At 58.6% G+C, this 112,261-nt stretch carries 114 protein-coding genes (2 of these 114 cut by a window edge); 68 read left to right on the top strand and 46 right to left on the bottom strand.

Going from position 1 to position 112,261, the window contains the following annotated elements; translation table 11 throughout:
- The 5 genes from ACR0B8_RS15600 to ACR0B8_RS15580 form a co-directional block, all read left to right on the top strand.
- A protein-coding gene (locus ACR0B8_RS15600; RefSeq protein WP_226689898.1) for a hypothetical protein crosses the window boundary here: on the top strand, nt 1–145 show its 3' portion. It extends 677 nt beyond the left edge of the window; the window shows 145 of its 822 coding nt (coding positions 678–822); its start codon lies beyond the left edge, outside the window; it ends in the stop codon at nt 143–145.
- Nucleotides 146–587: 442 nt separating this feature from the next.
- Nucleotides 588–1,109 carry a hypothetical protein gene (locus ACR0B8_RS15595; RefSeq protein WP_217356129.1) on the top strand — a complete coding sequence of 174 codons (522 nt, stop codon included), beginning with the start codon at nt 588–590 and terminating at the stop codon, nt 1,107–1,109.
- A 113-nt stretch (nt 1,110–1,222) separates the two neighbouring features.
- A complete protein-coding gene (locus tag ACR0B8_RS15590) occupies nt 1,223–1,954 on the top strand; it encodes a metallophosphoesterase family protein (protein WP_170362936.1) in 732 nt (243 codons plus the stop codon).
- Between the two features lie 129 nt (nt 1,955–2,083).
- Nucleotides 2,084–3,532: a mannose-1-phosphate guanylyltransferase/mannose-6-phosphate isomerase gene (locus ACR0B8_RS15585; protein WP_170362938.1), complete on the top strand. Its 1,449-nt coding sequence runs from the start codon at nt 2,084–2,086 to the stop codon at nt 3,530–3,532.
- 181 nt (nt 3,533–3,713) lie between these two features.
- Nucleotides 3,714–3,983 carry a spike base protein, RCAP_Rcc01079 family gene (locus ACR0B8_RS15580; RefSeq protein WP_226689899.1) on the top strand — a complete coding sequence of 90 codons (270 nt, stop codon included), beginning with the start codon at nt 3,714–3,716 and terminating at the stop codon, nt 3,981–3,983.
- Nucleotides 3,984–4,068: 85 nt separating this feature from the next.
- Here ACR0B8_RS15580 and ACR0B8_RS15575 read toward each other — a convergent pair whose 3' ends face one another.
- The 4 genes from ACR0B8_RS15575 to ACR0B8_RS15560 form a co-directional block, all read right to left on the bottom strand.
- Nucleotides 4,069–5,235, bottom strand: a complete 1,167-nt coding sequence (locus ACR0B8_RS15575) for a nucleotide sugar dehydrogenase (protein WP_226689900.1) — start codon at nt 5,233–5,235, stop codon at nt 4,069–4,071.
- A 161-nt stretch (nt 5,236–5,396) separates the two neighbouring features.
- Nucleotides 5,397–6,812 (bottom strand): polysaccharide biosynthesis/export family protein, encoded by a 1,416-nt coding sequence (locus tag ACR0B8_RS15570; protein WP_226689901.1) that lies wholly within the window; start codon nt 6,810–6,812, stop codon nt 5,397–5,399.
- Nucleotides 6,802–7,446, bottom strand: coding sequence for a YjbF family lipoprotein (locus tag ACR0B8_RS15565; protein WP_226689902.1), 645 nt, complete (start codon nt 7,444–7,446; stop codon nt 6,802–6,804). The genes ACR0B8_RS15570 and ACR0B8_RS15565 overlap by 11 nt, the downstream gene beginning before the upstream one ends.
- On the bottom strand, nt 7,443–9,473 hold the full coding sequence (locus tag ACR0B8_RS15560) for a YjbH domain-containing protein (RefSeq protein WP_413247500.1): 2,031 nt from the start codon (nt 9,471–9,473) through the stop codon (nt 7,443–7,445). Before ACR0B8_RS15560 ends, ACR0B8_RS15565 begins: the two co-directional genes overlap by 4 nt.
- Between ACR0B8_RS15560 and ACR0B8_RS15555 the strand changes: the two genes are divergently transcribed.
- From ACR0B8_RS15555 to ACR0B8_RS15515, 9 genes are all read left to right on the top strand, one after another.
- A complete protein-coding gene (locus tag ACR0B8_RS15555) occupies nt 9,472–9,792 on the top strand; it encodes a hypothetical protein (protein ID WP_480668483.1) in 321 nt (106 codons plus the stop codon). The two genes, ACR0B8_RS15560 and ACR0B8_RS15555, sit on opposite strands and share 2 nt — an antisense overlap.
- 79 nt (nt 9,793–9,871) lie before the next feature.
- On the top strand, nt 9,872–10,147 hold the full coding sequence (locus ACR0B8_RS15550) for a hypothetical protein (RefSeq protein WP_170361835.1): 276 nt from the start codon (nt 9,872–9,874) through the stop codon (nt 10,145–10,147).
- 350 nt (nt 10,148–10,497) lie between these two features.
- On the top strand, nt 10,498–11,487 hold the full coding sequence (locus tag ACR0B8_RS15545) for a BMP family protein (RefSeq protein ID WP_480658855.1): 990 nt from the start codon (nt 10,498–10,500) through the stop codon (nt 11,485–11,487).
- Between the two features lie 39 nt (nt 11,488–11,526).
- Complete coding sequence (locus ACR0B8_RS15540) at nt 11,527–13,044, top strand: ABC transporter ATP-binding protein (protein WP_226689678.1); 1,518 nt, start codon at nt 11,527–11,529, stop codon at nt 13,042–13,044.
- Nucleotides 13,041–14,114, top strand: coding sequence for an ABC transporter permease (locus ACR0B8_RS15535; protein WP_226689679.1), 1,074 nt, complete (start codon nt 13,041–13,043; stop codon nt 14,112–14,114). Before ACR0B8_RS15540 ends, ACR0B8_RS15535 begins: the two co-directional genes overlap by 4 nt.
- Nucleotides 14,114–15,055 (top strand): ABC transporter permease, encoded by a 942-nt coding sequence (locus ACR0B8_RS15530; RefSeq protein ID WP_480658956.1) that lies wholly within the window; start codon nt 14,114–14,116, stop codon nt 15,053–15,055. Before ACR0B8_RS15535 ends, ACR0B8_RS15530 begins: the two co-directional genes overlap by 1 nt.
- Before the next feature lie 8 nt (nt 15,056–15,063).
- Complete coding sequence (locus ACR0B8_RS15525; protein ID WP_226689680.1) at nt 15,064–16,350, top strand: amidohydrolase family protein; 1,287 nt, start codon at nt 15,064–15,066, stop codon at nt 16,348–16,350.
- A 196-nt stretch (nt 16,351–16,546) separates the two neighbouring features.
- The gene (locus ACR0B8_RS15520; RefSeq protein ID WP_480658858.1) at nt 16,547–19,810 is read left to right on the top strand and encodes an adenylate/guanylate cyclase domain-containing protein; all 3,264 of its coding nucleotides are present in this window, start codon (nt 16,547–16,549) and stop codon (nt 19,808–19,810) included.
- Nucleotides 19,811–19,826: 16 nt separating this feature from the next.
- A complete protein-coding gene (locus ACR0B8_RS15515; protein ID WP_480649130.1) occupies nt 19,827–20,990 on the top strand; it encodes a hypothetical protein in 1,164 nt (387 codons plus the stop codon).
- Here ACR0B8_RS15515 and ACR0B8_RS15510 read toward each other — a convergent pair.
- Nucleotides 20,987–24,577 (bottom strand): flavoprotein, encoded by a 3,591-nt coding sequence (locus ACR0B8_RS15510; RefSeq protein WP_226689682.1) that lies wholly within the window; start codon nt 24,575–24,577, stop codon nt 20,987–20,989. The genes ACR0B8_RS15515 and ACR0B8_RS15510 overlap by 4 nt on opposite strands.
- 401 nt (nt 24,578–24,978) lie before the next feature.
- On the opposite strand from ACR0B8_RS15510, the gene ACR0B8_RS15505 reads away from it, so the two are divergent.
- A complete protein-coding gene (locus tag ACR0B8_RS15505; protein ID WP_170578468.1) occupies nt 24,979–26,085 on the top strand; it encodes a saccharopine dehydrogenase family protein in 1,107 nt (368 codons plus the stop codon).
- A gap of 3 nt (nt 26,086–26,088) precedes the next feature.
- Complete coding sequence (gene amaB / locus ACR0B8_RS15500; RefSeq protein WP_480658861.1) at nt 26,089–27,600, top strand: L-piperidine-6-carboxylate dehydrogenase; 1,512 nt, start codon at nt 26,089–26,091, stop codon at nt 27,598–27,600.
- A gap of 36 nt (nt 27,601–27,636) precedes the next feature.
- On the opposite strand, the gene ACR0B8_RS15495 is transcribed toward amaB, so the two are convergent.
- Nucleotides 27,637–29,214, bottom strand: a complete 1,578-nt coding sequence (locus ACR0B8_RS15495) for a DUF5928 domain-containing protein (protein ID WP_480658863.1) — start codon at nt 29,212–29,214, stop codon at nt 27,637–27,639.
- 140 nt (nt 29,215–29,354) lie between these two features.
- Here ACR0B8_RS15495 and ACR0B8_RS15490 point away from each other — a divergent pair, with 140 nt between their 5' ends.
- Nucleotides 29,355–30,173, top strand: a complete 819-nt coding sequence (locus ACR0B8_RS15490) for a sulfotransferase family protein (protein ID WP_170361846.1) — start codon at nt 29,355–29,357, stop codon at nt 30,171–30,173.
- A gap of 393 nt (nt 30,174–30,566) precedes the next feature.
- Here ACR0B8_RS15490 and ilvD read toward each other — a convergent pair whose 3' ends face one another.
- On the bottom strand, nt 30,567–32,399 hold the full coding sequence (gene ilvD / locus ACR0B8_RS15485) for a dihydroxy-acid dehydratase (protein ID WP_226689686.1): 1,833 nt from the start codon (nt 32,397–32,399) through the stop codon (nt 30,567–30,569).
- Nucleotides 32,400–32,505: 106 nt separating this feature from the next.
- Here ilvD and ACR0B8_RS15480 point away from each other — a divergent pair, with 106 nt between their 5' ends.
- The 4 genes from ACR0B8_RS15480 to ACR0B8_RS15465 all read left to right on the top strand — a co-directional run bounded on the left by ACR0B8_RS15480 (nt 32,506) and on the right by ACR0B8_RS15465 (nt 35,487).
- Nucleotides 32,506–33,069, top strand: a complete 564-nt coding sequence (locus ACR0B8_RS15480) for a helix-turn-helix domain-containing protein (RefSeq protein WP_226689757.1) — start codon at nt 32,506–32,508, stop codon at nt 33,067–33,069.
- Between the two features lie 29 nt (nt 33,070–33,098).
- Nucleotides 33,099–33,368, top strand: coding sequence for a CBU_0592 family membrane protein (locus ACR0B8_RS15475; protein ID WP_170351845.1), 270 nt, complete (start codon nt 33,099–33,101; stop codon nt 33,366–33,368).
- An 80-nt stretch (nt 33,369–33,448) separates the two neighbouring features.
- Nucleotides 33,449–34,303, top strand: a complete 855-nt coding sequence (sseA, locus tag ACR0B8_RS15470; RefSeq protein ID WP_226689687.1) for a 3-mercaptopyruvate sulfurtransferase — start codon at nt 33,449–33,451, stop codon at nt 34,301–34,303.
- Nucleotides 34,303–35,487 (top strand): amino acid aminotransferase, encoded by a 1,185-nt coding sequence (locus ACR0B8_RS15465; protein WP_226689688.1) that lies wholly within the window; start codon nt 34,303–34,305, stop codon nt 35,485–35,487. The genes sseA and ACR0B8_RS15465 overlap by 1 nt, the downstream gene beginning before the upstream one ends.
- 70 nt (nt 35,488–35,557) lie before the next feature.
- Here ACR0B8_RS15465 and ACR0B8_RS15460 read toward each other — a convergent pair whose 3' ends face one another.
- The gene (locus ACR0B8_RS15460) at nt 35,558–36,886 is read right to left on the bottom strand and encodes an ammonium transporter (protein WP_480658958.1); all 1,329 of its coding nucleotides are present in this window, start codon (nt 36,884–36,886) and stop codon (nt 35,558–35,560) included.
- Nucleotides 36,887–36,918: 32 nt separating this feature from the next.
- Entirely contained in the window at nt 36,919–37,257 is a 339-nt protein-coding gene (locus ACR0B8_RS15455; RefSeq protein ID WP_170351849.1) for a P-II family nitrogen regulator, read from the bottom strand.
- 250 nt (nt 37,258–37,507) lie between these two features.
- Between ACR0B8_RS15455 and ACR0B8_RS15450 the strand changes: the two genes are divergently transcribed.
- Nucleotides 37,508–39,691, top strand: coding sequence for a transglycosylase domain-containing protein (locus tag ACR0B8_RS15450; protein ID WP_170379345.1), 2,184 nt, complete (start codon nt 37,508–37,510; stop codon nt 39,689–39,691).
- A 62-nt stretch (nt 39,692–39,753) separates the two neighbouring features.
- On the opposite strand, the gene leuB is transcribed toward ACR0B8_RS15450, so the two are convergent.
- Nucleotides 39,754–40,857: a 3-isopropylmalate dehydrogenase gene (gene leuB, locus ACR0B8_RS15445; protein WP_170361851.1), complete on the bottom strand. Its 1,104-nt coding sequence runs from the start codon at nt 40,855–40,857 to the stop codon at nt 39,754–39,756.
- Nucleotides 40,858–40,948: 91 nt separating this feature from the next.
- Here leuB and ACR0B8_RS15440 point away from each other — a divergent pair, with 91 nt between their 5' ends.
- Complete coding sequence (locus tag ACR0B8_RS15440) at nt 40,949–41,476, top strand: redoxin domain-containing protein (RefSeq protein WP_170351852.1); 528 nt, start codon at nt 40,949–40,951, stop codon at nt 41,474–41,476.
- On the opposite strand, the gene ACR0B8_RS15435 is transcribed toward ACR0B8_RS15440, so the two are convergent.
- The 7 genes from ACR0B8_RS15435 to ACR0B8_RS15405 all read right to left on the bottom strand — a co-directional run bounded on the left by ACR0B8_RS15435 (nt 41,473) and on the right by ACR0B8_RS15405 (nt 47,421).
- Entirely contained in the window at nt 41,473–42,366 is an 894-nt protein-coding gene (locus ACR0B8_RS15435) for a LysR family transcriptional regulator (RefSeq protein WP_170361852.1), read from the bottom strand. The two genes, ACR0B8_RS15440 and ACR0B8_RS15435, sit on opposite strands and share 4 nt — an antisense overlap.
- A gap of 57 nt (nt 42,367–42,423) precedes the next feature.
- Nucleotides 42,424–43,467: an endonuclease/exonuclease/phosphatase family protein gene (locus tag ACR0B8_RS15430; protein ID WP_226689691.1), complete on the bottom strand. Its 1,044-nt coding sequence runs from the start codon at nt 43,465–43,467 to the stop codon at nt 42,424–42,426.
- Nucleotides 43,464–44,294: a hypothetical protein gene (locus tag ACR0B8_RS15425; protein WP_170361854.1), complete on the bottom strand. Its 831-nt coding sequence runs from the start codon at nt 44,292–44,294 to the stop codon at nt 43,464–43,466. The genes ACR0B8_RS15430 and ACR0B8_RS15425 overlap by 4 nt, the downstream gene beginning before the upstream one ends.
- 331 nt (nt 44,295–44,625) lie before the next feature.
- Nucleotides 44,626–45,231, bottom strand: a complete 606-nt coding sequence (gene leuD / locus ACR0B8_RS15420) for a 3-isopropylmalate dehydratase small subunit (protein ID WP_170351856.1) — start codon at nt 45,229–45,231, stop codon at nt 44,626–44,628.
- 42 nt (nt 45,232–45,273) lie between these two features.
- On the bottom strand, nt 45,274–45,828 hold the full coding sequence (locus ACR0B8_RS15415; RefSeq protein WP_170351857.1) for an HdeD family acid-resistance protein: 555 nt from the start codon (nt 45,826–45,828) through the stop codon (nt 45,274–45,276).
- A 37-nt stretch (nt 45,829–45,865) separates the two neighbouring features.
- Complete coding sequence (gene leuC / locus ACR0B8_RS15410; RefSeq protein ID WP_226689692.1) at nt 45,866–47,269, bottom strand: 3-isopropylmalate dehydratase large subunit; 1,404 nt, start codon at nt 47,267–47,269, stop codon at nt 45,866–45,868.
- 53 nt (nt 47,270–47,322) lie between these two features.
- Complete coding sequence (locus ACR0B8_RS15405) at nt 47,323–47,421, bottom strand: isopropylmalate isomerase (protein ID WP_170351859.1); 99 nt, start codon at nt 47,419–47,421, stop codon at nt 47,323–47,325.
- Nucleotides 47,422–47,511: 90 nt separating this feature from the next.
- On the opposite strand from ACR0B8_RS15405, the gene ACR0B8_RS15400 reads away from it, so the two are divergent.
- The 4 genes from ACR0B8_RS15400 to ACR0B8_RS15385 all read left to right on the top strand — a co-directional run bounded on the left by ACR0B8_RS15400 (nt 47,512) and on the right by ACR0B8_RS15385 (nt 50,387).
- Nucleotides 47,512–48,861, top strand: coding sequence for a mechanosensitive ion channel family protein (locus tag ACR0B8_RS15400; RefSeq protein WP_226689693.1), 1,350 nt, complete (start codon nt 47,512–47,514; stop codon nt 48,859–48,861).
- Between the two features lie 164 nt (nt 48,862–49,025).
- A complete protein-coding gene (gene rsfS, locus ACR0B8_RS15395; protein ID WP_058276550.1) occupies nt 49,026–49,385 on the top strand; it encodes a ribosome silencing factor in 360 nt (119 codons plus the stop codon).
- Between the two features lie 44 nt (nt 49,386–49,429).
- The gene (gene rlmH, locus ACR0B8_RS15390) at nt 49,430–49,900 is read left to right on the top strand and encodes a 23S rRNA (pseudouridine(1915)-N(3))-methyltransferase RlmH (protein WP_170578478.1); all 471 of its coding nucleotides are present in this window, start codon (nt 49,430–49,432) and stop codon (nt 49,898–49,900) included.
- Between the two features lies 1 nt (nt 49,901).
- Nucleotides 49,902–50,387, top strand: a complete 486-nt coding sequence (locus tag ACR0B8_RS15385; protein WP_170578480.1) for a flavodoxin family protein — start codon at nt 49,902–49,904, stop codon at nt 50,385–50,387.
- A gap of 3 nt (nt 50,388–50,390) precedes the next feature.
- Here the strand turns inward: ACR0B8_RS15385 and ACR0B8_RS15380 are convergent, their stop codons facing one another.
- Nucleotides 50,391–50,738, bottom strand: coding sequence for a hypothetical protein (locus ACR0B8_RS15380; RefSeq protein ID WP_170361858.1), 348 nt, complete (start codon nt 50,736–50,738; stop codon nt 50,391–50,393).
- A 35-nt stretch (nt 50,739–50,773) separates the two neighbouring features.
- Nucleotides 50,774–51,484, bottom strand: coding sequence for a DUF599 domain-containing protein (locus ACR0B8_RS15375; RefSeq protein WP_170361859.1), 711 nt, complete (start codon nt 51,482–51,484; stop codon nt 50,774–50,776).
- A gap of 82 nt (nt 51,485–51,566) precedes the next feature.
- Between ACR0B8_RS15375 and ACR0B8_RS15370 the strand changes: the two genes are divergently transcribed.
- From ACR0B8_RS15370 to ACR0B8_RS15345, 6 genes are all read left to right on the top strand, one after another.
- Nucleotides 51,567–53,015 carry an FAD-linked oxidase C-terminal domain-containing protein gene (locus ACR0B8_RS15370; RefSeq protein ID WP_480658869.1) on the top strand — a complete coding sequence of 483 codons (1,449 nt, stop codon included), beginning with the start codon at nt 51,567–51,569 and terminating at the stop codon, nt 53,013–53,015.
- A 25-nt stretch (nt 53,016–53,040) separates the two neighbouring features.
- Nucleotides 53,041–54,141: an FAD-binding protein gene (locus tag ACR0B8_RS15365; protein WP_480658871.1), complete on the top strand. Its 1,101-nt coding sequence runs from the start codon at nt 53,041–53,043 to the stop codon at nt 54,139–54,141.
- Between the two features lie 4 nt (nt 54,142–54,145).
- Nucleotides 54,146–55,462: a glycolate oxidase subunit GlcF gene (glcF, locus tag ACR0B8_RS15360; protein WP_226689696.1), complete on the top strand. Its 1,317-nt coding sequence runs from the start codon at nt 54,146–54,148 to the stop codon at nt 55,460–55,462.
- Nucleotides 55,463–55,580: 118 nt separating this feature from the next.
- Nucleotides 55,581–56,372 (top strand): trypsin-like serine peptidase, encoded by a 792-nt coding sequence (locus ACR0B8_RS15355; protein WP_226689697.1) that lies wholly within the window; start codon nt 55,581–55,583, stop codon nt 56,370–56,372.
- The gene (locus tag ACR0B8_RS15350; RefSeq protein WP_170361863.1) at nt 56,369–57,184 is read left to right on the top strand and encodes a trypsin-like serine peptidase; all 816 of its coding nucleotides are present in this window, start codon (nt 56,369–56,371) and stop codon (nt 57,182–57,184) included. Before ACR0B8_RS15355 ends, ACR0B8_RS15350 begins: the two co-directional genes overlap by 4 nt.
- 122 nt (nt 57,185–57,306) lie before the next feature.
- Complete coding sequence (locus ACR0B8_RS15345; RefSeq protein WP_170351869.1) at nt 57,307–57,774, top strand: Hsp20 family protein; 468 nt, start codon at nt 57,307–57,309, stop codon at nt 57,772–57,774.
- 220 nt (nt 57,775–57,994) lie between these two features.
- Here the strand turns inward: ACR0B8_RS15345 and ACR0B8_RS15340 are convergent, their stop codons facing one another.
- The gene (locus ACR0B8_RS15340) at nt 57,995–58,738 is read right to left on the bottom strand and encodes a hypothetical protein (RefSeq protein WP_170361864.1); all 744 of its coding nucleotides are present in this window, start codon (nt 58,736–58,738) and stop codon (nt 57,995–57,997) included.
- A 434-nt stretch (nt 58,739–59,172) separates the two neighbouring features.
- The gene (locus tag ACR0B8_RS15335; RefSeq protein WP_170361865.1) at nt 59,173–60,648 is read right to left on the bottom strand and encodes an NAD-dependent succinate-semialdehyde dehydrogenase; all 1,476 of its coding nucleotides are present in this window, start codon (nt 60,646–60,648) and stop codon (nt 59,173–59,175) included.
- 249 nt (nt 60,649–60,897) lie between these two features.
- Between ACR0B8_RS15335 and ACR0B8_RS15330 the strand changes: the two genes are divergently transcribed.
- From ACR0B8_RS15330 to ACR0B8_RS15300, 7 genes are all read left to right on the top strand, one after another.
- A complete protein-coding gene (locus tag ACR0B8_RS15330; RefSeq protein ID WP_170351872.1) occupies nt 60,898–61,977 on the top strand; it encodes a coiled-coil domain-containing protein in 1,080 nt (359 codons plus the stop codon).
- Between the two features lie 298 nt (nt 61,978–62,275).
- Nucleotides 62,276–63,394, top strand: coding sequence for a hypothetical protein (locus tag ACR0B8_RS15325; RefSeq protein ID WP_480658873.1), 1,119 nt, complete (start codon nt 62,276–62,278; stop codon nt 63,392–63,394).
- A 56-nt stretch (nt 63,395–63,450) separates the two neighbouring features.
- The gene (locus tag ACR0B8_RS15320) at nt 63,451–65,379 is read left to right on the top strand and encodes an AAA family ATPase (protein ID WP_226689700.1); all 1,929 of its coding nucleotides are present in this window, start codon (nt 63,451–63,453) and stop codon (nt 65,377–65,379) included.
- Between the two features lies 1 nt (nt 65,380).
- On the top strand, nt 65,381–65,836 hold the full coding sequence (locus ACR0B8_RS15315; protein ID WP_170361869.1) for a hypothetical protein: 456 nt from the start codon (nt 65,381–65,383) through the stop codon (nt 65,834–65,836).
- On the top strand, nt 65,833–67,170 hold the full coding sequence (locus ACR0B8_RS15310; protein WP_226689701.1) for a DUF6638 family protein: 1,338 nt from the start codon (nt 65,833–65,835) through the stop codon (nt 67,168–67,170). The genes ACR0B8_RS15315 and ACR0B8_RS15310 overlap by 4 nt, the downstream gene beginning before the upstream one ends.
- On the top strand, nt 67,171–67,437 hold the full coding sequence (locus ACR0B8_RS15305) for a hypothetical protein (protein ID WP_170361871.1): 267 nt from the start codon (nt 67,171–67,173) through the stop codon (nt 67,435–67,437).
- Between the two features lie 11 nt (nt 67,438–67,448).
- On the top strand, nt 67,449–68,096 hold the full coding sequence (locus ACR0B8_RS15300) for a DUF1523 family protein (RefSeq protein ID WP_170351877.1): 648 nt from the start codon (nt 67,449–67,451) through the stop codon (nt 68,094–68,096).
- Between the two features lie 41 nt (nt 68,097–68,137).
- On the opposite strand, the gene ACR0B8_RS15295 is transcribed toward ACR0B8_RS15300, so the two are convergent.
- From ACR0B8_RS15295 to ACR0B8_RS15270, 6 genes are all read right to left on the bottom strand, one after another.
- Nucleotides 68,138–69,232, bottom strand: a complete 1,095-nt coding sequence (locus ACR0B8_RS15295) for a flagellar basal body P-ring protein FlgI (protein ID WP_170361872.1) — start codon at nt 69,230–69,232, stop codon at nt 68,138–68,140.
- A complete protein-coding gene (locus tag ACR0B8_RS15290) occupies nt 69,229–70,239 on the bottom strand; it encodes a flagellin (protein ID WP_480658877.1) in 1,011 nt (336 codons plus the stop codon). Before ACR0B8_RS15290 ends, ACR0B8_RS15295 begins: the two co-directional genes overlap by 4 nt.
- Nucleotides 70,239–71,690, bottom strand: a complete 1,452-nt coding sequence (flgK, locus tag ACR0B8_RS15285; RefSeq protein ID WP_480658879.1) for a flagellar hook-associated protein FlgK — start codon at nt 71,688–71,690, stop codon at nt 70,239–70,241. The genes ACR0B8_RS15290 and flgK overlap by 1 nt, the downstream gene beginning before the upstream one ends.
- A 33-nt stretch (nt 71,691–71,723) precedes the next feature.
- The gene (locus tag ACR0B8_RS15280; protein ID WP_170351880.1) at nt 71,724–73,019 is read right to left on the bottom strand and encodes a flagellar hook protein FlgE; all 1,296 of its coding nucleotides are present in this window, start codon (nt 73,017–73,019) and stop codon (nt 71,724–71,726) included.
- 97 nt (nt 73,020–73,116) lie between these two features.
- On the bottom strand, nt 73,117–73,953 hold the full coding sequence (locus ACR0B8_RS15275) for a flagellar motor protein MotB (protein ID WP_170361875.1): 837 nt from the start codon (nt 73,951–73,953) through the stop codon (nt 73,117–73,119).
- Between the two features lie 86 nt (nt 73,954–74,039).
- A complete protein-coding gene (locus ACR0B8_RS15270; RefSeq protein ID WP_170361876.1) occupies nt 74,040–75,377 on the bottom strand; it encodes a FliI/YscN family ATPase in 1,338 nt (445 codons plus the stop codon).
- 87 nt (nt 75,378–75,464) lie between these two features.
- Here ACR0B8_RS15270 and ACR0B8_RS15265 point away from each other — a divergent pair, with 87 nt between their 5' ends.
- The 9 genes from ACR0B8_RS15265 to ACR0B8_RS15225 are packed head-to-tail and all read left to right on the top strand — an operon-like array spanning nt 75,465 to nt 80,022.
- Entirely contained in the window at nt 75,465–75,851 is a 387-nt protein-coding gene (locus ACR0B8_RS15265) for a FlgB family protein (RefSeq protein WP_170361991.1), read from the top strand.
- Between the two features lie 12 nt (nt 75,852–75,863).
- Nucleotides 75,864–76,250, top strand: coding sequence for a flagellar basal body rod protein FlgC (flgC, locus tag ACR0B8_RS15260; protein ID WP_170361877.1), 387 nt, complete (start codon nt 75,864–75,866; stop codon nt 76,248–76,250).
- Between the two features lie 11 nt (nt 76,251–76,261).
- On the top strand, nt 76,262–76,552 hold the full coding sequence (gene fliE / locus ACR0B8_RS15255) for a flagellar hook-basal body complex protein FliE (RefSeq protein ID WP_170361878.1): 291 nt from the start codon (nt 76,262–76,264) through the stop codon (nt 76,550–76,552).
- A gap of 4 nt (nt 76,553–76,556) precedes the next feature.
- Nucleotides 76,557–76,829 (top strand): flagellar biosynthetic protein FliQ, encoded by a 273-nt coding sequence (locus ACR0B8_RS15250; RefSeq protein WP_058282142.1) that lies wholly within the window; start codon nt 76,557–76,559, stop codon nt 76,827–76,829.
- Nucleotides 76,829–77,539 (top strand): flagellar hook-basal body complex protein, encoded by a 711-nt coding sequence (locus ACR0B8_RS15245; RefSeq protein ID WP_226689704.1) that lies wholly within the window; start codon nt 76,829–76,831, stop codon nt 77,537–77,539. Before ACR0B8_RS15250 ends, ACR0B8_RS15245 begins: the two co-directional genes overlap by 1 nt.
- A gap of 22 nt (nt 77,540–77,561) precedes the next feature.
- Nucleotides 77,562–78,347, top strand: coding sequence for a flagellar basal-body rod protein FlgG (gene flgG / locus ACR0B8_RS15240; protein ID WP_170379295.1), 786 nt, complete (start codon nt 77,562–77,564; stop codon nt 78,345–78,347).
- Nucleotides 78,347–78,763 carry a flagellar basal body P-ring formation chaperone FlgA gene (flgA, locus tag ACR0B8_RS15235; protein WP_170379293.1) on the top strand — a complete coding sequence of 139 codons (417 nt, stop codon included), beginning with the start codon at nt 78,347–78,349 and terminating at the stop codon, nt 78,761–78,763. The genes flgG and flgA overlap by 1 nt, the downstream gene beginning before the upstream one ends.
- Nucleotides 78,763–79,494 (top strand): flagellar basal body L-ring protein FlgH, encoded by a 732-nt coding sequence (flgH, locus tag ACR0B8_RS15230; protein WP_413247495.1) that lies wholly within the window; start codon nt 78,763–78,765, stop codon nt 79,492–79,494. Before flgA ends, flgH begins: the two co-directional genes overlap by 1 nt.
- A 12-nt stretch (nt 79,495–79,506) precedes the next feature.
- Nucleotides 79,507–80,022, top strand: coding sequence for a flagellar basal body-associated protein FliL (locus ACR0B8_RS15225; protein WP_170379289.1), 516 nt, complete (start codon nt 79,507–79,509; stop codon nt 80,020–80,022).
- Between the two features lie 22 nt (nt 80,023–80,044).
- Here ACR0B8_RS15225 and ACR0B8_RS15220 read toward each other — a convergent pair whose 3' ends face one another.
- The 7 genes from ACR0B8_RS15220 to ACR0B8_RS15190 all read right to left on the bottom strand — a co-directional run bounded on the left by ACR0B8_RS15220 (nt 80,045) and on the right by ACR0B8_RS15190 (nt 86,846).
- Complete coding sequence (locus tag ACR0B8_RS15220; protein WP_170361884.1) at nt 80,045–80,431, bottom strand: hypothetical protein; 387 nt, start codon at nt 80,429–80,431, stop codon at nt 80,045–80,047.
- Complete coding sequence (flhB, locus tag ACR0B8_RS15215) at nt 80,428–81,516, bottom strand: flagellar type III secretion system protein FlhB (RefSeq protein ID WP_170361885.1); 1,089 nt, start codon at nt 81,514–81,516, stop codon at nt 80,428–80,430. Before flhB ends, ACR0B8_RS15220 begins: the two co-directional genes overlap by 4 nt.
- Complete coding sequence (locus tag ACR0B8_RS15210; RefSeq protein ID WP_226689705.1) at nt 81,513–82,286, bottom strand: flagellar biosynthetic protein FliR; 774 nt, start codon at nt 82,284–82,286, stop codon at nt 81,513–81,515. Before ACR0B8_RS15210 ends, flhB begins: the two co-directional genes overlap by 4 nt.
- Nucleotides 82,283–84,370, bottom strand: a complete 2,088-nt coding sequence (gene flhA, locus ACR0B8_RS15205) for a flagellar biosynthesis protein FlhA (protein WP_170399474.1) — start codon at nt 84,368–84,370, stop codon at nt 82,283–82,285. Before flhA ends, ACR0B8_RS15210 begins: the two co-directional genes overlap by 4 nt.
- A gap of 9 nt (nt 84,371–84,379) precedes the next feature.
- Nucleotides 84,380–85,075 (bottom strand): lytic transglycosylase domain-containing protein, encoded by a 696-nt coding sequence (locus ACR0B8_RS15200; protein WP_480658885.1) that lies wholly within the window; start codon nt 85,073–85,075, stop codon nt 84,380–84,382.
- A gap of 73 nt (nt 85,076–85,148) precedes the next feature.
- Nucleotides 85,149–85,577 carry an Lrp/AsnC family transcriptional regulator gene (locus ACR0B8_RS15195; RefSeq protein ID WP_170379279.1) on the bottom strand — a complete coding sequence of 143 codons (429 nt, stop codon included), beginning with the start codon at nt 85,575–85,577 and terminating at the stop codon, nt 85,149–85,151.
- 36 nt (nt 85,578–85,613) lie between these two features.
- Nucleotides 85,614–86,846, bottom strand: coding sequence for an MFS transporter (locus tag ACR0B8_RS15190; protein WP_170361889.1), 1,233 nt, complete (start codon nt 86,844–86,846; stop codon nt 85,614–85,616).
- Between the two features lie 197 nt (nt 86,847–87,043).
- On the opposite strand from ACR0B8_RS15190, the gene ACR0B8_RS15185 reads away from it, so the two are divergent.
- The 7 genes from ACR0B8_RS15185 (at nt 87,044) to ACR0B8_RS15155 (ending at nt 91,826) form a co-directional block, all read left to right on the top strand.
- Nucleotides 87,044–87,658 (top strand): ribonuclease D, encoded by a 615-nt coding sequence (locus ACR0B8_RS15185; protein ID WP_170361890.1) that lies wholly within the window; start codon nt 87,044–87,046, stop codon nt 87,656–87,658.
- Complete coding sequence (locus ACR0B8_RS15180) at nt 87,655–88,617, top strand: KpsF/GutQ family sugar-phosphate isomerase (protein ID WP_170361891.1); 963 nt, start codon at nt 87,655–87,657, stop codon at nt 88,615–88,617. Before ACR0B8_RS15185 ends, ACR0B8_RS15180 begins: the two co-directional genes overlap by 4 nt.
- A 32-nt stretch (nt 88,618–88,649) precedes the next feature.
- A complete protein-coding gene (lptC, locus tag ACR0B8_RS15175) occupies nt 88,650–89,231 on the top strand; it encodes an LPS export ABC transporter periplasmic protein LptC (RefSeq protein ID WP_217356075.1) in 582 nt (193 codons plus the stop codon).
- 3 nt (nt 89,232–89,234) lie between these two features.
- On the top strand, nt 89,235–89,726 hold the full coding sequence (locus tag ACR0B8_RS15170) for an LptA/OstA family protein (protein ID WP_413247494.1): 492 nt from the start codon (nt 89,235–89,237) through the stop codon (nt 89,724–89,726).
- A complete protein-coding gene (gene lptB / locus ACR0B8_RS15165) occupies nt 89,726–90,484 on the top strand; it encodes an LPS export ABC transporter ATP-binding protein (protein ID WP_170351899.1) in 759 nt (252 codons plus the stop codon). The genes ACR0B8_RS15170 and lptB overlap by 1 nt, the downstream gene beginning before the upstream one ends.
- A 252-nt stretch (nt 90,485–90,736) precedes the next feature.
- Nucleotides 90,737–91,300, top strand: a complete 564-nt coding sequence (gene hpf, locus ACR0B8_RS15160) for a ribosome hibernation-promoting factor, HPF/YfiA family (protein WP_170351900.1) — start codon at nt 90,737–90,739, stop codon at nt 91,298–91,300.
- Between the two features lie 61 nt (nt 91,301–91,361).
- Complete coding sequence (locus ACR0B8_RS15155) at nt 91,362–91,826, top strand: PTS sugar transporter subunit IIA (protein WP_170351901.1); 465 nt, start codon at nt 91,362–91,364, stop codon at nt 91,824–91,826.
- Nucleotides 91,827–91,893: 67 nt separating this feature from the next.
- On the opposite strand, the gene dalA is transcribed toward ACR0B8_RS15155, so the two are convergent.
- Nucleotides 91,894–92,409 carry a divisome-associated lipoprotein DalA gene (dalA, locus tag ACR0B8_RS15150; RefSeq protein ID WP_170361893.1) on the bottom strand — a complete coding sequence of 172 codons (516 nt, stop codon included), beginning with the start codon at nt 92,407–92,409 and terminating at the stop codon, nt 91,894–91,896.
- A gap of 169 nt (nt 92,410–92,578) precedes the next feature.
- Between dalA and ACR0B8_RS15145 the strand changes: the two genes are divergently transcribed.
- Nucleotides 92,579–93,178 carry a L,D-transpeptidase gene (locus ACR0B8_RS15145; protein WP_170351903.1) on the top strand — a complete coding sequence of 200 codons (600 nt, stop codon included), beginning with the start codon at nt 92,579–92,581 and terminating at the stop codon, nt 93,176–93,178.
- Between the two features lie 139 nt (nt 93,179–93,317).
- The gene (locus ACR0B8_RS15140; RefSeq protein ID WP_010442520.1) at nt 93,318–93,500 is read left to right on the top strand and encodes a hypothetical protein; all 183 of its coding nucleotides are present in this window, start codon (nt 93,318–93,320) and stop codon (nt 93,498–93,500) included.
- A gap of 76 nt (nt 93,501–93,576) precedes the next feature.
- Here the strand turns inward: ACR0B8_RS15140 and hemH are convergent, their stop codons facing one another.
- Both hemH and ACR0B8_RS15130 read right to left on the bottom strand, forming a co-directional pair.
- A complete protein-coding gene (gene hemH, locus ACR0B8_RS15135) occupies nt 93,577–94,626 on the bottom strand; it encodes a ferrochelatase (protein ID WP_170552354.1) in 1,050 nt (349 codons plus the stop codon).
- A gap of 57 nt (nt 94,627–94,683) precedes the next feature.
- Nucleotides 94,684–95,514: a methyltransferase domain-containing protein gene (locus tag ACR0B8_RS15130; protein ID WP_226689706.1), complete on the bottom strand. Its 831-nt coding sequence runs from the start codon at nt 95,512–95,514 to the stop codon at nt 94,684–94,686.
- Here ACR0B8_RS15130 and ACR0B8_RS15125 point away from each other — a divergent pair.
- Genes ACR0B8_RS15125 through ACR0B8_RS15110 form a run of 4 tightly spaced genes read left to right on the top strand, consistent with a single transcriptional unit; the run spans nt 95,495 to nt 97,839 of the window.
- The gene (locus tag ACR0B8_RS15125) at nt 95,495–96,259 is read left to right on the top strand and encodes a ComF family protein (protein WP_226689707.1); all 765 of its coding nucleotides are present in this window, start codon (nt 95,495–95,497) and stop codon (nt 96,257–96,259) included. The genes ACR0B8_RS15130 and ACR0B8_RS15125 overlap by 20 nt on opposite strands.
- A gap of 37 nt (nt 96,260–96,296) precedes the next feature.
- Nucleotides 96,297–96,554: a glutaredoxin 3 gene (grxC, locus tag ACR0B8_RS15120; RefSeq protein ID WP_170351906.1), complete on the top strand. Its 258-nt coding sequence runs from the start codon at nt 96,297–96,299 to the stop codon at nt 96,552–96,554.
- Nucleotides 96,554–97,384, top strand: a complete 831-nt coding sequence (locus ACR0B8_RS15115) for a carbon-nitrogen hydrolase family protein (RefSeq protein WP_480658889.1) — start codon at nt 96,554–96,556, stop codon at nt 97,382–97,384. Before grxC ends, ACR0B8_RS15115 begins: the two co-directional genes overlap by 1 nt.
- A gap of 14 nt (nt 97,385–97,398) precedes the next feature.
- Nucleotides 97,399–97,839, top strand: coding sequence for a MarR family winged helix-turn-helix transcriptional regulator (locus tag ACR0B8_RS15110; RefSeq protein ID WP_170351908.1), 441 nt, complete (start codon nt 97,399–97,401; stop codon nt 97,837–97,839).
- Between the two features lies 1 nt (nt 97,840).
- Here the strand turns inward: ACR0B8_RS15110 and ACR0B8_RS15105 are convergent, their stop codons facing one another.
- Together ACR0B8_RS15105 and ubiG are read right to left on the bottom strand one after the other, a co-directional pair.
- Nucleotides 97,841–98,146 carry a YciI family protein gene (locus tag ACR0B8_RS15105; protein ID WP_170361897.1) on the bottom strand — a complete coding sequence of 102 codons (306 nt, stop codon included), beginning with the start codon at nt 98,144–98,146 and terminating at the stop codon, nt 97,841–97,843.
- 9 nt (nt 98,147–98,155) lie between these two features.
- Nucleotides 98,156–98,902 (bottom strand): bifunctional 2-polyprenyl-6-hydroxyphenol methylase/3-demethylubiquinol 3-O-methyltransferase UbiG, encoded by a 747-nt coding sequence (ubiG, locus tag ACR0B8_RS15100; protein ID WP_170361898.1) that lies wholly within the window; start codon nt 98,900–98,902, stop codon nt 98,156–98,158.
- 48 nt (nt 98,903–98,950) lie between these two features.
- Here ubiG and pip point away from each other — a divergent pair, with 48 nt between their 5' ends.
- From pip to infB, 6 genes are all read left to right on the top strand, one after another.
- The gene (gene pip / locus ACR0B8_RS15095; RefSeq protein WP_170361899.1) at nt 98,951–99,928 is read left to right on the top strand and encodes a prolyl aminopeptidase; all 978 of its coding nucleotides are present in this window, start codon (nt 98,951–98,953) and stop codon (nt 99,926–99,928) included.
- Nucleotides 99,925–100,746: an ABC transporter substrate-binding protein gene (locus tag ACR0B8_RS15090; protein WP_226689709.1), complete on the top strand. Its 822-nt coding sequence runs from the start codon at nt 99,925–99,927 to the stop codon at nt 100,744–100,746. The genes pip and ACR0B8_RS15090 overlap by 4 nt, the downstream gene beginning before the upstream one ends.
- Before the next feature lie 159 nt (nt 100,747–100,905).
- Nucleotides 100,906–101,496, top strand: a complete 591-nt coding sequence (gene rimP, locus ACR0B8_RS15085; RefSeq protein ID WP_170361901.1) for a ribosome maturation factor RimP — start codon at nt 100,906–100,908, stop codon at nt 101,494–101,496.
- Entirely contained in the window at nt 101,496–103,109 is a 1,614-nt protein-coding gene (gene nusA, locus ACR0B8_RS15080) for a transcription termination factor NusA (RefSeq protein ID WP_170351914.1), read from the top strand. The genes rimP and nusA overlap by 1 nt, the downstream gene beginning before the upstream one ends.
- 22 nt (nt 103,110–103,131) lie before the next feature.
- Entirely contained in the window at nt 103,132–103,755 is a 624-nt protein-coding gene (locus ACR0B8_RS15075) for an RNA-binding protein (RefSeq protein WP_170351915.1), read from the top strand.
- An 8-nt stretch (nt 103,756–103,763) separates the two neighbouring features.
- Nucleotides 103,764–106,238 carry a translation initiation factor IF-2 gene (gene infB, locus ACR0B8_RS15070; protein ID WP_170351916.1) on the top strand — a complete coding sequence of 825 codons (2,475 nt, stop codon included), beginning with the start codon at nt 103,764–103,766 and terminating at the stop codon, nt 106,236–106,238.
- Nucleotides 106,239–106,546: 308 nt separating this feature from the next.
- On the opposite strand, the gene ACR0B8_RS15065 is transcribed toward infB, so the two are convergent.
- The 7 genes from ACR0B8_RS15065 to ACR0B8_RS15035 all read right to left on the bottom strand — a co-directional run.
- Nucleotides 106,547–107,128, bottom strand: coding sequence for a GNAT family N-acetyltransferase (locus ACR0B8_RS15065; protein ID WP_170350199.1), 582 nt, complete (start codon nt 107,126–107,128; stop codon nt 106,547–106,549).
- 19 nt (nt 107,129–107,147) lie between these two features.
- On the bottom strand, nt 107,148–107,633 hold the full coding sequence (locus tag ACR0B8_RS15060; RefSeq protein ID WP_170361903.1) for a GNAT family N-acetyltransferase: 486 nt from the start codon (nt 107,631–107,633) through the stop codon (nt 107,148–107,150).
- Nucleotides 107,634–107,811: 178 nt separating this feature from the next.
- Complete coding sequence (locus ACR0B8_RS15055) at nt 107,812–108,639, bottom strand: alpha/beta hydrolase (protein WP_170361904.1); 828 nt, start codon at nt 108,637–108,639, stop codon at nt 107,812–107,814.
- A gap of 3 nt (nt 108,640–108,642) precedes the next feature.
- The gene (locus tag ACR0B8_RS15050; protein ID WP_170361905.1) at nt 108,643–109,524 is read right to left on the bottom strand and encodes a tryptophan 2,3-dioxygenase; all 882 of its coding nucleotides are present in this window, start codon (nt 109,522–109,524) and stop codon (nt 108,643–108,645) included.
- Nucleotides 109,525–109,587: 63 nt separating this feature from the next.
- Nucleotides 109,588–110,616, bottom strand: coding sequence for an L-threonine 3-dehydrogenase (tdh, locus tag ACR0B8_RS15045; RefSeq protein WP_170351947.1), 1,029 nt, complete (start codon nt 110,614–110,616; stop codon nt 109,588–109,590).
- A gap of 14 nt (nt 110,617–110,630) precedes the next feature.
- Nucleotides 110,631–111,815, bottom strand: coding sequence for a glycine C-acetyltransferase (locus tag ACR0B8_RS15040; RefSeq protein ID WP_170351920.1), 1,185 nt, complete (start codon nt 111,813–111,815; stop codon nt 110,631–110,633).
- Nucleotides 111,816–111,955: 140 nt separating this feature from the next.
- Nucleotides 111,956–112,261 carry the 3' end of a sulfotransferase family protein gene (locus ACR0B8_RS15035; protein WP_480658893.1) on the bottom strand. 327 nt of this gene lie beyond the right edge of the window, so 306 of the gene's 633 nt are visible here — the last part of the coding sequence; its start codon lies beyond the right edge, outside the window — the gene reads right to left on this strand; the stop codon is at nt 111,956–111,958.

Raw genomic sequence — 112,261 nt, 5'->3', positions numbered from 1 at the left:
ACGTTATTCCAAAAAGGAATATGAACAAAAGCTTTTTCAGGAAAGTCGGAAGTGGTGGAAGGTCGCCATTTGCTCACCTTGGCGGATTTCTTACTGGTGTGATCTTTGGCGTCTCCAGCGGCGTACCAAGCGCTGGTCGAATTAGAACTTGCCCGCATTATTCCAAAGCTGCTGAACAAACATGCGGGTGAAAAGCCCTGTTTGGCTTCAAGTCTCTGGTCACAAAAAAACATCCGCGCCCGCACGCTTGGTTGCGTCCAAAACTTGTGGGCAGTTTGGTAAAGGGTGTTTGATCTGATATACTGCGTTTTGTTTACAAGTGACTGAGAGTATTGATCTCTGTGCGCTTGTTCTATCGGGCAGACGCATCTGTCGCTGTATCGCCCGGCGACACCGAATCTAAGACCGTCCCATGACCCTAAGCGTCATTCTCGCAACGCTGCGTGCGTATTGGACATGGAAAGTTTACATAAAAAACCTATTAAAACATTGATTTAAGGCCAAGTTTCGCCACAGGCAGCGCACAGCTGAGGCATCGCGGTTCTCTAGCCCTGATCCAGATCATTACTGGAATCGGAGATAGAACCATGCCGAGTTTCCTCGACTGTTGTTTCAAAGCGTCAGCGCAAACAGGACAGCGCTCTGCTTGTAGCATTGTCCGGTTTTCTATCGTCTTGCTGAGTGTCGCGACATTGATACCGGTGACCCTTGCGCAAACACGCGCCCAGGCACAGCAGTTGCTGGTCGTGGGAAGCGATCGCGGCGGCTATCTGCATGACCGTTTGATCGAGTTGGAAAACCTCAAGCGCAACGGAGTTCTGGTCGAGATCAGGGGCCGTATCTGCTATTCGACATGCACGATGTTTCTGGGGTTGCCTGGAACTTGCATTGATCCCGATACCACCTTTGGGTTTCACGGTCCGTCCCAAAGCGGTCGTCGGCTTGCGCAAGAAGATTTCGACTATTTCAGTCAGATCATGGCTGCTTATTATCCGGAACCGTTGAAATCCTGGTTCATGACCAAAGCCCGGAACCGGATCAACGGGCTCTATAAGGTCAAAGGCCGCGAGATCATTCAAATGGGCGTGCCCGCCTGCCGAACCGCCTGAACCCGGTCTTGCCCGCAGTCAGGTCGCCGGGTATCACGTTTGGATCTAAGGCCGGTGCCGGATTTCCTGTATCGGCTCCTTTCACGGCTAACCGGGCAGGAGAAAAGTTCATCGTGCTGTCATCCCTTTTCGGACGATTCAGGCGGCGTGCCCCGTTTCTGCCACCAACCCCAGATACTCCAATATGCGTCATCGGTGACGTGCATGGCTGTGTCGTGCAGTTGGAAAAGCTACTGAACAAGGTGCCGCAGGACCATCGGATCATTCTGGTGGGCGATTATGTCGACCGCGGAGAATGCAGCGCCGAGGTCTTGCGCCTGATCAGTGCGCGCCCCGATATAACCTGCCTGAAAGGCAATCATGAAGAGATGATGCTGCGGTTCCTGAAAGACCCCTTGGAACAGGGTCCGCGGTGGCTGCGTTATGGCGGGTTGCAGACTTTGGCCTCATTCGATGTGCGCGGGGTCCGGGCTGAGATGACCGGTGATGAGCTGACAGAGTGCCGGGACAGGTTCCAAGAGGCGATGGGCGACACGTTGTATCAATGGGTGATCGGGCTGAAGACCTGGGAAATGTCGGGCAACGTCCTTGTGGTGCATGCCGGTGCTGACCCCAATGTTCCGCCCACCAACCAGTCGGAAAAGACCCTTATCTGGGGTCATCCGTCATTTCTAAAAACAATCAGGCGCGACGGTGTTTGGGTTGTACACGGGCATACGATTGTCGGTGAGGCTGGCGCGCAAAAGGGACGAATTTCCATTGATACCGGCGCTTTTGCAACTGGTGTGTTAAGTGCAGTTTGCCTGGATGGTGGGGAGCCCAGATTTTTGACGGCACAAGGCTGAAGACTGAGCCCGTACAAGCGCAAATCCGCGGTTGCACTTGCTTTTTCCTGTTGAAGCTGAGCAAAATCTTGTCACGCTAATTCACATCTAATAGGACCTGTTTAAATTAAATCAGGTTTCGAGCTTATCATGTTGATCACCCCTATTCTTCTTTGCGGCGGGTCCGGGACGCGTCTTTGGCCGTTGTCGCGGCAGAGTTACCCCAAACAATTTGTGCCGCTTGTTGGGGATGAGACACTTTTCCAGGCCTCAGCTCGGCGTTTGTCCGGCGCGGCGGCGGGGTTGGAATTCGCTGCTCCGGTGGTTCTGACCAATTCGGATTTCCGCTTCATCGTGGCCGAGCAATTGCAGGCCGTCGGCATTGATCCCGGTGCCATTTTGATTGAGCCCGAAGGGCGGAATACGGCCCCAGCGGTCCTCGCTGCCGCGCTGCGCGCCCATTCCGAGGATCCGGACGCGGTGCTGTTGGTTGCGCCGTCCGACCACGTAGTGCCTGATGTGGCGGCGTTCCAGAATGCGGTTGCCCGCGGGTTGGAGGCTGTCGAGCAAGGGCAACTGGTAACATTCGGGATCACCCCAACGCATCCGGAAACGGCTTATGGTTATCTCGAATTGGCGAGCGCATCGAACAGCGGCGGATCACCCGTTCCGCTGAAAAAGTTCGTGGAAAAACCAAATCTGGCTCGCGCAACTGAAATGCTCGAAGCGGGCAATTTCAAATGGAATGCCGGGATCTTTCTTTTCCGTGCATCGGATATGATTGCGGCCTTCCGGGCTCATGCGCCCGAACTGATATCGCCCGTCGAGGCAGCCGTCGATACGGCAACGCCGGATCTGGGCTTTCTGCGCCTGAACCCTGAACCCTGGGGCAAGGCCGAAGATATCTCAATCGATTACGCGGTGATGGAGAAGGCGACGAACCTGTCGGTTGTCCCGTTTGACGCGGCTTGGTCCGATCTGGGTGGCTGGGATGCAGTCTGGCGAGAAAGCGGGCCGGATTCTGACGGTGTGGTGACCAGCGGCGGAGCCACAGCCATTAATTGCCACAACGCGCTGTTGCGCTCGGACAGTGACCAGTTGGAGTTGGTGGGCATCGGGCTTGAAAACATCATCGCCGTGGCGATGAATGATGCGGTTCTGGTTGCGGATGCCTCGCGGGCGCAGGACGTTAAGAAAGCGGTGAGCGCGCTAAAGGAAAAAGGCGCTGCACAGGCTACAACCTTCCCTAAGGATCACCGCCCTTGGGGCTGGTTCGAAAGCCTTGTGGTTGGCGACCGGTTCCAGGTTAAGCGTATTCACGTCCACCCCGGCGCGTCGCTGAGCCTGCAAAGCCATGTCCACCGCTCGGAACACTGGATCGTTGTCGAAGGCACGGCCCTTGTGACGATCGACGACAAGGAACAGTTGGTGACCGAGAACCAATCGGTCTACATCCCGTTGGGGGCGGTGCATCGGATGCAGAACCCTGGCAAGGTGCCGATGGTTCTGATCGAAGTTCAAACCGGAACCTATCTCGGTGAGGATGATATCGTCCGGTACGAGGATGTTTATGCACGCGGTCAGGGCGCAAAGGGCTGACGTTCCAGCCCCATCTGACGCCACGCAGCCAGGTATGGCGCATTGATCAGGCCCCCGGACGGGGGCCTTTTTTATTGCCCGGAAAGCTTGGTGCAGCCGTTCCGTTCGGTGTGTTTTGGTTGTGTTAGTTGTGTTTTGTTTATGGTGTTTCTGATTGAGATGACTGAGTGAGGTTGGGCTGATGAGCATGAACCCTTTTATCAATCGCGTTTCCAGCCTTTCGGGGCCTGCGCGTGATGTTTTGCCTGTTGCGCCGTCGGATGTGGCGGATTTGTCGGATGTGGCGATTGGTCTTTATGTTGAGGCGGGGGGGGCCGTGGTGATGACCACGGTGCGAGGGGAGACACGCACCGTTCAGGTGACGGATTTTTCGATCCTGCCGGTGGGGGTTACGCGTGTGCATGCGACCGGCACGACGGCGTCGGGCATTCATGCGCTTGTGCTGACGTAAAAGTATCCGCCGTTCACGGCGCACAGCCCTGCCACCGGACTTCCGGCGGCGGGTTTTTTGTATTCTCAAAACCCCTCTGTCGGGATCAGTCCGCGCCAAACAGATCGCGTGTGAAGACCTTGTCGCTGACATCGCGGATCTCGTCCGAGATGCGGTTGGCGAGGATCAGGTCGGCCTGCTGCTTGAAGGCGTCAAGATCGCGGATCACCGGTGAGTGGAAGAAATGATCCTCGCTCAAAACCGGTTCATAGACGATGACCTGGATGCCCTTGGCCTTGATCCGCTTCATGATGCCCTGAACCGAGCTTTGGCGGAAATTGTCGCTGCCTTCTTTCATCACCAGCCGGTAGATGCCGACGGTTTTGGGCCCTTTCATCAGAATCTGATCGCTGAGGAAATCCTTGCGGGTGCGGTTGGCATCGACGATGGCGCGGATCAGGTTCTGCGGCACATGGTTGTAATTGGCCAACAGCTGTTTGGTATCTTTGGGCAGGCAATAGCCGCCATATCCGAACGAGGGGTTATTGTAATGCGCGCCGATGCGCGGGTCGAGGCTGACGCCTTCGATGATCTGGCGCGGGTCCATGCCGCCGGCCAGGGAATAGCTGTCGAGCTCGTTGAAAAAGGCCACGCGCATGGCAAGGTAGGTATTGGCGAACAGCTTGATCGCCTCGGCCTCGTCGGGGTCGGTGAACAACACCGGCGCATCTTTTGAGACTGCTCCTTCCAGCAGCAGCTCGGCAAAGGTCTTGGCCCGGTCCGAGCGTTCGCCGACGATGATCCGGCTGGGATGCAGGTTGTCGTGCAGCGCCTGCCCCTCGCGCAGAAACTCTGGCGAGAAGATCACATTGTCGGTGCCAAACCGCGCGCGGGCATCGGTGACAAAGCCCACGGGGATGGTGGATTTGATCACGATGACGGCATCGGGGTTCACTCTGGTGACCTGGTCGATCACCGTATCGACCGAGCTGGTGTCGAAATAGTTGCTGCGCGGATCATAATTGGTCGGGGTGGCCACAACGACAAAATCTGCCCCGCCAAACGCGGCTTCGGGATCGGTGGTGGCGGTCAGGTTCAGCGTTCGGTTGGTCAGGAAGTCGGTGATATCGGTATCCTGGATCGGGCTTTCGCGTTGGTTGAGCATGTCCACGCGCGCGGCGGACACATCCAGGGCAACAACGTCGTGGTTTTGCGCCAGCAGCACGGCGTTGGACAAGCCAACATAGCCAATCCCGGCAATCGCGATCTTCATATCTTGGTTCCTTGTGTACCCAGGGTCGGCACGCCCGGTGCGATCATAATCGTGTTTTTGGTGTGTGATAAGCTTTTGAAAGACGTGAAGGCAATGAACCGACCCGGGCGGCCAGCGCGCTTGTGCTGATTGGGCGCGATGGCGATGCCCGGGTGGGTGACTTAATTTACCGCGGCATTGATTGGCGTCGTGACAAGGGATGGGGTGATCTGGCTGATGGTGCGGCCCCATTTTGTGACAGGGTTTTCCGCGATGAAAATGATGTCGTTTGAGCGCAGCTGGAATTGCGCGGCCAGGGTCAGCTGTGCGGCGTTGCGGATATCAAGGTGCCAGGCGGTGACGGCGCCGAACTCGCGGGCGTCGGTTGCGGCGCGCAGCACATAAACCTCCGATGCGTCGCCGGTTTCCTTGGCGATGCCGCCGCCGGTGTCGAACAGCGCATCGGCCAGGGTGGCCGCGTGGTTGAACGGCAGGGCATAGCGGCCCTGGGTGCGGACCTCGCCGGACAGGTAGACGTAATCGCGATCAACCGCGTCCAGTTCGATGGACTGAACAAAGTTGTTTCGGCGCTCATCCAGATCGGCGCGGCGCAGATTGACGGCCACGTTCAGCTCTTGCAGGGCGGTCTGGCGGCCTTCCAGCACGGTCTCGCGCAGGGCGATCTGCTGGGCAAAGAAGCGCTCGGCCCGGTCCAGATCATAGTCGGTATCGACAAAGACCGAGTCATCAGCGATCAGCTTGAGGTTCTGCAAGGCGGTGCGCGCATACAGATCTTCCAGCGGGATCTGATACATCTGCCCGTCGCGGTAGATGCGCACCGAGGAATTGTCGATATCGCTGACCGAGACCGACCCGGCGGCCGACAGCGCCTCGCCCAGGGTCAGCTGGGTCAGGGTGATGGGCTGGATGCCGGGCTGGCCGACGGCGCCGCCGACCGAGACGCGGCGGGAATTGAACTCGGCAATTTCCAGGCTGAAGGTGGGGTCGATCTGGTTTTCCACCAGACGCTGGAACAGCAGCGCCTCGGCCTCGTCCACGGTCAGGCCAACCAGCCGCACGCGGCCGACATCGGGGATGTTGATCGAGCCGTCATCCTGCACGGTATAGCCGTTGCGGCTGTTCTGCGCGGCCAGCAGGCCCGACAGCTCTCCGGCGGTGCCTTGGGTGGATGGCGTGGACAGCACCAGCACGTCGCCGATGCCAATGGTGTAGGGGCCGGGGTTCACTTGCGGTGGCGGGTCCAGCTGCAGCCCGGCGCGTGATCCGTCCTGGGTCGAGGGCGCCTCGGGCAGGGGGCCGGTGCTGCGCAAGCTGGTGGAGGAGCCCGATCCGGCCGACAGACCAAACACCGAAGGCAGGGTTTTGGGCGCATAAGGCGAGCGGTTGGCCACCAGCACGGTCTCGGGCGTGACCGGCACGACACGGACCTTGCCGGCATCCGACACGCCTGCGGTCACCGAGGGGCTGCGGTAGATGGTTGAACATCCGGCGATCAGGCCGCTCAGGGCCAGCGCACTGAGAAGAAGGGGGAAATGGCGCACGCGCTGTCCTTTGCTGTTCAAAATCTCAACTCTCATCGGGCACCACCTTTATGACCATGTTGCCCAGGAAATCGCCGGTCCATTGCGAGGACTGGACGATGCGGCCGGTGCTGTCCTGCACCCAGTAAATGTTGCTGAAGGTCTCGGCCACCCCATAGCACTCCTCTTGCCGCTTTTGCGCGGCAACGGGCGTGCCCTGCAACACCACCGGGTCAGACCCCAACGGGGTGATCCGGCAGCGATAGGCGTGCAGCTCGATCTCGTCATTGCCGTTGAGAAAGCTGTGGAACCGCTCGGCCCGGCCCGAACCGCCGCTCAGGATCAGCGCCGCGCTCTGGCTGACATCCGATCCGGCCAGACCGCCGCCGAACCCCTTGGCCGAGGTCAGCAACCCCTGATCCAGCGTGATGGTGGCGCCATCCGCACTCAGCCAGGTCTGTACCCCGGCGCGCTCGGTCTCCAGCAGCATGACCCCGGCCAGATCGCGGGCGGGAAAGCCGACTTCAAGCCGCGGCGGGATCGGGCGGCGCGCGGCCAGCGCCTGCGCGCGCGGATGGAACCGGGGCGCATTGGGAAACAGCGCCCCCTTCAGCAGATCGACATCTTCCTGCGCGTCGCCGCAGGAGATCAGCATCAGGGCCAACAGGGCAGGGCGGCGCAGGGCTGTCATCGCCAGAACCTCCCCCAGCCGCGCGACAGGTCCTGCGCGCGGGCCTCGCGGGTGACGCCATAGAGCCGGTTGCGCACATGCAGTCGCGCGCCGCCATCGCGCAGAACGGGGCGGATGGTTTGGGCGATCTTGTTGCGCGACGGGCGCCCGGTCAGCCACGAGACCGGGATCTCCAGTCGGATGCCCTTGTCGAACGAGCCTTCGCCGAACTCTTCCGAGCTGACATTGGTCAGGGTAAAGAACGCTCCGACCTTGAAGCCGTTGTTAAACTCGCGATCCAGCGTGAAGGTGGCGCCATAATCGCCCGCCAGGTAACGCCCGACATCGACCTGCGCGTGATATTCGCCCGGCAGATCGTAATAGGCCGAGACATGCCCGGTGGCGACGGAATAATCCTGAAAGCCGAACAGCACGTCGAAATCGCGTTGCACCGCATAATTGGCCTCGGCCCCCAGCGCCAGGCGGCTGTTGGTGGGATACCACAGCAGTTCCGCCGACAGCCCGCCGAACATGGTCTCGAGATAGCCCAGCGTGGTGCGGGCATAAAGGTTCGTGCCCGGCCGCCACAGATACTCGCCGGTCATATGTTCGATCCGCAGGTTGGATTCGCGGGCATAGATCGCCCAGTCTGAGCGCACATGCGGTAGCGGCGAATCCGAGACCCGGGTGCTGTCATCCAGCGTGCTGAGGATCGGCAACCGCAGCCCGGTCGACAGGGTGAAGCCCGGCGAAAGCGTGTAATCCAGCCCCAGCGCGGCGCCCACCTCGTATCGCAGCGGGTCGTCGGGGTCGAAGAAGGAAAAGTTCAGATACGGCCCGAACCGATAAGAAAAATGCGGGTAAGCATCGCTGAGGATACCGCCCTGCACCAGCGGCAGCGTGTCCGACACCTCGGCCCGGGCAAAGCTGCGCCAGGCATTGTCGGGGTCGTGTTCCAGCTCATACAGGTCGTCGCGATTGACCCGCACCGCGCTCAGCGGCACGCCGTTCGACATCAGCGCGATGTCGAAATGCTCGGTCTGGGCGGGTTCTTCATTGGCCAGCACGCGGGCGGTGCGCCCCAACGCCTGGGCGGCCTGACCATAGGTGGTGTTCTCGACCCCGACCTGAACCGTATCGCCGGTCCCCGACAGATAGACCAGCCGCAGCCCTTCCTGTTCCAGCGCGGCCTGCATCCGGGACCGGATGTCGCCGGTCGCGCGGTCCGCTGTTGCGGCAGCGGTCTGCGATCTGGGCTGCAACGGCGGTGGCGCGGCACCTTGCCCGCCCGGCGCCACCGATTTGCGCGGGTCGATGAAATAGCTCAGCGTCAGCCCCAGCGTGGAGCCATAAAGAAAAGATGTGGTCAACTGCGTGCCATTGTCGAACCGGTACTGGACCCCGACATTGATCGGGGATCTGACCCGGAAACTGTCGTTGACCGCTTCCTGGCTGTACAGATCGGGGGAATACTCGGCCAGTAAGGTCAGCCGGTCATTATATTGCCAGCTGGCGCCCCCAAACAGCGCCGCATCGCCACGGAACCAGTTGCCGAATTCCAGCTCACCGCCCTGACCGTTCGAATTTGGCGGCGGCCGGGTGTCGAACCGGCTGCCAAACACACCCAGCGGGTTCGAAAACGCGCTCCGCTCTGCCATGCGGCCCCAGCCGATGCCACCGGTCAGCTTGAGCCGGTCCTGAAAGGTCTTGGTGGCCACAAAATACTCGGCGGCATAGACGCCGGTACCGCCAAAATCGCGCAGCCCCATCACGATGGCCGGGCTGTGCCGGCTTTCCTCGCGCAACCGGAAATGGATGTCAAAGCTGCGGTCATACCGGGTGGTGTCGGGCCCATCCAGCCTGTCGATCACCGCATAACGGAAGCTGCCATGCACCCAGGGCAGCATCTGGAACGTCATCGTCCCCCGCCCGCTATTGCGCAACCCCGCAGCGGTGAACACCAGCGCCCCGTCATCGAACATCTCGGCGGTCGGAATCTCAAGCAGGCCGGGTGTGCCATAGGTCGAAACAGACTGCGCCTGACCCATGCCCGCCGCACCCCCACATACCAACGCCAACAGGCTTCTCAACCTCAAAGACACCGCTCGAATCTTCACGTCAATCTATCGCTTTTTCGATCGGCGCCTCACTAACAACTTTCAATACAAACGTCCCGAAACAAACCGCCAAAAAAATATCCACAAAACACCATGTGGCAATTCTGCAATTGAAGAGTTAACGGCAGTGTGGCCGGGCCGGATAGCGTTGCAGGCCACCCTTGAATTTAAGGAAATGCGCCTAGGGGGTCTGCGGGCGCAAATCTGTGGCAAGCCTCTGAAAAAGCAAATTTTATCTGCACGTTTATAGAAATTTTTTCAGCAATGACATTCTCACCTCCGAACGGGTGTGATAGCGTCCGGCCAAGACTTGTTTTAGGAGATTCATGATGATCAGAGCGACCGTGTTGGTTCTGGCCCTTTCAACCGCAAGCGCCTTTGCGCAGGACGCGACCGACGGGACGACCCCGGAGCCTGTCGATCCTACTCGTGTAGCCCCATTGGACGATGCGGCGGCTGCAGCTGCGGCTGAAGGTGTGACTGGTTTTGTACCTCTTGTCGCGCCCGCACTTGGCGTGGCTGCGGCCGCAGTAGGTGTGGCTGCTTCGGGCGGCGGTGGCGGCGGGTCGTCAAACAGCACCACAAGCACAGTGGGCACCAACTGATCCGCTGTTCAAACAAACGAATAGTAGTGCGCCAATACGGCGCGCTGTCACCGGGAAAACCATTGCGGCAGTCTTTAGTTTTTAGATTGGTGTAATGTGTCGTGACACCGGAATTATCCTTTAGACACCTGCTTACAAACTTTTACGCCAGACACACGTAAAACGTGTGTCGTGCCGCTTTGCCCTATGGCGGCAAAACATGAGCTTTGGGCCTAAGCGCTTGACCATACCCCAACCTTAGAAACACGACCGAAACTGTCTGAGATACAGTCATGTTCCCATGGGACATGGATGAAAAAATTGACTGAACAGTAAAAAAATGCTGCCATCCTGCCAGACAGGAGAGTGTTATGACAAAAACAATATTTTCAAGAAGAGTACTGCTGGCCGCTGTGGCGGCTGCCTCAACCCTATTCTCCGCCGGTCTGGCGGCGGCGGAAACCGTCAAGGTCGCGGCGATTTATACCTTGCCGGTGGAACAGCAATGGATCAGCCGCATACACAAGGCCCTAAACACCGCAGCCGAGCGTGGTGACATCGAATACGTGTTCTCGGAAAATGTGGCGAACACAGATTATGAACGTGTGATGCGCGAATATGCCGAACAAGGCGCACAGCTGGTTGTGGGCGAGGTGTTTGGCCTGGAACGCGCCGCGCGCAAGGTGGCTAAGGACTATCCTGATACCGCCTTTTTGATGGGGTCTTCCTTTGGGCCGGTGGCGCCCAATTTCTCGGTTTTCGACAACTGGATTCACGAACCGTCTTACCTGACTGGCATGGTGGCAGGGGCTGCCACGGAATCGAACGTGATCGGCATGGTCGGCGGATATGCCATCCCCGAGGTGAACCGCCTGATGAACGCCTTCATGGATGGCGCGCGCGAAGTGAACCCGGATGTCACCTTCCTCGTGACCTTCATCGACAGCTGGTACGATCCGCCCAAGGCCAAGGAAAGCGCCATCGCGATGATGGATGCGGGGGCGGATATCATGTACGCGGAACGCTTTGGTGTCTCGGATGCGGCGGTTGAGCGTGGTGTAAAGGCCGTAGGCAACGTCATCGACACGTCGGGCGACTACCCCGGCACGATCATGGCCTCGGCCCTGTGGCATATGGAGCCGACCATCGACAAGGCCATCGCCAATGTGGCGGGTGGCTCGTTCGAGGCTGCGGATTACGGCCAGTACAGCTTTATGGGTTATGGCGGCGGGTCAATGGTTCTGGATGAAGAGCTAGTTCCGGCCGAGGTTCTTGAGGCGGTGAGTGCCCGTCAGGCCGAGATTCTGGACGGTCTGTTCCGGGTGAATGTCAACGATGACCGCCCGGTCTCGGATAACTGATACTGCTCGGGCCGGTTCAGCAACTGGCCCGTGTTTCCAATGACAGACTCCACGGTTCTGCAACTCAACGGGCTGAGCAAACGCTTTGGTCCCGTCGTCGCCAATGACGATGTCAGCCTGATCCTGAACAAGGGCGAGGTTCTGGCATTGCTGGGCGAGAACGGCGCGGGTAAGACCACGCTGATGAATATGTTATTCGGGCATTATTTGCCCGATTCAGGGTCTATCGACGTCGCTGACGAGGCGGGTGTTCTGCGGCCCTTGCCATTGGGTCACCCGCAGGTGGCGCTGGCCGCGGGCGTTGGCATGGTGCATCAGCACTTCACGCTGGCCGAGAATATCTCGGCCCTGGATAATATCACGTTGGGCTCGGAACCCCTGCTTGCACTAAGCCGCAATCGGCGGGAAGCCCGGGAAAAGATTCAGGCTATTATTGATCGAAGTGGCCTGACCGCGCCGCTGGATATGCCCGTGGGACGTCTGTCTGTGGGTGAACGGCAGCGGGTGGAAATCCTGAAAGCCCTGTATCGGCAGGCGCGAATTTTGGTACTGGACGAACCCACCGCCGTGCTGACCCCGCAAGAGGCCGACACACTGTTCGAAAACATCCGTATGATGACGGATGAGGGGCTGTCGGTCATTTTCATCAGCCACAAGCTGCGCGAGGTTCTGGCCTTTTCTGATCGGATCGCGGTGCTGCGCCACGGACGCAAAGTTGGTGAGATGGCTACATCCGAAGCGGATGAGAAATCTATCGCCCGAATGATGGTCGGGGCGGATACGCCGGAACTTGCCGGGGGCACCATGGCGCCGGGCGTTCCGGTACTCAGCCTGTCCGGCGTGTCAGTCGCTGGCCGGTCCAAGCGCGATACGCTCAGTTCTGTAGATCTAACTGTACATGCGCACGAAATCCTCGGGATCGCTGGGGTTTCGGGCAACGGACAAAGCGGCTTGGCCAATGTGATCTCGGGTCTCGTTCAGCCAGAACAGGGTCTAATAAAGGTAGATGGAGTTGAAATCGGCACGCTCAACCCCGCGGCGATGATACGTGCGGGCGTGGGGCGCATCCCCGAAGATCGCCACCACGAAGGCATCGTTGGTGCGATGAGCGTGGCTGAAAACATGGTGATCGAGCGATTGGATGACAGCGACGTGCAATCGCGCGGCCTGTTGCGACGTGAGGCGATCGAAGAGAACGCCGCGCGCCTTGCAAAGGCTTATGACGTGCGTGGGCCGGGTGTCGAAGCACCGGCGCGGTTGCTGTCGGGTGGCAATATACAAAAGCTTATTCTGGCGCGGATATTTGATCGGGCACCGCGTTTGATCCTGGCCAATCAACCGACGCGTGGTCTGGACATGGGGGCTGCTGCCGAGGTCGGACGCCGCCTGCTTGAGGCGCGCGCGCGCGGGGCCGGAGTGGTTCTGATCTCAGAAGATCTTGATGAAATTCTGGGTTTGGCCGACCGCATCGTGGTGATCCGCGATGGTGAATTGCACGAGGCCCCCGGCCGCGACCGCGAACAGATCGGGCTGATGATGGCAGGAGAACCGGCATGATCCGCATAGAACCGCGCCAGACTCAGTCGCGGGCCTTTACCCTGGGTGTTCCAATCCTGTCCGCCATAATTGCACTGGGGTTTGCCGCCATTCCATTGCTGGCCGCGGGGGCGAACCCTATTCTGGCGTATCAAGAGATGTTTCGCGGCGTATTTGGTTCTGTTTTCGCATTTTCCGAGGTGCTGACGCGCGCCACGCCACTGATCTTTACCGGTCTGGCCGCCGCTTTGGCGTTCCGCGCCAAGCTGTGGAATATCGGGGCCGAAGGGCAGCTGTATCTGGGTGCGATGGCGGCTGTGGCGGTTGGGTCGGGGGTGCTGGATGTCCATGGTATCTTGTTATTACCGCTGATCGTCGTGCTGGGTGCTGCAGCGGGTGCGGCAGGGATGATTGCCCCGACCTATCTGAAAATCCGTTTTGGCGCGGATGAGGTGGTGACTACGTTGCTGTTGAATTTCATCATTCTGATCTTTGTGCAGATGATGCTGGAAGGGGCCCTACAGGACCCAATGAGCCTGGGATGGCCCCAATCTGCCCCTATCCTGGATCAGGGTATGTTACCGCCTTTGATCGAGCGGATGCGGGTGCATTCAGGGTTGATTGTGGCTCTGATACTGGCCGGATTGGCGCAATTCATGCTGGCCCGATCGGTTTGGGGATTCCGTTTGCGGGCGGTGGGGGAAAACGCTGCTGCCGCGCGCCATGCCGGGATCAATGTAAACCGCTCGCTGTTTGGCGTGGCCATCTTGTCTGGTGGCCTTGCGGGGCTGGCCGGGGTCAGCGAGGTCGCCGGACTCAAGGGGTATCTGACCTCGGACCTGTCGCCGGGCTTTGGCTATACCGGCATCGTGGTCGCCATGTTGGCGGGGCTGTCACCTGTGGGCGTGGTGATCGCCGCGTTGTTCATCGCATCCGTGTTCGTAGGGGCTGACAGTATGAGCCGCGCAATGGGCGTGTCGTCTTTTCTGGCCGATCTGGTGGTGTCGGTTTCGTTGCTTTGCGTGTTGGTTGGTGGGTTCTTTGCCCGCTACAGGATCGTTCGGGCCAGCACGTCAGGGGTCACGTCATGATGGATATCCTTAATATCCTGCTCTCCGAAAGCTTCTGGGCCGCGTCCTTGCGCATCGCCACGCCGCTGATCTTTGGCGTTTTAGGCGCGTTGATCTGCGAGCGGGCGGGTGTGCTGAACCTCGGGATCGAGGGGATATTCGTCGTCGGTGCCATGTGCGGCTGGATGGCCGTCTGGCTGGGCGCGGGGCTGTGGGGCGGCGTGCTGGTCGCGGCGCTGGCCGGGGCCTTTTTTGGCCTATTGCACGCGATCCTAACGGTGCCTCTGGGTCTGTCGCAACATGTCTCGGGGCTGGGGATTACTCTGTTTGCAACCTCCGTCAGTTATTACACCTATCGCACCGCATTGCCGAACGTGTCGTCACCACCGCGGATCGAGCCATTTCAGCCACTGGATTTGCCCGTACTGTCAGATCTACCCTTTTTAGGAACTGTTTTGTTCCAGCAAACCGCACTGACATGGCTGGCTCTGCTCATGGTGGCGGTGGTCTGGTATGTGATGAACCGCACCGCCCTGGGCGTGGCCATTCAGGCGGTTGGAGACAACCCGGACAGTGTCGATGCACAAGGCCTGTCGGTTTACGGGCTGCGGAGCGGGGCTATTGTCACGGGCTCGGCCTTGATGGCTTTGGGCGGGGCTTTCCTCACGATGAGCGCCTTTGATGCCTTCTTCTTCGGCATGGTCAACGGGCGCGGCTGGGTTTGCATTGCGCTGGTAATCTTTGCCAGTTGGCGGCCTGGAAAGGCGCTGTTGGGCGCGTTATTGTTCGGGGCCTTTGATGCGTTGCAGGTGCGGCTGCAAACCGAGATCGGCGCGCTGGTGCCAGGTCAGGTATTCCTGATGGCCCCTTATATCCTCTCGATCATCGCCCTTGTGGTTGCGGCGCGGTCGGCGGATTATCCGCGTGCATTGCTCACCCCCTGGTTCAAGGGCCAACGATAGGAAACGTCATGTTCGATCTGATCGTCAAGAATGCCACCCTGACCGATGGCCAGACTGGCATTGATATTGCTTGCGCGGATGGCAAGATCGCCGCGATTGAATCCGGGATCACAGCCGAAGCTGGCGAAGTAATCGATGCGGGTGGCCAATTGGTTTCTCCCCCTTTTGTTGACCCGCATTTTCATATGGATGCGACTCTATCGCTAGGTAATCCGCGCATGAATGTCTCGGGCACATTGCTGGAAGGTATCGCGTTGTGGGGAGAGCTGAAGCCGATCCAAACGGTCGAGGACATCGTCGCACGTGCAATGCGGTATTGCGAGCTGGCCTTGGCCAAGGGGATTGGTGCGATCCGCAGCCATGTAGATACCTGCGATGATGAGCTGAAGGGTGTTGAAGCCCTGCTGCAAGTGCGCGAGCAGGTGAAGGACTACCTGGATCTGCAACTGGTTGCCTTTCCGCAGGACGGTGTTCTGCGCGACCCTAACGCGATGCAGAACACGATCCGCGCGCTAGATATGGGTGTGGATGTGGTGGGCGGTATTCCGCATTTCGAACGCACGATGGCGGACGGGGCCGACTCTGTACGTCAGCTTTGCGAAATCGCGGCCCAACGTGGCTTGATGGTCGACATGCATTGTGACGAAAGCGATGACCCGCAAAGCCGCCATATCGAGACGTTGGCCTATGAAACCCAACGATTGGGTCTAAACGGACGGGTGGCGGGGTCGCATCTGACCTCGATGCATTCGATGGACAACTACTATGTATCGAAACTGATCCCTCTGATGGTCGAAGCCGGGGTACATGCAATCCCAAACCCGTTGATCAACATTATGCTTCAGGGCCGCCACGACACGTATCCCAAACGCCGCGGCCAGACCCGCGTACGCGAATTGCGCGATGCAGGGATCACTGTGGGGTTCGGATCGGATTGCATGATGGACCCTTGGTATTCGCTGGGTAAGGCCGACATGTTAGACGTGGCCTTTGTGGGGCTGCATGTGGGGCAACTCTCAAGCCGGGCCGATATGGCTTGGTGTTTTGATGCGGTGACCGAAAACTCGGCCCGGATCATGGGGTTGCAGGGGTACGGCGTGGCCAAGGGTTGCGACGCGAATTTCGTTCTGCTGCAGGCCAGCGACAAGATCGAGGCGATCCGCCTGCGCGCCCATCGTCTGACCGTGGTGCGCAAAGGCCGGGTTATCGCCCGGTCGAATCCGGTGATCCATGATCTGACCTTACCCAGCGGACAGACATCTCTGGATGAGGCACGCGTGCCATTCACAAGCTGAAATCAGACAAGGCCCCACGGTGTTACAGGTTTGAACGCGGCAAATCTCGATAAGCTCATCCTGAATCTCTGCGGTCGGATGCTCCTGTTTCGTGCATATGGGCGTACATAAACATTAAATTCGTTAACCATTGCAGACTCAGACGGGTCTGCTGTGCTAGGTCTGTGACTGAAGTTGGGGGCTTCAGAGGGGCGACATGTCTCAGGACCTTAGGGACTGGCTAAGCGCACTTGGACTATCTGACTATGCGCAAGCCTTTTTGGATAACAAAATTGATTTCGCAATTTTGCCCGATCTTACGGGCGAAGACCTGATCGAAATCGGAGTGACCGCTGTCGGAGATCGCCGCAGGCTGCTGCGCGCGATTGCTGAGCTTGAGACTGTGGAAACCGTTCAACCCTATGAGCCCGAAACCCCGCTGGAGCCCGCCAGGCGGCAGGTGACAGTCATGTTCGCCGACCTGACCGGCTTTACTCGCCTGACCAGCGAGTTGGACGCCGAGGACATGCATGAACTGCTGAACGCGTTTTTTGCCAAGGTGGATCATGTGGTCGAAAAATTCGGTGGTCGGATCGACAAGCATATCGGGGACGCGGTGATGGCGGTGTTTGGAGCGCCGATATCGCACACCAACGATACCGAGCGGGCCGCGCGGGCGGCGCTGGAAATCCATGCAGTGCTGCCCGCTTTGAACCCGCCTCTGTCGTGTCACATCGGCATCGCGTCGGGTCAGGTGATCGCCAGCACAACCGGCAGTCAGGCGCATACAGAGTACACAGTGACGGGCGACGGCGTTAATCTGGCGTCGCGCATCACCGATATGGCGACGCCGGGTGATACTTTGGTGTCGCATGACATTCAGCGCGCGTTAGGGCCGCTTTTTGTGGGCGAGTCGTTGGGTGAAAAGCCCATCAAGGGGCTGAACGAACCGGTGGAACTGTGGCGTCTGGATCGAATGGCGCGCAACATCCGGTCACGCCGGCACCGATTTGTCGGTCGCGAGCGCGAGATGTCGCTGTTCTCGGCCACGTTCGATCGCTGCCAGCAGCACGGCAAGGGTGAGGTGCATATCGTTCTGGGTGAGCCGGGCATTGGCAAGACCCACCTGTCCGAGCAGGTGGCCGAAATGGCCGCAGGCCTCAATTACTCGATCCACAACGGCGTGGTCATGGATTTTGGCGCGCGTGAGGGGCATTCAGCCATCCAGTCCGTTGCCCGCAGCATTCTGGGGCTGCAACCTACGGATGACGCTGCCACCGGTGCTGCAATGGCGCAGGATGCGGTGACCAAGGGATGGGTGTCGCCGTCTAACGTGGCACATCTGAACGCGCTTTTGGAACTGGAGCAGGACCCTGGCCTGGCCGAAGTTTATGCTGTGATGGATAACGCCACCCGCCAACGCGGAAGGCGGCAAGTGATCGACGAGCTGATCGCGGCACGCAGTCGTGACGCGCCGATGCTCATCCAGATCGAGGATATCCACTGGGCCGCCCCCGAAATTCTGACCGCCTGCGCCCATATTGCCGCGACCACGCGCGATTTGCCTTGTGTACTGTTGATGACCAGCCGGGTCGAGGGCGATCCGATCAACCGTGAATGGCAGATGGGCACCGAAGGCGCGCTGATCTCGAAGCTGGAACTGGCGCCGATGGGGGATGAGCAGGCCCGACAGCTGGTTCAGGAGTTCACCGGCGTGGACCCCGAACTGCTGGATGCCTGCGTAAAGCGCGCGGGGGGCAACCCGCTGTTTCTGGAACAGCTCTTGCGCAATATCGATGTGCTGAAACGCGAATCCGTGCCGGGCAGCATTCAGGGAATCGTGCAATCGCGGCTGGATGCGCTGGACCGGCGCAGTCGGGCGGCGATTCAGGCGGCCTCGGTGTTGGGTCAGAGGTTCTCGCCCGAGGTGCTGAACTATGTCTTGGGTGAAGGGCATCTGGACACTTCGACCCTGATCCGGTCCGCCCTGATCCGTGAGGCAGGAACCGATCTGATGTTTGCCCACGCGCTGATCCGCGACGGGTCTTATGCGACGCTGGTGAAATCCGAACGCGCGCGGCTGCATCGTCAGGCCGCGAAATGGTTCGAGGATCGCGATGCCACCCTGCGGGCGCAACATCTGGATCGGGCAGGTGCCACCAATGCGGCACAAGCGTATCTGGAAGCTGCCGAGAAATTGATTCAGGCGTTCCAGTTTGATGATGCCAGCCCGCTGATCGAACGGGCCTTGGAATTGCCCGCGCCATCCGGGGTACGGTTCGATCTGTTTTGCGCGCGCGGTGAAACCCACCGTTTGCAGGGCCTGTCGGATGACGCCTTGCGCGAATTCAAAGAAGCGGCCGATCTGGCTGAAACGGATGAACAGACCGCCCGCGCCCATATCGGGTTGGCGCAGGCCGCACGGCAGGCCAGTTTGTACAAAGACGCATTGCAAAGCCTGGGTACGGCCGAGATAGCTGCAGAGCGGTGTGGATCGGAACGCGATATTGCCCAGATCAACTATGTCCGTGGCAATGTGTATTTTCCTCTGGGTCGGGTCGAGGACGCCCTGCAAAGCAATGAAAAGGCTCTAACACTGGCCAGAAAGCTGGAATCGGCGCGGCTTGAGGTCGGTGCGCTCAGCGGTTTCGGCGATGCGAATTTCATGAATGCGACCATGCAGACCGCCACGGGGTTCTATACGCAGGCGGTGGAACGAGCACGAGAAAAGGGTTTGGTGCGTGATCTGGCAGCGAACCTGCACAACCTCAGCGTGGCGCGCAGCTATACCGGCGATGTGGCGCAGGGCAAGCTGGATGCACAAGAGGCCATCGAGGTGTCCCAGAAGTATTTCGCCTTTGTTCCGGAATGCGTGGCCCAGACCTGCCTTGGCGTTGCGCATACGTTTTTGGGTGAGCTGGATCGGGCGCTGGAGACCTTCGCAGTTTCGGCCGAAATTGCCAGCCGCGTAGGCGCAAAGCGGCTTGAGGCGCAGGCATTGGAGCATCTGGCCCGCACACAGGTTTACGCCGGGCAGATGGAAGATGCTCAGGAAACCGGTCAGCGGGCCGTCGATATTGCGCTCGAACATGGTCGGAATTTCGTGGGGCCCAAGGCGTTGTCGGCGCTGGCCATGGCGGAAACAGACCCTAATAAACAGGATCAGCACCTGAAACTGGGCGCCCAGATCATTGCCGAGGGTTGCGTTGGCCACAGCCACCTGCATTTTTATCCCGATGCCAGCGCCGTCATGCTGGCACGGCAGGAATGGGACCGGGCGACTGAATATGCGGACGCATTGGCAAAATTCACCGCCGAGGAACCCCTGCCAATGGTCGACCTGTCGATACAGCACACCAGGGTTCTGGCCGCGTGCGGGGGCTGGGGCATTCCCATGTCAGCACATGAAGATTTCGAAGCGCTGGGCGCGCGCTTTTCCGAGATGGGCATCACGCAATCTCTGGTCGGGCGGTTGAATTGAGCGGGCGAGGGGCTGAATGAGCATCGAAAAGAAGGTTTGGCTGATTTCCGGTGCCCTGACGCTTGCTCTGGCCGTCGTGCTGTTCAAACTTCTGGTCGCGCTGAACCATTTTGAGGGCGACCCGACGCAATTGCCAGATGAGGCCTCAGTCGATGAGTATCTGCAAAAGCTGGACAATTTGCCTGACTATCGGGTCAAAACCGGCATCTTCATCAAATCCTTCAGCTTTACCGGCGCCAGCGACGTGCGCGTGAGCGGCTACGTCTGGCAACATTTCGAAGACGGCGTTCATGACGCTATCAAGCCAACCGAAAAAGAGATCGGGTTCATCCTGCCCGAGGCCGTCGATGCCGCGAATGGTGTAATCGAAGAGGCCTATAGGATGGATCAGGACGGCGTGACCCTGATTGGCTGGTATTTTGAACAGACCCTGCGGCAGAGCTTTGACTACACCAGCTATCCGTTCGACCATAAAACCGTCTGGGTCCGGTTTTGGCCCGGTGAGTTTGATGTAAATGTGGCTCTAATCCCTGACTTTTCGTCCTATCCCGCCACCGGGCCGGATGATATTTTTGGCATAGATCCTCGCATCGTCATGGGCACGTGGGAGCGTGAGAACACCTATTTCGACTATCGCTTGTCCGATCTGGATACAACGCTGGGAATTGGCGAGAACGAGTTCCAGACCAACCTGCCGGAACTGCATTATAACTTCGTCATCAAGCGCAATTTCGGGAACGCTTTCATTGTCCACATGATCCCGTTGATCGTGGTGACGATGCTGCTGTTCGGTGCGGTAATGACGGTGACCCGCCGCCCCGAATTGGTCGAACGGCATGATTTCAGTACCTCCAGCGTGATCGGCACATGCTCGGTCTTGTTTTTCGTGATCCTGCTGGCCCATGTACAGCTGCGTGAAGGCTTTGCCGGATCGCCGGTGATCTACATGGAGTCGTTCTTTTTCCTGATGTATTTTCTCTTGCTGGCGGTTTCCGTAAACACCTACTTGTTTGCATCCGAGGCTGTGCCGTCCCTGCGGCTTATCCATTACAAGGACAACCTGTACCCAAAGGCCGCTTTCTGGCCTTTTGTCCTTCTGTGCATGGTGGCGATCACGGGCTACAACCTCAGCCTCAAGGCCGGACCCGAGGTTGAGGCCGTGATCGAAACCCACAATTAGGCTGTCGGTTGAAACCCCGGTTTTGGCGTACCGGTGGCCATATCCAGCGTGTATTCCGCCACGATCCCGGATGTGCCTTGTTCCCATTCATCCAGATACTTGGTGGGATGCGCGATCACATAGGTATAGGCGGGTTTTTTGACGCCGTTGATCAACACGTTGATCCGCTTGCGAACATAGACATTCTCAGGCGAGTTGGGGCCGTGATAGCCTTCAAGCTTGTCCAGCTCTTTCATCCCGGTGGATGAGACGCGATAGACCTCGCCCCGCACCGCTTTGCCACGGCCTTTCTGGTCGACCAGCGTGGCCATCCGGTGCAAAAACCCACAGTTCGGATTATCGCAGAACGGCTCGTGCGGCACGATCAGGGGCATGCGTTGCCGGGTGATCGCCTCGCCCACAAAATCATCCAGCACCTCGGCATGGGCATCGTGATTGGGAAAGCCTTTCTTCAACGATCCGTAGGTGAAGTAGAGATGGGTCTTTTCACGGTCTTCTATCAGATCGTCTTCGTCCTCATCCTCAAGTTCAGTCAGAGTGTGAGTATTGGCCCAATCGTCCAGCATTGCCTGGATTTCGTCCGAGACTTTGGCGTCTCTGGCGTTTTTGGGATTCTGCAGGAACTGGATGCACGAACTGGCGTCGATCCCATCAGCTGCCAGCAGGATTTTCACCATCTCGACCGAGTTGTTCATTACCGCCACATGCAGGCTGGTAAAGCCGTGGTCGTTGCTGGCGTTGACGTTGATGCCACGGTCGATCAGCGCCTGTGCCGCCTCAAGGTCGGGCTTGCCCAGATCCATCCCGCTCTCGTTCATCTCGCCTTCGCCGCCTGCCGCGTAGTGCAACAGGGTGTCGCCGTTGCTGTCATCAACGATATCAATTCCAGCCATACCGTTGTCGATGGCCTGAAATACACGGCCCCATTGCGCGAATTCATCCGAGGCGGCGGCCTCTTGCGCCCATTTGCAGATGTTGTGTTCTTGATCGGCCAGTTCCTCGAAGGCCTCGTCCAGAACCTCCATGATCTGATCCGGAGTCGCCATCATACCGATGCCCATCATGCCGTTGGACAGCCGCCCCTTGCGCGGCCCGACCAGATCAATACCCAGATCGCGCAGTTTTTCGACATTGTTCTGGGTGGTGACGTTGTTCCACATATTGGTGTTGCAAGCGGGGCAGAGGATCACCGGTTTGTTCCGGTATTGCCACGCCACAAAGACCGAGGTCAGCAGGTTGTCGGCAATTCCGTTGGCGATCTTGCCCATTGTGTTGCAGGTCACCGGCGCCACGATCACGCAATCGGCCCAGTCACACAGCGCCAGATGCGAGGCGCGCAGGGGCATTCCAAACTCGATATAGCGAAAGTTCCACTCGTCATCGTCGCGGTAATAGTCGTTATGGGTGATGCATCGCTCGATCCGTTCGGCGCCGAAATCGCGAAAGAACCTCTCGGCCGAGACCGAGGGGATCAGTTTCACGTTGTGCCCGGCTTTTGTGATCCGTTCCACCAGTTCCGGCACCTTGTCGGCTGCCGATGATCCGCAGGCGCACAGCAATACGTTGCGCTTTTCGGTCGGCGCATCGGTCAACCCGCCCTTGGGATAGCCAAAGATGTTCTTGTCCAGGCTGGGGGATTCATGGCGCAGCAGAACCGGTAAACCGGCTTTGTGTACCCGTTCCTGCAAACGACCTTTCAGGATCATATCGACAATGTCCGACCGCCTGCCCAGGCATTCGTTCTGGAAAAACAGGTAAGGCGGTTTTTCCTTACCGGTCAGCACATTCAGTTGCCGCCGGATCTTCATCACATTGGCCCCGTGGCCTTCTATGTCGATCAGCTTGATGCTGGTGATGCCGATATTGGACAGGATACTACGCAGCATATAGGACCACGGGTCCTCATCGGCGTAAAACAGCACAAGCGGGTTGGTCGCGACAATGCGGGCCACGTCGGTGGGGTCTTCTGGGGGGTCGTGTTCCTCGATCACCAGCATCGCTGGGTTTTTCAAATCACGCAGGCCGCGGAAGATATGCCCGCGCGGGGCCTGCCACACCTGCGAGGTCGCGGGGCTCATATCCACCACGGTCACCAGATCGGTATCCTCGTCATAGGCGATGCAGAGGCACCAGAACTCCTCAAGCAAGGCCGTTTCACGATAGACGTTCTCGGGCGGACGGATGACTTCAAACCCCAGCACGCGGTTAAAGTCGATGTTGATCATCAGGTGCCGATCATCATCGCTGTTGAGCAAGCGCAAATGATCTTGGAACCATTTCTCGGGTGTTATCTCCTCGGGATTAGGTCGCAAGGCATAACTGTGGAACGTGCTGCCCAGATGCACATCGGGCGATTGGCTCAGGTACCGCTGCGCAAGGCTGTGCATTTCCTTGGCGGTGGACACACGGCTCAAGGCTTCGGTGTAATCGGTTTGCGTGGCAATCAGCAGCTTGTCTTCATCGACCTGCTCATCCCCAAGGATCGCAAGGCTTTCGGCCAGCACCCCCAGCGAGTTCATATTCGGGCTGGCCCGCCGGAACAGGTTGCGGCGTTTCTTGGGGTCTTTGGCCAGATACAACGTGCTGTCCACATAGTTGCAGTCCTGCTGCAGGGTCTGCAGGTTGGTCTTTACCGCCTCACGCGCTGAGAACCGCAGGATGCCCCGTGATCGCATCGAGGTTCCGTCGCGATCCGACATTCCGGCCCACAGCCGGTCGATGGTGGTGACCCACAGCTTGCCGTATTTCTCGGGGTGGACGTCCATCATATGCACCAGCCCGGTGCTGGGATTGCACTTGGCGATGATGGCAAAGTGGCCCCCCGGCATGGTCGGTTTGCCATGGGCGACACCGACCTGAAAATTTGCCACCAGGATGTCGTTGTCCCCACCCAGGCGGTTGGATTCGTCGATCGCCTTCAGCAAAATTTCGACCGAGGTCGTGGCCTCGTCCATGAAATAGGCCTGAACCTGCACCTTGTCGCGCAGGCCCTGGGTGTGGATGAAGGTGCAGGCGACGTCGTAAAGCTCACCCAGTGAAATACCGTCATTGACCACGAAAGACGTGGGCAGGGCACATTCGCGAAAGATATCGTTGACCTCGCAACTGAACCCCAGCGCCGACATGCTCAGCGCCGCTGCCGTAACGCTGCAGCAATTGATGGGTTGCTGAAAGTTCTGCAAATGCACGCTGACCAGATCACCGAACAGGGTGTCATAGCAGGCTTCGCGGATGTCCGTCGGAATTTCCAGCCAGTGATTGCTGGACAAATAAGCCAACTTGGTGCCGGGCGTGGCCAAAGCTTCGAGGCTGACGGGAATATCAAAGATTTCAAGATGTTCCTCGTAGAAATAGTCGCCCGCGTCGGCCTTTGCCAGAACCGTCTCGTCCTGTCGCAGATGCACCTCGCCCCCCAGCACCACATACATGCCCCGCGATGGCAGGATCGTATCCTCAGCCACCTCGAAACACTCGAAATGCGGTTGGATTACGGTTGGATCATCGGCGGGCAGAACTTCTTGTATCAGCGCCCATTCGGATTCGGTTGGATGATAGGAAATAGTGTTTTCAATCGGGTCTTTAGGCACGTCTGTTCCCCCCTGAACTAAAGCCGTGAATGTCGTCAAAGAACCAGTGCTGCGTCTTGTGGCATGTGTCAGGCGTCTTATGGTCAAACAGAAATAAAGGACCGGCCCGATGGTTAATCTGCACTGGCCGGGCCAACAGAATGCGCACGTTCAGCGCGAACAAATGGGCCCAATTGCGCGTACCGTATCGCATTTGGACACAAAAATCACCGATGTTGTTGATTTGACTATACGAGTTCGGATTGTAGCTTTTGTCGCCCGCTTCCTGTTAGTCATGGTTTTGACATTATGTCGAAATCACCGTCGTAATGACGTAACTTTCCGCGTTTTCGTCAAGAATACCCCTGCGGATCGAACAGCCCACCCCTCATACTTTTCCTAAACGAAAGAGGAGGCGCGTTTTGAGCTGGAACATTTGTGTCATAGGGGCAGGTAAGATCGGTCAGATGATCGCCAGCCTGCTGCAAGCATCGTCGAATTACTCGGTCACCGTTGCCGACCGCGATCTGGCGGCGTTATCGGTGCTTAATAAACAGGGAATAGCGACCCGGCAGATCGATGTGGGGGATGAGGCACAACTGACCCAAGGACTGTCTGGGTTTGATGCCGTAATCTCAGCTGCTCCGTTCTTTTTGACGCCGAAGATTTCCAAGGCGGCCAAGACCGCCGGGGCACACTACTTTGACCTGACCGAAGACGTTGCAGCCACCAATGCGGTGCGCGAATTGGCCGAAGACAGCGATACCGCCTTCATGCCGCAATGCGGTCTGGCTCCGGGCTTCGTTGGCATTGCTGGCGCGTCGCTGGCGGCCGAACTTGATGAGTTGGACAGCCTGCATATGCGGGTTGGGGCTTTGCCGCTCTATCCGACCAACGCAATGAAATACAATCTGACCTGGTCGACCGACGGGCTGATCAACGAGTACTGCAACCCCTGCGATGCCATCGTGAATGGCGAGCGCGTGAAAACCGCACCGCTGGAAGATTACGAAGTGCTGGGCCATGACGGCGTGGAATACGAGTGCTTCAACACCTCCGGCGGGTTGGGCACGCTGCCCGAAACGCTTGAGGGTAAGGCGCGGGCGGTATCCTATCGCTCGATCCGCTATCCCGGCCATTGCGAAATCCTGAAGCTGCTGCTCAAGGATCTGGGGCTGGAGCGCCGCCGCGACCTGCTGAAGGACATCTTCGAGACCGCGCTGCCGCGCACCGATCAGGATGTGGTGCTGGTCTATTGCACTGCCAAGGGCCTGATTGACGGTGCGCTGCGCGAGAAATCCCTGATCAACAAAAGCTTTGCCCGCACCCTCAACGGACAGGTCTGGAGCGCCATTCAGGTCACCACCGCCGCAGGCGTTCTGGGCGTGGTCGACCTGATGCGCACCGGGGGACTGCCCGCAAAAGGATTTATCCGGCAGGAACAGGTGAACCTGTCCGATTTCCTCAACACTGAATTTGGCCGACTCTATCGCGCCGGCGACGTAACTGAACAGAACAAGGCGGCCTGAGATATGAAAGACATCGTGATGACTGCGCAAACCACCCTGGCAAATCTGGACCTGACCGAAGCCGAACTGACCGGCGGCACGCTCAAGGTGACCTCGCCGATTGACGGTAGCCTGCTGGCCGAGGTGCATGAGACCCCAGCTTCCGACATGGAGGCCATCCTTGCCCGTTCGAAAATGGCCTTCAAGGCATGGCGTACCGTGCCCGCGCCGCGCCGGGGCGAGTTGATCCGTCTGCTGGGCGAGGAATTGCGCGCCGCCAAGGACGATCTGGGCGCGCTGGTCAGCTGGGAGGCTGGCAAGATCACCTCGGAAGGTCTGGGCGAAGTGCAGGAGATGATCGACATCTGCGATTTTGCCGTTGGCCTGTCGCGCCAGCTATACGGTCTGACCATTGCCTCGGAACGGCCCGGCCACCGGATGATGGAGACATGGCACCCGGCGGGTCCGGTGGGCGTAATCTCGGCCTTCAACTTCCCCGTCGCAGTCTGGTCGTGGAACGCAGCGCTTGCGCTGGTGTGTGGCGATCCGGTGATCTGGAAGCCGTCCGAGAAGTCCCCGCTGACGGCAATGGCCTGTCAGAAAATCTTTGAACGTGCACTGGCCCGGTTCGGCGACGCGCCCGAAGGCTTGTTGCAAACCCTGATCGGCGGCGCCGCGCTGGGCGAGACGCTGGTGGCCAGCGAGGATGTGCCGGTGATCTCGGCCACGGGTTCAACCCGTATGGGCCGCGCAGTGGCCCCCATCGTGGCGCAGCGGTTTGGCAAGTGCATTCTGGAACTGGGCGGCAACAACGCAATGATTGTCGGTCCGTCGGCTGACTTGGAAATGGCAGTGCGGGCGATTGTCTTTTCGGCTGTGGGCACCGCGGGTCAGCGTTGTACCACACTGCGCCGTCTGATTGTGCATAACTCGATCCGTGAAGAATTGGTGAGCCGTTTGAAAAAGGCCTATGCTGGTTTGCCCATTGGCAACCCGCTGGCTGAGGGCACCTTGATTGGCCCGCTGATCGACGAAGCCTCGGGTGCGGCCATGACCGCAGCCCTGAAAGCGGCCGAGGCCGAAGGCGGCACCGTATTCGGCGGCAACCGTGTGACCGAAGGCGTGCCAGCCGGGGTCTATATGGCACCCGCCATCGTCGAAATGCCCGGCCAAAGCGATGTGGTGAAGACCGAAACCTTTGCTCCGATCCTCTATGTCATGGGTTATGACGATTTTGACGATGCGATCGAGATTCAGAATGACGTACCGCAAGGTCTGTCGTCGTGCGTGTTCACCCTGAACATGCGTGAGGCCGAGCAGTTTTTGACTGCAGCCGGGTCGGATTGCGGAATTGCCAACGTAAATATCGGACCTTCGGGTGCCGAGATCGGTGGCGCATTTGGCGGCGAAAAGGAAACCGGTGGCGGGCGCGAAAGCGGCTCGGACGCGTGGAAGGCTTATATGCGGCGTCAGACCAATACGGTGAACTACTCAGCCGAACTGCCGCTGGCCCAAGGCGTGAAGTTCGACATCTGATTGACCCTTCCGGCGGCATCGGCAGGTGCCGCCGGATCAGTCTGCAAACAGATAATCCAGTCTCATCACGGCCTGCGCCTTGTCTTCTGGGACATTCAGAAATTCAGCCATTACCTCTTCGTTTTCAGCCCGCGTATTGGCCTCGCGGATACGCATGTATCCTTCGAACCCCGCACCCCGGATCAACTCGGATTCATAGGCCAGCGAATTGCGCAAGGCCGGCACAAGGCGCGCCACGGTTTCCGATGGGCTGTTTTCTCCGGCCAGACCGACCCGCCGCGCATGGCCGATCAGGTAATCGTCAGAATAGTCGCATTCGATCTCAAGAACCCGGGTCCTGACCTGGTCCGAGCAGAAATCCTGAATGATATCCAGATTTGCCGGGTCCACACACAGTACCAGCTTGTCGGTCTGGAAATGATCGAACAACATCCGCACGACCGCGCGCCGGTGGCGGGAGCGCTTGGTTAGCGTCGTCTCGATACCGCCAAGATTAGGCAGAAGGGTGTCTTCTTCATTGAACAGGTATTCGACACAAGGAATGTCAGTCTCGGACGTGATCTGATCGACCAGACGCTTGGCCACGTGCCATTTTTTGCACGCAATTAGATATAGTTCGCGTTCGGGACCCAAGGTATTCCCAGCCTCCCAAAAGCGCTGCCCAAAGCGGCGGCCAACGCGCCCGCGCCCGGTTAGAAACCCATAGAGGTTCCGCCCTTCATCCGAGATTTGGAACTCGACCCCTTCGCTGGCATAGAGCTGGCCCAGCCTCTCTTTCAACTCATGCGCCTCGGGGCTGATCTTGCGGGCAAACATGTAATCCTGCCCCAGTAGCATGTCGTAGTGATCGTTGTAAAAGGTCACCGGCATCCCGTAATCCGAGAACATTAGGAAAGTGGGGGTGCGGTTCTCAATCTCTTCCTTGGGGATCAGATGGCGGACTAGGGTCTGGAAAAACGTCTCATCCGGGATCCAGGTGGTCGAGAAAAAGCGGACCACATCCGGGCGCTGTTGCAGGAGATCAAGGATCATCTCGACCGTGCGGCGGCGCAGGCACCACCACTGACTGCCGATCATAACTTGGATGTCTGCGGGGATATCGCGCGTCAGGTCAAAGCGTTTTTGCAGGTTGTACGCGGCATAGAACCGCTTGCTCTGGGTGCGTTCGTTGAAGAAATGACGGTAAATTAGCCGGTCTTCCTTCATACCGGTTTTGATCCAGTTGCTGGCAAAGAAATCGTGGCTTTCCACAAAGTCCTTGTCGTTTTCGTCCAGAAACCAATGGATGTACTCGGCGGTTTTGATCGCCATGCAATCGCCAGACAGCATGTAGAAATGGGTGACCCGTGGAAACGCATCCACCGCAGCCTGCACGGCATTCAGGGTCGCCTGCACCAAAGACCACTCGCCCCAGCCGCATTTGATGCGCTTGGCGGCAAAAGCCACATTTGGATTATCTTTCAACGCGCTGCGAATACGGTCATAGGCCACCGCGCTGGCGCGCGCGTCAAAATGGATGGCCATGCAGTCGCCTGCGGCTGTCAGTTGCTCGGCCTGCGCGATGATTGCGTCAGGGTCCTTGTGGCACAATAGAATATAGGCAATTTTTGCCATATTGCGTCTGTAACGTCCGTTTCTGCCTGTTTGCTCTCTGATACTGAGGATGAGCGATTGAATAAACAGAATATTTTTGGTTCTTTAAGAGCCTAGGCGGGCGCGTGTGGTTATTTTGACCCGCTGAGGAGGCATTGCAGATGGGTTTTCCCGGTACATGGATGACCGAGAGTGAGAGTATGGTGTACCGTGTTGTGCCGAAATGTGCGTGCTCGACCATCGGGCAGATTATGTACTACTCGGACCACGGTCGGTTTTTCGACGGCGATATTCATGACGCCAAGGACGGTATGCACAAATGGGCCTTTGCCGACAGCCAGGCCCGGATTTCCGGCAATATTCGCAAGCACGCCTCATACTCTTTTACTTGCGTGCGCAATCCTTACACGCGGATACTGAGTTCATTCTTCGACAAGATTTGCGGCATCCAGCGCAACGGCAGCCGGTATCGCGGCAATCTGGTGCCGACGCTGATCTATAATTACGGGATCGAAGTGGGCGGCGATGACGGCAAGGGCGAGTTCGATCAGATCGCTAGTTTTCGACGCTTTTTGCTGTTTGCGCGGGATACGATCCGCTGGCGCCGACCGATGGACCCGGACATTCACTGGTCGGCCGTGTCAGGGCATGTCTCGACTTTCATCGTAAATGGTGGGCGATACGACCGCATTTTCTGGACTGAGAAATTCAATGACGGAATGCAGGGGGTGCTGGACAATCTGGACACACCTCACGCTGTCAGCCTTTCAGATATTCCACGGTTCAACGAATCCGAAGGGCATGGCCCCAAACGGGCGCATCCGGTCGAGGATTATTTCGACGATCTGTCCATGCATTTGGTCTACGAAATCTACAAACAGGATTTCGAACTGTTCCGATACGATTTTGAGAACCCGGCGAATAAGATGCCGATCGGTGAAATTGATCTGGATGAAGTTCACGCCAAACTTGGCGATTGAATGTAGTGGATGTTTGGTTGGCGGCCGGTGATTGTTAAATTCACTGCGCGAAGTTTATCTCCGCGCAGCGCCACATCAGAAGCTAATCTCTGATTTCATTTTGATCTCGCAGCGGGTGAAAATCGGGTTACTTTTTCCCACCCGGATTGTCGTTACCGCGGCCGCCGCCAGACGAATTACCGGTTTGTGATGGATAGCCAGCACCGTTCGGGTCGTTTTGAGGTGAACCTTTTCCCATTATTTTGCTCCTTCGTAATCATTTAATTTTACTCACTAATTTGTGAGTAAATATCATGTAGGTACTAGGAGGGCTTGTGCAACCATAGTCATATAAAAATATGATAACGCCGATCGAGGCTGCACGTAAAACCTCGATTGACGCTACAATTCGATTCAGACCTGACGCACCGCCCCTTTCGCCGCGCTGGTTGTCAACTTGGCATAAGCCTTCAGCGCGGTCGACACCTTGCGCTTGCGCGGCTCGGCCGGCACCCAGCCCTTTTCGTCCTGCTCTTCGCGCCGTGCTGCAAGTTCTTCGTCTGATACGGCCAGATGGATGCTGCGGTTGGGGATGTCGATCTCGATCTTGTCGCCCGGGCGCACCAGTCCGATCTCACCGCCCTCGGCGGCTTCGGGTGAGACGTGGCCAATCGAAAGGCCGGATGTACCGCCCGAGAACCGACCATCAGTCAGCAGGGCGCAGGCTTTGCCCAGACCTTTGGATTTCAGATACGAGGTCGGATACAGCATTTCCTGCATCCCCGGACCGCCGCGCGGGCCTTCATAGCGGATCACCACGACGTCGCCCGCTTCGACTTTGCCGGTCAGAATGTCATTGACCGCCTGATCCTGACTTTCGCAGACATAGGCCGATCCGGTGAAGGTCAGGCTGGCGGGATCAACGCCTGCAGTTTTCACGATACAGCCGTCCCGAGCGATATTGCCAAACAAAACCGCCAGACCGCCATCCTGGCTGAAGGCATGCTCTTTCGACCGGATTACACCGCCTTCGCGGTCGATATCCAGTTCCTTGTACCGGTTCGATTGGCTGAAGGCTTGGGTGGTGCGCACGCCCCCCGGGGCGGCCTTGAACAGCTCTTGCGCCTTGGGGTTGTTGGCGACCTTGATGTCCCAATTCGCGATTGCCTCACCCATCGTGGCGGAATGCACGGTGGCGCAATCTTCGTGCAGCAGCCCCGCTCGGCCAAGCTCACCCAGGATCGAGAAGATACCCCCGGCGCGGTGAACGTCTTCCATGTGTACGTTTTCAGTGTTTGGTGCCACCTTGCACAGGCAGGGGACTTTGCGGCTAAGGCGGTCCATGTCGGACATGGTGAAATGCACCTCGCCTTCATGCGCGATGGCCAGCAGGTGAAGAACCGTGTTGGTCGATCCGCCCATGGCAATGTCGAGGCTCATGGCGTTTTCAAACGCCTCAAAGGTTGCGATCTCGCGCGGCAGGAAGCCTTTTTCGTTCAGATCATAATGGCGTTTTGTGATCTCGACGATGCGGCGACCGGCTTCAAGAAACAGATCTTTTCGATCAGCGTGGGTGGCCAGGGTCGAACCATTGCCCGGCAGCGCCAGACCCAGCGCTTCGGCCAGGCAGTTCATCGAGTTGGCAGTGAACATGCCCGAGCATGACCCGCAGGTGGGGCAGGCATTTTCTTCGATATGCTGCACCTGTTCGTCAGTGTATTTGTCATCAGCGGCGGCAACCATCGCGTCGACGAGGTCGATCTTTTTGACGTCCAGATCAGCGATGTCGATCTTGCCCGCTTCCATCGGACCGCCCGAGACGAAGATGGCCGGGATGTTCAGGCGCATTGCGGCCATCAGCATGCCGGGGGTGATCTTATCGCAGTTCGAAATGCAGACCATCGCATCGGCGCAGTGCGCGTTGGCCATATATTCGACCGAATCCGCGATCACTTCGCGCGAGGGCAGCGAATACAGCATTCCGTCATGGCCCATGGCGATGCCGTCATCCACCGCAATGGTGTTGAACTCCTTGGCGACGCCGCCTGCTGCCTCAACCTCACGCGCGACCATCTGGCCCAAGTCCTTCAGGTGAACGTGGCCGGGAACGAACTGGGTGAACGAGTTGACGATGGCGATGATCGGTTTGCCGAAATCGTCATTCTGCATACCGGTTGCGCGCCACAGGCCGCGGGCACCGGCCATGTTGCGGCCATGGGTGGAGGTTCTGGATCGGTACATTGGCATGATGCTGTTTCCCTTTTGCCCCGGTTGCGATATGCGGGATGTGTGCGTTATAACGCACGTACCACATGTGCGCTATAACGCACAAGAGGATTCGAAAGACGATCAGATGGCACCGGACGATATTACACTGAAACTGCGGGATGTGCGGGCGGCCTCGGGGCTGAGCCTGTCGAAGGTGGCTGAGATGACCGGCGTTAGCAAAGCCATGCTGGGCCAGATCGAGCGTGGAGAATCCAGCCCGACCATCGCGACGCTGTGGAAGATTGCCAAAGGGTTTCAACTGCCCCTCAGTGCATTGATCGGCACGGCGGCACTGCGCGATACGACAACGCCTGACGTGTTTCGCACGGTGACCTTTCCCGGCAGCATCGAAGTTAAGATCGTCTTTCCCTTTGACCCCACCCTGCGGGCCGAGACATTTCATGTGGAACTTTCGCCGAACCAAAGCCACGAATCCGCCGCCCACGCGACTGGCGTGACGGAAGAGGTCTTTGTCCTGAACGGCGCGCTTGAGATTTTGCGTGATGGGAAGTGGGTGGCGCTTGAGGCGGGACAGGGCCTGCGATTTGCGGCGGACCTGCCGCATGGCTATCGCGCCGGTGATCAAGGGGCTGTTTTTTTGAACATGCACCATTATGCACAATTGGATGCGCTGCCCGCGATCGGCTGAACCTGACCCCACATAGTAAAAGGCAAGATATGGGCGCTTTTCTGGAAACTCTAACACTGGCGGACGCGATTGGCTCAATCGGTGCTTTGGTCGTGGTGGCTGCGTATTTTGCCACTCAGATGCGGATGATGAATTCGGACGATCTGGCATTCCCGGTGCTGAACCTCGCCGGGTCGATCCTGATCGTCTATTCGCTGCTTCAGAATTTCAATCTGGCGTCTATGTTGATCGAATCCTTCTGGATTCTGATCAGTATGATCGGGATCGTTCAGTTTTTCCGTCTCAGGCGCGCGCGTTAGGTGGGCTAGGCCCCATCCAGTCTTGAACCCGAATGCGTGCGCGTATAGGGAAAACTCAAGCTCGCTTAGGGGAGGCTTTGATGCAGGACGATCCGAAAACACTCGTTTCCACCGAATGGCTTGCCGCCCATATCAAGGATCCTGATTTACGGATTCTGGACGGGTCGTGGTATCTGCCGCAACAGGAACGGGATGCTAAGGCGGAATATGACGCCGCCCATATTCCCGGTGCGCGGTTCTTCGATATCGATGATATTTCCGATCAGCGTTCGGACTTGCCGCATATGGCACCACCGGTCGAAAAATTCATGTCGCGCTTGCGGGCGATGGGTGTGGGGGATGGACATCAGGTCGTGGTCTATGACGGTGCCGGGTTGATGTCTGCGGCGCGGGTCTGGTGGCTGTTTCGGCTGATGGGTCAGGAAAACATCGCTGTTTTAGATGGCGGCTTGCCGAAATGGCAGGCCGAGGGCCGAGAAATCGAAGACCTGCCGCCGATCATTCGGGATCGCCATATGACCGTACGAGTGCAAAACCATTTGGTACGGGATGTGACGCAGGTATCTGCCGCAGCCAAACTCGCCGATCATGAGATTATCGATGCCCGATCCGCCGCCCGCTTTGCCGGAACTGCGGCTGAGCCGCGCGAAGGTTTGCGGTCGGGGCATATTCCGGGGTCGCGCAACGTGCCTTTTGACCTGTTGCTGAACAAGAATGGTACGATGAAATCGCCCGACGATTGCCGCGCTGTGTTCGAAGCCGCAGGTGTGGACCTGTCAAAGCCTGCAATCACATCCTGCGGGTCGGGCGTGACCGCCGCCATCCTCAGCCTGGCGTTGGAACGCTTGGGCAAGAAAGATCATTCGCTTTATGACGGCTCCTGGGCTGAATGGGGTGCCTTCCCGACCCTGCCCGTCGCAACCGGAGAGAACTGATGTTCGAGAACCTCAAGCCGCAACCTGCCGACAAAATTTTGGCATTGGTGCAGATGTACCGCGAAGACCCGCGTGATCAAAAGATCGATTTGGGCGTCGGCGTCTACAAGAATGCCGAAGGCGTGACCCCGGTGATGCGCGCGGTGAAGGCCGCCGAAAAGCGCATTCTGGAAGAGCAGGAAAGCAAAGCCTATACCGGTCTGGCCGGTGACCCGGCTTATGCGGATGCGATGATCGGCCTGATCCTGGGCACGTCTGTGCCACGCGGTAACATCGCTGCCGTGGCCACTCCGGGCGGCACCGGAGCCTGCCGCCAGGCGTTCGAATTGATCCGCATGGCCAACCCATCGGCGCGCGTTTTCGTGTCGAACCCGACATGGCCGAACCACCTGTCGATTCTGAACTATCTGGGAATGGAGATGGTCCCCTATCACTATTTCGACGGCGATACCCGTGGCGTCGACTTCGATGGCATGATCGAGGATCTCAAGACGGCCAAGGCGGGTGACGTGGTGCTGTTGCACGGCTGCTGCCACAACCCGACCGGCGCCAACCTGAACATGGTGCAGTGGCAAGAGGTCGTGAACCTGATCAACGAACGTGGTCTGGTAGCGATGATCGACATTGCCTATCAGGGCTTTGGCGACGGTCTGGAGGCGGACGCGCAGGCGGCCCGTCTGGTAGCCTCGTCGGTCAAGCGCTGCCTGATCGCGGCGTCTTGTTCGAAAAACTTCGGCATCTACCGCGAACGTACCGGCCTGTTGATGGCGATCAGTGATGATGCAGCGCAGACAGCCTTGAATCAGGCTACGCTGGCCTTCCTGAACCGCCAGAACTATTCCTTCCCGCCCGATCACGGTGCACGCGTGGTGACCACCATCTTGAATGACGACGCCCTGCGCGCCGATTGGGCTGCCGAGCTCGAAGATGTGCGCCTGTCCATGCTGGGCCTGCGTCAGCAACTGTCGGATGAGTTGCAGCGGCTGAGCGGCTCGGACCGCTTTGGTTTCATTGCTCAGCACCGCGGCATGTTCTCGCGCCTGGGTGCGGCTCCGGAACTGGTCGAGAAACTGCGCGACGATCACGGTATCTACATGGTCGGTGACAGCCGCCTGAACATCGCCGGCCTGAACGCGACCACCGTGCCAATTCTGGCCAAGGCGATTGTCGACGTCGGGGTTTGAAATCCCGCAGTTTTAAAAATGAAAACCCGGACGCGAACGTCCGGGTTTTTTGTTTGAGAGTGGTTGACTCTTAGCCTTTTGAAAACTCGGGATACGCTTCCATACCCAGTTCCGCCATGTCGAGGCCGTTGATTTCGTCTTCTTCGCTGACGCGGATGCCGACGGTGGCTTTCAGGATCATCCACAGGATCATTGCGCCGACAAAGGTGAACACACCGTAAGCAATGATGCCTGTCAATTGTGTGATCAGCGTGGCCTCGCCGTAGAAGATGACGGCGATGGTGCCCCAGATACCGCAGAACAGGTGAACCGGGATGGCACCGACCACGTCGTCGATCTTGAACTTGTCCAGCATCGGAACCGCAAAGACCACGATGATACCGCCCACGGCACCGATCCACAGCGCACCGAACAGGGTCGGGGCCAGAGGCTCGGCCGTGATCGACACCAAACCGGCCAGTGCGCCGTTCAGCACCATGGTCAGGTCAGGCTTTTTGTACAACAGCTGGGTCATGATCAGCGCCGCGACAGCCCCCGAAGCGGCGGCCATGTTGGTGTTGGCAAAGATGCGCGACACGTCCGAGACATCCCCCACGGTGCCCATAGCCAATTGCGAGCCGCCGTTGAAGCCGAACCAGCCCAGCCACAGGATGAACGTTCCCAGGGTTGCCAGCGCCAGGTTCGAACCCGGGATCGGGTGGACCTTGCCGTCTTTGTTATACTTGCCGATGCGCGGGCCCAAGATGATGGCCCCGGCCAAAGCCGCCCAGCCGCCGACCGAATGCACCACGGTCGACCCGGCAAAGTCGGAAAAGCCTTGTGCGTCCAGCCAGCCGCCGCCCCATTTCCACGACCCGGTGATCGGGTACATGATACCGGTCAGCACAACGACAAAAGCCAGGAAGGGCCACAGCTTGATGCGTTCGGCAACGGCGCCCGACACAATCGACGCAGTCGCGGCAACGAAGACCAGTTGGAAGAAGAAATCCGAACCGATTGAGGCATAATCCAGAGCTGCTGCATCGGCGCCGACGCCAACGGGATCAAGCACGGTGGTTGAGAAGAACGGACCCAGCCAACCGGTGATGGACCAGCCATCGCCCGGATACATAAGGTTAAAGCCGATCAGCCAATACATGATCGCGGCAATCGAAAACAGCGCCACATTCTTGATCATCTGCATGGCCACGTTCTTGGAACGCACCAGCCCGCCTTCCAGCATGGCAAAGCCAGCAGCCATGAAGAAAACGAGGAAGCCGCCCATCAGGAACAGCAGAGTGGTAAAGATATACTGGGTGTGCAGCGCGGCCTCGCCTTCGACGGCAGCCTCTTGCGCCAGACCCATCTGCGGCAGCGTGACAATCGCGGCGGCAGGAATGAGGGATTTCATCAGGTTCATAGTCAGTCCTCGAATATTGTGAATGGGGGCGCTCACAGCGCCTCTTCGTTCATTTCCCCGGTCCGCACGCGCAGGGCCTGCTCAACATCGAGGACGAAAATCTTGCCGTCGCCGATCTTGCCGGTTCGGGCGGTTTTGGTGATGGTTTCGACGATCTGGTCGGCCATCGTGGCAGGCACCACAATCTCCAACTTGATTTTGGGCACGAAATTCACTGCGTATTCAGCGCCGCGATAGATTTCTGTGTGACCAGATTGAGAGCCAAAGCCCTTGATCTCGGTCACCATCATGCCTTGCAGGCCTGCGTCGGTCAGTGCCTCGCGCACCTCTTCAAGCTTGAACGGCTTGATTGTCGCAATAATCAGTTTCACGTTGGTCCCCTCTGCGGTCCGGTCTGTTTGCACCTGCAGAAAAAAGAGCGTGCCTGACCGCAGTAAGGAACGGGTAAGGAGGGACGACGCCGGGTGAATGCGTGGGGAAGTGCACAATTTTTGCACAAAAAGTGACAATTGAGTAATAAATAGGCATGCTATGGAGGTTGATTGCCGGAATTTCAGACCTCTACTTCACCGGCGTGGCATTGTATTGTGCCTCAAAACGATAACCGGGCAGAGTTTGAGCATGACTGAGTCCAGGCGCCGAAAGGCACCGCTTGTCGCGGATAAAAGGTACCCGTCGAAAGGGCGCAAGCCCGCGGCGACCAAGCGCACCGCGAAACCCGCGGGCAAGAAGGCGGCCGCGCGCAAAACGACGACGCGCAAGACCACGCGTAAGAAAGCGCGCCGGAAATCCGGTGGCGGTGGTGGGGGTATTTTCCGCCGTTTCTTCCGGTGGGTCTGGCGGTTGATCTGGGGCATAACCTGGCGCGTCGGCGCGGTGGTTGCGATGCTGTTGGCGCTGGCTGTTGGAGTTGTCTACACCACGCTGCCAGATGTGAATGAACTGCTGGACGGTCGGGCGCGGGGGTCGGTCACGCTGTTGGACCGCAACGGCAAGGTCTTTGCCTGGCGCGGGGATCAGTTCGGCGGGGTGATCACGGCGGGCACTGTTTCACCGCACCTCAAAAACGCTGTCGTCGCCACCGAGGATAAGCGGTTTTATCGCCATTTCGGCGTCAGCCCCCGAGGTGTGGCCAGTGCTGTGCGCATCAACCTGAGCGAGGGGCGCGGGCCGCTGTCAGGCCATGGCGGATCAACCATCACGCAGCAGACCGCCAAGCTGCTCTGCTTGGGCGTGCCGTATGTGCCCAGCGAATGGGAGTCCGAGGCTGCGTATGAATCCGATTGCCGTCAGGGGTCGCTGTGGCGCAAGGCCAAGGAAGCGGTCTATGCGATTGCGATGGAGGTCAAGTATTCCAAGGATGAGATTCTGACCATCTATCTCAACCGCGCGTTCCTTGGTGCCGGTGCCCGCGGGTTCGAGGCCGCAAGCCAGCGCTATTTCGGTATCTCTGCAGCCGAGGTGAACCCGGCGCAGGCGGCGATGCTGGCCGGTCTGCTGGTGGCCCCCACGCGTTATGCGCCCACGAACAACCTGCAACGCTCGCAGGATCGGGGGCGTCTGGTGCTGGGGCTGATGGAGGCGCAGGGCTATCTGACAACCGCGCAAGCCAGCAGTGCCCGCAGCAACCCCGCACAACTGTCCGAGGCCGCAGCAGCACGGGCCGGCGGGTATTTCGCCGATTGGGTCATTACAGAGCTGCCCAGTTACTTTGGGGCAGATACCACGGATGATGTGGTGATCAAGACGACCCTGGACCAGCGCTTGCAGAAATCGGCAGAAGAAGCGCTGAAATACATCTTTCAGGAGAAGGTCCGCGAAGGGTCCAAGGCGCAGGCCGCAATTGTGGTGATGTCGGCAGACGGCGCCGTACGCGCCATGGTCGGCGGGCGCCAGACGCGGGTCTCGGGTGCGTTCAACCGCGCCACGCAGGCATTGCGCCAGACCGGATCGTCCTTCAAGCCGTTTGTCTATGCCACGGCTTTGGAGCTGGGCTATTCACCGCTGGATACGGTTGTGGATGAGCCCTATTGCGTCAACATTCCAGGGTCCGGTCAGTGGTGTCCCAAGAACTATACCCACAAGTTCTATGGTCGGGTTACGCTGGCAGATGCACTGAAGAATTCGCTGAACATCCCGGCGGTGAAAGTGGCCGAAGTTGCCGGTCTGGACAATGTCCGCACGGTCGCCAGTGAGTTCGGCATCGACAGCGATCTGGCGCAGGGGCCGGCCTTGGCGCTGGGCGCGTCGGAAAGCACGCTGATCGAGATGACCGGTGCCTATGCCGGTATCCTCAATGGTGGCTCGGCCGTGGAACCCTATGGCCTGTCAGAGTTGAAGCTGCTGGAGGATGATACGCCGGTGATGGTGACCAGCTCGGGCATTGGTGAGCGGGTGATCAACGACAAGGCCGCCAAACAGCTGACCTGGATGATGCAGCGTGTGGTGTCCGAGGGGACCGGCGCACGGGCGCAACTGCCGGGCTGGCAGGTGGCCGGTAAGACAGGCACGACGCAGGCGGCGCGGGATGCGTGGTTTATCGGATTTACAGCGGATTACGTGGCCGGTGTCTGGATGGGTTATGACGACAACACACCCCTGTCCGGCGTGACCGGGGGTGGGCTGCCCGCAGAGATCTGGAAAGAAACCATGCTGCGCGTGACCGAAGGTATGACACCCACACCGCTGCCGATGCTGGCCCCGGATCCACCTAAACAGGTGGCACAGCCGCAGCGACAACGCCGCAGGCAGGGTGGGTTTGAAAATGCAATCAACAATCTGCTGAACAATATATTCGGCAACTGATGCACCAATAAAAAAGGCGGTGCGCGTGGCACCGCCTTTTATTTGTCTGATGTGAAAGCGGATCAGAGGCTGCTGTCCAGCGCCGCCAGAATCGCGTCACCCATTTCGGTGGTCGAGACTGGTTGAACGCCCTCATCGGCCAGCAAGTCACCGGTGCGGACACCGTCTGCCAGAACCTTCTCGATCGCGGCCTCCAGTCGATCCGCCTCTTCGCCCTGATCAAAGCTATAGCGCAGTGCCATGGCGAAGCTGAGGATACAGGCGATCGGGTTGGCTTTGCCCTGACCCGTGATATCGGGGGCCGAGCCGTGGACCGGTTCGTACATCGCCTTGGGGCGGCCATTGGCCATCGGTGCCCCCAAGGACGCCGACGGCAGCATGCCCAGCGAGCCGGTCAGCATCGCGGCACAATCCGACAGGATATCGCCGAACAGGTTGTCGGTCAGGATCACGTCAAATTGTTTGGGTGCGCGCACCAGCTGCATCGCGCCGTTGTCGGCATACATGTGCGACAGCTCGACCTCGGGGTATTCCTTGGCCACACGGTCCACGACCTCGCGCCACAGGATGCCCGATTCCATGACATTGGCCTTCTCCATCGAGCAGACCTTTTTGTTCCGGCGCATCGCCAGTTCAAAGGCCGAGCGCGCGGCGCGTTCGATCTCGGATTCGGTATAGCGCTGGGTGTTGATACCGACGCGCTCATTGCCTTCTTCGAAGATTCCCCGGGGTTCGCCGAAATAGACGCCCGAGGTCAGCTCGCGCACGATCATGATATCAAGACCGGCGACGATGTCTTTTTTCAGCGACGAGAAATCGGCCAGCGCGTCAAAGCACTGCGCAGGGCGCAGGTTGGAATACAGGTCCATTTCCTTGCGCAGACGCAGCAACCCGCGTTCGGGCTTGAGGCTGAAATCCAGATCGTCGTATTTCGGACCACCAACAGCGCCCAGCAGAACGGCGTCAACTTCCTGCGCCTTGGCCATGGTCTCGTCCGACAGTGGCTTGCCGTGCGCGTCATAGGCCGCACCGCCCACCAGATCCTCGCTCACGTCAAAGTGAAGGCCGCGCTTTTCGCCGAACCAATCGATTACTCTGCGCACTTCGGCCATGACTTCGGGGCCAATTCCGTCTCCGGGCAGGATGAGGAGCGAGGGGTTGGACATGAAGGATCTCCTTGCGTTTCGTCGCAAAGGCCCTAGCGTCTGCGCCGCATCGGGTCAATGAGACGATCCGGCCAATTCACGAGGAAAACACATGTTGATACCGGGAAACCCCGTTCCTGAGCTGAAAATTGAAACGGTGAGCCATGGACGTTTCGATCTGGATACCGATAAGGGCGAAAATGGCACGTTGGTGATTCAGTATCGCGGCCTGCACTGCCCGATCTGTATCAAGCAGATGGCCGAGGTCGAAGCGGCGCTGGATGAGTTTGCCGAGCTTGGTATCGAAGTGATCATGATCACCACAGACACGGCCGAGCGCGCCGCGGAAACGGCCGAGAAGGCCGGTGTTTCGCGGCTGCGTGTGGGGCACAGCCTGCCAATGGCTGCGGCGCGGGATGATTGGGGGCTGAACATCTCAACCGCGCGCGAAGGCAGCGCCGAACCTGACCTGTTCGCCGAACCAGGTCATTTCTTCATCGCCCCGAATCGAATGCTTTATTATGCGTGGCAACAGACCACGCCCTTTGCCCGACCTGCCATGTCCGACATTGTTGGCGGTCTGAAATTCACTCTGGGCAACAACTACCCGCCGCGCGGCACCTATACCGGCGCGCTTTAAAGGCTGGCCTTCAACCCGTCCGCCAGCAAATCCCAGACCCTGCGAATGCGCGGGGTCTGACGCATGGCCTGCGGTGCGGCCAGCCAGACTGGCAATGTCTGAACATCAACATCCAGCGGTATTATTTCGACATCCGGATCAGCCTTTGCCACTTCGATCTGGGTAAAGCCGATTCCGCATCCCGCACGGACCAGTTGCCAATAGGCGCTTTGCAGGTCACAGCGGGTGGCGAAGCTGTCCCTGCTGGCGGGCCACCCTCGCGCGCGCATCTTAGTGATGATCTGTTCATTGGCGTCAAAGCCTACCAGATCGTGGTCGAACAGTTCTTCGGGGCGTGTTGGCCGCCCGGCGCGATCCAGATAAGTGCGGGCCGCGCAAAAACACAGATGCACATCCCCAAGATAGCGCGAGATCAGGTCCATCTGTTCCGGGCGATACATGCGCACGGCAATGTCGGCCTCGCGATACAGCAGGTTTTCGATCGTGTCCGTTGCCACCAGTTCCAGTTGAATGGCAGGTTCCTGGGCCCGGATTTGTGCCAGAATCGGCGGCAGCAAGTGATGCGACGCGAAGACCGAAGCGGTGATGCGCACCGTCCCCTCCAGTTGCTGTGCCTGACCCGCCGCCGCCAGACTGAATGACGTCATCGCCGAATGCATCTGTTGCGCCATCGGCAGCAGTTGCGCGCCAACATCGCTGAGCTTCAGTCCGCGGGCATGCCGGTCGAACAAGGACACGCCCAGCTCATCCTCAAGCGCGTGGATTTGGCGGCCCAGCGTAGGTTGGCTTCGGTCCAGCTGCCGCGCTGCTGCCGAAAGCGAGCCGGTCTGAGCCACGGCCAGAAAGCTTTGGATCAAAGACCAGTCGGCATGAGTAAGAGATTTGTCCATTCAGAAATGAATACACGTTCCGATCCTGGCGGCAATAACAGAAGTGAAATGAATGGATCAGTGCGAAAGCTGCTTGGGCGCAGCAATGTCGACCCAGACCAACCGGTGTCTGCTGGCCTGTTCGGCGGCGACGCGCAGAGGCGTGCCCAGTTTGGGCAAGAACACCCCCGCTGCGGTAACTTGCAGGTCGGCCGAGGGCAGCACGTAATCCACCCGCATTTCGCCCACCGCCTTCCAGACCACAGTAGTCTGGGACTCCAATGGTTGATCTGCGTGTGGGTCCTGCAAACGCGGATCGGCCAGCAGCGCCTGTATTGCCTCTTTCCGCCCATCGCCGCGTGTCGGGTCCAGGTTGGCATCTCCGGCGATCACGAAGGGGCCTTGGGGCCTATGCCCCAATTCTCCGTCCAGAACTGCGGACCAAAGGCGGATTTCGTCGCGGTTGCGCAACCCGTTGCGATCCTCGAGGCCGTCAAACACTGGTGGGGCCGCGTGAAATGTCATCAGATCCAGCGAACCAATGGGTGTGTCCACAGGTACTATCCAATGGGCCACAGCGGACAGGCGCTGAATGCGCTGGGCCTGTTCCGATGGGAAGGGGCCGTCTTCCGTCACTGGCAATTGCGCGCCCGGTAGGTCGCGCCACAGCAGATCCGTAAACTGCTGCACAGTGTCGGTGCGGATAGGGTGCCGTGACAGCACCGCAAGCCCACCCTGACCGGTGAAACGACCCCAGCCCTGCGCGTCTGCCGGACCATGGGTGCGCCCGTCTCCGTTCAGGTCCAAAGCGGTCTCAAGCCCCGCATTGGGCTGGGTGGCGAAGTGATGGGGATAGTCCAGTCCAGCGGTCCGCAACAGATCGGCCAAAGCAGTCAAAGCCAGCCCGTCCATATCCCAGTCGATGCCTTGCAAGCTGACGATATCTGGTCGGGCGGCGACCAGAACGTCGACCACCGCCTGTACCTGTGGATCGCCGCGCCGGATATCGCGCAGCAACAGACCCGGCCCGTCGCGGTTCAGCTCGGTGTTGAAGGTGGCAATGCGCAGCGTTTCTGCCTGTGCCATAACCGGCATCAGCAACAGAAGAAGAATGCGGATCATGCGGCCTGTGTAGACTCAGCCGTGGAATAGGCGCGGCGCTTTTCAACGATCAGATTGGCGATGCGCAATGTCGCCATGCCGCGCATGATCATCGAGGCGGGCAGGAAGGCCCAGGCGCTCATGGTCCAGATCATGGTCTGAGGATTGCTCAGCGAGATCGGGTTGGCATAGTCAGTCAATAATTTGATCAGCGCTGGAATCAGGAATGGCAGCAGCACCCCGATCGAGATATTCAGGCGCCCGTCCCGTTGCAGGCGGGTGACGACGTCCCCGCCCTTGGTCGGGTCAAACAGCGGCAGGTTGGTCCAGACGTTGAACGCACCGTTGCCGGTAGGCCAGCCGCGCATCTTCACCGCATAGGCAAAGCTGGCAATGGTCACTAGCGCGGCAACATAAGCAACACTGGCAGAGATACGCACCAATTCGATCAGCGGCGCGTTGGCATCGGCGGGCAACACCAGCACAACCAGCCGAACCGGCGAATAGGGGAAATCGACAACATTGGCGATGCCCAGCCCCAACGCATAAAAAAGCCCGGTCAGATCGCTGGGCGCATAGGCGTTTTTGCAGATCAGCGTCAGGAAAGTGATCATCGACATCAACCCGACAAAACGCAGGCGGTTCACAGGTGGTGCGTCGCGGAATTCGATAAAGCTGGGAAAGGCCGAGTTATATTCAGCAAACGTCAGAAAGAATGCGAGAATGGCGAGAAAGACGACAATCTCGGTGCCATTCGTTGACGATACGGGCAAGTACAACGCGGGGGTTAGCACCATCAGTGCAACCATTATTCCCCGAATTGCCGCCCCAGTTGTGCGCGCAATCACTATCCGAACCCTTTCCAAACCGGAGTAGCCGATTCTGTGCCGACTTACGTTCCAACTTGTGCCCGCCGCGTAATTTTTTGACGGATGCCTCTGTCTCGCCAACTTTGACGATAAGCGACATTTCGCTCAAGCCAAGGTGCAGAAAACACGTAATTTCGGGCAAAATGATGGCGCAACTGGTGCGGGATTGCATCATTTTCGACGCAAATCCGACGTGTATCTCAAATTGATACCTATATCTTGTGGTAGTTAGGCTTTTGACCCCAAGAATGCGAATGGGGCCGCCGAGGCGACCCCATTAGGTTGAGTATCCACAGATTCATCCACAGAATCACACCCAGGGGCGGGCCTGGCCTGCGTGATCCTCGAATTTGTCGATGTGATGGTCTTTTTCCATCGTAAGGCCAATATCGTCCAAACCGTTCAGCAGGCAGTGTTTGCGGTGTGGGTCGACGTCAAACTCGATCACGACGCCATCCGATGTTGTGATTTGCTGATCTTCCAGATGCACGGTCATGCGGGCGTTCTGACCCTTGTGGGCATCTTCCATCAGCAGCGCGTGATGTTCTTCTTCGACCACGATCGGCAGAATGCCGTTCTTGAAGCAGTTGTTATAGAAGATGTCGGCAAAGCTGGTCGAGATCACCACCTTGATGCCGAAATCCTTGATTGCCCAGGGCGCGTGCTCGCGGGACGAGCCGCAGCCGAAATTGTCGCCTGCCACCAGAATCTCGGTTTCACGATAGGCGGGTTGGTTCAGGACGAATTCTTCGTTCTCCTGCCCGTCATCGTGGTAGCGCATCTCATCAAACAGCACGACGCCAAGGCCGGACCGTTTAATGGTTTTCAGATGCACTTTCGGAATGATCATATCGGTGTCGATATTGATCAGTGGCATTGGGGCAGCCACCCCGTGGACTTTGTCAAACTTTTCCATGTTCACACTCCTGCGGGAGAAGGCTGCGCCCGTGCCCCGCGTTTAAGCCTGTTTCGCTTCTATTGTTTCGTCTTTGGGTGCGTTCTTGATGAAGAGCGCCATGAAGACCAATCCGAACCCGTTGAACAGCATCTCAATGCCCAGGAAGATCCCCAGAATGCTCAGCAGAGCCTGGGGTTCCTTGCCCACATACGTCCAGATGATAGCGGCGAGGACGATCGACAAGATGCCCGAGATCATCGTGGGCCAGAAAAACTGCGTTCCTTTCATTTGGAACGACAGAATGACCCGCGCGATGCCGCCTGCCATAAACAGAACCAGCATCACCGTCGCCAAGGTCAAGGTCCCCTGCAGCGGGTGATCCAGGAAGGACCAGCCCAGAAACAGCATCACCACACCCATGATGAGAGACAGGATCTTGTTGCCGGTGCCTTCGACGGTGAACCCGCCGACAACCTGCAACGCGCCTGCAATCAGCAGCAACACCCCAGTCACCACCGTCACCGCAACCGAAGCTGCAATCGCATTGCCCAGCGCAAAGACGCCAAATGCTATCGACAGCAGCCCCAGCAGGAACCATTTGATCCAGTCACTCATGTGTTCAATCCCTCAAATATCTAGATATGAGGAGACCTTACATCAATTCACGGACGTCTGTCAGCCGTCCCGTAATTGCCGCAGCGGCAGCCATTGCAGGGCTCAGCAGGTGGGTGCGTCCGCCCCGGCCCTGACGACCTTCGAAGTTGCGGTTCGAGGTCGCGGCACAGCGTTCCCCCGGTGCCAGCTGATCCGGATTCATCGCCAGGCACATCGAACACCCAGCCAGACGCCATTCAAAGCCTGCTGCTTTGAAGATATCCGCCAGACCCTCTTCTTCGGCCTGCGCGCGCACCAGGCCCGAGCCGGGAACGATCATGGCCCGCAGACCATCTTTGATCTTTTTGCCCTTCAGAATTTCGGCGGCGGCGCGCAAGTCTTCGATCCGGCCATTGGTGCAGGACCCGATAAAGACGGTGTCAATTTCCACATCGCTCAGCCTTTGGCCCGCTTCCAGGCCCATATATTCGATCGAACGACGGGCCGCCTCGACCTTGCCGCCTTCGAAATCCTCGGGGTTCGGCACGGTTGCGGTGATCGGCAGGACGTCTTCGGGGCTGGTGCCCCATGTGACGACTGGCGCAATGTCTTCGCCGCGCAGAGTGATAACCTTGTCAAAATACGCGTCTTCGTCGGTGTAGAGCGTTTTCCACCAGTTCAAAGCCGCTTCCCATTGCGCACCTTTAGGTGCGTGCGGGCGACCTTTGACATATTCAAACGTCGTTTGGTCCGGCGCTATCAGGCCCGCCCGGGCGCCACCTTCGATGGCCATGTTGCAGACGGTCATGCGACCTTCCATCGACAGATCACGGATCGCTTCGCCACAATACTCGATGACATAGCCGGTGCCGCCAGCCGTACCGGTCTCACCAATCACGGCCAGAGTGATGTCCTTGGCGGTCACGCCTGGCTGCAATTTGCCGGTGATCTCGACCTTCATGTTCTTGGATTTCTTCTGGATCAGAGTCTGTGTGGCCAGAACATGCTCGACCTCAGACGTGCCGATACCGTGGGCCAGCGCGCCAAACGCGCCATGGGTGGCGGTGTGGCTGTCGCCGCAAACAACGGTCATGCCGGGCAGGGTCCAGCCCTGTTCCGGGCCGACGATATGAACGATGCCCTGACGGACGTCATGCACTGGGTAATAGTGAATGCCGAAATCCTTGGCGTTCTTGTCCAACGCTTCGACCTGAATGCGCGATTCCGGGTTTTCGATCCCGTTCACGCGGTCCGGTGTAGTCGGAACGTTATGATCCGGCACGGCGATGGTTTTTTCCGGGGCGCGCACCTTGCGGCCCGCCATGCGCAGGCCTTCGAACGCCTGCGGGCTGGTCACTTCGTGGACCAGGTGGCGGTCGATATACAGCAGGCAGGTGCCATCATCGGCTTCGTGCGCGACATGGGCATCCCAGATTTTGTCATAGAGTGTTTTGGGGGACATTGGTCCTCTCCCGTATTTAAATGAGAAATAGCTGGCGAGTGGCTGGACGCGCCTTATAGGCGGGCCAGAACCGTGCGGGCGGCCCCAAAGAACCGTTCACGCAGGCGCGTGCGGTCTTGCAACGTCGGTGCAGGGGCCAGATTGAGTCTCATGCGCACCAGATATATCGGGCTTTGCTGTCAATCAAGGTTCAATCCGGTGTCAGACTTGCATCATTGTGCAACGCTGTCCAAGCTGGAACCATGAATCAGGACCTGATCCCCAGCTCGCTGTCGGACCTTTATGAAAACATGGTCGCGGGCTTTTCCGTGCAATTCGAAAACCTTGTCGAACTGATTGTCACCCCCGGTTGGCGACAGCACCAGTTGGTCATCATTGTTGTTCTTTGGGGGTTGGCCCTCCTTTTGAAATTGGCAACGCAAGGCCGGTGGGAGACCTGGGCCCGGTCCCGCTCGGGCTGGCCGAAATGGCGGCTGCGTACCTTGGTGCAGTTAATGCAGCGCCTGACGCTGGTTTATTTCGTGGTGATGTCCTGGGCGTTGTATCTTTTGATGCAGCAAGTCACCTGGCCGTCGCGCAGTTACATTATCGGCGTGTTTGCGACTTTGGCCTTGGCGTGGCTGGCCATTGCCCTGGTGGCGCGGCTGGTGCGCAACCGGACCCTGCGGCGGATATTCAAATGGGCCATGTGGGTCTATGCAACGCTGATTGCGCTGAATCTGACCGATGACGTGGCCGATTTTCTGGACGGGGTAGCGATTTCCATTGGCGATCTGCACATTTCGGCGCTGGGGATCATCAAGGCGGTTCTGCTAATCGGTTTTTTGCTGACGCTGGCCCGTATTGGCACCCGCGCGGCTGAGCGGGGGCTGATGAACAATGACGACATCACCCCATCCATGCAGGTGTTGTTGGCTAAGGGCATTCAGGTGCTGCTGTATGGCGCTGTCTTTCTGGCAGCCATCCGCACGCTTGGGTTTGACCTGACCGGTATTGCGCTGCTGTCCGGTGCGATTGGTGTGGGGATCGGGTTCGGGCTGCAAAAGGTGGTGTCCAACCTGATATCCGGGATAATCATCCTGATGGACCGGTCGATCAAGCCGGGCGACGTGATCTCGTTGGGCGACACGTTCGGCTGGATCAATGCGCTGGGCGCGCGTTATGTCTCGGTCGTGACGCGGGACGGGCGGGAATACCTGATTCCGAACGAGGATCTGATCACCAATCAGGTGGTGAACTGGTCGCATTCCGACAAATTCGTGCGATTGGACCTGGAGTTCGGCACCAGCTACGACGACGACCCGCATAATGTCCGTGCAACGGCCATCGGTGCGGTCAAATCCGTGACGCGCGTTTTAAGTGGCGGTAAGCACGAGCCGGTCTGCCACATCACCGGGTTTGGTGACAGCAGCGTGGATTACGTCCTGCGGTTCTGGATCAGTGACCCGACCAAGGGCCTGACCAATATCCGCGGCAATGTCTATCTGGCCCTGTGGGATGCGTTTAAATCCAAAGGTATTTCCATCCCCTTCCCCCAGCGCGAGGTTCGGTTGTTGTCCGACGCAGCCACGCAACAGGTCGCCAAAGAGTGATCCCCTGTGCGCCCCGCATAGCGGCGTTTCATTGAAATGTTGCATTCCCCTTGTTACCTTATTAGTACCCCGGCGCCGGGGTTTTACGGCGCGCAGCAAAGGAGGACTATGTTCTGTCTCTACATACTCAGGCGGGTTTGCCCGCCGATGACCGGGCCAATGTAATGGCTCACTCTCAGTCAATCAGCGACAAGCTGCTTGAACGTATCCTTTCCTCACTTTCCGATGACAAGGCCGAAGATGTCGTGCAGATCAACCTGCAAGGCAAGTCCTCGGTTGCGGATCACATGGTGATTGCCTCGGGTCGGTCGACCCGTCAGGTCTCGGCCATGGCGGAAAAATTGACGGATCGCATCAAGCAGGAATTCGGTTTCACCTCGAAGGTCGAAGGCAAGGATGCCGGCGACTGGGTGCTGATCGATACGGGCGACGTGATCGTCCATATCTTCCGCCCCGAAGTGCGTGAATTCTATCAGCTGGAAAAGATGTGGCTGCCCCAGGGCGGCAGCGCCTCGGCGAACTGAGGCGCCATCCCGGCCTGCATTAACAGGCCGGCGGCGAGAGAAATATGCGTATAAGCATTTGTGCGGTCGGGCGATTGCGTGCCGGACCGGAGAAGACCCTGCTTGACGATTACCTGACCCGATTTGACCGGACCGGCCGCGCACTGGGCCTTGGTCCTGCACGTGTGATCGAGGTTGAGGACAAGAAAAACGCAGGCATGGGGGCCGAAGGTGCGCTGCTGCGCAAGGCACTGCCCAAGGGGGCTGTGATCTGTACCCTGGACGAACGCGGGCGGGTGATGTCCTCGCCGGATTTTGCCAAGAAACTGGGCGGATGGCGCGAGGCCGGGCGTCAGGATTTGGCGCTGATCATTGGCGGGGCGGACGGAATAGACCCTAATCTGCGGGACGAGGCCGATTTTTCTATCTCATTCGGGTCAATGGTCTGGCCCCATATGCTGGTCCGTGTGATGCTGGCCGAGCAAATGTACCGGGCTGCAACCATCCTGTCGGGCGGCCCTTACCACCGGGTCTGACATGGCGCAGCTTTTGATCGTCTACCATTCGCGCACCGGCGGCGCCCGGCAAATGGCCGAAGCCGCGGCTGAGGCCGCGCAGGATGAGGCCGAAACCATCCTGAAACCCGCCGATCAGGCCGGACCGGACGATCTCCTGCGCGCCGATGGCTACCTGTTCTGCGCGCCCGAGAATCTGGCCGCGATTTCGGGTTTGATGAAAGAGTTTTTCGACCGCAGCTATTATCCCGTACTGGGCAAGATCGAAGGCCGTCCCTATGCCCAGATGGTGTGCGCCGGGTCCGATGGCGAGAACGCCGCGCGCCAAATCGCCCGGATCGCAACCGGCTGGCGGTTGAAAGAGGCGCAACCACCGCTGATCATCTGCACCCATGCGCAAACGCCCGAGGCGATTTTGGCGGAAAAGACTGTTCCAGACGACCAACTGGACCAATGTCGCGAGATCGGTGCTGCTTTGGCTGCGGGTCTGACCCTGGGCGTGTTCTGAGCCTCAGTTCAGATCAACGACCGTAGTGTCTTCGTTCCAACCATCAACACTGCAGCGTGCCTGAATCTGAACCTGTGTGGCACCTTCGGGAATGGCCACACCGCTTAGCGACCGGGTAAAGGGCTGCTCATTCTCATGTGGATGGTGCAACACGCGCATGCCCAGCTCGTTGCCGTCCATATCCAGCACGCGCCAGCCATCGGCGTAATGATCCCAGCCGGTATCGGGATGGCGGATCGTCACGTCGAATCGCCAGGTATCACCGCTCTGACGGGCCGAGACATTCTCGATCACCGACGGATCGGCAAGGGCAGGGCTGGCCAGAAAGGCACTGAGAATCAGGTATCGCATGCGCTGACCATAGGGTGTGCGACGCACCCGCGTCATCACGAACCTGTGTTGGGTGGCAGGTCCATCAGGATCGATCGTGAATGCGAGGCAAATTCCCGCCGATACAACACGCCAAAGGTGACGGTGGTGCCGATGATCAGGGCAACCGGCCCCAATATCCATGTCACCGAGGCCAGCGCAAAATAGGTCGCCCGAAGGGCACGGTTGAAGCTGCGTGCGGCGGTGACGCAAATCTCGGCGGCTTGCGCGGCCCGGGGATAGGCCTGCGGGTCTTCGGGGTCATTGGGCACGGCGGCCATCAGCACCCCGCAATAGCCGAACAGGCGATGCGCCCAAACATATTTCAAAAACGCGTTCGACAGAAATGCCAGTACGATCAAAATCTTGATCTCCCAGACCAAGGCCGGGGCGCTGCCTATGGCCAGATCCTGCGCCACCCCGGCCAGACGTTCGGTATTGCCCAGCAAGGCCAGCCCGCCGCCAATGGCAATCATCGTGGTCGAGGCGAAAAACGTGCTGCCCTGCCGCATGGTGCCAACCATCTGCGCATCAAACATGCGCGGTTGGCGCGTTACCATCTCGTGCATCCAGTTGCGGCGAAAATCATCCATCATCATCGTGACGGAGTTTTTGCGCGGTGAAGGATTGTCGATCCGCCAGCCGATCCACTGCCAGGCACAAAACAGCAGCACAATGGCCGCATAGTCGAGTGGTGAAAACACCAGGGCGCGTTCAATCCAGGTCATGGTCGCGACACTACGCGCGGCCAAGAGAACTTGCCAGATGTAGAAATTGGTAATATTAATTTACCAAACCGGAGGGCTCGCTATGGACATGCCAACGCCAAACCCAGATATTCTGCGCCGCAGGGACGCCGTTTTGCAGCAATTGCTGGAGGTTTTGCCCCAAGATGCTGTGATCCATGATGCTGCTGAAACCCTCGCGTATGAATGCGATGCGCTGACGGCGTATAAATGTCCTCCGATGCTGGCGGTGCTGCCGGCGACCACGCAACAGGTCTCGGACGCGCTGCGCATCTGCCATGCCGAAGGCGTGCCGGTTGTGCCGCGCGGTTCGGGCACGTCTCTGGCGGGCGGGGCATTGCCGACGGCGGATTGCGTCATTCTGGGCATCGCCCGCATGAACGAGGTGTTGGAGACCGATTATGACAATCGCTTTATCCGCGTTCAGACCGGCCGCACCAATCTGAGCGTGACCGGGGCCGTTGAGGGAGAGGATTTCTTTTACGCACCCGATCCTTCGTCACAACTGGCCTGCGCCATCGCGGGCAATGTCGCGATGAATTCCGGCGGGGCGCATTGCCTGAAATACGGTGTGACGACCAACAACTTGCTGGGCGTGACCATGGTATTGATGGACGGCAGTGTGGTTGAAATCGGCGGCGCGCATCTGGACGCAGGTGGATTGGACCTGCTGGGGGTGATTTGCGGCTCGGAAGGGCAATTGGGTGTCGTGACCGAAGCAACGCTTCGCATACTGCGCAAACCCGAGGGCGCCCGGCCGGTTCTGATTGGCTTCGACGACAACGAAGTCGCCGGGCATTGTGTCTCGGATATTATCAAATCGGGCATTCTGCCCGTCGCGATCGAGTTTATGGACACGCTGTGCATCAGGGCTTGTGAGAATTTTGCCAAAGCAGGCTATCCCGATTGCACGGCGCTGCTGATCATCGAGGTCGAAGGGTCCGAGGCTGAGATCGACTATCAGCTGTCGAAGATCGTCGAGATTGCCAAACGCCATAACCCGGTGGAAATTCGCGAAAGCCAATCGCCTGAGGAAAGCGCCAAGATTTGGTTGGGCCGGAAATCGGCCTTTGGGGCCATGGGGCAGATGAACGACTATATGTGTCTGGACGGTACGATCCCGGTCTCGTCCCTGCCCGAAGTGTTGCGCCGGATCGGCGAGATGAGCCAAGACTACGGCCTGCCCGTCGGTAATGTGTTTCATGCGGGTGATGGAAACATGCACCCTCTGATCCTGTTCGACGCCAACAAACCCGGTGATCTTGAGAAATGCGAGGCGTTTGGCGCCGACATTCTGCGGCTATGCGTCGATGTAGGCGGCTGCCTGACGGGTGAACACGGGGTAGGCGTGGAAAAGAGGGATTTGATGACACATCAATACGCGCCGCAAGACCTGGAAGCACAGATGTCGATCAAGGATGTGTTTGATCCGAAATGGTTGCTGAACCCCGCCAAAGTGTTCCCTCTGAACGCGTCAGCATCCCGGCGCGATGTGCGTCTGGCTGCAAAATAATAGGCTCTAACACAAAAGATATGCGATGAAACCCAAGACGGAAACCGAACTGGCCGAGATGGTGGCCGGACTGAGCCATCCGGTGCGTATTGCCGGTGGTGGCACCCGTGGTATTGGCGGGCCAGACGCAACCATTCACACCGTGGGCTTAAGCGGCATAAATTTGTATGAACCCGGCGCGCTGACCCTTGTGGCGCAGGCCGGTACACCCTTGGCCGAAATTGAGGTCGCTCTGGAAGCAGAAGGTCAGCAATTGCCGTTTGAGCCTATGGATCATCGTGGTCTGCTGGGCACGGGCGGAGAGCCCACCATCGGCGGTGTCGTGGCGGCCAATATCTCGGGCCCACGGCGTATTCAAGCCGGGGCCTGCCGGGATTTCCTGCTGGGTGTGCGGTATGTCGATGGCAATGGGCAGGTGATCAAGAACGGTGGCCGGGTGATGAAAAACGTCACCGGATACGATCTGGTCAAACTGATGGCAGGTTCCTGGGGCACGTTGGGGATTTTAACCGAAGTGTCGCTGAAAGTGCTGCCAAAGTCCGAATCCACCGCGACCTTGGCTGTACAGGTCGCGGATGCTGAAGACGCAGTGCAAGCCATGTCCGCAGCGCTGAAATCTCCATTTGAGGTCAACGGGGCCGCGTATGACCCTCAAGATGGGCGCACCTTTTTGCGGATCGAGGGGTTTTCCGATTCGGTGTCCTATCGCTTGGGCCAGCTGAGATCCGTATTGACCGGATTCGGTGAGGTCAAAGAAATCCCGGATCCTGCGGACCTGTGGCGAGGCCTTCGTGATGTCAAACCGTTTCGGGGTCAGGACGGCGACGTCTGGCGGATTTCAGTCAAGCCAAGCGACGCGCCCGAAGTTTCGAGGCGTCTGGCGGCGGACCAGCTTTTGTTCGATTGGGGCGGGGGTTTGATCTGGGCGCGGGTCTCACAAGGAACCGATCTGCGCGCACGTTTGGGTGCATTTGACGGCCACGCAACACTGGTACGGGCTGGAGCAGATACAATAGAAACTTTGGGTCAATTTCAGCCTGAACCTGCCGAATTTAAGGCTCTAACACGAGGATTAAGACAGCGTTTTGATCCACGCGGCCTCTTCAATCCGGGCCTGATGGGATAAATTGATGCAGACGACATTTACCGAAGAACAGCTAAAGGACCCGGCGACCCAGCGCGCGAATGAAATTCTGCGCAGCTGTGTTCATTGCGGGTTCTGTACTGCCACCTGCCCCACCTATCAGGTACTGGGCGACGAACTCGACAGCCCGCGCGGACGTATCTATCTGATCAAGGACATGCTTGAGAATGAGCGTGTGCCGGATGAAAAAACGGTACGACACATCGATCGTTGTCTGTCCTGCCTGGCTTGTATGACAACTTGTCCGTCCGGCGTGCATTACATGCATCTGGTTGATCACGCGCGGGACTATATCGAACAGAATTACAATCGCCCCTTCAGTGATCGTGCGCTGCGCTGGATACTGGCGCAAATTCTGCCCTACCCGACACGATTCCGCTGGGCGCTACTTGGGGCGAAACTGGGCCGCCCGTTTCGCTTTCTCATGCCGGATGCGCGGCTGCGGGCGATGTTAGATATGGCGCCCAAGCATATCCCTCCGGTCAGCCGAAATGACGACCCGCAAAGCTTTTTGTCCAAGGGACCGCGCAAGAAACGCGTAGCTTTGATGACGGGCTGTGCGCAAAAGGCGCTGAACACCGATATCAACGATTCAACCATTCGCCTGCTGACCCGGTTGGGGTGTGAGGTTGTGGTGGCCAAAGGGGCCGGGTGCTGTGGCGCGCTGACCCATCACATGGGCAAGACCGGCGACAGTCACAAAGCGGCCCAAGCCAATATCAAGGCCTGGACGGCCGAGATGGATGGCGATGGCTTGGACGCAATTGTCATCAACACCTCGGGCTGCGGCACGACGGTCAAAGATTACGGGCACATGTTCCGAAACGATCCGCTGGCCGAAGACGCCGCGCGGGTGGCGGATATCGCGATGGATGTCAGCGAATTGCTGATGCTTCTGGACCTTCCCGAAGGTACGAACCAGAACTTGACCGTTGCCTATCACGCGGCATGTTCTCTGCAGCATGGGCAACAGATCAAAACTCATCCCAAGACTTTGTTGAAAAAGGCTGGATTCACCGTATTAGAGCCTGCTGACAGCCATTTGTGCTGTGGCAGCGCTGGTACGTATAACCTGATGCAGCCGGAAATCTCGGGCCAGTTGAAGCAGCGCAAAGTGAAAACGCTTGAGGCCAAGAAGCCCGACATGATCGCGGCGGGCAATATTGGTTGCATGATGCAAATCGGCTCGGGCACAGATATTCCGGTTTTGCACACGGTTGAATTGTTGGACTGGGCCACCGGTGGCCCCAAACCACGGGCCTTGCAACCGGGTGATGGGGCACAGATTCCGATCCTCAGATAAGCCTGGTTGATGCAGCAGCGCATCAGTTTTCGGACGAAACCAAACCCGGCACGGCTGCCCTATTTTCGCCCAACCACGACCGTAGGAAGGTGATCCAACAGCAACGCCGGAGAACCGCTTGCAAAACTGGATCAGGGCTTTAGCGCTGGCATTGATGCCGATAGCGGCCGCGGCGCAGGATAGTGGGCTAAAAAGCCTGGATACCACCGATGCCGGGCGGGCGTGGATGGCTGTTGGCCGTCTGGATATAAACGGATCGGGGTTTTGCACGGGTACGCTGATCTCACCTACTTTGGTGCTGACCGCCGCGCATTGCCTGTACGACAAAACAACCGGTCAGCGGATCGATCTGTCCGGGGTCGAGTTTTTGGCCGCGTGGCGTCTGGGCCGCGCGTCCGCCTATCGTGCGGCGCGGCAGGCGGTGGTGCATCCGGACTATCGCTATGACAACGAAACTTCGACGGCACGGTTGCGCAATGACATTGCACTGATCGAGTTGTGGCAACCCATTCGCAACACCACTGTGATCCCGTTTGAAACCGGCGATCGCCCGCGTCGGGGGGAAGAGGTGGGCGTTGTCTCGTACGGGCAGGACAGGGCTGAAGCCCCGGCGCTGCAAGAGGTCTGCTCGGTCATGACCCGCCGGTCAGAAGTTCTGGTGATGTCTTGCGATGTCGAGTTCGGCTCTTCGGGCGCGCCGGTTTTTTCCTTTGAGGGTGACCGCCCGCGCATCGTGTCCGTGGTGGCTGCCAAGGCCGAGTTGAACGGCCAGCGCGTTGCCGTCGGTACCCCGGTCGAAGGGTCGCTGCGCCTGTTGCAAGCTGAACTGTCGGCTGGGCGCGGGTTTCTGGCTGCGACCCCTGAGGGTACATCCAAAAGAAACATTGGCGCGAGGTTCATCAAGCCATGATACGAATTCTGCTGGGCACATTTTTATGCTTGTCTGTCTTGTCGACTGCATCCCATGCGCAAACCGCAAAACGCAAGCTGACGGATCGTGACGACCTTTATGGCTGGGAGGCGGTGGGCCGTCTGGATATCGGCAATAAGGGCTTTTGCACCGGCACGCTGATTGCACGGGATCTGGTTCTGACGGCGGCTCATTGTGCGTTGGATAAGGCCACCGGCCGGCCCTATAAACCCGGAGAAGTGACGTTTCGTGCTGGATTGAGCAACGGTAACTCTCTAGCCGACCGCAAAGTCATCCAGATCGCCACCCATCCGGATTTTGTGGCCAATGCGCCGGTCTCGGCACCGCGAGTTCGCATCGATGTGGCGCTGATGCGTCTGGATGCCCCGGTCCCGCACGGCGTCGCCGATCCGTTTGCGTTGTACGAGGGGCGGATCAACGACAACGAGATCAGCGTTGCATCCTACGGGCAAGGCCGATCCGAGGCGATTACTCGCCAGCGTTCGTGCAGCATCCTTCAACGCGGTCGCGGGCTGATCAGCTTTGACTGTGACGTAACCTTTGGGTCTTCGGGGTCGGCCATTCTGGCAAAAAAGGGACCGCGCTGGCAGATTCTGTCGGTTGTATCCGCGGGTGGTTTTGATGGTCGGCGCAAGGTCGGGTATGGCATGGAACTGTCTGGGATCGTTTCTGATTTGAAAGCTGACCTGCGCCGAGATGCACCCCAGCCCAAGGCCAAGATACGCCGGTTGCAGGTGGGGTCGGACAAGTCCAGTTCCGGTGCCAAGTTCATCTCATCCGACGGGTCTTGAACTCGTTGAAAATGCTCCCCATGTGAATTGTACCGGGTCGCCGTGAACGGGGCCTGGCATGCTCAATCGCCCGTCCGAACGGAGGGCAAATCGTAGATCGCTCAGATATGAGGATATGACACATGCGTACTTTTGATTTTGCACCGCTGCACCGCGCAACCATTGGTTTCGACCAGATCGCAGACATGATGGACCGCGTTCTGACCAATGACGTGGCTCAGCCCAGCTATCCGCCTTACAACATCGAAAAAACCGATGCCGACACCTATCGCATCTCGGTCGCTGTCGCCGGTTTTTCGGAAAATGACTTGTCGGTCGAAGTGAAGGAAAACGCGCTGATCGTCGCCGGTAAGAAAGCCGCCGAAGACCAAGAGCGCAGCTACCTGCACCGTGGCATCGCCACCCGTGCATTCGAGCGCCGCTTTGCGCTGGCTGACCACGTGCGTGTTACCGGCGCGAACCACGAAAACGGCATGCTGAATATCGACCTGAAGCGCGAGGTGCCCGAGGCCCTTAAACCGCGCCGGATCGAGATCGCATCGGCCAATGCCATTGAAAAGGATGTGGTCGACGCAAAAGCCGTGAACTAAGGCGGTCAACCCACACGCCGCGGCGATCTCCTCCTCTCTGGGTCGTCGCACCATGCGCCCCGCGTTCCTCCAGACGCGGGGCGTTGTTTTTGGGTCGGGCTTTATCTGCCGATCGGATAGGGTCGTCCTATTGAAAAAGGCGCTTGCAGGGTTGCAAACGCCCGAAATCTTGATTCACCTTTACTTTATGACGCAGATATCCCTACTCCAAAAAGCGTGATTAAGCTGTGATTTGTCTTCTTCTGCGGCGGGTAACAATGCCCAAGCCTAAAAACGCGCTTCCCAACAGCAGAAGTGAAGGCGGCAGCGGAACAGCCGCGACCTGTATTCCGTCGATCGAGAAGCCGTCGTTCGAAAATGAACCTTCCCCCCCCTCTGATGCATAATTGGCAAGTGACACTTCTGCCGCTCTGGTTGGCCTGCCAAAATCGATGGTCACCAGCCGAACGTTGCCATCCCGCAATTTGCGGCCGGATCTGAGTTCATGGTTCACACCAACGGCACTGATGCGCAGAAATCCACCGGCATCGCTGGCGTCGGTAATGGCGAACATCAATTTGCTAAACGATTTCCCGTCGGCAAGTGCGACGTCCCAATTCAGCCCCCAGGTATCATTACTATCCAGGAACCAGGATCCTCTGTCAGGGGACGTGCTCTCGCGCCCAAAAACGTGTCCTTGCCGCAAGGCAAGCATACTGCCGGTGTTGCCTTCCAATCCGGATACCGTGCCACCTGTGCCGACACCGCCCAGTGTAGAGAATGACCCGACAGAGGTTGAGAAACCATTTGCCACTTCACCCTCACCATGAGTGCCGCCAAGTGCTTCAAAGCCCTCGAAGACAGAACCATTCATGGCCCGGTACGCTTCTTGGTTATATCCGACCACATTGATTGTTGTGGCATGTGCGCACACAGCAAATATCGACACAAAGCTTGCACCTATGAGTGCTCTAATCTTACTCATGAGAGAAACCCCACTAACAATCAATGAGATATATTAGCTTGGATGATTGTATTTGTAAAATACTGGGCTTGACAGTTTTGTATTGTCCGCTGCTCAAGCATGATGTGTTTGGACTAAAAAGTGAAAATTAGTTTTGAGATTGCCGATAACTCGCGTCCAGAACTGAAATTGTCGAACATATGAAAGCTGCGTTCACGGGCTGCAGCGGGTAAAATCCTGACGCTGTAGCGTTGCCGAATTCCCGGCTGACGTTGAGCAGTTTGGACCGAGCATCGATTCTTCTCAAATAAAGTCGCCGCGATGATCTCGATTGAGGCCCAAAGAGTAGAATAGGCCCCTGTAGCTGTGTTTCCGCCTAGCCGGAAGGGCGCAATTACGTTGGATGACGCGCGCCTTAAGTATGGCCACCGCCTGCTGACGGTGGCCCAAGCGGATCAGACCGACATGCAGATGTATTTCATCTCAAGATAGTCTTCCATGCCGTGATGGCTGCCTTCACGGCCAAGACCGGATTGTTTGACACCGCCAAACGGGCCCAGCTCGGTCGAGATGATGCCCGTGTTCACTCCCACGATGCCGTATTCCAGTGCCTCGGCCACTTTGTAGACGCGGCTCAGGTCCTTGGCATAGAAATAGGAAGCCAGACCAAATATCGTGTCGTTGGCCATGGCGATGACATCATCCTCGTCCTCGAACTTGAACAGAGGGGCCAGCGGGCCAAAGGTCTCCTCTTGCGCGACCTTCATGTCCTGCGTCACGCCGGTGACGATGGTGGGCTGAAAGAACGTACCGCCCAGATCATGCGGCAGGCCACCGGTCAGGATAACGCCGCCTTTTTCCGTGGCATCAGCAATATGTTCGCGCACCTTGGCCACGGCCTCATCACTGATCAGCGGGCCGGTGGTGATACCCTGGTTCAGGCCGTCGCCGACGTGCAGGGCCTCGGTTGCGGCTTTCAGCTTGGCTGCGAATTCGTCGTATACACCGGCCTGCACATAGATGCGGTTGGCGCAGACACAGGTCTGGCCGTTGTTGCGGAACTTGCACATCATCGCGCCTTCGACGGCCGCGTCCAGATCGGCGTCGTCGAATACAATGAAAGGTGCATTGCCTCCCAGCTCCATCGAACATTTCATGACCTGATCGGCGGCCTGACGCAGCAGGATGCGCCCCACCTCGGTCGAGCCTGTAAAGGTCAGCTTGCGCACGCCGGGGTTTTCGCAGAACTCTTTGCCGATCTCGCTGGCCTGAGACGAGGGTACGACGTTGAACACGCCGGCAGGTACGCCCGCCTGTTCCGCCAGCAGCGCCAGCACCAACGCTGACAACGGCGTTTCCGTCGCCGGACGGGCCACAAAGGCGCAACCTGCGGCCAGCGCTGGGGCCGCCTTGCGTGTGATCATCGCGTTAGGGAAATTCCACGGAGTGATCGAAGCCGCCACACCGATGGGCTGTTTCAGCACGGTGATCCGCTTGTCGCGCTGATGGCCGGGGATGGTCTCGCCATACACACGCTTGGCCTCTTCGCCGAAGAATTCGATGAACGAGGCACCATAGGCAATTTCACCCACGGCTTCAGCCAGCGGCTTGCCCTGTTCGGCGGTCAGGATCTTGCCCAGATCCTCGGCGTTTTCCATCATCAGGTCGAACCAGCGGCGCAGGATTGCAGCGCGTTCTTTGCCGGTCAGCTTGGCCCATTCTTTTTGCGCAGCCTCGGCCTGAGCGATGGCGCCTGCCACCTGCGCCCGGCTGACATCGGCAACCTCGGCCACCACATCCCCGCGGGCCGGGTTGGTCACCGCAAGGGTGCCATTGTCGCCATCCACCCACTGACCGCCAATATAGGCTTTGGTCACCAGCAGGTCAGGGTTTTTCAGAAGGGATTTCAGATCGGTTGTCGCGTCCAGCATGGGTCAGCCTCCGGCAGAAAATTGGTTCAACGCACCCAATCAGGTGGGGTCGGGAATGTCTATGTCCACTATCGCCAGCGGGTCAATCCAGATTTGATCAAATAACCTTCAGTTCAAGGCCGTGCATCACGCCTATCTTTTTCAGGCTGAGTTTGTCAAAGTCTGGAGGAATTTTGGACCCAAGGGGATGTAAACACCCGTAACATTCCCTATCTTATTGGGTAAATAAAGAAAAAAGGGATAGCAGAGATGTCGAACCATCAATTTGATGCCTTGATCGAAGAGACTCAGGCGAAAGTCCGTGAAAGCCAATCACAGATCGAAGGGCTGACATCGCGGATTGAGGCCGCCCGCGCCAAGATCGGCACCACCGAGGCGGATATCGACATCGAAAATGCAACGCTTGAGGATGTGCACGCCCATACCGAGGTGATGAACGCCAATATCGCCGAGCTGATCATGGGTCTGGACGATGTGACCAACGCGTTTTCCAAGGATTTCGACGAGATGCGATCGAAAACCGGGTGGGAATCGTTTGTCGGCATCTTCGCCAAAGCCAAATCCGAGTCGATGCGGCAGGAGCGCATGCGCACCGCCAATATCGACGACAAGCTGCAGGACCTGATCGCCAAATCCGACGTGATCGTCAAGCTGCTGGAAGGGCAGTTGTCGGTGTTGGAGGAGCAGCGGGTAAAGGTTGAGGACAACCTGACCGGCACGCTGGACGACCGTGAGGCGACCGTGGCCGAACTTGAAGCCTTGCGCGCCGAGATTCAGGGCATGGATCCGACGATCATCACGTTGGAGAACAAGATCAGCGTCGAACAGGACGCCGCCGCGCGCACCCAGCTGGAAACCGAACTGGCTGAGCTGAACAAGCAGTACAACGCCAAGGTTCAGGAAGAACAGGTCAAGCTGGCCAAGTCTCAGACGCTGGAGCGTTATATCGAAAAGGGCAAGACCTGGGTCGATTCATTGCAGAACCAGGCGGCGACGCAGATGGTGCTGATCAACAAGCTGCAAACAGACACCCAACAGCGTGTGGTTCTGTATGACGCCCTGACCAAATCGCTGAAAACGGCACAACAGCAGGACGTCGCCCACCGTATTAACGAGATCGGCGTGCAAACCGACCAGGAGGCGCAAACCGCCATGGCCGCCATCGGCACCGCGACCAACCAGAAGATGGCCGACATGCTGGAAGCGCATGAGGATCACATGGTTTTTGCCCGCGACGTTCTGGAGAAAAAGGCCAAGGCGGACGAACGCTTTGCCCGCCGCTTTGCCTCGATTGTCGAGAAGCATGATAAGAATTTGTATGGTGGGTGATGCTCAGAAACCCCGTAATAAAGTACGTCGGAGTTTTAGCAGCGTTAGTCTTGTCGCTTTACTTTGCGTATTTGGCGAAGGACCTTCCAGCATTCCAGCTTGAAGGATTTGCCAAGTACCTTTGGTACATTCCAGCAGCGATATGGACTATTGGTTTCGCGTATCTGTTTGTACAGACTTGGTTTGGTATGGTTTGGGTGTTTGTTTCCATTCTTAAACTCTTGGACGGAATGACAGCAAGTTGGCCCCGATCCATAAGGGATTTGTTTGGTATCCAAGACTTTGGATCTAGAAGAAAATGAACGACCCCACCCAAGACCATGTCGGCCTGACCGACACCTTCGCCTCGCGCCGCTATTTCCGCAAATTCGAGGTGATCACCGTCCACCTGTTGCGCGTGGCGGCGACGATGGAGGCGGAGGGCGCGATTTCAAAACAAGAGGTGCGGATCGTGTCGCGCTACCTCTCGGGGCTGCTCTATACCTTCCGCGCGCTCAGCATGAAGTACCTGCTGGTCGGGCGCGATACGGGGCGGTTCTTTGGCAGTCTCGCCATGGACAAACGCGACAGCGGGTTTCCGGTTGCCGCCGAGCTGCTGACCATGGCCAATGACGCGCAGCAGGCGCAGGTGCATCTGGAGAACATGCCATCCGAGGCTGACCTGAAAACCGACATGGTGCGTACCATCATCAGCGAACAGGAAATCCCCACCAAGCTGCAATTCGCACTGTCCCAAAGGCTCTATTACGAGGAATTGCTGAAAGGCCAGCTGTTCTGGGCCCGCAACGATCCCGAATGTCACTGGATCGGGAATGAGGGCGAGCGGCGTAAGTTCATGATCCACTGGGCGGTCTATGACAGCCAGATCAACCTGCCGGTCATCTATCTAATGCAGTTGGAGGACAGTGGCAAAACCGCCCTGCCGAAGGATCAGCGTCGCTGGCCCGAAGTTCAGGCGCATCTGATGGCACAGTCTTTGGGCGGGTTGAAGCTGGTGACCATCGCCAAGGGCTTCGATCAGGATTTTGATGACCTGCACCCCAAACACCTGCGCCGCATCCACGTGGGCCCGATGTATTCCTCGGCCTATACCGAGCAATCCGGGCCACTGCGGCAGGTTCTGGAAGACGCGCAGGCGCCCGAAGGTCAGGACTGGGCGCTGGCCTGGACCACTGAAGAATTGGAGAGCGAAGACGTGATCGAAGAACGCACCGGGTGGTTTTCCACCGTCGAACGCGAGGTGTTCGCTTTGGACCCGTTCGGCGGGCAGGGGGCCGAGACCGGCGCCACGAGCACGCAGCGATCCATCATCCTGCCCCAGCGCCCGTTCCAGGTGCTGGCCGAGCGCAACCCGCCGGGATTTGCCGACGTGCGCAAGTTCGTCGTTAGCAAGACCGGGCAGGTGTTGAGATATTGAGGATTTCGCCTTCGGCGAGAGTATTTTTGAAAAGATGAAGCAAGGGCGGTTTTGAGATGAGTTTGACGTCAGATCAGATGGAATTGCGCGAAGACGACATTCGCAAGCATTATCCCGCAGCGACCGCTTTGCTGAACGGGTTCGAACACGCACCTCGGATTGCCAAACCTGTTGAAGCCACCATTGAACGCTCTCCGGGTGTCTCGACCGGACGGCGGTTCCGGTCCACAACTCCGGGGTTGGTGACACGTCGCACTGCGCGCGCGGATGGGGTGCATCTGGTTGAACGGATCGAAGCTTCGGATGATGGCGATACGCTTATCTCGCCGCCGCAGGCCACAACGCAGCAGGCAATCCGCCGTGCGGTTGCCATTGCTCTGGCGGTGGCTGAAGCCTATGCCGAACAGACACCGCTGGCAGACCTGAAACGCGCGAACCTTGCGGGCGATCTACCCGCCGCGCGCAAGACCGAGTTTTCGGAATTGCTGACGGCTGAGGCGCTGATCACCTCGCATACTTTCGGCAATGCCTTGGCCTATCTGATGTCCTCGCATCTTGGCGAAACCACTGCAGATATTGGTGAGATCGAAGAGGTCTTGACCGACAACGGTCAACTCGCCCTGCATGGCGCATTGTGGGAACTGGACCAGATGCTGGCCAAACATGCCCCTGACGATGCCTATCTGATCGCGGCCACCAGCGCCTATGCTGAACAGCTAATGGAAAAAGCCGCCCTGCGCGCGCAATCTGCTGGTCATCTGGCCCCGTTCCACAACGCCGCCTGGCATATCGAGGCCGATGATCTGACGATCCGAGGGTTTGAACCCGCCTCGAAGGCCAAATCCACCACCCTGACCATGACGTTCAAGAAACCGAACGAGGTGGTTGGCAACCACATCGCCAAGTATCAGGCGATGAAGCTGGCCAAGATGGTGATGGCCTATGACTTCGACCGCCGCCTGAACCCGTTTGCCGAACTGGGTGGTTTCATCTTCACCTTCATGGGGGATGGCAAACCGGGCACCGGCAAGACCACTCTGATCCAGATGATGGCCGGGCTGATCAATGACTACTGCCAGAACGCGGGCTATCCGTTCCGCTATCAGAACCTGAGCACCGACAATATCGACAGCTATCAGGGGAAATCCGGCCAGAACGCCAAGGCCTTCATCAACACGATCATCGACCCCTCGGTCATCGGGTTTGGCACCATCGACGATATCGACCAGCTGGCGGGCAAGCGCGGCGACCGGCAATCGTCAGCTGGGCAACTGGAAATTACCGCCGTATTGATGGAGAGCTTTGCCGGCGCCAACACCGTTGTACGCGGTAACTGCACTTTCGGCATGTTCTCGAACTACCCCGAGAATGTGGACGACGCCCTGCGCCAGCGGGCGGGTGCGCGGTTTCTGGTGGACGGGCCGCAGACGCGCGAGGATTACATCGACATCCTGCACCTGCTGATGGGCCGCAATCATGACATCCCGCTGGGCGAGCACGAAGCCTATGCCGCGCAGGAGATCAAAAAGGCCGTCGCCGCCAGTTTCGAAAGCCACTCTCGCCCGCATGAGGCCGCCTTGCTGCAGGTCTATGACCGGGTGTCCAGCGATATCGGCCAGATGGACACGATCGCCAAGCTGGGCACCTACCTCAAGGCGATCCAGCAGGCGGATGAGCGTTTCACCGGTCGCGCGATCAAGAACATCACCGATGCGGTCAAGGTCCGCGCGATGGATTTCGAACTGCCCGACGAATGGATGGAAAACCCCGACCTGTTCCTGTTCCGCGACTACGACACCAAGAAGGCGATGATTGAGGACCTACGCCAGCCGATCACGGTCGAGATGGTAGTCCAGGAAATCAACCGCTATGCCGACAGCGAGTTCCGTTATGCCGATAAGAGCGATGAGGTCGCCATCGAGAACGCGGTGCGTGAGATGAGCAGGATGGAAGAGGCCAAACGACGGTACTTGGAGGGGAACTGAAATGGATGATCTTCTGCCGCTTGTTGCGTATTATTTTTTAACCGTCGCGATTTCAGCGGTTGTGGGTTGGCACGCCGGAAAACTTCGTTTGAAGAGAGACGAACACACCGGAATTGGAGCGGTGCTCGTAAGTTTGGTACTTGTATTCGTTGTGGTACCCATTGGGCCGGTCATTCTTTCATCGATACTTTCGGAAGGGTTCGGTAGCGTTCCGACCGTTCTGAGTTTGTGGGGCTGGCTCCTTCTTCTTTCTACCGGCTCTGAAGGAGGAGCTGAGTTCCTACTGCTGATCGTAGTTTCGAGCGTTGCGGTCTGCCTATTGAACCACGCTTTAGGGCGTCGCGCGGCCGTTGAAGACGTTGTTTCGCCGCGAGAACTGCAAAGTCGAATAAGTGCTCAGAATAGCCGCATTAAAGAAACGCGCATGCGCCATATTTCGAAGGAGAGGCTGAAATGATCCGCCTCATCGAAAAAGGCCTGATGTTCGGCAACCTCGTCCACATCTCCAGCCCGGCTCTGGTCGAGCGGTATAACCGCGCGCTGCAGCATCTGGCGGGCAGGACCACGGCGCTGACGGATTTCCATGTCGATATCTCGGGCTATTCGCCGGAGGTGGGGATCGAGCTGGAGGATGAGCTCTACCTCAACCCCAACGGCGTCAACCGGCAGTTCATCCTGCTGACGACCGAGCAGAAACGCAGCCCCCTGCTGAACGTCAAATTCTCGACCTCGCGCGATATTCTGCGCGAATTCATCGAGATGAACGAGGCGCAGCTGTTTGCCCTGACCGCCACAGATGCGGTGGCCGGAGAGCTGGTGAACTCGGTCATCAAACTCAGCACGCCGCGTGACCTACTGAACATCAAAAAGATCGAGATCGAGGCCGACACTGCAGGCGGCACCCTGCGCAAAGCACAGCAACTGGCGGGCATGGTCGAGCGCTTCAAAACCGAAGAAGACGCCTGGTTCGACGATGTGCTGATCGCGAAGATGATCGAGACGGCCAAGGAAACCGGTGACGTCACCCGCAACCCCGTTCGCCTGCGCCACACCGCGTTTGAGCAACGCAACTTCTGGACGGCGCATTTCGGCGGGCTCTATCTGTTTCCTGATCTGGACCACCCGGCGGCGATCTGTATGGGCAAAAAGCCCGAGGATCTGAAGATCAAATACACGTTCGAGCCGTCGCAGCGAAATCAGATCGCCAAGTTTCTTGACTTTAACGACTTGGTCGAACCAATCGTCAAAGCGCGGGGCGTGGATGCCACCGCGATCCTGCAGCAAAAGATGGATTTCCTGACCGTCGACGCGGCGGCGGATGCGGGCGTTGACCTGACGGGGCTGGATCGTGGCGACATGCGGCGGCTGGCCCGTAATCACGCAGACCGCCTGCCCGAGGCTTATCACGGTTTGGGCCAATTACTGCGCTGGGCGAAGGATGGTGGTCCGTGGCCGCGCATCACCTCGGACCATCCGGCCTATTTCTACACGTTGCGGGCCACCGATACGCCGAACCGTGATCTGGTGAACATGCTGCTGGCTGAGCTGGCCCCGCTGGACCCGCGCCAAATGTTCATCTGCCACAAGGAACTGTTTTACAACACCTATGCCGGTTGGCCCGAGACCAAGAAAGCCTATGTTGCCGACTTTCTTGCGCGCGAGTATCAGGTGGACAAGGCGGGCGCCCGCGCTGCGCTGTTCGGGCATGAACCGGACATGAGCGGCAGTGACCGGATTAGCGATGACATCATCGCACGCGTTGGTCCCTGGGGCGCAGTTGGGAGGAATTGAATGCTTGTCGCAATCCGTTTTCTAATTCCACTGCTGATCGTTCTGACCGTGATCTATGTCGGGCTGTCGATCTACTCCCGCCTCGTCCGTCGGCGTAAGTTGATCGCGCATTGGGAAAAAAAAGGGCTGCACGGTGATCGAGAGGCTTTTCTCGAGCGGGGAATGCGGCAATATGACAAATCGTTCCGCAAGAAACTGCTGCTGGGTGTCTATGTCATCCCGCTTGGGGCCATTGCCCTGCTAATCTATATTACTAATTTCAAATGAGGGCCGGATAGATGGTCTATGTCAAATGGGTATTCATCATCGTGTTCTGGGGGCTTGTTGCCTCGGTGCTGGAATACACCTTGCCACAGCAAGATGTGGTGCGGATCGTAAAAACCGAGGTGCGGCGCGTCGATTTTGGTGAGAACTCGATCTTCTGGGCACAGCAAGATACCGGCCAAGAGGGCGCGCAGACTGTCAACCGAGATGTGCGATTTGTGGAAACATTCCGCCCGAACGGAAAACCGCGCGTTTATCGCAATGAGGATACCGGCTGGGGCTGGCCGCCCTATTTCAAACTCGACAGTTCGAACCTACAGGCGGAACTGACCAATCTCGTGTCGACTGCGGATAACCCGCAATGGGTGGTTTTGCGCCATTATGGTTGGCGCAATCAGCTTATGTCGATCTTTCCCAATGTGGTCTCGGTGCGCCCGGTGGACAGCCCTGATGTGCGGCTGATCCCATGGTTCAACATCATCTTTCTGACGGTTTTCTTTGCCATCGTCTGGGCTATTTGGGTGCGCTGGCGTCGGTTCCGACAACGCCGTATCGACCCGATGCTTGAGAATATGGAAGATGGGATTTATGCCGCCGGTGATGCGATCGAAGAAAAGCGCAACGGGTTCCGCCGCTGGCTTGATAGCTGGAAATCCAAGTGATGGCGGGCATCTGAATCCGCCACCTGCTCGGTTCTGTTTGCTTATCGAACTACGAATTCAGCGTGCAATGCCCCGGCGGCCTTGATCGTTTTCAGTATGTCGATCATGTCGCGGGGCGACACGCCCAGCGCATTCAGCCCGGCCACAACCTCGGACAGGGTGGTTGCCTCGGGGATTTCGGCCAACCCGGTGCCCTCTTCTTCTTCGATACCGGCGAAAGTGCGGGGGACCACAACCGTTTCGCCGCGGGCAAAAGGGTTGGGCTGAACTGCGATGGGGGATTCCTCGACTGTCAGGGTTAGATTGCCTTGTGATACCGCGACCCGTGAAATCCGAACCTCTTGCCCCATGACGATGGTGCCCGAGCGCTGATCAACCACGACGCGCGCCTTGGTTTCCGGTTCGACCAGAATGTTTTCGATCCGACCCAGCGCATGCGCGGTTGAAACCGACTGGGTTGCCGCAATGTTGAGTTCCACCGTGCCGGAATCCCGCATAATCGCCACTGCGCGGTTGAATTCTGTGTTGATCGCAATCTCAATCCGACTGGCGGTGGTGAAGTCCGGCTCGCGCAGGGCAAGGCGCATTTGCGTCAAGGTTGACAGGTCAAAATCGATCTCACGCTCAACCCGTGCGCCCGAGGGGATCACGCCGGAGGTCGGCACTCCCTGAACAATCGAAGCAGCCTCACCCTCAGCCACGGCGCCACCGGCCAGAACCGTGCCTTGCGCCACAGCATAGATTTGCCCATCGGCTGCGTTGAGCGGTGTCATGATCAGGGTGCCACCCAACAGGCTTTTGGAATCACCAATGGCCGACACCGTCACGTCGATCTGCCCGCCGACCCGCGCGAAAGGCGGCAGGCTGGCGGTCACCAACACAGCCGCTACGTTTTTAGGGCGAAAATCTTCGCCATTCACGTTGACGCCCAGCCGTTCCAGGATGTTCGACATAATCTCTTCGGTGAAGGGTGAATTGCGCAGCCCGTCGCCAGTTCCGTTCAGCCCGACAACCAGGCCATAGCCGACCAGATCATTGCCCCGCACCCCGTCAAAATCCACAAGGTCCTTCAGGCGGATCGTGCCAGCGGATGCTATCCCGGGCAGCAACATCAGTAGGAAAACAAAAAGCTTCATCTTAGGAAATTCACCAGCGACAGGTTCGCATTGCGAACGGTGACGGAATACAGGCTCTCCAACTGGAACTGGACGGTCTGCAACTGTGAAGCGGTTTCATAGGGACCCGCAGCGATCAACTTGTTCCTGCTGAATTCAAGGCTGGTCTGCGCGGCGCTGTTGCGCGTGGCCGCCTGTTCGATCCGAGCCTCTGCTGAACCGACCTGAGCGCGCAAGTTCACCACATCGTTCTTGGTGTTGGCCAGATCGACGCCCAACTGTGTAAACAGGGCGGTGCGCTGATCACGCGGCAAGTTCAGAGCATTGTCAGAGACCAACGCCGCAACGGCAATATCCCGTATCGCATCCTTGATCGCGGGGTCGGTGGCTGTGATCGGGATCGTGATGTTTTCATTCTCGGATATCTGCATCGGTGCCAACGCATTGCCCGAGCCCTGGTAGATCACCGCGTCAAAACCGGCGGGGTCGTTGAACCAGTCTTCTGCCGCCTGTCTGATATCCGCCGTTGTGACGTATCCGCTCAGCTCCGTTTCAAGTGCGCTCAACAACTTGTCGGTTGACGGCAGGGGGGAGACATCAGTGGCCGCGCCGGAATACAGGCTGCGTCCACCAGCGCGGGTGTTCAGCGCTGATATGATCGTATCCAACTCGTTCCGGGCCTGAACCGATGCATTTTCATGGCTTACCGCCTGGTTTGACGTGCCGAAGGACAAAAGGGAGGAGGTCAACTCGGTCACGGACTCGTTAATCGTGGTCAAGCTCAGCTGCATGGCATCCGTGAACAGCCCAGTCTCAGCCGTCGACACCTGATAGGCGTCCAGGCGCGACAGGCTGCGGTCCAGATCCAGCAGATGGGAATAGTCGCCATCCAGCCGCCCTGAGACATCCTGAACCTTGCCGGTCGACATCTCATAAGACAGGGTTTCGATTTCGTTTCTGAGTTCAGTCGAGCGGGTCCGCAAAGTCATGCCCCGCGCCAGATCGCCAATAGACGTCAAATTCATCATCAGAGCCTCAACAAGGTTTGCATCAATTCATCCACTACCGAGATGACCCGTGCGTTCGCGGCATAGGCCTGCTCGATCTCCATCAGGTTCTGCAATTCCTGGTCGGTATCCACGCCCTGCTCCGCTTCGGTTCTGGCCATTTCCAGCTGCGCGCTGTTGGCAAAGGTCAGGCGCTGGCTGGCGGTATGAGCGTCCGATCCGGTTCTGGACATCAGCGCCTCGGTCAGATCCGAGGCGCGCATGTCACCGGTGCCAAAGGGCGACCCCGCGACGGGTCGTGCATCGCTGAGAATGGCGCCAAAGGCCTGCAATTGCGTCGCATCGCCCGGATCGCCGGGGGCCACCGCACCAAGCCCGTCGCGCAAGCGCCAGCTGTCACCTCCAGTGTCGGGATCAACAATCGTGTTCAGGCTGATGCGCGAGGCCAGCCCCTCAGGCGCAGTGGCATCGAAGCGGTTGCCGGCTTCCGTGAACAGACCGGGATCGGTAGGCAATGCGGTGGGGTCCAGACCGGGTGTTTCGAACCGTTCGATCATATCCTGCGCGACCGAGTCGAGATGAGCCTGTGCCTCAACCGCCAGCTCATCGCGGATTTCAAACTGCGCCATCAGCGCGCCGCCGCGTATCTGGGCGTTGTCTCCGCCGGTGCGCACCGGGTTTCCGTTCATCTCCAACCCCGACAGCAGCCCATTGCCCACCGTCATGTGGGGTTTGGTGTCGCCCGTGGTGGTAAAGGAAAATTCGGCAGCCGTGCCTTCCAGCAGGATCAGGCCACCGTCTGAGTACAGCGACACCTGATCGTTCGCACGCGGAACCGCGTTCACCGGCACCAGCTCATTCACCTGATCAATCAACACCTGCCGCTGGTCCAGCAGGGCACCAATATCGCCACCCGCATGTTTGACCGACGGAATTTTGGCGTTCAGCTTCTCGATATCCTTGAGGGTTTGGTTCAGGCTCTCTACCTGCTTTCCAATGGAGCGATCTGCGTCCGAGCGCAGCTGCCGAACGCCTTCGGATGCCGAATTGAGCGCGTTGGCCAGATCACGGCCCGCGCGGGCCACCTGATCCAGTCGCTCAGAAGAATCTGGCAGGCTGGCAGCGGTGATCAGGCTGCTGTCGAACTCGGCCAACCGATTGGCAAGCGATGTGGGATCGTCAACCGTGCCAACGGCGCCCTCAACACTGGTGTGAAAGCTGGAAACTGCAAATTGGTAGGCCAGTTCCGCATCGGTGGTGCGACGGTTAGCGGTTAGAACCGGGTCCTGATTGCGAATAACCCCTACGGTGCGCACCCCGGTGCCCGAAATCACGTTTGTCGTCAGTTCCAGCGACCTGCGGGCATAGCCGGGCGTCCGCGCGTTGGCGATATTGTCCGACACGACCGAGGTGCCGCGGCTCGAGGCCGTCAGGCCGCTGACGGCGTTGTTGAATGCTGTCGACAAATTCATCAGACAGGCCCCCTTTCCGGGTCAAAACCCAAATCAGCGTTTGATGTTGGTGGTTTCTTGCAGCATCTCATCAACGGTCTGAATCACCGTAGCAGCCGAGGAATAGGCGCGTTGGGTCTGAATCAGCGAAGTCAGCTCGGTCGCGATATCTGTGGTCGATTCCTCGCGCGCGAAAGACACAAGTTCACCTGTTGGACCTTCCCCTGCGTTCCAGAGAAAATATGTGCCGCTTTCCCGTGATGGCGCATAAGTCTGGCTGTCCAGCGCGGTCAGGCCATTGGGATTGGGCACATCCGCCAGCGGGATCTGGAACATGCGACGGCTGACACCAGTGTCATAGAACGCATATACATAGCCATTTTCATCGACCTGAACGCTGGTCATCGTGCCTACGGCTGACCCGTCGCGTGTTATCGAAACGGGCGCAAAGGTATCGGACAGTTGCGTGATGCCGTCCGCATCGCCGATCTGGCCGATATTGATCTCCATCGGGCCACCTGCGACGTTGACCACAAGGCTGCCGGTTGCCGGGTCGTAGGCCCCGCCCGACACGGTGGCGACGCTGGCCAGTGTACCGCCAGCGGTGCGGCTGTCGGTGAACGTCAGCGTGTATTCCCCGATCACCGCCCCGCCCGAGGCTGAGTCGCGCAGCACCATGGTCCATTCATTGCTGCTGCCGGCCCCGGGGACGGTTGGCACAAGTTCGATATCCACGCTTTCGGATTTGCCCAGGTTGTCGAAATATTCAACCGACAGGGGTTGTGTGTCGCCCGGCGACCCGGCTTCGGTGGCCGTTGCGGGCAAGTTCATACGCAGATTCATCTGTGTGGTCGGTGCGCCGGACAGTTGATTGACGCTAAGCTGCACGGGCTCGAGCGCCGCTGGGGTGTCCCGCGGCACCGCGGGAATTGAACCGTCCGGGTTGGCGCGCCAGCCCAGCAGGACCAAGCCGGATTCGGTGACCAGATACCCTTCCTCATTGGTGCGGAAAGAACCGGTCGTGGTCAGTTGCATCTCATTCGAGCCACCCGCGATTTGCGAGCTTGGGCGAACCGGCAGCATGCCTCGGCCGCGTACTGCCAGATCGGTTGAATTGTTGGTCGTCACCAGTGACCCGCGCTGATCGATCAGACGCTGGCTGGTGGTTCTGACCCCGCCCGCCGAGTAGCTGCCGCCCTGACCCGAGGTGACCATCGAATGAAAATCCGTCTCGACCCGCTTGTAGCCGAAGGTCGACGAGTTGGCGATGTTGTCTGAAATAGTAGCCAGCCGGTTGGCGTTGGCCTTCAAAGAAGCCACACCGGCATTCAGCGAGGAGGAAATCGTCATTGGCACGCCCTTCTGTTGCGTCAATCGTTGAGGCAACAGCTAACGCACTGCCCCTTAACAGCGCGCTAACAGTTAAAATGCGGCCTATCCTGTGTGTTCAGGTGTCGCGCAGAAAGATGATTTCGATCCGGTTATTGCGCACGGCCATCGGGTTTTCATCGCTCAATTCCCGGTCGGCATGACCGGTCACGCGATCCAGCCGAGAACCCGCAAAACCCTTATCTTCAAGCAGTTGGCGTACCACTTGCGCGCGCGAGGTCGATACATCCCAAGACGGGTCCTGCGCCAGAACCACGGGCGAGGCGCTGACGTGACCCTCGACCGAGACAGCATTTGTCACCAGATCCGAAGATCGCGTCACCAGCAGGGCCAGCGCCCGCATCATCGGGGTCGGTTCATCCGTTCCCGATTCGAACAGCGGCTGATCCTCGGTATCGAACAGCTCGACCACCAGACCTTCGTCAGTGATGCGCGTGACGATATGTTTCAGCACCTTGTCCGACACCATACTTTCCCCGGTATGCCCCAGAAGCTGCGCTTCGAGCGTCGAGAAATCCTCGGACATTTCCTTGCCGCCATCGGGATTCACGCCGATCGACCCCCGCGCTTGCCGCGCAATCGTCGGGTGCCGCTTGGTCGCGCCCGAGCCATCCATTACCATGGTCACTTCGGAAAACATGTTGTTCCCGCCAAAAGCCCCATCGCCCCCGCCCGAAACCGGGTTTACCGGAATTGTTGGCGAGAAATAATCCGCCAGCCCTTTGCGTTGTTTCTCAGTCGTTGCATTCAGCAGCCACATCAACATGAAGAACGCCATCATGGCCGTGACAAAGTCGGCATATGCAACTTTCCACGCACCACCGTGGTGACCATCGCCACCTGACACACGTTTCTTCTTGATGATGATTGGCGCCGCATTGGATTGCGCACCCATCTCCACCACCTTTTTTATCACCCAACTACAGGGGTAGCCGGGCAGGTCTTAAGGTGGGCTTAACACTTAAAACTGTCCGGATTTCGCTAGCGCGGCAGGTTGGCGCTGGCCCGCCGCAGGATCAATTGCAGACGGTTAAAGCTGTTTTTGATTCCATCTGGCTCGGGTTTGCCAAAGAACGCGTCCAGTTCCTCATGCACGCGCACGGCCTGATCCAGCAGCGGGTCTGCGCCTTCGGCATAAAGCCCGGCCTTGATCATGACTTCGGATTGTTCATAGCTGCCGACCAGTTTGCGGGTTTCCGAGATCAATTGGTTTTCCTCTGCGGTCGCCGCCCCCGGCAGGCTGCGCGATACCGAACGGCTGAGGTCAATCGCCGGAAACCGCCCGCGCTCGGCAATGTCGCGGCTCAGCACGATATGCCCGTCCAGAACCCCGCGCAGGATGTCGGCCACTGGTTCATCCATATCCGATCCCGCGACCAGAACACTGAACACGGCGGTGATATCACCTTGGTCCGCCGCTCCGGGACCCGCGCGTTCACACAACCCGGCAATCAGCGGCGTGACCGAAGGTGGGAAGCCCCGCAACGAAGGCGCTTCGCCCATGGCAACGGCGATTTCGCGGTGCGCCTCGGCAAATCGCGTCACCGAATCGGCCAGAAACAATACGTTCAGCCCCTGATCGCGCAGATACTCGGCCACCGACATTGCCGACCAGGCGCAACGCCTGCGGGCAAGCGCCGATTGATCGGACGTTGCGGCCACCACGACCGAACGTTTCATCCCCTCGGGCCCCAGCGCCTGTTCGACAAACTCGTTCACCTCGCGCCCGCGCTCGCCCACCAGCGCCACAACCACCGCATCCGCCTGCATTGATTTCGCGAGCGTTGCCAGCAAGGTGGATTTTCCGACGCCCGATCCGGCGAACAGACCGATGCGCTGACCCTGGACCACGGGCAGCATCGTGTTGAGCATCGCTAAACCGGTCTCCATCCGTGCGCCCAGCGGTTTACGTGCCACAGCGGGGGGCGGGGCACGCATGATGTCCTGCTCATGTGCGCCCGAAAGCAGAGGTTTCCCGTCCAGCGGTTTGCCAAAGGGATCGACCAGGCGCCCCAGCCAGTGCATGCCGGGTGCGAAAGCGGGTGTCTGGTCCAGAATCACCCGGTCACCCAGGCACACCCCATCCGGCGCGGCGGTTGGCATCATGTGAATACCGTCGGCCTCGACATGCAGCACTTCGCCCGGCAGATCCGTGCCATTACGACGCCGCAATGTCAGGTGGTCACCGGTTCGCGCCTGCCCTTCAAGCCCTTGTATTTCAATGACTCCGCGTGCCACGCCGGTAACGCGTCCCATATGGCGCACAGCAGACAGACGGTCGAATTCACACTTCAGAAGCATCGGGTCGAGATCGGACATCGTGGGTTCTCCAACGGGTTTCTGCAAACGCTTTCTAAAGGAATCGGGGTTAAGCCTTGATTGAAATTGATCGAGGGAGAAGCCCCGATGTTCTATGACCTGAACGTCTTTAAGGCAGCGTACGCAATGGCAACCCATGCCGGGCAACGGCAGGCAGTGATTGCGCGCAACATGGCCAATGCAGATACGCCCGGCTATCAGCCCCGCGATATCGAGGGTTTTCAGAAAGCATTCGAAAAATCAGACCGTCAGGTTTCGATGACCGCCACCCGCGCGGGTCATCTGAACGGCGCCACCGCCCCACAGCCCTGGGCCGAGTTTGAGGTTGCGCCGTCAGGCGATCCAAACGGCAATGGAGTGTCTGTCGAGGAAGAGATGTTCAAAGCGGTCGAGGTCAAGCGTCAGCACGACCGCGCGCTGACCATTTACAAATCCTCGATGAACATCCTGCGCAGCAGCCTTGGCCGGTCATAAGGAGTGTAAGACATGAGCGATTTTTCCCATTCCCTAGCCGCCTCAACCAATGCTCTGCGTGCGCAATCAGCCCGCCTGCGGCATGTGTCCGAGAATATCTCGAACGCCGATACGCCAGGTTATCGCCGCAAAACCGTGCCGTTTGAGACGGTGCAAAAGAACGGACAAGAGTTGGTGCAGGCCGGGCGCGTCAAACTGGATCGCCGCGAGGGTTCGCGCATTTATGACCCCGGTCACCCGATGGCGGATGAAACCGGCCATTACCGTGGCTCGAATGTCGATCTGATGATCGAAATCGCAGACGCACGTGAGGCGCAGCGCAGCTATGAGGCCAATCTCAAGATGTTCGACCAGTCACGCCAGATGTCGTCGAGCTTGATGGAACTTCTCAGAAAATAAAGGACACCAGAATGGATATCCGATCCCTGACCGCGGCACAAAACTATGCTGTCGCTCGCCCGGCCACACAGGCCGATCCTGATCACGCCGGATTGGCGCAAGGGCTGCGCAGTACGTTTCAGGACTTTACAGCGACGCTGAAGCATTCCGAGCAAATGTCGCAGGCCGCCATGACCGGCCAGGCCGATCCCCACGCTCTGGTACAGGCACTGGTACAGACCGAGCTGGCCGTGGAAACGGCGGTCATTGTCCGCAACAAAGTGGTCGAGGCGTATCAGGAAATCCTGCGGATGCCGGTCTGATCGGATGCTCAGCGAAGGTCTCTTCTATGACATTGTGCGCCAGGCGCTGTGGGTCGCGGTCATTACCTCGGTTCCTATCCTGGCGGTGGCGCTAGTGTCGGGCCTGATCGTGGGTCTGTTTCAGGCGCTGACCTCTGTGCAGGAAATGACACTGACCTTCGTGCCCAAGCTGATCGCCATCGTCATCGTGTTCTGGATATCGATGGGGTTCATGACCCAGACGCTGGTGACGTTTTTCACTACAACCCTCATCCCATTGATCGCCGGAGGTCGCTGATGGATACCGCCTATACCACTTTGTCCCGTCAATCGGGCCTGATGAATGAAATGCGGCTGGTGGCGAATAATATCGCCAATGCCAACACCACCGGATATCGCGCGCAGGGTCTGGTGTTTTCTGAGTTTGTCCGCGACTTGCCGGGCAACCCGTCTCTGTCCATGGCACGGGCCGAGGCGCGCAACACCTCATTGCAGCAGGGCCTGCTGACGGAAACCGGCGGCCAGTTTGATTTTGCCATCGAAGGTGATGGGTTTTTCATGGTCGAAACGCCATCCGGCAACAGGCTGACCCGGGCCGGGGCGTTCTCACCCAGTGCCGAGGGTGATTTGGTCACGATGGACGGCCACCGGGTGCTGGACAGCAACGGCGCACCTGTTTTCATCCCGCCGGATGCTGCGTCGATTGACGTTGGCAGCGATGGCACACTGAGTATCGAGGGGCAATTGCTGGGGCAGATCGGCGTCTATCGTGTGGCCGATCCCGAAACGCTGGTGCGTGAAGGCAGCACGCAGTTCCGCGCCGAGGGCGAAATTGACCCGGTCGAAAACCCAGTGGTGCTGCAGCGTTTTCTCGAAGGGTCCAACGTCAATGCGGTCGAGCAGGTGACCCGGCTAGTGGAAATCCAGCGCGCCTATGAGCTGGGCCAAAGCTTTCTGAAAACTGAAGACGAACGTCTGCGCGGCGCGCTCAAGGCGCTGATGCGTTGATTTGTGAAAAGGAGATTTTGACATGCGAGCATTGAAAATTGCGGCTACGGGCATGACCGCGCAGCAGATGCGGGTCGAGACGATCTCGAACAACCTGGCGAACACGAACACCACCGGCTACAACGCCCGCCGGGCTGAGTTCGCGGATTTGCACTATCAACAAATGGCGCGGGCCGGGGCGGTGAACGCCAATGACGGCACCGTTCTGCCCACCGGTATTCAACTGGGTCTGGGTGTGCGTCCGGCGGCTGTCACGGTGCAACTGGCGCAAGGCGGATTGTCGGCCACCGGGAGCGATCTGGACGTGGCCATCGAAGGGCGTGGTTATCTTGAAGTAACGCTGGCCAATGGTCAGTCGGGCTATACCCGCGATGGCAGCCTGAAACGATCCGCCGAGGGGTTGATCGTCACATCAGACGGGTTTGCCGTCGCGCCCGAGATCACTATTCCTGACGATGCCCGGTCGATCTCGATCAACGCTGCGGGCGAAGTTTATGCCTATTTCGACGACACGGCAGACGGGCAGCTGTTGGGTGAGCTGACGCTGGCCAGTTTCTCGAACGCCAAGGGGCTTGAGGCGATTGGCAGCAATCTTTTCAAGGAAACCGAAGCCTCAGGCGCACCCGTGGTCGGCACACCGGGTGAGGATGGTCTGGGCACGCTGCGGCAAGGGTATCTTGAAGACAGCTCGGTCGATGCGGTGCGCGAAGTGACCGAACTGATCGAGGCGCAGCGGGGATATGAGATGAATGCCAAGGTCATTTCCGCCGTCGACCAGATGATGGGCGCAACCACACAGGTGCGGTGATGCGGTTTCTGGTTTTGATGTTGGCCCTTTTGGTGCCGGCCTCGGTACAGGCTGAAATCGTAGTGCCGACACGCACTATTCGCGCCAAGGAAATCATCTCGGCGACTGATCTGGAGCTTAAGGCCCAGCAGGTGCCCGGCGCGATAACCACGCCTGAGTTTCTGATCGGGCAAGAGGCCCGCGTCGCGCTGTATCCCGGACGCCCGATCCGTGAAGGCGATGTGGGTCCACCGGCCCTGGTGGATCGCAACGATCTGGTTGTCCTGATCTTTGACCGCACATCGCTGTCGATCACCGCAGAAGGCCGCGCGCTGGGTCGTGGGGCCGCCGGGGATCGTATCCGGGTCATGAACCTGTCCTCCCGTACCACTGTGACGGGCCTTATCCGGCCCGACGGCCAAATCGAGGTAAAATGATGTCGCAACTTTCGAAATCTCTGTTGTTTGCCGTTCTGGCGGTGTCAGCCTGCGGGCGCTTGGATCATCTGGGCAAACCGCCAAGCTTCACTCCGAACGAGGACTCCCCCGAACATGTCGCGATGTTGTGGCCGGGCCTGCCTTTACACACCCAGCCGCAGCGCAATGTCGACAAATCCTCACTTTGGAGCGGTGGGCAACAATCGCTATTGGGCGATCAGCGGGCGATCAAAAAGGGGGATATCCTGACGGTCGTGATTGAGCTGGACGAAAAAGCCGAGTTTTCGAACGACACGGAACGCTCGCGGTCTGCTTCGGAAAGCCTTGGCATCGTCGGCTTGTTTGGCCTGCCACAGCGCGCGGCGGATCATCTGCCGGAAGGGGCATCGCTGGCGGACGCGGTCGAGATCGATTCCGCCTCAGAAAGCACGGGTGAAGGATCGGTTAAGCGCAAGGAAAAGCTGACGCTGCGTGTGGCCGCGACCGTGATCGACGTGCTGCCAAACGGGGTGCTGTCGATTTCGGGCTCGCAGGAACTGCGCGTCAATTTCGAACTGCGCGAGCTTTTGGTGACGGGCTACGTGCGACCACAGGATATCTCGCGCAAAAACGAGATCACCTATGACAAGATCGCCTCGGCCCGCGTGTCTTATGGCGGGCGCGGACAGATCACTGACGTGCAGCAGCCGCGTTATGGCCAGCAGATCCTGGATGCTGTGCTGCCGTATTAAGGAGCGGATGTGATGAAGAAACTTCTACCCGTCGTATTCTTGCTGATCGGTCTGGGGGCCGGTATCGGTGCCGGAGTTGTGTTTGCGCCCTCCGGTGAACCGAAAGAGGCCGCAAAACAGGAAAAACCCAAGGCCAAGGCGGAAAAACCCAAAGAGACATCCGCCAAGAAAAAGGACAATGCTGGGAAAAAGGACACGCAAAGCGACTATGAATACCTCAAACTGACCAAGCAGTTTGTGGTGCCCGTCGTCGATGCGGACCGGATCGCGGCGTTGGTCACCATGTCGCTGAGCCTTGAAATCACTCCTGGCATGACCGAAGCTTTCTACGCGCTTGAACCCAAGCTGCGCGACGGGTTTTTGCAGGTCATGTTTGATCACGCCAATACCGGTGGTTTTGACGGCGCATTCACTGAATCGGACAATATGAGCGTTCTGCGCAAAGCGTTGCTGGAGACAGCGCGCAAGGATTTGGGCGATGATGTGTTTCAGGTCTTGATCATGAGCGTCAACCGTCAGGACGTTTGATTCTGACGGGGTTATACGCTGTTTAGTAGGGTGACGATTTCCGGTGCTGGGCGCGTTTGTGCGCCTTTTTTTGGGCGTCTGACAGGTTGGTGACGGCTTGTTTGCGGCCAAAGGCCGTGCGCAGCGCGTCCATCGCCGACAGTTTTTGCGCCCGAATCCGCGCCAGTTCCATATTCAACTTGCGGCGCGTGGCCGACTCCCAACCGTTCCACAACACATCGGTGCCAGTGACTCGGTACCCCTCGGCCGCGGCGCCGTCTTGGCGTGATTGCCGGACTTGCGCGTCCAGCCGCGCCAATTGCTGTTGCACGCGTGCTTCAGCCTCTAGCAGGGGGCGCAGGGCGTTGTATTCTTTTTGAAACACGGCCTCTGTAACGTTTTTCAGGTCTGATAGGGTGGCTTGTTTCATCTGACCTGTCCCTTGGCCTTTTTGCGCATCGCCTCTGCAAATCGGATGGCAGCAGCGACGGGGCGATAATGTTCTTCCGCGATTTCCTGTCCGATCTCGACGGCGGCATGCAGGGCGCGGGCCGTGGGCGGGTCGGAATGAATGGGAACACCAGTCTCAGCTGCCCGGGCTCGGATCGCTGCGGCCACCTCGTCCACGCCCTTGGCCACGCAAACAGGGGCTGACCCCGCCGTCCGGGCCCATTTCAAGGCCACCGCGTAATGGGTCGGGTTGACGATCACCACATCCGCCGAGGGTACGTCGGACATCATCTGGTTCGTGGCAATGTCCTGCGCGCGCTGGCGGCGTTGTTGTTTGACATGCGGGTCGCCCTCGGCATCCTTGGTTTCGTCCTGAATTTCCTTGCGCGACATCCGGTTCCTGCGAATATGCTCGGCATGTTGCCAAAGATAGTCGATCACCCCGATGGCAAGCGCCACGGTGATGACGATGAACAGGAAGCGAAACAGAAAATTCATCATCAGCATGACCGATGACCGCGCCGGAGCGGCGCTGGCGGACAGAATCTCGTTTAGGTTGGAGCGCAGAAACAGCGCCAGACAGGTGCCGTAGATCACCAGTTTCACAAAGCTCTTGGCGAATTCGAACAGGCCGCCGCGCCCGAATTTGTTTTTCGCATTCGAGATGATCGAGATGCGGGACAGTTTGGGTTTCAGCTTGCTGGGCGCAAAGATCAGCGCACGCTGGGCGATCAGGCTGAGCAGAACAGCGGCGGCGGGCACAGCAAACAGAACTGTGACGGACAACAGCGCCGTTTTGACCATCCCACCGACCGGGCTTGCGGCGGGCCCGTCGGCCAGCAAGGGAGCGATAGTGTCGGCCTGATCAATCAGCACGACAAACAGGCTTCCCATATGTTGCACGCCGAATTGCCCGGCCGCGAACAGGGCAATGAGGAACCCGGCATAAGCGGCAACCACGGACAGGTCGTTGGACTTGGCAACCTCACCCTTTTCGCGCGCTTTCTGGAGCTTCTGCGGCGTCGGCTCGTAGGACTTGTCGCTGTCGTCTTCGGACCCGCTCATCTCGGGTCCTCAAGCGGGTTAAGCATGAAGGCAAAAAAGGCATCAGACCAGACAGACAAGATCAGGGGCGTGCCCGCGAACAACAGGAACAGGCCTGCAAAAGTAATGGCCGGAGCGCCAACAAACGCCACCATCAGCTGCGGCATCGCGCGGTTGATGACGCCAAGCGCAAGGTTATAGATCAGCGAGGCGATCACGAAGGGCATAGCCAGCGCAAACGCCAACCCAAAACTGCGCGCAATTTGCTGCACCCCCCATTGCGACAGGTCCGGGGCTAGTATTGGGGTGCCTATTGGAAACAGCGTATAGCTGTGGATCAGAAACTGAGCGACGCGGATGTGCAGGCCGAGCAAAACCGCCAGTGTCAGGCCAGCCAGTGTCAGAAGATATCCCATCGCGGGTACGGGATCTGCAGCAGCTGGACCCAGAATCTGCGACAGCGATGTTGCCTGCGCCGCAATCGATCCTGCCGTTTGCAGGGCCAGCACGAACAGTCGCAGCGACATACCCAAGGCCATCCCGATCAGCACTTCGGTCAGAACCAATCCTGCCATTGGCAACAGGCCGGGTGGGGCAACAGGCGCCGCAATCGCTGGTGTCACAATAAGGGTAAAGGCAGCCGCGATGCCGAATTTGACACGGGTCGGAATGCTGCGCTCGCCAAAGGCGGGCAGCAGCGACACCATGGCCGAGACACGCAGGAAGACGGCAAAGAGGTGCCACAAACCCTCACCCAGCTGGGGCAAAAGCTCGGGCGGTAGCGCGATCACGCGGGCACCGTTCCAACCAGCGAAGGCCGCGCCTCGAGCCCGATTTCCTCGAACGACAGCACCGGGTTGGCTATGCCGCGCGCGTGCATGATGGTGCGCAGCAAACGGCGACGGCGGGTCGAGGTGACCAACGCCGGAAACAGCCCGTGATCGGCGGATTGCGCCACACTGTCGACCACGCCATCGGCCAGCTTGTTGAACAGGTTCGGCGGCAGCGCCACGTCGAGACCCGCTGCAGGCGCGTCGATCTGGTAGGTGGTGAAAGTATCCTCCCACTCCGGGGCCAGTTGGATCAGCGGGATCGATCCGTCTTCGCGTTTCATCTCGGCCACCAGTTGGAAACCCAATCGCTGCCGGACCAGTTCGCAGATGCCTTCGGGCTGTGTGGTGGTCAGCCGCGCCTCGGCCACGCTCTCAAGGATCAAGGCCATGTTGCGGATCGAGACCCGTTCGTCCAGCAGCAGACGCAGCACCGCATGTAGCGTGTCGATCGGTACCTTGTCGGGGATCAACTCGTCCAGAAGCTTGCGGTTGGCCTCGGCCCGAACCGGATCGCTGAGCCGTGTCATCTCGGATAAAAGGCGGCGCAGGGATTTCAGCGTCAGCAGGCGTGAGAAGTTCTGTTTGATGATCTCAAGCAGATGAGTAGCCAGAATCTCGGGCGGGGAAACGATGGTGGCCCCACTAAGCGCGGCGGCCTCTTGATCCTTGGGCAGAATCCAGCGGGCGGGGGCGCCATAGACGGGCTCGGTCACGTCATTACCCTCGGGCAGCATGTCGCGGTCATCCTGTACTAGCGCCAGAACCAGATCGGGGTTCAACACGCCGCGCGCCTGTTCGACGCCCTGGACCTTGACTACATAGGTGCCCATGGGCAGATCGGCGCGGTCGGTCAGGCGGATGTCAGGCAGGATCAGGCCAAAGCTTGAGGCGACATAGGTCCGCATATTAGCGATGCGCGCGTCCAGCCCGGTGCCGGGGTTGAGGACCATGCTGACCAGATCGGGGGCAAACTCCAGATGCACATCGTCCAGGTCCAAAATATCGCCAATGGCTTGCGAGACCGGTGTGTCTTCCTGCGGTGTTGGCGCCAGCGCCTCTTCCGCTTCGGTCTTTTGCTTGCGATGGACGTTATAGGCCGCATAGCCCAGAACACCCGCCCCCAGGATGAATGGCAAAAAGGGCAGGCCAGGCACCAGCGCAAACAGCACCATCAACATGGCAACTGTTGCCAGGGCCGCTGGATGCCGGCCCAGCTGCGAGAAGATTGCGTTGTCGGTCGCCCCCTGCGTACCGCCGCGGGCCAGCAGCAGGGCCGACGCGATCGATATGATCACCGCCGGGATTTGCGACACCAGCCCGTCACCGACGGTCAGGATGGCATAGGTCTCGAACGCGAATGAGATTGGCATCCCATGGACGATCACACCCATGATCAATCCCATCACCAGGTTGAGCAACGTGATCAGCAGCCCGGCTATCGCATCGCCTTTGACAAATTTCGACGCCCCATCGAGAGAGCCGAAAAACGTCGTCTCTTGCTGCTCACGCTCGCGGCGTTCTTTGGCCTGTTGGTGGTCGATGGCCCCGGCGGACATGTCGCTGTCGATGGCGAGCTGTTTTCCCGGCATGCCGTCCAAGGCAAACCGCGCGCCGACCTCGGCCATGCGGGCAGCACCTTTGGTGATGACCATGAAGTTCACAATCAAAAGCACGCCGAACACCACCAACCCCAGAAAGATACTGCCGCCCATGACGAAGTCGGCAAAACCTTCGATCACGTCCCCAGCGGCATTGGGTCCCGTGTGCCCCTCTCCGATGATAAGCTTGGTCGAGGATACGTTCAGCGAAAGCCGCAGCATCAGCGAGGCCAAAAGGATTGTCGGGAAAGACGAGAAATCCAGCGGCCGTTCGATAAACAGCGTCAGCGTAAAGATCAGGATCGCCAGCGCGAACGAGGCTGCCAGGCCCACATCCAGCACCCAGGCGGGCATCGGCAGGATCATCATCACGATGACCGTCATCAGCGCCAGCGCCAGCAGCACGGTCGGAGAAAACAGGGAACGGGCGTCGATCTTGGGCACGCATGCCTCCTAGTTGAACGAGATAAAGGCGGTGGCAGTGCCCGAAGGCGGAACCAGCGACCCCAGCGCGCCGCCACCCGGTTGTGGCAGATTGACCGGGATCAGAGGGGTTGCGGCGGTGGTAAACGGGTCGCGCGCGGCCCGTTCCGGGGCAGTGGGCAAGGATTGATCCAGTTGTGCCAGTACGGTCTGAAACCGGCCCGAGTAAGCATTGGCCAGCGATGGTGTGCGGGAATGATAGGCCCCAACGGCTGCGGGCCACGATCCAAGCTCGGCATACAGTTCATTCAGAAACCGGGCGGCGTAGGTGGCGTTTTCATCCGGGTCGAACATGGCGTCGATGGACTGGAATGCCTTGCCGTGCCAACGGTAATTGATCTGAAAACAGCCGATGTCAAAGCTGCGCTTGCCTGCTTTGAGAATGTCGAAAACGTAAGATTTCGCCTCAAACTCGGACGTGAACCAGTATCCTTGCCCTTCGACATTGATGGTCCAGGGCCAGGGTTCCAACTGCCCGCCGCGCAACCGCCCGGTTTCCACCCGCGCAATCGCGCGTAAGACATCCAGTGGTACACCCTGGGATTGGGCAGCGCGGCGCGCGGCTGCATCGCAAATGCCCGCCCCGCTGGCATCGGGCGTGGCAAAGACCTGTTGCGCCGCACACAACGCAAGCAAACTCAGGCCAAAGATCAAACGATGGGGCATTCTGCCGGTCCGGGATTCTGATCAGTCCCGGCCAAGCTAGTCCTGCTAGGGTTTACAGAGGGTTATCAGCCGTTCAGATTCGATCAATCCGGCGGCCGAAGACAACGCTGGTATTGGTGCGCAGCACGCCGGGGATCTTGGCCAGATCATCAACCAGAATATCCAAATCCTCGATCCGCGGGGCCTCGGCCGATAGCAGCAGGTCGAACTCGCCATTGATCGACAGGCAGAGCTTGACCTCGGGGTAAGCCTCAAGCCGATTGATGATGCGCTTGGTTTCCTTTTGCTGCACTTCCAGCAGCACGACCACCTGTACGCGCGGGGCGTCTTCGGGGCTGTTCAGAACCACCGAATAGCCTGCGATCACGCCACGCTCTTCCATGCGGCTGATGCGTTCATGCACGGTGGTTCGGGCCACGCCCAGCTTCGCGGCAATCTTGGTGGTCGATTCGCGAGCGTTGTGCTGCAGGGCGGCGATGATGCGACGGTCTAGCTGATCCATGATGCACCAAGGTGTAATGCACCGGGGCAGGGGGGCTCAAGACATGTCAGCACGTTCTTTTGAAACGGCTTTCCGGTCCGAACGCGGCCAGATCACAAGGGCCACCATAACCCCGGGGGCCGCGATCAGGGTCATCCAACCCAACGTTGCCGCCGTGCTGGTTGTGGTCATGATCCAGCCGGTCAATGGATATAGCACCAGCCAGCAGGCGTGCGACAGAGTGAACTGGGCGGCAAACACGGCTGGTCGGTCTTCGGATCGGGTCGAGCGGGTCAGCAACCGGCCTGAAGGCGTCAGCGTGGCGGAATAGCCAAACCCGATGCAGGCCCAGAGTATTGCGAGACCGATCAGAGAGATCGGCATAGCCGCGAATAGGATGGCAGAGAGACCAATTGCCAGGATTCCGAAAATGGCCCCGCTCAGCATAACGGTGCGGTCCATGAACCGATCTAACAGTTTGGGCAGGGCAAATGCGGCCAGCATCGAACCGCCGCCGAACCCGGCCAACGCTATGGCCACAGCGCTTTCCGACAGGCCCAAATCGGACCGTACAATTACAACCGTATTGACGATAATCATCGCGCTGAGGGTCGCTGCTGTCCAAGTCAGGGCAAGTAATCCGCGCAGTCGGGGTGTATGCAGGTACAGGCGAATGCCGCGTGTCGTACGGTCATAAATTCCACGGCGTCTTGTCGGTTTGGGTGAGGGCAGGGCAACCGACACCACCAACAGTGCCGAGGCGATGAACCCTAGGCCCGTACCCCAGAACAGGCTGTCGAAACTGACGAACAGCAAAAGCCCTGCGGCCAGAGCAGGGCTGAGCAGGCTTTCAAGATCATAGGCAAGCCGTGACAGGGAGAGCGCCTTGGTATAGTCCTGCTCATCGGTCAGCACGTCGGGGATGGTGGCCTGAAACGCCGGGGTGAACCCGGCGGATGCGGATTGCAGGACAAAGATCAGCACGTAAACCTGCCAGATCTCGGTCACGAAAGGCAGGCAGACCGCAACTGCCGCACGCACCAGATCCAACGTCACTAGCATCCGGCGGCGGTCGAGCCGCTCTGCGAAGGCTGCGGCAAGTGGGGCGACGACCACATAAGCCACCATCTTGATCGTCAGCGCGGTTCCCAACACCAGACTGGCCGCGCCACCTGCCAGATCATAAGCCAGTAGCCCCAACGCAATTGTCGCCAAACCGGTGCCCGTCAACGCAACGACCTGAGCCCCCAACAGATGACGATAGGTGCGGATTCGCAGGACACTCAGCATCGGCGGTTCGGACCTTTTTTCAATTGGCGTCGCGTCAGGGCCTGCTTAATGCCAGGCGCAGAGCGGCCTTATCCATTTTCCTGTCAAAGCAGGTGGGGTCAAGAAATCCGCGCATGTTTGTCGCATTCTATTGATGGCGTTGAGTTTACGGGCCAAACCTCCTATCTCGGGGGCGATATCGCATAAAGGAAGACCCCGTGGCGAACCATCTTTATAAAAACGACCTGCCGGACGGGTTGGACCTGGGCCCTGTGGTGGCCATTGATTGCGAAACCATGGGGCTGAACCCGCATCGCGACCGCCTGTGCGTGATCCAGATGTCGGGCGGCGACGGCAACAGCCATATCGTGCAGGTTGAAAAGGGCCAGACGCAGGCACCAAACCTGTGCGCCATGTTGGAAAACCCCGACGTGTTAAAGTTATTCCATTTTGGACGGTTTGACATTGCCGCGATGTACCACACCTTTGGCGCACTGGCCGCGCCGGTCTATTGCACCAAGATCGCCAGCCGTCTGGTGCGCACTTATACCGACCGTCATGGCCTGAAGAACCTGTGTCAGGAGCTGATTGGTGTCGATATTTCGAAGCAGCAGCAGATGAGCGACTGGGGGGCCGAAACCCTGACCGACGCTCAGCTGGAATATGCGGCCTCCGACGTTCTGTACTTGCATCAGCTACGCGATGCGCTGGACGGGCGTTTGGCCCGCGAAGGCCGTGCCGAGATGGCACAGGCGTGTTTTGACTTCTTGCCGATGCGTGCGAAACTTGACCTCGCAGGCTGGCCCGAAACGGACATCTTTGCACACTCATGACTGATAACGAGTCCTTTCTGAGAACCGCCAAACAGGTCGTCACCGACGAGGCCCGCGCGCTGGACGTGCTGGCAGACAGTCTGGACGAGCACTTTGCCGAAGCCGTGCAGATGATCCTGCAGGCTCCGGGTCGCATCATCATCAGCGGCATCGGCAAATCCGGCCATATCGGTCACAAGATTGCGGCCACCCTGGCCAGCACCGGCACGCCTGCCTATTTCGTGCATCCGGCCGAGGCCAGCCATGGGGATCTGGGCATGGTCTCTAAAGGTGATGTGGTTGTGGCGATTTCCAATTCGGGCGAGGCACCGGAACTGGTAAACCTGCTGGCCTTTACCCGCCGCTTTGGCATTCCGCTGATCGGCCTGTCCAGCAAGCCGGAAAGCACGTTGATGAAGCAGGCCGATGTGCATCTGCTGATCCCGTCGCTGGGTGAGGCTTGCGGGTTCGGCATGGTGCCCTCGATCTCGACCACGCTGACATTGGCGATGGGCGATGCGTTGGCCATTGCGCTGATGAAATACCGCGACTTCCAGCCCGAGGATTTCCGCGCCTTCCACCCCGGCGGCAAACTGGGGGCGCAGCTGTCCACTGTTCGCGATCTGATGCATGCCGACCTGCCCGTGGTGCCTGTTGGCACCCCGATGAGCGAAGCCTTGCTGGTCATGAGCCAGAAAAGCTTTGGTGTCGTCGGCGTGACCGACGAGGCGGGCCGCCTGATGGGCATCGTCACGGATGGTGACTTGCGCCGGAACATGGAAGGGTTGCTGAACAGAACCACCGAAGAAGTGATGACCCGCAACCCGATGACCATTGCACCAAACGCTATGGCGGAAGAGGCGGTTGCGATCATGAACGATCGCAAGATCACCTCGCTGTTTGTAGTTGATCCCGAAGGACAGGGGCAGGCCGAGGGGCTGCTGCACATCCACGACTGCTTGCGCGTCGGTCTGGGCTAGGTAGGGGCTGAGCGGTGGACGGACATTCACGCATGGTTCAGTTTTTTAAGGTGGTGCTGCCGTTGGTGGCCATCTTGATGCTGTCCACTGTGTTCTTGCTGTCGCGCAGCATCGAAACCAATGTGTCCGTGCCCTTTTCCCAACAGGATATCGACGAACGGTTGGCCGATCAGGTGGTGACGCAGCCAAACTACCGCGGCACCACGCGCAAGGGCGAAGAGGTCCAGATCCAAGCGACCCGCGCCACGCAAGGCACCGAAGCTTCCACCCCGACAGCGGCCGAGTTCCGGGGCCGCCTGGGCCTTTCGGGCGGCGGCGTTATCACGTTGGATTCCAACTCTGGCATGATCCGCCCCGACAAAAACACCGCAACCTTTATTGGCGATGTGGTCATAACCTCGACCGATGGCACCGAGATCACAACCGATCTGCTGAACACCGCGCTGGATGAAATTCGCGGTGATGCGCCGGGTGAGGTGCATGGCACCGGGATTATCGGCAACATTTCAGCAGGTGGCATGACCTTTGGAACGGAAAAAAAGGACGGACCGGTCCATATTATTTTTACAGACGGCGTGAAGCTGATATACGAGCCTGAAAAAGCAGAAAGATAACCTGTGTTCGATTTTCGATTTGTTCCACTTTGCCTTGTACTGACACTTGGTGCTTTTTCTGCGGCGGCGCAGGAGACTCAGGTTGCGTTTGGCGCGGTCAAGGCTGACCCTTCGCTGCCGGTCGAGGTGACCTCGGAAACCCTCAACGTCAATCAAGAAAACGGCTCGGCCGAATTTGTGGGCAATGTGATCGTCATTCAGGGGGAAATGCGCCTGACCGCTGAACGGGTGCTGGTTCTGTATAATGAGGATCGCTCGGGTATCGAGCGGATGGAAGCGACCGAAGATGTGGTTCTGGTCAGCCCGCCCGACGCGGCCGAGGGTGACTGGGCTGAATACACCATTGATTCAGGTGTGATCGTGATGAAGGGCAATGTGCTGCTAACGCAGGGGCCCAGCACCATCAGCGGCGATCAGATGAATGCTGATCTGACCACTGGCACGGCAACGATGACAGGCAATGTGAAAACCATCCTGCAGCAGGGCAATAATTGATGGCGCGGCCTGAACTGACCGTGGCCGAGGGGCAATCCGGCCTCAGAATAGAAAAGCTGCGGAAATCCTATAGCAAAAAGACCGTGATCCGCGATGTGTCGATGACGCTTGACCGGTCCGAGGTTGTGGCGCTGCTGGGTCCGAACGGGTCGGGCAAAACCACCACGTTCTACTCGGTTGCCGGGCTGGTCTTCCCTGAGGCGGGTACGGTTACGATCGACGGGCAGACCGTAACGACCTTGCCGATGTACCGCCGCGCGCGTTTGGGCATCGGATATCTGCCGCAAGAGATGTCGATCTTCCGCGGCATGAGCGTCGAGGACAACATCGCCTCGGTTCTGGATATCACCGTCCGCCATGCCCATCGCCGCAAAGAGCGGCTGGAAGAGCTGCTATCGGATTTTTCGATTGAACACCTACGCCGGGCACCCGCGCTGGCCTTGTCGGGCGGTGAACGCCGCCGGGTTGAAATTGCGCGCTGTCTGGCGGCCGATCCGAAATACCTGCTGTTGGATGAGCCTTTTGCGGGTGTCGATCCGATCAGCGTGGGCGATATCCGCCACCTGGTCGCTGATCTGAAAAAACGCGGTATCGGGGTTCTGATCACCGACCATAACGTGCGGGAAACGTTGGAGATTGTGGATCGCGCCTATATCCTGCATGACGGTCAGGTGCTGATGTCTGGCACCCCGGACGAAGTGGTCGAAAATGAGAACGTCCGGCGCGTTTATCTGGGTGAAAATTTCCGTATATCATAGGCTTGCGCAGAAATGCGCCGACTGCATGGCGGAAATCACGTATATACACGTCTGTTTTGATTGACTCTCCCGCCGTCTCTTGCCTCAATTGGGTCATGGCATTTCTTCGGTTTCCGTCTGGATCACGATGCCCCTTCCTGGAAGGGCAAATGGCGCGGCTACTGCAGGATATGCCTTTTTCCCCCACCCGATAAAAACACGTGCGTCGCGTAACGTGACGTAAGAATGGGTGTGAATTGTGAAGGAGATCACATGCGTTACCAAATCAGCGGAAAACAGATCGACATCGGCGCGGCGCTGCAAACTCACGTGCAGACCGAACTGGGCGAGGTTGTGGGCAAATATGCCCAGCGTCCAACAGATGCCAACGTCGTCTTTTCCCGTTCAGCGCATGAATATGTATGCGAAACCACCGTACATCTTTCTACGGGGCTGACGGCGCAGGCCAAAGCTCATGCAACTGAAATCTATGCAGCGTTCGAAGGTTGCTGCGACAAGATGGAAACACAGCTGCGCCGGTATAAGCGGCGTTTGAAGGATCACCACAAGGATCGGTCTGAGCCTGTTGAACTCTTTGGGGCGTCGTCCTATATCCTCGCCTCTGACGAATCTGACTCGGCTGCCGAACCCGAATCTCTGCAGCCGATGATCGTGGCTGAGATGGAAACCAAGATCCCATCGCTGAGTGTTGGTGAAGCCGTCATGCAGATGGAACTGGCCGGCGCTCCGGTGCTGGTGTTCCGGAATGAAAACAAGGACGGATTGAACGTCGTTTATCGTCGGGAGGACGGTAATATCGGCTGGATCGATCCGTAACAGGCAAGAATAGCAAAGGCAGGCCCCTGCAAATGCGGGGGCATCGCCATGGAGCGTAATCATGGAGCTTTCGAGCATATTGAAGCCCGAAGCAGTTCGCGTACTGTCCGCCGCTTCCAGCAAGAAGCGGTTGTTTCAGGAAATTGCGGATGTGGCTGAGGCAGCGTTGGGCCTTGATGCCCAGATTGTTGTCGAAGGGCTGCTGGAACGGGAAAGCCTGGGGCCGACTGGTGTGGGTCATGGCGTGGCTTTGCCGCATGCCCGTATGGCTGAATTGGAAAACGTTTCAGGCGTGTTTGTCATGTTGGAAAAACCGATCGATTTCGGATCGGTTGACCGCCAGCCGGTCGATATCGCCTTTGCCCTGTTCGCCCCAGAAGAGGCCGGGGTGGATCATCTGAAAGCACTGGCGTTGGTGTCCCGCACCCTGCGTGACACCTCGGTCTGCGCCAAGTTGCGGGCCAACCCGGACCCGGTCAAGTTGTATGCGATTTTGACCGAAGCGCAGTCTATGCAAGCGGCCTAAGCCTTTAAGGATATGAAAAAAGCCCCCGGTTTTCCGGGGGCTTTTTCGTTTTCGGATGGGATTGCGGTTAACCGCCAGCGCCCATTTCCAGCGTCCACCAGATTTTCCCGCCACCTTCCTGATGCCATGCAAAACCCATCTGCGTGGCCTTGGGGTCCAAAATCACCGAGCGCGGACCAGGTTCCTGCATCCAGGCGGCTAGCGTTTCGGTTTCGGTTTCATAGGTCTCGGAAATTGCTTCGCCCAGGAACGTGCCAAAATAGCCCACGCGCTGTGCGCGGTCGATTGGCGATGATCCGTCCGACCCAAAATGCCATGGGCGGTTTTGCCGTGCCATGTCCTTGGCGTGGGTGGCGGCCGCGGCATTAAGCTGCGAATTCAGCTGCACTGACTGCAAGCCCTGCGCCTGACGCAGTGCGTTGACCGAATCAAGCATGCGGAACTGCAGTTTTTCGGGATTGCCCCGGATTTTGTAGACGGTCGGCAGCGGCCGGCCATCCGATCCATATGTCGGGGTGCTGCTGGGTGTACATGCGGCCAGCGCAATAAAGCAGGCAAACAGTAGTGAAATAATACGCGTCATGATCGACCTGATGATTGTGTTAATCTACGGCATAGCGTGACAGACCGTCTTGAGCAAACGCACAATGGACCCATTCTGCGTGATTCTGCCGGTTTGATTTGCGACTGAAGCATTCTGGCAATAGAATACGACAGATTTTCAGACTGGCCTTAGCAAAGGACCGCCCCTCATGGTCAAGAAACACATTCATGTAGCTTCCCGTCGCGGATTCCTGGCCGGGGCTTCAGCCCTGCTGGCCTCACCTGCGATTGCGCAATACATTCCCGGCGACCCGCTGCGCCCCGCACCCGAGGCGGAACCCAATGTGCGGCGAAATATCTCGGGCTTTCGTGCGTTGGATTGGCAACCCTATTTCTCGAACACAAATAACGGGGCCATTCTGGTCGATACCGTCTCGCGCGCGTTACATTACTGGTCCGACGACCAGCGGGTGTATAAACTTTACCCCTCGTCCGTACCTCTGACCGAGGAGCTGACGCGCCGTGGTCGTACAAGTGTGATCCGCAAAGTCGAGGGTCCGAGCTGGTCACCCACGCCTTCGATGAAAAAGCGCAACCCCGAATGGCCGGATTATATCCCGCCGGGTCCTGATAACCCATTGGGAACGCACGCTTTGTATCTGAGTTGGAAGTATTATCGCATCCACGGAACGCATGATACGCGCAAAATTGGCCGCCGTTCGTCGAATGGGTGCATCGGATTGTTCAACGAGGATATCGCGGAATTGTTTTCAATGGCGAAGGTCGGCACGCAAGTGTTGCTAATTTGACGACATTTTCGCGCACGAACCCGCTTGCGGCGCAAGTTGCAATTGCATTCCAGTCGGATAGCTGGTTAGAAAAAAACACGAGGTAAGTCTTGGGTGTGCGGTTTCACTATTCGGAACCGTGCAAATTCTGGAGGTTAATATGAAGAAACTCGTTCTCGCCGCTGCACTGACTGCTGCTGCTTCGACCGCTTATGCCGGTAACCTGGAAGAGCCGGTTGTTGAAGCACCGGTTGTTGTAGAGGAAACTCAAGGTTCGTCGCAGGGAATCATCCTGCCGCTGATCCTGCTGGTCGTAGTTGCCGCAGCTGTTGCAGCAAGCTAATTTGACGAGCGTCATCTAGAGAAAAGGCGGTGGAGCGATCCACCGCCTTTTTTCATGCCTGATTGATGGGTGCTGCTTAGTCCAGCCAACCCTTCAGATTGTCTTCGATCACCTTGCCCAATGCCGCGATGTGCGAATCATCATCGTTGAGGCAGGGGATATAGGTAAAGGTTTCACCGCCCGCCTCTTCGAAGCTTTCCTTGATTTCTTCGTTGATCTCTTCCAGCGTTTCGATGCAATCGGCGGAAAACGCCGGTGCGATCACGGCAATGTTTTTCTTGCCCTGCCGCGCCAGCTCGGCCACGTGGTCGACCGTATACGGCTTCAACCATTCCTCAGGCCCGAATCGCGATTGGAAGGTTGAAACAAGCTGATCGTCCGACCAATCCAGCCGTTCCTTGAGCAAGCGCGAGGTTTTTGCGCATTGGCAGTGGTATGGATCGCCCTGCTGCAAATACCGTTCCGGCATCCCGTGATAGGAGCAAACCAATATATCCGGCTTGGTCTCCATCGCTGCATAGGCCTGTTCCACCGACCCGGCCAGAGCGTCGATATAGGCGGGTTCATCGAAATAGGCAGGTACGGTGCGGGCGGCCGGTTGCCAGGCTTCATCCATCAGCGCGCGGAAGAATTGATCATTGGCGGTGGCCGTCGTCGCGCCCGCATATTGCGGATAAAGCGGGAAGAACAGGATGCGGTCGCAGCCCGCCGCCACCATTTCGCGCACTTTCGATTTGGTCGACGGGTTGCCGTAGCGCATGCAGAAATCGACCAGCACCTGATCGCCATAACGCGCCTGCATTGCGTTGCGCAGCTTAGCGGTCTGGTCCTTGGTGATCGTCATCAGCGGGCTTTCGCCCTTGTCGTGGTTCCAGATCGATTTGTACGCTTCGCCCGAGCTAAACGGGCGTTTGGTCAGGATGATTCCCTGCAGGATCGGTTGCCATTTCCATTTGGGATAGTCGATAACGCGCTGATCCGACAGAAACTCGTTCAGATACCGGCGCATCGGCCAATAGCTATAGTCGTCCGGTGTGCCAAGATTGGCCAGCAGGATGCCGACGCGGCCCATTTTGACCTTGGGGTGGTCCGCAGGGGCATGATCGGGGCGAGTGGCGTCAAACATTTCGAGCTTCCTGAGAGTTCTCTGTATCTGGCTGAGATAACCGGAAATCTCCGGTCGTCAATTGGACAGTTTGCCTTCTTTCGTTCCCAGCGCCTCGGCCAAGCGCGCCTGCGCTGATCCCGGACGCAATGGTTTTTGCTGGCTGTCATCGGGTGACCAGCCGGTCAGGCAAATCAATTCATAAGTGGAGGACAAACGCCCCTGCGGTGTCGGGAAGTGATCGGCGTAAATCTGCTGCGCCCGGGCAAAAACCTGCCGCTGTGTGGCGTGTTTCATGCGTCCGGACAGGCTGTTGGTCTCTCCCATCGCGCGCAGATCATGCATCAGATGGGTCAAGTCGCGGTATTCCGCCGTCAGACGAGCGGTATCGGCGACCGGCAGCGCTAGCCCCGCGCGTTGTAGTAACCCGCCCAGATCGCGCAGCTCGGCCATCGGGGCGATACGGGGGCTGAGGCCACCTGTGACCTCAATCTCGGCCTGCCCAAGGGCGGCGCGTAACTCGTGCAGGGTTTCACCGCCGAGACACACCACCAGCAGCAAGCCGTCGGGCTGCAGGGCGCGGTGACATTGGATCAGCTGCCCCACCGGATCATTGGCCCAATGCAGCGCCATGGCGTGAATCACCAGATCATGCGCTCTGGGTGCTAGGTCCAGAACCTCGTCATCCGAAACGATCTGTGCCTCCGGCAAAACGTCCTGCCAGATATGCGCAAACGGCGTCACAATCGCCGGGGCCGTAAAGGTTTTATTAACCATGGAGAGCCGATCCTGCACCTCATCCACCGCGGCGCGATGCAAAAACAGCGCCTCGTCCCGCGCGCGGGCACGGTGTCGGATCAGGGCTGGGCGGTCGAACAGAGAGGGTGCGTTGGACTCAGGCAGTTTCATAGGGCGCAACTACCGCATATGGCAGCGGATTCAAACCGCTGTCGAGTTGATCTATCCACCGCGATGTCTGGGATGTGGTGAATTGACCGAAGCGGATTTCGGCCTGTGCGGCGCTTGCTGGCGCGACACGCCTTTCATTGGCGGAGTGGTATGCGAAAGCTGCGGGGTGCCCTTGCCGGGCGAGGTGGATGGTCACCGAATCGAATGTGATGACTGCATGAAAACGGCTCGCCCCTGGCAGGATGGTCGGGCTGCGCTGATGTACGATGGCAAGGCGCGCGCCTTGATTCTGGCCTTGAAACACGGCGACAGACCTGAGCTGGCAAAGCCAGCAGCTCGGTGGATGGCGCAAGCCGGGCGGGATCTATTTCGCGACAACATGCTGATCGCGCCTGTGCCCCTGCACTGGTCCCGTTTGATCAAGCGACGGTACAACCAGTCGGCATTGCTAGCCCAGCATCTGGGGCGGGAAACGGGAATTGAAGTGTGCCCGGACCTGTTGCACCGACGGGCACGAACGCCAGTTCTGGACGGGAAAACCGCTGCTCAGCGGGCGGAAACCCTGGCCGGTGCGATCTCGGCGCATCCCAGGCAGGGGTCGCGCATTAAAGGACGGGATATCTTGCTGGTCGATGATGTCATGACCTCTGGTGCGACTCTGACAGCCTGTGCGCGTGCCTGCCATGCAGCGGGTGCAAATCATATTTTCGTGTTGGTACTGGCACGCGTTGCCAAGGATGCCTAATTCGCGGAAGATCACGCGAAACCCAAAGGGACGGAATATGAAACCGGTTGAAATCTACACCTCGCCGCTGTGCGGTTTTTGCCATGCGGCCAAACGACTGCTGAAACAGAAAGGCGTCGAATTCAAAGAGATCGACGTGCTGATGCACCCCAAGCGCAAGCCAGAGATGATCAAACGCGCAGGCGGTAAACGCACCGTGCCGCAGATTTTCGTCGGGACGCAGCATGTGGGCGGCTGCGATGACCTGTACGAACTGGACCGTCAGGGCAAGCTGGACCGTCTTTTGGCGGCCTGATGAAATCCGCGCTGCTGCAAATCACTTCGTCGGATAACCCGGCCGAAAATCTGGAAATGGTGCGCGCCATAGTGGCCGAGGCCGCAGGTCAGGGCGCGCGGTTCATTCTGACGCCCGAGGTGACGAACTGTGTGTCCACCAGCACAACCCGACAGCGCGACGTTCTGCAGCATGAAGAAGACGACCAAACGCTGGCGGGCTTGCGAGATCAGGCCGCCGCGCTGGGCGTCTGGCTGCTGATCGGGTCTTTGGCCATCAAAACCCACGATGCCGATGGGCGTTTTGCCAACCGTTCCTTTTTGATCGACCCGCAAGGGCAGATCGTGGCGCGGTATGACAAGATTCACATGTTTGACGTGCAGGTCTCGGAATCTGAGACCTTCTGCGAATCCAAAAACTATCGCCCTGGCGATAAGGCGGTGCTGGCCAAAACCGATTTCGGCACGGTTGGTTTGAGCATCTGTTATGACATCCGTTTCCCACATCTCTATGCCGCTTTGGCGCAGGCGGGGGCGCAAATTCTGACCATTCCAGCGGCGTTTTCGCCGGTCACCGGCGCAGCCCATTGGGAATCACTGCTGCGCGCGCGGGCGATTGAAACCGGCTGTTGGGTGCTGGCCCCGGCACAGACCGGAGAGCATCCGAAAACCCGCGGCAGAACGCGTCAAACCTACGGTCACAGCATGGTTGTAGCCCCGTGGGGAGAGGTCGTTGTCGACGCAGGGGACGATCCAGGCATTCACTTTTTCGATTTGGATGATAGTTCTGTGTCAGAGGCGCGCCGTCGGGTGCCCTCGTTGACTCACGTGCGGCCTTTCGACGGGCCCTGATCCAGAACCGGACCATGACTGACGAACATAATGCCCTTGCGGTCACGCTGTTCAGCGAGATCCTGACCGCCGATCAACTATTGCGCAACCGGCTGAGCCGGGTGCTGCCCAAGGGCATGGAAATTTCGCATTTCTCAGTGCTGAACCATCTGGTGTTTGTCGGGGATGAGCGCAGCCCCGCGCAGCTGGCCAATACGTTCCACGTGACCCGAGGGGCGATGACCAACACCTTGGCCAAGCTGGAATGGGCCGGATACATCCACATCCGCCCCGACTGGGACGACGCCCGCCGCAAGATGGTCGCGATCAGCCCCGCCGGTCGTCGTGCGCGCGATCAGGCAATTTCGTCGATTGCGCCGCTGATCAACCGCGTGGTCGGAGAGCTGGGGCTGGAGCGTGTCCGCAGCACGCTGCCGGTGCTGCGGGATTTGAGAATCCGACTCGAAGACGAGTGAGTCAGGCTTTCAAAGCGGGATGCAGGTTGGACGCCCGGAACTCGGTCACGCGAAATTTGGCAACCTTTTCTTGTGCGAACGGGTCATGTTCCAGATACTTCTCAGCCTCCTCCCGGCTGTCGGCGGTCATCACGATCAGACCGCCACTGCGTGGAACCTTTGGCCCGGACATCAGGAACCGGCCATCTTTATATGACGCGTGTACAAAATCCATATGCGAGTCGATTACGGGTTCCACCTGATTCATTGGTACAATGTATTCGATGTCTACGACGAACAGGCTGCAACCTTCGGGGATTACTGACATAAAAAGTCCTTACTCTGGGCGAATGCTGGCTGTGACGTAATTGACGCTCAGATCCCGGTCCGAGATCGACCAACTCCAAAGAATCGGGTTGAATACGAACCCCTTGCGGTCCACCGGCTCCAGGCCGGCTTGGCGCAGCAGGTCGAACAGCTCATCGGGGGTGATGAACTTGTTCCACTCATGCGTACCCCGCGGCAGCCAGCGCATGACGACCTCGGCCCCGACGATCGCCATAGCATACGATTTCGGGTTGCGGTTGATGGTGGAACAAATCTCCAACCCGCCGGGTTTCAGCAATTGCCGCGTTGCGGTCAGATAGGACAGCGGATCGGCCACGTGCTCGACCACTTCCATGTTCAGCACCACATCAAATTGCTCGCCCGCCTCGGCCAACGCCTCGGCGGTGGTGTGGCGATAGTCGATGTCCAGCCCGGACTGTTCCGCGTGGATGCGCGCAACGGGCAGGTTGCCCTCGGCGGCGTCGGCGCCCACGACCTCGGCCCCAAGGCGCGCCATCGGTTCGCTCAGCAGCCCTCCGCCGCAGCCGATATCCAGCAAACACAGGCCCTGAAACGGATTCGGCGCGGTCAAATCCCGGTCAAATTCGCCCGCGATCTGCTGTGTGATATAGTCCAGACGGCACGGATTCATCATGTGCAGCGGTTTGAATTTCCCGTGAGGATCCCACCATTCTGCGGCCATCGCTTCGAATTTTGCGATCTCGGATGGATCCACAGTGTTCGGATGCGCTTGCATTCCTGTCTCCGTATGCTCTTTTACGTTTAAGGACTATATAGGGCCATAATGGACAAGTACCCGGACCAAAAGCGCGCAGTGCAATATCTGTACCCGCCGATCGACCCGTTCGATCAGCGCATGGTGGATATGGGCGAAGGGCATCGCATTTATATGGAACAATGCGGCAATCCAAAGGGGATACCGGTTGTGGTGCTGCATGGCGGGCCGGGCGGCGGCTGCAGCCCGGCGATGCGCCGTTATTTCGATCCCAGCGTCTATAGGGTGATTCTATTCGATCAGCGCGGCTGTGGCCGATCGCGGCCCCATGCGTCGGTGACCGACAATACGACATGGCATCTGGTGGCCGATATCGAACGGTTGCGCACCCTGCTGGATATCGAGGATTGGGCTGTGTTTGGCGGCAGCTGGGGCGCGACTCTGGCGCTGATCTATGCGCAGGCGCATCCGGATCGTGTGAGCCGTCTGGTGCTGCGCGGCGTGTTCCTGGCCACACAGGCCGAGCTTGATTGGTTCTATGGCGGCGGCGCAGGCAAGTTCTGGCCCGAGCAATGGGCGAAATTCACCGCTCTGCTGACCGAGGCTGAGCTGACCGACACGATCGCTGCTTATAACAAACGCCTGTTTTCGGGGGATCGGGCCACGGAAATCCTGTATGGGCGGGCCTGGTCCGCGTGGGAGAACGCGCTGGCTTCAATTCATGCCCAAGGCGGGACGGGGGAAAGCCCTGGCGAATACGCGCGGGCCTTTGCGCGGCTTGAGAATCACTATTTCATCAATAGCGCCTTCCTTGAGAAGGACGGTCAGATTCTGGACCAGATGGACAAGATCGCTCATATCCCCGGCCATATCGTGCAGGGTCGCTATGACATGATCTGCCCACCACAGGCCGCGTGGAATCTGGCCGAACGCTGGCCCAATGCCGAACTGAAGATGGTCCGCAACGCAGGCCACGCCCTGTCTGAACCCGGTATCAGCGCCGAGCTGGTCCGGATCATGGATCGCGTGGCCGAGGGGGTGGTATGACCCGGATTGACCGTCGTGCTCTGTTTGCCTCGGGTGCTGCCGCAGCTTTGCTGGCGGCCACGGGGGCGTCGCTGGCGGATACGCCTAAGGCCGGAGGTGCGCTGCGGCTGGCTGTGCCACGCGATGACAGCTTGGAACAGGTGGCCCGTGGGGCGGTGTTTGATACGCTGACCGAAATTGCCCCAGATGGCACCTTGCGCGGTGAGCTTGCGACGGGTTGGCACACGGACGCGGATGCGCGGGTCTGGCAGTTCGATCTGCGCAAGGGTGTTACCTTTCACGATGGCGTGCCGCTGGACGTTGCGGATGTGATGGCAGTTCTGGGCAATGTTGGGCGGGTCGAAGCCGTATCGCCCAATCAGGTGCAGCTTGAACTGGCTGAGGCAAATCCGGGCCTGCCGTTCCTTCTGGCCGATAGCCGCTTTGTCATCACCCGCGACGGACAAGGCGTGACGCCTTTGCACGCGGCCAATGGCACCGGATGCTACCGCGTGGAACGCGCCGAGGATGATCGTCATTTCCTGGGCCGCAAGGTGGTCGGGCACCATAAGGACGGCAAGGCCGGGTGGGCCGAGACGTTCGAAATCATTGTCATCCCCGACGCCCGTGTCCGGGCCGAGGCGTTGCGCGACGGGTTCGTCGACGTGGCGGCGCTGCCCTCAGGCGGCGAGTTGAAAGGCCAGCGCGGGCTGCGTTTTCACCCAAGCGAATCGGATATGGCACTGGCCGTGGCCCCACATGTGGGCATGCCGCGCCAGATCGGGGCGGGCCGCGCACTGGACGATGGCCGCATCGCCGAACGGTGGTGGATGGCGTAAATCCGATCACGTCTTGCACCGGGGGTTGCAGATTCGGGAAACCCTGCGTATATGCAGTTGCAACAGCGGCGTGTCGGACTTCGGTCCGGGGCTCCACCGGAAATTTCGACGGGCCGCGCGCCCGTTTTTTTGTGCCCGTATGACAGGGTAGAGCACCTGATGACAAACGACCTGATAGCCAAAGCGGCGATTGATCGGCGGCTGGCCGAGATCATCACCCCCGTGATCGAAGATCTGGGGTATGAGCTGGTCCGCATCCGCCTGATGAGTGGCAAGACCACCACGATGCAAATCATGGCCGACAAGCCTGATGGCGGCATCGAAGTGGATGATTGCGCCGAAATCTCGAACGCGGTTAGCGCCACGCTGGATGTCGAAGATCCGATTCTTGACGCCTATACGCTTGAGGTTTCAAGCCCGGGCATTGATCGTCCTCTGACCCGTCTCAAGGATTTTGAGATGTTCGAGGGGTATGAGGCCAAGATCGAGACCGCCGAGCTGATCGATGGCCGCCGCCGGTTCAAGGGTGAGCTGGCTGGGATCGAAGGGGATGAGGTTCTGATCAACATCCCCGAGGGGGGAGAGACGATCACCATCGGTCTGCAATTCGACTGGCTGAGTGACGCCAAGCTGGTCCTGACCGATGATCTGATCAAGGAAATGCTGCGCCAGCGCAAGGACGCCGGTGCCCTGAACGAAAACGCTTTCGACGAGATTGAGACCGAAGGGTCCGAAGAGGAGACGAACTGATGGCAATCACCTCAGCCAACCAGCTGGAGCTGCTGCAGACCGCCGAGGCCGTGGCCCGCGAAAAGATGATCGACCCCGGTCTGGTTGTCGAAGCGATGGAAGAATCGCTCGCCCGTGCCGCCAAGAGCCGTTACGGCGCCGAGATGGATATCCGTGTCAGCATCGACCGCAAGACCGGCAAGGCAACCTTTACCCGCGTCCGAACCGTGGTCGAGGATGAAGAGCTTGAGAACTACCAGGCCGAGATGACCGTCGAGCAAGCCAAGCAGTACATGGAAGCGCCCGAGGTCGGCGACGTCTTCGTCGAAGAGGTTCCCCCGGTTGAAATGGGCCGGATTGCTGCTCAGTCCGCCAAGCAGGTCATCCTGCAAAAGGTTCGCGAAGCTGAGCGCGACCGTCAGTACGAAGAATTCAAGGATCGTGCGGGTACCATCATCAACGGTGCGGTTAAGCGCGAAGAGTTTGGCAATGTCATCGTCGATCTGGGCGGTGCCGAAGCCGTTCTGCGCCGCAATGACAAGATCGGCCGCGAAAGCTATCGCCCGAATGACCGCGTGCGTGCCTATATCAAGGAAGTGCGCCGCGAGGTTCGTGGCCACCAGATCTTCCTGTCGCGCACTGCGCCGGAATTCATGGCCGAGCTGTTCAAGATGGAAGTGCCGGAAATCTATGACGGCATCATCGAGGTCAAGGCCGTGGCCCGTGACCCCGGCTCCCGCGCCAAGATTGCCGTGATTTCGTACGATGGGTCCATCGATCCCGTCGGTGCCTGCGTTGGTATGCGCGGCAGCCGCGTGCAGGCCGTTGTGAACGAGCTGCAAGGCGAAAAGATCGACATCATCCCGTGGAACGAAGACCAGCCGACCTTCCTGGTGAACGCGCTGCAGCCCGCCGAGGTTTCCAAGGTGGTTCTGGACGAAGAAGCCGGCAAGATCGAAGTTGTTGTGCCTGAGGAACAGCTGAGCCTCGCAATCGGTCGCCGCGGTCAGAACGTGCGTCTGGCCAGCCAGCTGACAAATCTGGATATCGACATCATGACCGAGGCCGAAGAATCGGCGCGTCGTCAGAAAGAGTTCGAAGCCCGTACCCAGCTGTTCATGGAAAGCCTGGATCTGGACGAATTCTTTGCACAGCTGCTGGTGTCCGAAGGCTTTACCAACCTCGAAGAGGTCGCCTATGTCGAGCTGGAAGAGCTGCTGGTCATTGACGGCGTCGACGAAGGCACTGCGCAGGAACTGCAAACCCGCGCACGCGAATTCCTGGAAGCCCAGGCCAAGGCAGCGCTGGACGCAGCCCGTGCCTTGGGTGCCGAGGACAGCCTTATTGAATTCGAAGGCCTGACACCCCAGATGGTGGAAGCGCTGGCAAAGGACGACGTAAAAACGCTTGAGGATTTTGCCACCTGCGCCGATTGGGAACTGGCCGGCGGCTGGACCACGGTTGATGGTGAGCGAATCAAGGATGACGGTGTGCTTGAGCCTTTCGGCGTTACGCTGGAAGAAGCACAGGATCTGGTCATGACCGCACGTATCATGCTGGGCTGGGTCGATCCCGCCGAGCTGGAACAAGCCGAAGAAGATGGCGAAGCAGTAGACGAGGAGGCCGAGGCCTGATCTCAGGCCTCGGGGTGCGCGCATGGGTCGCGGTGGCGTCCATAAGGATCGGTCCGAAGGACCTGAACGCAAGTGCATCGCCACGGGCGACATTCAACCTAAATATGGGTTGATACGCTTTGTGACGGGGCCGGACGGGCAGGTCTATCCGGATGTCGCGGCGAAATTGCCGGGTCGCGGAGTCTATGTGGCGGCGGATCGCGCTGCACTGGACAAGGCCGTTGGCAAGAAGCTGTTCGCCCGCGGGTTCAAAGCGCAAGTCAGCGTGCCACAGGATTTGACCGATGAGGTCGAAAAACAGGTTTCGCGCCGGGTGATCGAGCTGTTGAGCCTGGCGCGCAAGTCCGGTGACGCGGTCGCTGGGTACGAAAAGGTCAAGACATGGCTGGACCGGGAAGAGGCACAAGTGCTGATTCAGGCCAGCGATGGATCGGGGCGCGGCAAGTCGAAACTCAGCACGCCGCACTTTGGAAAATACATCGGTTGGCTGACCGCAGACGAGTTAGGACAGGCATTTGGGCGCCAAACCGTGATTCATGCGGCCATGGCCTCTGGTGGACTCGCCAAACGTGTTGTAGAGGAAGCGCAGCGCCTGCGTGGCTTGCGCGAAACGGATGACGGCGGCAGGGGCCGCGCGGAAGGGTAAAAAGCTTTATGAGCGAGAATGACGGCAAAAAGACATTGGGTCTTCGTGGTGGGGCACGCCCCGGAAATGTGAAACAGAGTTTCAGCCACGGACGCACCAAGAATGTCGTGGTGGAAACCAAACGCAAGCGCGTGGTGGTTCCCAAGCCGGGCGCCGGCAAACCGGGTGGCGGAGCAACGCCGTCGGGTGATCCGTCGCGTCGCCCTGCAGGTATCTCTGACGCGGAAATGGCGCGCCGGATGAAGGCACTGCAGGCCGCCAAGGCCCGCGAAGTCGAAGAGGCCGCAGCGCGTGAAGCCGCCGAAAAGGCGCGCGAGGAAGAACGCGCCCGTCGTCGTGCCGAGCAAGAAGCAAAAGAGCGCGAACAGCGCGAAGCCGAAGAGCGCGCCCGCGCCAAGGCCGAAGAGGAAGAGCGCAAGCGCAAAGAGGCGGCAGAATCCGCCAAACGTGCCACTGCTGCCCCAGCTGTTGAAGAACCCAAAGCGGCGCGCGCACCGGCCAGCAAACCAGCCCCGGCCGCCACCCCGCGCAAGCAGGACCGTGAACGCGAACAGCGCGGTCGCGGCAAGGGCCGTGATGACAATCGTCGTTCCGGCAAGCTGACACTGGGTCAGGCCACCGGTGGCGAAGGTAGCCGTCAGCGCTCGATGGCGTCGATGAAGCGCAAGCAGGAGCGAGCGCGTCAGAAAGCCATGGGCGGCCCGGTCGAGCGGGAAAAGGTAATCCGCGACGTGCAACTGCCCGAGGCGATCACAGTGTCCGAACTGGCCAACCGTATGGCCGAGCGTGTGGCTGATGTGGTCAAATCGCTGATGAACATGGGCATGATGGTCACGCAGAACCAAACCATCGACGCCGATACCGCCGAGCTGATCATCGAAGAGTTTGGTCACAAGGTCACGCGTGTTTCCGATTCGGATGTCGAAGACGTCATCAAAGAGGTCGAAGACAGCGAAGAAGATCTGCAGCCGCGTCCGCCGGTCATCACCATCATGGGTCACGTCGACCACGGTAAGACCTCGTTGCTGGATGCGATTCGAGATGCGCGCGTTGTTGCCGGTGAGGCTGGAGGCATCACCCAGCATATCGGTGCCTATCAGGTGAAAACCGATGGCGGCACTACGCTGACCTTCCTGGATACGCCGGGCCACGCGGCCTTTACCTCGATGCGTTCGCGCGGGGCTCAGGTCACGGATATCGTGGTGCTGGTTGTGGCTGCCGACGACGCGGTGATGCCGCAGACGATCGAAGCGATCAATCACGCCAAAGCGGCCGAAGTGCCGATGATCGTGGCGATCAACAAGGTCGACAAGCCGGATGCAAACCCGGACAAAGTGCGCACCGATCTGTTGCAACACGAAGTGATCGTTGAGAAAATGTCGGGTGAGGTTCAGGACGTCGAAGTGTCCGCCATCACCGGTCAGGGCCTTGATGAATTGCTGGAAGCCATCGCGCTGCAGGCCGAGATTCTGGAGCTGAAAGCCAACCCCGACCGCGCCGCCCAAGGTGCTGTGATCGAGGCGCAGCTGGATGTGGGCCGTGGCCCCGTGGCCACCGTTCTGGTTCAGAACGGCACGCTGCGCCAGGGCGATATCTTCGTTGTGGGTGAGCAATACGGTAAGGTCCGCGCGCTGATCAACGACAAGGGCGACCGCGTCAAAGAAGCTGGCCCCTCGGTCCCGGTCGAGGTTCTGGGTCTGAACGGCACGCCCGAGGCCGGTGACGTTCTGAACGTGACCGAGACCGAAGCACAAGCCCGTGAGATTGCCGCTTATCGTGAACAGGCCGCCAAGGACAAACGCGCCGCCGCTGGTGCCGCGACCACCCTTGAGCAGCTGATGCAGAAGGCCAAGGAAGACGAAAACGTCACCGAGCTGCCGATTCTGATGAAAGCGGACGTACAAGGTTCGGCCGAGGCCATCGTTCAGGCGATGGAAAAGATCGGCAACGAAGAAGTGCGCGTGCGCGTTCTGCACTCGGGCGTTGGTGCGATTACCGAAACCGATGTCGGCCTGGCCGAAGCGTCGGGTGCCCCGATCTTTGGGTTCAACGTGCGTGCCAATGCTTCGGCGCGGAACACTGCGAACCAGAAGGGTGTGGAAATCCGTTATTACTCGGTGATCTACGATTTGGTCGACGACGTGAAAGCCGCCGCTTCGGGCCTGCTGAGCGCCGAGATCCGCGAAAAGTTCATCGGTTACGCCGAGATCCGCGAAGTCTTCAAGGTTACCGGCGTCGGCAAGGTTGCTGGCTGTCTGGTCACCGAAGGTGTGGCGCGTCGTTCCGCAGGCGTCCGCCTGCTGCGCGACAACGTGGTGATCCACGAAGGCACGCTGAAGACGCTGAAACGCTTTAAGGACGAAGTGTCCGAGGTTCAGTCGGGTCAGGAATGCGGTATGGCGTTCGAAAACTACGACGATATCCGCGCAGGTGACGTGATCGAAATCTTCGAGCGCGAAGAGGTTACGCGTACGCTGGATTGATCCTGCTTTGTATGGGAAATGAAAACAGCGGCTCAATTGGGCCGCTGTTTTTTGTGAAATACCACGAACCTTAACTGTCTTGAACGAAATTTTCTGACTCTAATCCCGACCGCGCATAAGCAACTCCGACATTGCCACACGGTGGATCCAACATAACGTCCGCTTTGCGGGACATTCCCGACCTACGTAGCTCTCAGACCAACGACGGCTCTCGGGCGGTACAGCAAAAAATGAGTGTGGCGCCCTTGCGCAACGTTAGCCCAAAAGCGAGAGTAGCCTACACAAGGAAAGACCGATTTCGCGCGGTGTCACGACAGCGACTTGATGAGGAGAACCCAGTTTTCGGTCTCAGTCTCCCACCCATCTTTGGCGCATGGGGCTTTATCCAGCTCAGAGTATCCCTTTCGCTCGTATAGACGTCTCGCTCCCACGTTTTCATCGGCGACAATAACGCTCATTTTGTTGTATCCAGCGTCTCGGGCTATCTCGTCGGCGACATCGAGTAGTCTTGAACCAAGTCCTTGCCCCCGGTTCTCTGGGTAACAAGCCAGAACATTCACATACCAGCTGTCTAACGCTTTGTTTTCCAGCTCCTGCAAGGGGCGGAACAACGCTGGGAAGTCATCTCCAATTTCTTCTGGTTCTGATCCGATCCCATAGCCCGTGAGCCCAGCAACTGCCCCGTTTCCATAGTCAATTACAACTACTTGCCTTTCTCGTGCCTTTTCGGCCTGTCGCGCGCGACCGACGGCCCAAGGATCCTCGCCATCTTGTGACAGCCCGGTCCAGATATGGAGCGGCAGGCCTTCACCTGCAAAATTCACTAAGTCCGCAAGTGCATGGGCATCGGTTTCAACGGCCAATCTCAAAGGCTTTTCAAGTGGTATCACGTCTCGTACTCCAAAGAATTCAAAGCATCATAGACATCTCATGCCAAGTCATTCCTCCATGGTCGGAAGTCGATGGCTGCAAATAGCTGTATCCAAATCGCTCATACAGTGGGACGTGATGCTCTTTGCACATAAGGAAGATCGCCGATTTACCCACTTTTCTCATGCGGTCGACGAATTCAGTCATCAATGCCCGCGATAGGCCCCTTCCCTGATGGGCTGGATCAACGACGACAGACATAATGACGGCATTCGGAGCGTCGGGATCATGCCGCACAAGCTCCTTAAATTCCTCATCAGACATTTCGACGTCATGGGCACATCCGCAATTGATAAAGCCAACGATCTCGCCTTGTACTTCAAGAATGAGGAAACCATCGGGATATTCCTCAATCCTCTTGGATATCTTTTTGAGGGTTGCTGCGTCGTCGCCTTCATAGGCAGCAGTTTCGATCTCAAAGCATCGAGTTGCGTCGGAAGGTTTGGCGTTTCTGAACGTGCTCATGCACGTGACACTAAGCGCGTCGGGGCAAGTTGCATAGCCGCCATTGGTTGGGCCCGCAGCATTCGGTACTTTGGGCTCACAGCGGATAATCCCTGCTCCGTCAAAAACGTTCGGTTCGTTAGGGATGCGTAGGTTTGTGTGCTAAAGGCCAGACCTGACTGATACCCAATTTTCTTGGCTATCGGGACGTCGCCAAAAACGTTCCCGGATGCATAATTATATCGAAATGCTGCATCCCCTTTTTCAGATCGAAATTGACCGCATGCCCGGCTTTGCGCAGCAATTCGGCATAATCTCGGCTCTGGCGGACGAATTCGGGGGTATCCCGTTCCGCCACAGTCACATGGTAACGCGGGCCAGGGGCGGGTAGGTGCAGGATAGGGGACAGATCATGTATCTCGACCGGGGTCAGTTGCAGCGGATCGTTTACGGACGTCAGGCTGATCGGCTCCAGATCATAGACACCGCTGATCAGGATCACCTCGCGCACGCGGAGCCCGGCGCGGGCCAGCGCATCGGCCGAGGTTGCCATGACCATAGCCGCCAATTGCGCCCCGGCGCTGTGGCCCGACAGGATGATCCGTGACGGATCGAAACCCAGATCAGGCGCATTTGCGGCCAGCCACAGCAGGGCGTCGCGGCATTCGTTGATCATGTCGCCAATCCGCGCCTCGGGGGCCAATGTGTAGTTCAGGGTCGCAAAGGACTGTTCGGCCTCAACCAGTGCCGGGGCCATCATTGCCGACTCGTTCTGACTCAGCGCCTGCCAGTAACCGCCGTGAATAAAGACGTGCAGTGGCGCGCCTGCCCCCTTCGCGGGAAAGAAATCCAGAACCTGAGCCCTACCGTCGCCGTAAGAGACATTCCCGATGACTTCCATCTGTGCCCGGTGCTGGGCGCTGAGCGCGGCGTAGCTGTCCAGATAAGGCGTCAGGTCGCCGCCGATCATCGACCGGGGCGAATATTCCTGCTCTAGCTCTTCCTGCGAAAACCCGCGGTACAGCATCGCTTACTCCTGCTCGGAATACATTAGTTCGGTGCGCATATCGTAAAGATCATGGAAGAACCGCAAATCCAAGGCTTTCCGCAAGAAGGATACACCGCTGGACCCGCCGGTGCCCGGCTGGTTGCCTATCACTCGTTCTACCGCGGTGACGTGATCGAAGCGCCAGCGTTGAAACAGAGACTCCACGTCCATCAGTTTCTCGGCTAGCGCATAAAGATCCCAGTACTTGTCCGTGTCGCGATACACCTGCACCCATATTTTAACCACGCGCGGATCACCGGAGTATGGCTGCGAATAGTCGCGATCCAGCAGGTCCTGCGGTACGTCAAATCCCTGCCGAGCCAACATGAACAGCACCTCGTCATACAAGGACGGCTTGGTCAGCGCAGCGTTCAGCAGTTCCATGACCTGCGGGTCATGCTCGTGGACTTTTAGGGTCGAGGCGTCCTTGTTGCCCAAAATGAATTCGATCTGGCGATAGCCATAGCTTTGAAAACCGGACGAACTGCCCAATGCCTCGCGAAAGGTCATGTAGTCCGCAGGGGTCATGGTCAGCAACGTCTCCCAGGCGGATATCAATTGCCGCTGGATGGCCTTGACCCGGTCGAGATTTTTCATCGCAGGGCCGAATTCATCCTGTTGCAGAAATCGGCGCACCTCGACCAGTTGGTGATGCATTAGTTTCAGCCACAGTTCGCTGACCTGATGAATGATGATGAACAGCATCTCATCTGGTTGCGCAGGGTCCTGAAAGGTTTTTTGCAGGTTCAGCAGGGTTTTGAGCTGCAGGAAATCGCCGTAACTCTTGCGATGGGTCTGTGCGAAATCGGTGACCAGAGTGTCCTCGATTCCGCGTTCCAGATACCGATCATCCTTATCGCCCATATGCTCCTCCAAACGACTGGGTTCACCCCTGTTTAGGGGCTGAACCCGCGCAGTACCAGAGCGTCAGGTCCAGTCCAGCACCACTTTGCCTGACCGGCCTGATTTCATCGCGGCAAATCCTTCGGCAAAATCGTCAACTTTCATCTCGTGCGTGATGACACGGCTGACATCCAGACCGTTCTGTAGCATGGCGATCATCTTGTACCAGGTCTCGAACATCTCGCGCCCGTAGACGCCTTTGATGGTGATGGCTTTAAACACGATGCGGGACCAGTCGACCGGGGATTTGCCGGGCGGAATACCCAGCAGAGCGATCTTGCCGCCCATCACCAGCGCCTCGACCATCTGATCCAGCGCGATTTGTGAGCCCGACATTTCCAGCCCTACATCGAACCCTTCTTTCATGCCTAGTTCTGCGATGACGTCTTGCAGGTCTTCTTTGGACACATCCACGGTGCGCACGGTCGGAACCACATGTTCCGCGAGCTTCAGGCGATCGGGGTTGATATCGGTGATCACCACATGGCGCGCGCCAGCATGGCGGGCGACAGCGGCAGCCATGATGCCGATGGGGCCTGCGCCGGTGATCAGAACATCCTCACCCAGCAGATCAAAGCTGAGCGCGGTGTGAACCGCATTGCCCAATGGATCGAGGATGGCGCCGATCTCATCCGGCACGTCCTCGGGCAGGGGCACCACGTTGAAGGCGGGCAGTTTCAGATATTGGGCAAAGGCCCCCTGTTCATTCACGCCAATCCCGCGCGTGCCCGGATCAAGGTGGAACTTTCCCGCCCGGCTTTGACGGCTGTCGGTGGTGATCAGGTGCCCCTCGCCCGAGCAGCGCTGACCGATCTCAAGACCTGTCACATTGCGCCCGATCTCGACGATCTCGCCCGCAAACTCGTGGCCGGTGATCATCGGAATCGGCACTGTGGCGGCGGCCCAGTCATCCCAGTTCCAGATATGGATGTCGGTGCCGCAGATGCCAGTCTTGTTGACACGGATCAGCACCTCTTCGGGGCTGATTTCGGGCACCGGGGCCTGGACCATCCACAGACCTTCCTCGGGCTTGGATTTCTCCAAAGCTTTCATTGTGTTGGGTCGCATCAGATCACTCCCAGTTCTTTGCCAACCTTGCCAAAGGCGGCCAATGCACGGTCCAGTTCGTCTTTCGTCAAGGCTGCATTCATCTGCGTTCTGATCCGCGCTTGTCCGCGCGGGACAACGGGGAAGAAGAAGCCCGAGACATAGACGCCCTCATCAAACAGACGCGACGCCATGTCCTGCGCCAATGTGGCCTCACCCAGCATCACCGGAATGATCGGATGTTCGCCGGGCAGCAGGTCAAAACCCAGCTTTTCCAGCCCAGCACGCCAGTATTTCGCGTTGCCGAATAACTGAGCGCGCAGCATTTCGCCTTCTTCTACCAGTCGGATGGCTTCCAATCCGGCGGCGACAATCGAGGGTGGCAGCGAGTTTGAGAACAAATAGGGCCGCGCCCGCTGCCGCAGCAGATCGATCACTGGTTGCGGCCCGGCGATATAACCGCCGATTGCCCCCCCAAGTGCCTTACCCAAAGTTCCCGTTAGAATGTCGACATCGACACCAAAATGATCCGGTGTGCCTGCGCCGTTCGGCCCCATAAAGCCGGTCGCGTGGCAGTCATCGACCATGACGATGGCATCATATTTATCGGCCAGCTCGCGAATTTTCGGCAGGTTGGCCAGGTAACCGTCCATCGAGAACACGCCATCGGTCGCGATCATGATGTGCCGCGCTCCGTCCTCGCGCGCCTGTTTCAGCCAGGCCTCAAGGTCGTTCATGTCGTTGTTCAGGTAGCGATAGCGTTTCGCCTTGCACAGCCGCACCCCGTCAATGATCGAGGCATGGTTCAGACTGTCCGAAATGATGGCGTCTTCTGGCCCTAACAAGGGCTCAAAGAGCCCGCCATTGGCATCGAAACAAGCCGCAAACAGGATCGCATCGTCCTTGTTCAGGAATTGCGCCAGCTTCTGTTCCAACTCGCGGTGAATGTCCTGGGTGCCGCAGATAAACCGGACCGAGGCCATGCCGAACCCTTTGGGCCGCATCGCGCCCTTGGCGGCGTCGATCAGCGCAGGGTGATCGGCCAGACCCAGATAATTGTTGGCGCACAGGTTGATCACCTGCTTGTCGCCCACAGTAATCTCACCGCCCTGAGGCGAGGTGATCATTCGTTCGCGTTTATACAGACCCTCAGATTCAATCTGCGCAAGGGTGTCCGTGATGTGGGACAGGAATGCATCGGCCATGGCGGTCTCCGGTTTATATGAGTCGCGTATCTAACATAACGGATATGGTTCCCAAATAGGGGAATTCAATATTACAGAAAAAAATCCACGATAACGGAACATGCGGAAAACCCTGAAAATTGCTTTCGACTCGGAGGCGTCTATTCCGGTTTTGCCACGTTGTCCTGAAACTGTTTGGTTGAATTTGTGTGCGGATAGGGTTCTTCGGGAATGTCGACGCCAAGGAATGTGCACAGTGGTTTCCATCCGCTTCCGGTTTCATAGACCAGCAATCGGTCCTTCGGGACAGTGTCGCGGACTTTTTTGATATGCTTCCGAAACACGCTGACGGCGTGATCCCGATCATCCATCCGGCCGTCGAAGATGCCATGAACGATAAACTTGCTGCACATCTCGGCAATCGCGTTTGCATGATCCGAGTCGTGCCGTCCGCGCATTGTGGTCAT

It is taken from the genome of Ruegeria sp. BH6 (assembly GCF_056538105.1).
Note: the sequence above shows the minus strand (reverse complement) of the source record. Positions and strands in the feature narration are given on the sequence as shown.

Excerpts from the sequence above, each read along its gene's own strand:
- ACR0B8_RS15595 (WP_217356129.1), top strand. The coding sequence starts at position 588 with ATGCCGAGTTTCCTCGACTGTTGTTTCAAAGCGTCAGCGCAAACAGGA.
- ACR0B8_RS15585 (WP_170362938.1), top strand. The coding sequence starts at position 2,084 with ATGTTGATCACCCCTATTCTTCTTTGCGGCGGGTCCGGGACGCGTCTT.
- ACR0B8_RS15580 (WP_226689899.1), top strand. The coding sequence starts at position 3,714 with ATGAGCATGAACCCTTTTATCAATCGCGTTTCCAGCCTTTCGGGGCCT.
- ACR0B8_RS15575 (WP_226689900.1), bottom strand. The coding sequence starts at position 5,235 with ATGAAGATCGCGATTGCCGGGATTGGCTATGTTGGCTTGTCCAACGCC.
- ACR0B8_RS15570 (WP_226689901.1), bottom strand. The coding sequence starts at position 6,812 with ATGAGAGTTGAGATTTTGAACAGCAAAGGACAGCGCGTGCGCCATTTC.
- ACR0B8_RS15565 (WP_226689902.1), bottom strand. The coding sequence starts at position 7,446 with ATGACAGCCCTGCGCCGCCCTGCCCTGTTGGCCCTGATGCTGATCTCC.
- ACR0B8_RS15555 (WP_480668483.1), top strand. The coding sequence starts at position 9,472 with ATGCCCGCCGCACCCCCACATACCAACGCCAACAGGCTTCTCAACCTC.
- ACR0B8_RS15560 (WP_413247500.1), bottom strand. The coding sequence starts at position 9,473 with ATGGGTCAGGCGCAGTCTGTTTCGACCTATGGCACACCCGGCCTGCTT.
- ACR0B8_RS15550 (WP_170361835.1), top strand. The coding sequence starts at position 9,872 with ATGATCAGAGCGACCGTGTTGGTTCTGGCCCTTTCAACCGCAAGCGCC.
- ACR0B8_RS15545 (WP_480658855.1), top strand. The coding sequence starts at position 10,498 with ATGACAAAAACAATATTTTCAAGAAGAGTACTGCTGGCCGCTGTGGCG.
- ACR0B8_RS15540 (WP_226689678.1), top strand. The coding sequence starts at position 11,527 with ATGACAGACTCCACGGTTCTGCAACTCAACGGGCTGAGCAAACGCTTT.
- ACR0B8_RS15535 (WP_226689679.1), top strand. The coding sequence starts at position 13,041 with ATGATCCGCATAGAACCGCGCCAGACTCAGTCGCGGGCCTTTACCCTG.
- ACR0B8_RS15530 (WP_480658956.1), top strand. The coding sequence starts at position 14,114 with ATGGATATCCTTAATATCCTGCTCTCCGAAAGCTTCTGGGCCGCGTCC.
- ACR0B8_RS15525 (WP_226689680.1), top strand. The coding sequence starts at position 15,064 with ATGTTCGATCTGATCGTCAAGAATGCCACCCTGACCGATGGCCAGACT.
- ACR0B8_RS15520 (WP_480658858.1), top strand. The coding sequence starts at position 16,547 with ATGTCTCAGGACCTTAGGGACTGGCTAAGCGCACTTGGACTATCTGAC.
- ACR0B8_RS15515 (WP_480649130.1), top strand. The coding sequence starts at position 19,827 with ATGAGCATCGAAAAGAAGGTTTGGCTGATTTCCGGTGCCCTGACGCTT.
- amaB (WP_480658861.1), top strand. The coding sequence starts at position 26,089 with ATGAAAGACATCGTGATGACTGCGCAAACCACCCTGGCAAATCTGGAC.
- ACR0B8_RS15495 (WP_480658863.1), bottom strand. The coding sequence starts at position 29,214 with ATGGCAAAAATTGCCTATATTCTATTGTGCCACAAGGACCCTGACGCA.
- ACR0B8_RS15490 (WP_170361846.1), top strand. The coding sequence starts at position 29,355 with ATGGGTTTTCCCGGTACATGGATGACCGAGAGTGAGAGTATGGTGTAC.
- ilvD (WP_226689686.1), bottom strand. The coding sequence starts at position 32,399 with ATGCCAATGTACCGATCCAGAACCTCCACCCATGGCCGCAACATGGCC.
- ACR0B8_RS15480 (WP_226689757.1), top strand. The coding sequence starts at position 32,506 with ATGGCACCGGACGATATTACACTGAAACTGCGGGATGTGCGGGCGGCC.
- ACR0B8_RS15475 (WP_170351845.1), top strand. The coding sequence starts at position 33,099 with ATGGGCGCTTTTCTGGAAACTCTAACACTGGCGGACGCGATTGGCTCA.
- sseA (WP_226689687.1), top strand. The coding sequence starts at position 33,449 with ATGCAGGACGATCCGAAAACACTCGTTTCCACCGAATGGCTTGCCGCC.
- ACR0B8_RS15465 (WP_226689688.1), top strand. The coding sequence starts at position 34,303 with ATGTTCGAGAACCTCAAGCCGCAACCTGCCGACAAAATTTTGGCATTG.
- ACR0B8_RS15460 (WP_480658958.1), bottom strand. The coding sequence starts at position 36,886 with ATGAACCTGATGAAATCCCTCATTCCTGCCGCCGCGATTGTCACGCTG.
- ACR0B8_RS15450 (WP_170379345.1), top strand. The coding sequence starts at position 37,508 with ATGACTGAGTCCAGGCGCCGAAAGGCACCGCTTGTCGCGGATAAAAGG.
- leuB (WP_170361851.1), bottom strand. The coding sequence starts at position 40,857 with ATGTCCAACCCCTCGCTCCTCATCCTGCCCGGAGACGGAATTGGCCCC.
- ACR0B8_RS15440 (WP_170351852.1), top strand. The coding sequence starts at position 40,949 with ATGTTGATACCGGGAAACCCCGTTCCTGAGCTGAAAATTGAAACGGTG.
- ACR0B8_RS15435 (WP_170361852.1), bottom strand. The coding sequence starts at position 42,366 with ATGGACAAATCTCTTACTCATGCCGACTGGTCTTTGATCCAAAGCTTT.
- ACR0B8_RS15430 (WP_226689691.1), bottom strand. The coding sequence starts at position 43,467 with ATGATCCGCATTCTTCTTCTGTTGCTGATGCCGGTTATGGCACAGGCA.
- leuD (WP_170351856.1), bottom strand. The coding sequence starts at position 45,231 with ATGGAAAAGTTTGACAAAGTCCACGGGGTGGCTGCCCCAATGCCACTG.
- ACR0B8_RS15415 (WP_170351857.1), bottom strand. The coding sequence starts at position 45,828 with ATGAGTGACTGGATCAAATGGTTCCTGCTGGGGCTGCTGTCGATAGCA.
- leuC (WP_226689692.1), bottom strand. The coding sequence starts at position 47,269 with ATGTCCCCCAAAACACTCTATGACAAAATCTGGGATGCCCATGTCGCG.
- ACR0B8_RS15405 (WP_170351859.1), bottom strand. The coding sequence starts at position 47,421 with ATGAGACTCAATCTGGCCCCTGCACCGACGTTGCAAGACCGCACGCGC.
- ACR0B8_RS15400 (WP_226689693.1), top strand. The coding sequence starts at position 47,512 with ATGAATCAGGACCTGATCCCCAGCTCGCTGTCGGACCTTTATGAAAAC.
- rsfS (WP_058276550.1), top strand. The coding sequence starts at position 49,026 with ATGGCTCACTCTCAGTCAATCAGCGACAAGCTGCTTGAACGTATCCTT.
- rlmH (WP_170578478.1), top strand. The coding sequence starts at position 49,430 with ATGCGTATAAGCATTTGTGCGGTCGGGCGATTGCGTGCCGGACCGGAG.
- ACR0B8_RS15385 (WP_170578480.1), top strand. The coding sequence starts at position 49,902 with ATGGCGCAGCTTTTGATCGTCTACCATTCGCGCACCGGCGGCGCCCGG.
- ACR0B8_RS15380 (WP_170361858.1), bottom strand. The coding sequence starts at position 50,738 with ATGCGATACCTGATTCTCAGTGCCTTTCTGGCCAGCCCTGCCCTTGCC.
- ACR0B8_RS15375 (WP_170361859.1), bottom strand. The coding sequence starts at position 51,484 with ATGACCTGGATTGAACGCGCCCTGGTGTTTTCACCACTCGACTATGCG.
- ACR0B8_RS15370 (WP_480658869.1), top strand. The coding sequence starts at position 51,567 with ATGGACATGCCAACGCCAAACCCAGATATTCTGCGCCGCAGGGACGCC.
- ACR0B8_RS15365 (WP_480658871.1), top strand. The coding sequence starts at position 53,041 with ATGAAACCCAAGACGGAAACCGAACTGGCCGAGATGGTGGCCGGACTG.
- glcF (WP_226689696.1), top strand. The coding sequence starts at position 54,146 with ATGCAGACGACATTTACCGAAGAACAGCTAAAGGACCCGGCGACCCAG.
- ACR0B8_RS15350 (WP_170361863.1), top strand. The coding sequence starts at position 56,369 with ATGATACGAATTCTGCTGGGCACATTTTTATGCTTGTCTGTCTTGTCG.
- ACR0B8_RS15345 (WP_170351869.1), top strand. The coding sequence starts at position 57,307 with ATGCGTACTTTTGATTTTGCACCGCTGCACCGCGCAACCATTGGTTTC.
- ACR0B8_RS15340 (WP_170361864.1), bottom strand. The coding sequence starts at position 58,738 with ATGAGTAAGATTAGAGCACTCATAGGTGCAAGCTTTGTGTCGATATTT.
- ACR0B8_RS15335 (WP_170361865.1), bottom strand. The coding sequence starts at position 60,648 with ATGCTGGACGCGACAACCGATCTGAAATCCCTTCTGAAAAACCCTGAC.
- ACR0B8_RS15330 (WP_170351872.1), top strand. The coding sequence starts at position 60,898 with ATGTCGAACCATCAATTTGATGCCTTGATCGAAGAGACTCAGGCGAAA.
- ACR0B8_RS15325 (WP_480658873.1), top strand. The coding sequence starts at position 62,276 with ATGAACGACCCCACCCAAGACCATGTCGGCCTGACCGACACCTTCGCC.
- ACR0B8_RS15320 (WP_226689700.1), top strand. The coding sequence starts at position 63,451 with ATGAGTTTGACGTCAGATCAGATGGAATTGCGCGAAGACGACATTCGC.
- ACR0B8_RS15315 (WP_170361869.1), top strand. The coding sequence starts at position 65,381 with ATGGATGATCTTCTGCCGCTTGTTGCGTATTATTTTTTAACCGTCGCG.
- ACR0B8_RS15310 (WP_226689701.1), top strand. The coding sequence starts at position 65,833 with ATGATCCGCCTCATCGAAAAAGGCCTGATGTTCGGCAACCTCGTCCAC.
- ACR0B8_RS15305 (WP_170361871.1), top strand. The coding sequence starts at position 67,171 with ATGCTTGTCGCAATCCGTTTTCTAATTCCACTGCTGATCGTTCTGACC.
- ACR0B8_RS15300 (WP_170351877.1), top strand. The coding sequence starts at position 67,449 with ATGGTCTATGTCAAATGGGTATTCATCATCGTGTTCTGGGGGCTTGTT.
- ACR0B8_RS15295 (WP_170361872.1), bottom strand. The coding sequence starts at position 69,232 with ATGAAGCTTTTTGTTTTCCTACTGATGTTGCTGCCCGGGATAGCATCC.
- ACR0B8_RS15290 (WP_480658877.1), bottom strand. The coding sequence starts at position 70,239 with ATGATGAATTTGACGTCTATTGGCGATCTGGCGCGGGGCATGACTTTG.
- flgK (WP_480658879.1), bottom strand. The coding sequence starts at position 71,690 with ATGAATTTGTCGACAGCATTCAACAACGCCGTCAGCGGCCTGACGGCC.
- ACR0B8_RS15280 (WP_170351880.1), bottom strand. The coding sequence starts at position 73,019 with ATGACGATTTCCTCCTCGCTGAATGCCGGTGTGGCTTCTTTGAAGGCC.
- ACR0B8_RS15275 (WP_170361875.1), bottom strand. The coding sequence starts at position 73,953 with ATGGGTGCGCAATCCAATGCGGCGCCAATCATCATCAAGAAGAAACGT.
- ACR0B8_RS15270 (WP_170361876.1), bottom strand. The coding sequence starts at position 75,377 with ATGTCCGATCTCGACCCGATGCTTCTGAAGTGTGAATTCGACCGTCTG.
- ACR0B8_RS15265 (WP_170361991.1), top strand. The coding sequence starts at position 75,465 with ATGTTCTATGACCTGAACGTCTTTAAGGCAGCGTACGCAATGGCAACC.
- flgC (WP_170361877.1), top strand. The coding sequence starts at position 75,864 with ATGAGCGATTTTTCCCATTCCCTAGCCGCCTCAACCAATGCTCTGCGT.
- fliE (WP_170361878.1), top strand. The coding sequence starts at position 76,262 with ATGGATATCCGATCCCTGACCGCGGCACAAAACTATGCTGTCGCTCGC.
- ACR0B8_RS15250 (WP_058282142.1), top strand. The coding sequence starts at position 76,557 with ATGCTCAGCGAAGGTCTCTTCTATGACATTGTGCGCCAGGCGCTGTGG.
- ACR0B8_RS15245 (WP_226689704.1), top strand. The coding sequence starts at position 76,829 with ATGGATACCGCCTATACCACTTTGTCCCGTCAATCGGGCCTGATGAAT.
- flgG (WP_170379295.1), top strand. The coding sequence starts at position 77,562 with ATGCGAGCATTGAAAATTGCGGCTACGGGCATGACCGCGCAGCAGATG.
- flgA (WP_170379293.1), top strand. The coding sequence starts at position 78,347 with ATGCGGTTTCTGGTTTTGATGTTGGCCCTTTTGGTGCCGGCCTCGGTA.
- flgH (WP_413247495.1), top strand. The coding sequence starts at position 78,763 with ATGTCGCAACTTTCGAAATCTCTGTTGTTTGCCGTTCTGGCGGTGTCA.
- ACR0B8_RS15225 (WP_170379289.1), top strand. The coding sequence starts at position 79,507 with ATGAAGAAACTTCTACCCGTCGTATTCTTGCTGATCGGTCTGGGGGCC.
- ACR0B8_RS15220 (WP_170361884.1), bottom strand. The coding sequence starts at position 80,431 with ATGAAACAAGCCACCCTATCAGACCTGAAAAACGTTACAGAGGCCGTG.
- flhB (WP_170361885.1), bottom strand. The coding sequence starts at position 81,516 with ATGAGCGGGTCCGAAGACGACAGCGACAAGTCCTACGAGCCGACGCCG.
- ACR0B8_RS15200 (WP_480658885.1), bottom strand. The coding sequence starts at position 85,075 with ATGCCCCATCGTTTGATCTTTGGCCTGAGTTTGCTTGCGTTGTGTGCG.
- ACR0B8_RS15195 (WP_170379279.1), bottom strand. The coding sequence starts at position 85,577 with ATGGATCAGCTAGACCGTCGCATCATCGCCGCCCTGCAGCACAACGCT.
- ACR0B8_RS15190 (WP_170361889.1), bottom strand. The coding sequence starts at position 86,846 with ATGCTGAGTGTCCTGCGAATCCGCACCTATCGTCATCTGTTGGGGGCT.
- ACR0B8_RS15180 (WP_170361891.1), top strand. The coding sequence starts at position 87,655 with ATGACTGATAACGAGTCCTTTCTGAGAACCGCCAAACAGGTCGTCACC.
- lptC (WP_217356075.1), top strand. The coding sequence starts at position 88,650 with ATGGTTCAGTTTTTTAAGGTGGTGCTGCCGTTGGTGGCCATCTTGATG.
- lptB (WP_170351899.1), top strand. The coding sequence starts at position 89,726 with ATGGCGCGGCCTGAACTGACCGTGGCCGAGGGGCAATCCGGCCTCAGA.
- hpf (WP_170351900.1), top strand. The coding sequence starts at position 90,737 with ATGCGTTACCAAATCAGCGGAAAACAGATCGACATCGGCGCGGCGCTG.
- ACR0B8_RS15155 (WP_170351901.1), top strand. The coding sequence starts at position 91,362 with ATGGAGCTTTCGAGCATATTGAAGCCCGAAGCAGTTCGCGTACTGTCC.
- dalA (WP_170361893.1), bottom strand. The coding sequence starts at position 92,409 with ATGACGCGTATTATTTCACTACTGTTTGCCTGCTTTATTGCGCTGGCC.
- ACR0B8_RS15145 (WP_170351903.1), top strand. The coding sequence starts at position 92,579 with ATGGTCAAGAAACACATTCATGTAGCTTCCCGTCGCGGATTCCTGGCC.
- ACR0B8_RS15140 (WP_010442520.1), top strand. The coding sequence starts at position 93,318 with ATGAAGAAACTCGTTCTCGCCGCTGCACTGACTGCTGCTGCTTCGACC.
- hemH (WP_170552354.1), bottom strand. The coding sequence starts at position 94,626 with ATGTTTGACGCCACTCGCCCCGATCATGCCCCTGCGGACCACCCCAAG.
- ACR0B8_RS15130 (WP_226689706.1), bottom strand. The coding sequence starts at position 95,514 with ATGAAACTGCCTGAGTCCAACGCACCCTCTCTGTTCGACCGCCCAGCC.
- grxC (WP_170351906.1), top strand. The coding sequence starts at position 96,297 with ATGAAACCGGTTGAAATCTACACCTCGCCGCTGTGCGGTTTTTGCCAT.
- ACR0B8_RS15115 (WP_480658889.1), top strand. The coding sequence starts at position 96,554 with ATGAAATCCGCGCTGCTGCAAATCACTTCGTCGGATAACCCGGCCGAA.
- ACR0B8_RS15110 (WP_170351908.1), top strand. The coding sequence starts at position 97,399 with ATGACTGACGAACATAATGCCCTTGCGGTCACGCTGTTCAGCGAGATC.
- ACR0B8_RS15105 (WP_170361897.1), bottom strand. The coding sequence starts at position 98,146 with ATGTCAGTAATCCCCGAAGGTTGCAGCCTGTTCGTCGTAGACATCGAA.
- ubiG (WP_170361898.1), bottom strand. The coding sequence starts at position 98,902 with ATGCAAGCGCATCCGAACACTGTGGATCCATCCGAGATCGCAAAATTC.
- pip (WP_170361899.1), top strand. The coding sequence starts at position 98,951 with ATGGACAAGTACCCGGACCAAAAGCGCGCAGTGCAATATCTGTACCCG.
- ACR0B8_RS15090 (WP_226689709.1), top strand. The coding sequence starts at position 99,925 with ATGACCCGGATTGACCGTCGTGCTCTGTTTGCCTCGGGTGCTGCCGCA.
- rimP (WP_170361901.1), top strand. The coding sequence starts at position 100,906 with ATGACAAACGACCTGATAGCCAAAGCGGCGATTGATCGGCGGCTGGCC.
- nusA (WP_170351914.1), top strand. The coding sequence starts at position 101,496 with ATGGCAATCACCTCAGCCAACCAGCTGGAGCTGCTGCAGACCGCCGAG.
- ACR0B8_RS15075 (WP_170351915.1), top strand. The coding sequence starts at position 103,132 with ATGGGTCGCGGTGGCGTCCATAAGGATCGGTCCGAAGGACCTGAACGC.
- infB (WP_170351916.1), top strand. The coding sequence starts at position 103,764 with ATGAGCGAGAATGACGGCAAAAAGACATTGGGTCTTCGTGGTGGGGCA.
- ACR0B8_RS15060 (WP_170361903.1), bottom strand. The coding sequence starts at position 107,633 with ATGAGCACGTTCAGAAACGCCAAACCTTCCGACGCAACTCGATGCTTT.
- ACR0B8_RS15055 (WP_170361904.1), bottom strand. The coding sequence starts at position 108,639 with ATGCTGTACCGCGGGTTTTCGCAGGAAGAGCTAGAGCAGGAATATTCG.
- ACR0B8_RS15050 (WP_170361905.1), bottom strand. The coding sequence starts at position 109,524 with ATGGGCGATAAGGATGATCGGTATCTGGAACGCGGAATCGAGGACACT.
- tdh (WP_170351947.1), bottom strand. The coding sequence starts at position 110,616 with ATGAAAGCTTTGGAGAAATCCAAGCCCGAGGAAGGTCTGTGGATGGTC.
- ACR0B8_RS15040 (WP_170351920.1), bottom strand. The coding sequence starts at position 111,815 with ATGGCCGATGCATTCCTGTCCCACATCACGGACACCCTTGCGCAGATT.